The sequence below is a fragment of the Gottfriedia endophytica genome, from assembly GCF_017814275.1.
In the GTDB taxonomy this organism is placed as follows: domain Bacteria; phylum Bacillota; class Bacilli; order Bacillales; family Bacillaceae_G; genus Gottfriedia; species Gottfriedia endophytica.
Genome location: NZ_JAGIYQ010000003.1, coordinates 230,686 through 346,028 on the forward strand (window position 1 = coordinate 230,686; position 115,343 = coordinate 346,028).

114 protein-coding genes, 2 pseudogenes and 1 other annotated feature (1 of these 117 running past the window's edge) are annotated in these 115,343 nt (G+C 33.6%); of the genes and pseudogenes, 94 read left to right on the forward strand and 22 right to left on the reverse strand.

The window, feature by feature from the left end; translation table 11 throughout:
* The first annotated feature begins 150 nt into the window (after nucleotides 1–150).
* The 10 genes from J5Y03_RS05955 to J5Y03_RS06000 all read left to right on the forward strand — a co-directional run bounded on the left by J5Y03_RS05955 (nucleotide 151) and on the right by J5Y03_RS06000 (nucleotide 8,124).
* Entirely contained in the window at nucleotides 151–387 is a 237-nt protein-coding gene (locus tag J5Y03_RS05955; RefSeq protein ID WP_209403547.1) for a YkuJ family protein, read from the forward strand.
* 184 nt (nucleotides 388–571) lie between these two features.
* Nucleotides 572–1,090, forward strand: coding sequence for a ribonuclease H-like YkuK family protein (locus J5Y03_RS05960; protein ID WP_209403549.1), 519 nt, complete (start codon nucleotides 572–574; stop codon nucleotides 1,088–1,090).
* Between the two features lie 51 nt (nucleotides 1,091–1,141).
* Nucleotides 1,142–1,333: an antirepressor AbbA gene (gene abbA, locus J5Y03_RS05965; RefSeq protein WP_209403552.1), complete on the forward strand. Its 192-nt coding sequence runs from the start codon at nucleotides 1,142–1,144 to the stop codon at nucleotides 1,331–1,333.
* Nucleotides 1,334–1,748: 415 nt separating this feature from the next.
* Entirely contained in the window at nucleotides 1,749–2,192 is a 444-nt protein-coding gene (cbpB, locus tag J5Y03_RS05970; RefSeq protein ID WP_209403554.1) for a cyclic-di-AMP-binding protein CbpB, read from the forward strand.
* Nucleotides 2,193–2,544: 352 nt separating this feature from the next.
* On the forward strand, nucleotides 2,545–3,411 hold the full coding sequence (locus J5Y03_RS05975) for a LysR family transcriptional regulator (protein WP_209403556.1): 867 nt from the start codon (nucleotides 2,545–2,547) through the stop codon (nucleotides 3,409–3,411).
* A gap of 84 nt (nucleotides 3,412–3,495) precedes the next feature.
* A complete protein-coding gene (gene dapD / locus J5Y03_RS05980; protein WP_209403558.1) occupies nucleotides 3,496–4,212 on the forward strand; it encodes a 2,3,4,5-tetrahydropyridine-2,6-dicarboxylate N-acetyltransferase in 717 nt (238 codons plus the stop codon).
* Between the two features lie 84 nt (nucleotides 4,213–4,296).
* Nucleotides 4,297–5,412: an N-acetyldiaminopimelate deacetylase gene (locus tag J5Y03_RS05985; RefSeq protein ID WP_209403560.1), complete on the forward strand. Its 1,116-nt coding sequence runs from the start codon at nucleotides 4,297–4,299 to the stop codon at nucleotides 5,410–5,412.
* A 118-nt stretch (nucleotides 5,413–5,530) separates the two neighbouring features.
* Nucleotides 5,531–6,073, forward strand: coding sequence for a peroxiredoxin (locus tag J5Y03_RS05990; RefSeq protein WP_209403562.1), 543 nt, complete (start codon nucleotides 5,531–5,533; stop codon nucleotides 6,071–6,073).
* Nucleotides 6,074–6,181: 108 nt separating this feature from the next.
* The gene (locus J5Y03_RS05995; protein WP_209403564.1) at nucleotides 6,182–6,637 is read left to right on the forward strand and encodes a TlpA family protein disulfide reductase; all 456 of its coding nucleotides are present in this window, start codon (nucleotides 6,182–6,184) and stop codon (nucleotides 6,635–6,637) included.
* A gap of 428 nt (nucleotides 6,638–7,065) precedes the next feature.
* Nucleotides 7,066–8,124, forward strand: a complete 1,059-nt coding sequence (locus J5Y03_RS06000; RefSeq protein ID WP_245208779.1) for a cytochrome d ubiquinol oxidase subunit II — start codon at nucleotides 7,066–7,068, stop codon at nucleotides 8,122–8,124.
* 204 nt (nucleotides 8,125–8,328) lie between these two features.
* Here J5Y03_RS06000 and rnjA read toward each other — a convergent pair whose 3' ends face one another.
* A complete protein-coding gene (gene rnjA, locus J5Y03_RS06005) occupies nucleotides 8,329–9,996 on the reverse strand; it encodes a ribonuclease J1 (RefSeq protein ID WP_209403566.1) in 1,668 nt (555 codons plus the stop codon).
* A gap of 3 nt (nucleotides 9,997–9,999) precedes the next feature.
* Entirely contained in the window at nucleotides 10,000–10,212 is a 213-nt protein-coding gene (locus tag J5Y03_RS06010; RefSeq protein WP_209403568.1) for a DNA-dependent RNA polymerase subunit epsilon, read from the reverse strand.
* Nucleotides 10,213–10,570: 358 nt separating this feature from the next.
* On the opposite strand from J5Y03_RS06010, the gene J5Y03_RS06015 reads away from it, so the two are divergent.
* Both J5Y03_RS06015 and J5Y03_RS06020 read left to right on the forward strand, forming a co-directional pair.
* Nucleotides 10,571–11,476: a DMT family transporter gene (locus J5Y03_RS06015; RefSeq protein WP_209403570.1), complete on the forward strand. Its 906-nt coding sequence runs from the start codon at nucleotides 10,571–10,573 to the stop codon at nucleotides 11,474–11,476.
* A gap of 14 nt (nucleotides 11,477–11,490) precedes the next feature.
* Nucleotides 11,491–12,264, forward strand: coding sequence for a Cof-type HAD-IIB family hydrolase (locus J5Y03_RS06020; protein WP_209403572.1), 774 nt, complete (start codon nucleotides 11,491–11,493; stop codon nucleotides 12,262–12,264).
* Between the two features lie 440 nt (nucleotides 12,265–12,704).
* On the opposite strand, the gene J5Y03_RS06025 is transcribed toward J5Y03_RS06020, so the two are convergent.
* The 5 genes from J5Y03_RS06025 to J5Y03_RS06045 form a co-directional block, all read right to left on the reverse strand.
* Nucleotides 12,705–12,860, reverse strand: a complete 156-nt coding sequence (locus J5Y03_RS06025; RefSeq protein ID WP_209403574.1) for a FeoB-associated Cys-rich membrane protein — start codon at nucleotides 12,858–12,860, stop codon at nucleotides 12,705–12,707.
* Nucleotides 12,861–12,872: 12 nt separating this feature from the next.
* Nucleotides 12,873–14,885, reverse strand: a complete 2,013-nt coding sequence (gene feoB / locus J5Y03_RS06030) for a ferrous iron transport protein B (protein WP_209403576.1) — start codon at nucleotides 14,883–14,885, stop codon at nucleotides 12,873–12,875.
* The gene (locus J5Y03_RS06035; protein WP_209403578.1) at nucleotides 14,882–15,109 is read right to left on the reverse strand and encodes a FeoA family protein; all 228 of its coding nucleotides are present in this window, start codon (nucleotides 15,107–15,109) and stop codon (nucleotides 14,882–14,884) included. Before J5Y03_RS06035 ends, feoB begins: the two co-directional genes overlap by 4 nt.
* Before the next feature lie 497 nt (nucleotides 15,110–15,606).
* The gene (gene def, locus J5Y03_RS06040) at nucleotides 15,607–16,161 is read right to left on the reverse strand and encodes a peptide deformylase (RefSeq protein ID WP_209403580.1); all 555 of its coding nucleotides are present in this window, start codon (nucleotides 16,159–16,161) and stop codon (nucleotides 15,607–15,609) included.
* Nucleotides 16,162–16,319: 158 nt separating this feature from the next.
* Entirely contained in the window at nucleotides 16,320–16,460 is a 141-nt protein-coding gene (locus tag J5Y03_RS06045; RefSeq protein WP_209403582.1) for a YjcZ family sporulation protein, read from the reverse strand.
* Nucleotides 16,461–16,629: 169 nt separating this feature from the next.
* Here J5Y03_RS06045 and J5Y03_RS06050 point away from each other — a divergent pair, with 169 nt between their 5' ends.
* From J5Y03_RS06050 to J5Y03_RS06075, 6 genes are all read left to right on the forward strand, one after another.
* Entirely contained in the window at nucleotides 16,630–17,238 is a 609-nt protein-coding gene (locus J5Y03_RS06050) for a YkyA family protein (RefSeq protein ID WP_209403584.1), read from the forward strand.
* A 733-nt stretch (nucleotides 17,239–17,971) separates the two neighbouring features.
* Complete coding sequence (gene pdhA / locus J5Y03_RS06055) at nucleotides 17,972–19,051, forward strand: pyruvate dehydrogenase (acetyl-transferring) E1 component subunit alpha (RefSeq protein ID WP_245208794.1); 1,080 nt, start codon at nucleotides 17,972–17,974, stop codon at nucleotides 19,049–19,051.
* Nucleotides 19,052–19,054: 3 nt separating this feature from the next.
* Entirely contained in the window at nucleotides 19,055–20,032 is a 978-nt protein-coding gene (locus tag J5Y03_RS06060; RefSeq protein ID WP_209403586.1) for an alpha-ketoacid dehydrogenase subunit beta, read from the forward strand.
* 109 nt (nucleotides 20,033–20,141) lie between these two features.
* Nucleotides 20,142–21,425, forward strand: coding sequence for a dihydrolipoamide acetyltransferase family protein (locus tag J5Y03_RS06065; protein WP_209403588.1), 1,284 nt, complete (start codon nucleotides 20,142–20,144; stop codon nucleotides 21,423–21,425).
* 3 nt (nucleotides 21,426–21,428) lie between these two features.
* Entirely contained in the window at nucleotides 21,429–22,841 is a 1,413-nt protein-coding gene (gene lpdA / locus J5Y03_RS06070) for a dihydrolipoyl dehydrogenase (RefSeq protein ID WP_209403590.1), read from the forward strand.
* Nucleotides 22,842–23,153: 312 nt separating this feature from the next.
* A complete protein-coding gene (locus J5Y03_RS06075) occupies nucleotides 23,154–23,393 on the forward strand; it encodes a hypothetical protein (RefSeq protein WP_209403593.1) in 240 nt (79 codons plus the stop codon).
* 1 nt (nucleotide 23,394) lies between these two features.
* On the opposite strand, the gene J5Y03_RS06080 is transcribed toward J5Y03_RS06075, so the two are convergent.
* The gene (locus tag J5Y03_RS06080) at nucleotides 23,395–23,790 is read right to left on the reverse strand and encodes a DUF1885 family protein (RefSeq protein ID WP_209403595.1); all 396 of its coding nucleotides are present in this window, start codon (nucleotides 23,788–23,790) and stop codon (nucleotides 23,395–23,397) included.
* Between the two features lie 125 nt (nucleotides 23,791–23,915).
* Here J5Y03_RS06080 and J5Y03_RS06085 point away from each other — a divergent pair, with 125 nt between their 5' ends.
* Complete coding sequence (locus J5Y03_RS06085) at nucleotides 23,916–24,215, forward strand: DUF3055 domain-containing protein (RefSeq protein ID WP_209403597.1); 300 nt, start codon at nucleotides 23,916–23,918, stop codon at nucleotides 24,213–24,215.
* A gap of 612 nt (nucleotides 24,216–24,827) precedes the next feature.
* Here the strand turns inward: J5Y03_RS06085 and J5Y03_RS06090 are convergent.
* Both J5Y03_RS06090 and J5Y03_RS06095 read right to left on the reverse strand, forming a co-directional pair.
* Entirely contained in the window at nucleotides 24,828–25,658 is an 831-nt protein-coding gene (locus tag J5Y03_RS06090; RefSeq protein WP_209403599.1) for a protein-glutamine gamma-glutamyltransferase, read from the reverse strand.
* 381 nt (nucleotides 25,659–26,039) lie between these two features.
* On the reverse strand, nucleotides 26,040–27,494 hold the full coding sequence (locus J5Y03_RS06095) for an aminotransferase class I/II-fold pyridoxal phosphate-dependent enzyme (protein ID WP_245208780.1): 1,455 nt from the start codon (nucleotides 27,492–27,494) through the stop codon (nucleotides 26,040–26,042).
* A gap of 309 nt (nucleotides 27,495–27,803) precedes the next feature.
* Here J5Y03_RS06095 and J5Y03_RS06100 point away from each other — a divergent pair, with 309 nt between their 5' ends.
* Nucleotides 27,804–28,073 carry a UPF0223 family protein gene (locus J5Y03_RS06100; RefSeq protein ID WP_209403601.1) on the forward strand — a complete coding sequence of 90 codons (270 nt, stop codon included), beginning with the start codon at nucleotides 27,804–27,806 and terminating at the stop codon, nucleotides 28,071–28,073.
* A 357-nt stretch (nucleotides 28,074–28,430) separates the two neighbouring features.
* Here J5Y03_RS06100 and J5Y03_RS06105 read toward each other — a convergent pair whose 3' ends face one another.
* Nucleotides 28,431–29,081 (reverse strand): DUF1054 domain-containing protein, encoded by a 651-nt coding sequence (locus J5Y03_RS06105; RefSeq protein WP_209403603.1) that lies wholly within the window; start codon nucleotides 29,079–29,081, stop codon nucleotides 28,431–28,433.
* 205 nt (nucleotides 29,082–29,286) lie between these two features.
* On the opposite strand from J5Y03_RS06105, the gene J5Y03_RS06110 reads away from it, so the two are divergent.
* Together J5Y03_RS06110 and J5Y03_RS06115 are read left to right on the forward strand one after the other, a co-directional pair.
* A complete protein-coding gene (locus tag J5Y03_RS06110) occupies nucleotides 29,287–29,475 on the forward strand; it encodes a hypothetical protein (protein ID WP_209403605.1) in 189 nt (62 codons plus the stop codon).
* A gap of 219 nt (nucleotides 29,476–29,694) precedes the next feature.
* Nucleotides 29,695–30,492 carry an inositol monophosphatase family protein gene (locus J5Y03_RS06115; protein ID WP_209403606.1) on the forward strand — a complete coding sequence of 266 codons (798 nt, stop codon included), beginning with the start codon at nucleotides 29,695–29,697 and terminating at the stop codon, nucleotides 30,490–30,492.
* 212 nt (nucleotides 30,493–30,704) lie between these two features.
* Here J5Y03_RS06115 and J5Y03_RS06120 read toward each other — a convergent pair whose 3' ends face one another.
* Nucleotides 30,705–30,890 carry a DUF5325 family protein gene (locus J5Y03_RS06120; RefSeq protein ID WP_209403608.1) on the reverse strand — a complete coding sequence of 62 codons (186 nt, stop codon included), beginning with the start codon at nucleotides 30,888–30,890 and terminating at the stop codon, nucleotides 30,705–30,707.
* A gap of 207 nt (nucleotides 30,891–31,097) precedes the next feature.
* Here J5Y03_RS06120 and typA point away from each other — a divergent pair, with 207 nt between their 5' ends.
* The 3 genes from typA (at nucleotide 31,098) to J5Y03_RS06135 (ending at nucleotide 33,685) form a co-directional block, all read left to right on the forward strand.
* Nucleotides 31,098–32,945: a translational GTPase TypA gene (gene typA / locus J5Y03_RS06125; RefSeq protein ID WP_209403610.1), complete on the forward strand. Its 1,848-nt coding sequence runs from the start codon at nucleotides 31,098–31,100 to the stop codon at nucleotides 32,943–32,945.
* Between the two features lie 126 nt (nucleotides 32,946–33,071).
* Entirely contained in the window at nucleotides 33,072–33,386 is a 315-nt protein-coding gene (locus tag J5Y03_RS06130) for a YlaH-like family protein (RefSeq protein WP_209403612.1), read from the forward strand.
* A 26-nt stretch (nucleotides 33,387–33,412) separates the two neighbouring features.
* Nucleotides 33,413–33,685, forward strand: a complete 273-nt coding sequence (locus J5Y03_RS06135; protein WP_209403614.1) for a hypothetical protein — start codon at nucleotides 33,413–33,415, stop codon at nucleotides 33,683–33,685.
* Between the two features lie 36 nt (nucleotides 33,686–33,721).
* Here the strand turns inward: J5Y03_RS06135 and J5Y03_RS06140 are convergent, their stop codons facing one another.
* On the reverse strand, nucleotides 33,722–33,922 hold the full coding sequence (locus J5Y03_RS06140) for a YlaI family protein (protein ID WP_209403616.1): 201 nt from the start codon (nucleotides 33,920–33,922) through the stop codon (nucleotides 33,722–33,724).
* Nucleotides 33,923–34,065: 143 nt separating this feature from the next.
* On the opposite strand from J5Y03_RS06140, the gene J5Y03_RS06145 reads away from it, so the two are divergent.
* On the forward strand, nucleotides 34,066–34,530 hold the full coding sequence (locus J5Y03_RS06145) for a pyridoxamine 5'-phosphate oxidase family protein (protein WP_209403618.1): 465 nt from the start codon (nucleotides 34,066–34,068) through the stop codon (nucleotides 34,528–34,530).
* Nucleotides 34,531–34,698: 168 nt separating this feature from the next.
* A complete protein-coding gene (locus J5Y03_RS06150; protein WP_209403620.1) occupies nucleotides 34,699–36,027 on the forward strand; it encodes a PhoH family protein in 1,329 nt (442 codons plus the stop codon).
* Between the two features lie 5 nt (nucleotides 36,028–36,032).
* On the opposite strand, the gene J5Y03_RS06155 is transcribed toward J5Y03_RS06150, so the two are convergent.
* On the reverse strand, nucleotides 36,033–36,422 hold the full coding sequence (locus tag J5Y03_RS06155) for a hypothetical protein (protein WP_209403622.1): 390 nt from the start codon (nucleotides 36,420–36,422) through the stop codon (nucleotides 36,033–36,035).
* Nucleotides 36,423–36,430: 8 nt separating this feature from the next.
* Nucleotides 36,431–36,928 carry a peptidyl-prolyl cis-trans isomerase gene (locus J5Y03_RS06160; protein WP_209403624.1) on the reverse strand — a complete coding sequence of 166 codons (498 nt, stop codon included), beginning with the start codon at nucleotides 36,926–36,928 and terminating at the stop codon, nucleotides 36,431–36,433.
* Between the two features lie 204 nt (nucleotides 36,929–37,132).
* Here J5Y03_RS06160 and J5Y03_RS06165 point away from each other — a divergent pair, with 204 nt between their 5' ends.
* From J5Y03_RS06165 to J5Y03_RS06180, 4 genes are all read left to right on the forward strand, one after another.
* Nucleotides 37,133–37,423: a YlaN family protein gene (locus J5Y03_RS06165; protein ID WP_209403626.1), complete on the forward strand. Its 291-nt coding sequence runs from the start codon at nucleotides 37,133–37,135 to the stop codon at nucleotides 37,421–37,423.
* Between the two features lie 353 nt (nucleotides 37,424–37,776).
* Nucleotides 37,777–38,946 (forward strand): FtsW/RodA/SpoVE family cell cycle protein, encoded by a 1,170-nt coding sequence (locus J5Y03_RS06170; RefSeq protein WP_209403628.1) that lies wholly within the window; start codon nucleotides 37,777–37,779, stop codon nucleotides 38,944–38,946.
* A gap of 33 nt (nucleotides 38,947–38,979) precedes the next feature.
* Nucleotides 38,980–42,426 carry a pyruvate carboxylase gene (pyc, locus tag J5Y03_RS06175; RefSeq protein ID WP_209403629.1) on the forward strand — a complete coding sequence of 1,149 codons (3,447 nt, stop codon included), beginning with the start codon at nucleotides 38,980–38,982 and terminating at the stop codon, nucleotides 42,424–42,426.
* A gap of 107 nt (nucleotides 42,427–42,533) precedes the next feature.
* On the forward strand, nucleotides 42,534–43,532 hold the full coding sequence (locus J5Y03_RS06180) for a phosphotransferase enzyme family protein (protein ID WP_209403631.1): 999 nt from the start codon (nucleotides 42,534–42,536) through the stop codon (nucleotides 43,530–43,532).
* A gap of 341 nt (nucleotides 43,533–43,873) precedes the next feature.
* Here the strand turns inward: J5Y03_RS06180 and J5Y03_RS06185 are convergent, their stop codons facing one another.
* Nucleotides 43,874–44,800, reverse strand: a complete 927-nt coding sequence (locus J5Y03_RS06185) for a COX15/CtaA family protein (RefSeq protein ID WP_209403634.1) — start codon at nucleotides 44,798–44,800, stop codon at nucleotides 43,874–43,876.
* A gap of 382 nt (nucleotides 44,801–45,182) precedes the next feature.
* Here J5Y03_RS06185 and cyoE point away from each other — a divergent pair, with 382 nt between their 5' ends.
* The 7 genes from cyoE to J5Y03_RS06220 all read left to right on the forward strand — a co-directional run bounded on the left by cyoE (nucleotide 45,183) and on the right by J5Y03_RS06220 (nucleotide 52,125).
* Nucleotides 45,183–46,106, forward strand: a complete 924-nt coding sequence (gene cyoE / locus J5Y03_RS06190; RefSeq protein ID WP_209403636.1) for a heme o synthase — start codon at nucleotides 45,183–45,185, stop codon at nucleotides 46,104–46,106.
* A gap of 196 nt (nucleotides 46,107–46,302) precedes the next feature.
* Nucleotides 46,303–47,343: a cytochrome c oxidase subunit II gene (gene coxB, locus J5Y03_RS06195; protein WP_209403638.1), complete on the forward strand. Its 1,041-nt coding sequence runs from the start codon at nucleotides 46,303–46,305 to the stop codon at nucleotides 47,341–47,343.
* Between the two features lie 32 nt (nucleotides 47,344–47,375).
* A complete protein-coding gene (gene ctaD, locus J5Y03_RS06200) occupies nucleotides 47,376–49,232 on the forward strand; it encodes a cytochrome c oxidase subunit I (protein ID WP_209403640.1) in 1,857 nt (618 codons plus the stop codon).
* Entirely contained in the window at nucleotides 49,232–49,855 is a 624-nt protein-coding gene (locus J5Y03_RS06205) for a cytochrome c oxidase subunit 3 (RefSeq protein WP_209403642.1), read from the forward strand. The genes ctaD and J5Y03_RS06205 overlap by 1 nt, the downstream gene beginning before the upstream one ends.
* Before the next feature lie 10 nt (nucleotides 49,856–49,865).
* Nucleotides 49,866–50,195 carry a cytochrome c oxidase subunit IVB gene (gene ctaF, locus J5Y03_RS06210; RefSeq protein ID WP_245208797.1) on the forward strand — a complete coding sequence of 110 codons (330 nt, stop codon included), beginning with the start codon at nucleotides 49,866–49,868 and terminating at the stop codon, nucleotides 50,193–50,195.
* A 545-nt stretch (nucleotides 50,196–50,740) separates the two neighbouring features.
* The gene (gene ctaG / locus J5Y03_RS06215) at nucleotides 50,741–51,664 is read left to right on the forward strand and encodes a cytochrome c oxidase assembly factor CtaG (RefSeq protein WP_209403646.1); all 924 of its coding nucleotides are present in this window, start codon (nucleotides 50,741–50,743) and stop codon (nucleotides 51,662–51,664) included.
* Nucleotides 51,661–52,125: a DUF420 domain-containing protein gene (locus J5Y03_RS06220; RefSeq protein ID WP_209403648.1), complete on the forward strand. Its 465-nt coding sequence runs from the start codon at nucleotides 51,661–51,663 to the stop codon at nucleotides 52,123–52,125. The genes ctaG and J5Y03_RS06220 overlap by 4 nt, the downstream gene beginning before the upstream one ends.
* Nucleotides 52,126–52,178: 53 nt before the next feature.
* Here the strand turns inward: J5Y03_RS06220 and J5Y03_RS06225 are convergent, their stop codons facing one another.
* Complete coding sequence (locus tag J5Y03_RS06225) at nucleotides 52,179–52,550, reverse strand: YugN family protein (RefSeq protein WP_209403650.1); 372 nt, start codon at nucleotides 52,548–52,550, stop codon at nucleotides 52,179–52,181.
* 182 nt (nucleotides 52,551–52,732) lie between these two features.
* On the opposite strand from J5Y03_RS06225, the gene J5Y03_RS06230 reads away from it, so the two are divergent.
* From J5Y03_RS06230 to J5Y03_RS06250, 5 genes are all read left to right on the forward strand, one after another.
* Nucleotides 52,733–53,776 (forward strand): CAP domain-containing protein, encoded by a 1,044-nt coding sequence (locus J5Y03_RS06230; RefSeq protein WP_209403652.1) that lies wholly within the window; start codon nucleotides 52,733–52,735, stop codon nucleotides 53,774–53,776.
* 173 nt (nucleotides 53,777–53,949) lie between these two features.
* Nucleotides 53,950–54,357, forward strand: coding sequence for a YlbD family protein (locus J5Y03_RS06235; RefSeq protein WP_209403654.1), 408 nt, complete (start codon nucleotides 53,950–53,952; stop codon nucleotides 54,355–54,357).
* 12 nt (nucleotides 54,358–54,369) lie between these two features.
* A complete protein-coding gene (locus tag J5Y03_RS06240) occupies nucleotides 54,370–54,633 on the forward strand; it encodes a YlbE-like family protein (protein ID WP_209403656.1) in 264 nt (87 codons plus the stop codon).
* A 68-nt stretch (nucleotides 54,634–54,701) separates the two neighbouring features.
* Nucleotides 54,702–55,274: a histidine phosphatase family protein gene (locus J5Y03_RS06245; RefSeq protein WP_209403658.1), complete on the forward strand. Its 573-nt coding sequence runs from the start codon at nucleotides 54,702–54,704 to the stop codon at nucleotides 55,272–55,274.
* Between the two features lie 117 nt (nucleotides 55,275–55,391).
* Nucleotides 55,392–55,838 (forward strand): YlbF family regulator, encoded by a 447-nt coding sequence (locus J5Y03_RS06250; protein ID WP_209403660.1) that lies wholly within the window; start codon nucleotides 55,392–55,394, stop codon nucleotides 55,836–55,838.
* A gap of 272 nt (nucleotides 55,839–56,110) precedes the next feature.
* Here the strand turns inward: J5Y03_RS06250 and J5Y03_RS06255 are convergent, their stop codons facing one another.
* Nucleotides 56,111–56,455: a hypothetical protein gene (locus tag J5Y03_RS06255; protein WP_209403662.1), complete on the reverse strand. Its 345-nt coding sequence runs from the start codon at nucleotides 56,453–56,455 to the stop codon at nucleotides 56,111–56,113.
* 95 nt (nucleotides 56,456–56,550) lie between these two features.
* Between J5Y03_RS06255 and J5Y03_RS06260 the strand changes: the two genes are divergently transcribed.
* Nucleotides 56,551–56,823 (forward strand): YlbG family protein, encoded by a 273-nt coding sequence (locus tag J5Y03_RS06260; protein WP_209403664.1) that lies wholly within the window; start codon nucleotides 56,551–56,553, stop codon nucleotides 56,821–56,823.
* Nucleotides 56,824–57,134: 311 nt separating this feature from the next.
* Here J5Y03_RS06260 and J5Y03_RS06265 read toward each other — a convergent pair whose 3' ends face one another.
* Nucleotides 57,135–57,524 (reverse strand): DUF7147 family protein, encoded by a 390-nt coding sequence (locus J5Y03_RS06265; RefSeq protein WP_209403666.1) that lies wholly within the window; start codon nucleotides 57,522–57,524, stop codon nucleotides 57,135–57,137.
* 751 nt (nucleotides 57,525–58,275) lie between these two features.
* Here J5Y03_RS06265 and rsmD point away from each other — a divergent pair.
* Nucleotides 58,276–58,836 (forward strand): 16S rRNA (guanine(966)-N(2))-methyltransferase RsmD, encoded by a 561-nt coding sequence (rsmD, locus tag J5Y03_RS06270; RefSeq protein WP_209403668.1) that lies wholly within the window; start codon nucleotides 58,276–58,278, stop codon nucleotides 58,834–58,836.
* 9 nt (nucleotides 58,837–58,845) lie between these two features.
* Complete coding sequence (gene coaD / locus J5Y03_RS06275; protein ID WP_209403670.1) at nucleotides 58,846–59,337, forward strand: pantetheine-phosphate adenylyltransferase; 492 nt, start codon at nucleotides 58,846–58,848, stop codon at nucleotides 59,335–59,337.
* Here the strand turns inward: coaD and ylbJ are convergent, their stop codons facing one another.
* Nucleotides 59,338–60,579 (reverse strand): sporulation integral membrane protein YlbJ, encoded by a 1,242-nt coding sequence (ylbJ, locus tag J5Y03_RS06280; protein WP_209403672.1) that lies wholly within the window; start codon nucleotides 60,577–60,579, stop codon nucleotides 59,338–59,340.
* A gap of 286 nt (nucleotides 60,580–60,865) precedes the next feature.
* On the opposite strand from ylbJ, the gene J5Y03_RS06285 reads away from it, so the two are divergent.
* Both J5Y03_RS06285 and J5Y03_RS06290 read left to right on the forward strand, forming a co-directional pair.
* Nucleotides 60,866–61,666, forward strand: a complete 801-nt coding sequence (locus tag J5Y03_RS06285) for a patatin-like phospholipase family protein (protein WP_209403881.1) — start codon at nucleotides 60,866–60,868, stop codon at nucleotides 61,664–61,666.
* The gene (locus J5Y03_RS06290; protein ID WP_209403674.1) at nucleotides 61,650–62,684 is read left to right on the forward strand and encodes a SepM family pheromone-processing serine protease; all 1,035 of its coding nucleotides are present in this window, start codon (nucleotides 61,650–61,652) and stop codon (nucleotides 62,682–62,684) included. The genes J5Y03_RS06285 and J5Y03_RS06290 overlap by 17 nt, the downstream gene beginning before the upstream one ends.
* Nucleotides 62,685–62,948: 264 nt before the next feature.
* Here J5Y03_RS06290 and J5Y03_RS06295 read toward each other — a convergent pair whose 3' ends face one another.
* Complete coding sequence (locus J5Y03_RS06295) at nucleotides 62,949–64,190, reverse strand: nucleotidyltransferase (RefSeq protein WP_209403676.1); 1,242 nt, start codon at nucleotides 64,188–64,190, stop codon at nucleotides 62,949–62,951.
* An 845-nt stretch (nucleotides 64,191–65,035) separates the two neighbouring features.
* On the opposite strand from J5Y03_RS06295, the gene J5Y03_RS06300 reads away from it, so the two are divergent.
* The 4 genes and pseudogenes from J5Y03_RS06300 to J5Y03_RS06315 all read left to right on the forward strand — a co-directional run bounded on the left by J5Y03_RS06300 (nucleotide 65,036) and on the right by J5Y03_RS06315 (nucleotide 67,394).
* Nucleotides 65,036–65,551, forward strand: coding sequence for a YceD family protein (locus J5Y03_RS06300; RefSeq protein ID WP_209403678.1), 516 nt, complete (start codon nucleotides 65,036–65,038; stop codon nucleotides 65,549–65,551).
* A 56-nt stretch (nucleotides 65,552–65,607) separates the two neighbouring features.
* Nucleotides 65,608–65,781, forward strand: coding sequence for a 50S ribosomal protein L32 (gene rpmF / locus J5Y03_RS06305; protein ID WP_131842456.1), 174 nt, complete (start codon nucleotides 65,608–65,610; stop codon nucleotides 65,779–65,781).
* Nucleotides 65,782–65,921: 140 nt separating this feature from the next.
* Entirely contained in the window at nucleotides 65,922–66,680 is a 759-nt protein-coding gene (locus J5Y03_RS06310; RefSeq protein ID WP_209403681.1) for an enoyl-CoA hydratase/isomerase family protein, read from the forward strand.
* Between the two features lie 85 nt (nucleotides 66,681–66,765).
* Nucleotides 66,766–67,394, forward strand: a pseudogene (locus J5Y03_RS06315) (RsfA family transcriptional regulator).
* A gap of 115 nt (nucleotides 67,395–67,509) precedes the next feature.
* Here the strand turns inward: J5Y03_RS06315 and J5Y03_RS06320 are convergent.
* Complete coding sequence (locus J5Y03_RS06320) at nucleotides 67,510–67,926, reverse strand: GNAT family N-acetyltransferase (protein WP_209403685.1); 417 nt, start codon at nucleotides 67,924–67,926, stop codon at nucleotides 67,510–67,512.
* A gap of 155 nt (nucleotides 67,927–68,081) precedes the next feature.
* On the opposite strand from J5Y03_RS06320, the gene J5Y03_RS06325 reads away from it, so the two are divergent.
* The 42 genes and pseudogenes from J5Y03_RS06325 to pyrE all read left to right on the forward strand — a co-directional run.
* Entirely contained in the window at nucleotides 68,082–68,972 is an 891-nt protein-coding gene (locus J5Y03_RS06325; RefSeq protein WP_209403687.1) for a 2-dehydropantoate 2-reductase, read from the forward strand.
* Nucleotides 68,973–69,558: 586 nt separating this feature from the next.
* A complete protein-coding gene (gene bshC, locus J5Y03_RS06330) occupies nucleotides 69,559–71,187 on the forward strand; it encodes a bacillithiol biosynthesis cysteine-adding enzyme BshC (RefSeq protein ID WP_209403689.1) in 1,629 nt (542 codons plus the stop codon).
* Nucleotides 71,188–71,324: 137 nt separating this feature from the next.
* Nucleotides 71,325–71,756: a division/cell wall cluster transcriptional repressor MraZ gene (gene mraZ, locus J5Y03_RS06335; RefSeq protein ID WP_209403691.1), complete on the forward strand. Its 432-nt coding sequence runs from the start codon at nucleotides 71,325–71,327 to the stop codon at nucleotides 71,754–71,756.
* A 45-nt stretch (nucleotides 71,757–71,801) separates the two neighbouring features.
* Entirely contained in the window at nucleotides 71,802–72,734 is a 933-nt protein-coding gene (rsmH, locus tag J5Y03_RS06340; RefSeq protein ID WP_209403693.1) for a 16S rRNA (cytosine(1402)-N(4))-methyltransferase RsmH, read from the forward strand.
* Between the two features lie 34 nt (nucleotides 72,735–72,768).
* Nucleotides 72,769–73,131, forward strand: a complete 363-nt coding sequence (gene ftsL / locus J5Y03_RS06345; RefSeq protein WP_209403695.1) for a cell division protein FtsL — start codon at nucleotides 72,769–72,771, stop codon at nucleotides 73,129–73,131.
* A gap of 15 nt (nucleotides 73,132–73,146) precedes the next feature.
* Nucleotides 73,147–75,339, forward strand: coding sequence for a penicillin-binding protein (locus J5Y03_RS06350; RefSeq protein ID WP_209403696.1), 2,193 nt, complete (start codon nucleotides 73,147–73,149; stop codon nucleotides 75,337–75,339).
* 106 nt (nucleotides 75,340–75,445) lie between these two features.
* Nucleotides 75,446–77,386: a stage V sporulation protein D gene (locus J5Y03_RS06355; RefSeq protein WP_209403698.1), complete on the forward strand. Its 1,941-nt coding sequence runs from the start codon at nucleotides 75,446–75,448 to the stop codon at nucleotides 77,384–77,386.
* A gap of 26 nt (nucleotides 77,387–77,412) precedes the next feature.
* Nucleotides 77,413–78,879, forward strand: a complete 1,467-nt coding sequence (locus J5Y03_RS06360) for a UDP-N-acetylmuramoyl-L-alanyl-D-glutamate--2,6-diaminopimelate ligase (RefSeq protein ID WP_209403700.1) — start codon at nucleotides 77,413–77,415, stop codon at nucleotides 78,877–78,879.
* A 165-nt stretch (nucleotides 78,880–79,044) separates the two neighbouring features.
* On the forward strand, nucleotides 79,045–80,019 hold the full coding sequence (mraY, locus tag J5Y03_RS06365) for a phospho-N-acetylmuramoyl-pentapeptide-transferase (protein WP_209403702.1): 975 nt from the start codon (nucleotides 79,045–79,047) through the stop codon (nucleotides 80,017–80,019).
* Entirely contained in the window at nucleotides 80,020–81,372 is a 1,353-nt protein-coding gene (murD, locus tag J5Y03_RS06370; RefSeq protein ID WP_209403704.1) for a UDP-N-acetylmuramoyl-L-alanine--D-glutamate ligase, read from the forward strand.
* A 298-nt stretch (nucleotides 81,373–81,670) separates the two neighbouring features.
* Nucleotides 81,671–82,771, forward strand: a complete 1,101-nt coding sequence (gene spoVE, locus J5Y03_RS06375) for a stage V sporulation protein E (RefSeq protein WP_209403706.1) — start codon at nucleotides 81,671–81,673, stop codon at nucleotides 82,769–82,771.
* Nucleotides 82,772–83,298: 527 nt separating this feature from the next.
* Complete coding sequence (gene murG / locus J5Y03_RS06380) at nucleotides 83,299–84,390, forward strand: undecaprenyldiphospho-muramoylpentapeptide beta-N-acetylglucosaminyltransferase (protein ID WP_209403708.1); 1,092 nt, start codon at nucleotides 83,299–83,301, stop codon at nucleotides 84,388–84,390.
* A 72-nt stretch (nucleotides 84,391–84,462) separates the two neighbouring features.
* On the forward strand, nucleotides 84,463–85,389 hold the full coding sequence (murB, locus tag J5Y03_RS06385) for a UDP-N-acetylmuramate dehydrogenase (RefSeq protein WP_407648409.1): 927 nt from the start codon (nucleotides 84,463–84,465) through the stop codon (nucleotides 85,387–85,389).
* A 152-nt stretch (nucleotides 85,390–85,541) separates the two neighbouring features.
* Nucleotides 85,542–86,303: a cell division protein FtsQ/DivIB gene (locus tag J5Y03_RS06390; protein ID WP_209403712.1), complete on the forward strand. Its 762-nt coding sequence runs from the start codon at nucleotides 85,542–85,544 to the stop codon at nucleotides 86,301–86,303.
* A gap of 236 nt (nucleotides 86,304–86,539) precedes the next feature.
* A pseudogene (gene ftsA / locus J5Y03_RS06395) lies at nucleotides 86,540–87,683 on the forward strand (cell division protein FtsA); the annotation flags it as partial.
* 179 nt (nucleotides 87,684–87,862) lie between these two features.
* Nucleotides 87,863–88,999, forward strand: coding sequence for a cell division protein FtsZ (gene ftsZ, locus J5Y03_RS06400; protein WP_209403716.1), 1,137 nt, complete (start codon nucleotides 87,863–87,865; stop codon nucleotides 88,997–88,999).
* 868 nt (nucleotides 89,000–89,867) lie between these two features.
* On the forward strand, nucleotides 89,868–90,791 hold the full coding sequence (gene spoIIGA / locus J5Y03_RS06405; RefSeq protein WP_209403718.1) for a sigma-E processing peptidase SpoIIGA: 924 nt from the start codon (nucleotides 89,868–89,870) through the stop codon (nucleotides 90,789–90,791).
* Nucleotides 90,792–90,809: 18 nt separating this feature from the next.
* Nucleotides 90,810–91,529, forward strand: coding sequence for an RNA polymerase sporulation sigma factor SigE (gene sigE / locus J5Y03_RS06410; protein ID WP_209403720.1), 720 nt, complete (start codon nucleotides 90,810–90,812; stop codon nucleotides 91,527–91,529).
* Between the two features lie 173 nt (nucleotides 91,530–91,702).
* On the forward strand, nucleotides 91,703–92,122 hold the full coding sequence (fosM, locus tag J5Y03_RS06415; RefSeq protein WP_209403722.1) for a FosM family fosfomycin resistance protein: 420 nt from the start codon (nucleotides 91,703–91,705) through the stop codon (nucleotides 92,120–92,122).
* 610 nt (nucleotides 92,123–92,732) lie between these two features.
* The gene (gene sigG, locus J5Y03_RS06420) at nucleotides 92,733–93,512 is read left to right on the forward strand and encodes an RNA polymerase sporulation sigma factor SigG (protein ID WP_209403724.1); all 780 of its coding nucleotides are present in this window, start codon (nucleotides 92,733–92,735) and stop codon (nucleotides 93,510–93,512) included.
* A gap of 338 nt (nucleotides 93,513–93,850) precedes the next feature.
* Nucleotides 93,851–94,129 carry a YlmC/YmxH family sporulation protein gene (locus J5Y03_RS06425; protein WP_209403726.1) on the forward strand — a complete coding sequence of 93 codons (279 nt, stop codon included), beginning with the start codon at nucleotides 93,851–93,853 and terminating at the stop codon, nucleotides 94,127–94,129.
* A 172-nt stretch (nucleotides 94,130–94,301) separates the two neighbouring features.
* On the forward strand, nucleotides 94,302–95,126 hold the full coding sequence (gene pgeF, locus J5Y03_RS06430; RefSeq protein ID WP_209403728.1) for a peptidoglycan editing factor PgeF: 825 nt from the start codon (nucleotides 94,302–94,304) through the stop codon (nucleotides 95,124–95,126).
* Nucleotides 95,127–95,130: 4 nt separating this feature from the next.
* Nucleotides 95,131–95,799, forward strand: coding sequence for a YggS family pyridoxal phosphate-dependent enzyme (locus J5Y03_RS06435; protein ID WP_209403730.1), 669 nt, complete (start codon nucleotides 95,131–95,133; stop codon nucleotides 95,797–95,799).
* 7 nt (nucleotides 95,800–95,806) lie between these two features.
* Complete coding sequence (locus tag J5Y03_RS06440; RefSeq protein WP_209403732.1) at nucleotides 95,807–96,295, forward strand: cell division protein SepF; 489 nt, start codon at nucleotides 95,807–95,809, stop codon at nucleotides 96,293–96,295.
* 6 nt (nucleotides 96,296–96,301) lie between these two features.
* Nucleotides 96,302–96,562 carry a YggT family protein gene (locus tag J5Y03_RS06445; protein WP_209403734.1) on the forward strand — a complete coding sequence of 87 codons (261 nt, stop codon included), beginning with the start codon at nucleotides 96,302–96,304 and terminating at the stop codon, nucleotides 96,560–96,562.
* A gap of 80 nt (nucleotides 96,563–96,642) precedes the next feature.
* On the forward strand, nucleotides 96,643–97,416 hold the full coding sequence (locus J5Y03_RS06450; protein WP_209403736.1) for a YlmH family RNA-binding protein: 774 nt from the start codon (nucleotides 96,643–96,645) through the stop codon (nucleotides 97,414–97,416).
* A 91-nt stretch (nucleotides 97,417–97,507) separates the two neighbouring features.
* Nucleotides 97,508–98,005, forward strand: a complete 498-nt coding sequence (locus tag J5Y03_RS06455; RefSeq protein WP_209403738.1) for a DivIVA domain-containing protein — start codon at nucleotides 97,508–97,510, stop codon at nucleotides 98,003–98,005.
* Between the two features lie 72 nt (nucleotides 98,006–98,077).
* Nucleotides 98,078–98,300, forward strand: a binding site (T-box leader).
* Between the two features lie 115 nt (nucleotides 98,301–98,415).
* Nucleotides 98,416–101,175 carry an isoleucine--tRNA ligase gene (gene ileS / locus J5Y03_RS06460; protein WP_209403740.1) on the forward strand — a complete coding sequence of 920 codons (2,760 nt, stop codon included), beginning with the start codon at nucleotides 98,416–98,418 and terminating at the stop codon, nucleotides 101,173–101,175.
* A gap of 101 nt (nucleotides 101,176–101,276) precedes the next feature.
* Complete coding sequence (locus J5Y03_RS06465; RefSeq protein WP_209403742.1) at nucleotides 101,277–101,744, forward strand: DUF2269 family protein; 468 nt, start codon at nucleotides 101,277–101,279, stop codon at nucleotides 101,742–101,744.
* Nucleotides 101,745–102,219: 475 nt separating this feature from the next.
* The gene (locus J5Y03_RS06470) at nucleotides 102,220–102,546 is read left to right on the forward strand and encodes a TraR/DksA C4-type zinc finger protein (protein ID WP_209403744.1); all 327 of its coding nucleotides are present in this window, start codon (nucleotides 102,220–102,222) and stop codon (nucleotides 102,544–102,546) included.
* Between the two features lie 79 nt (nucleotides 102,547–102,625).
* Complete coding sequence (lspA, locus tag J5Y03_RS06475) at nucleotides 102,626–103,084, forward strand: signal peptidase II (protein WP_209403746.1); 459 nt, start codon at nucleotides 102,626–102,628, stop codon at nucleotides 103,082–103,084.
* Nucleotides 103,081–103,992: an RluA family pseudouridine synthase gene (locus J5Y03_RS06480; protein ID WP_209403748.1), complete on the forward strand. Its 912-nt coding sequence runs from the start codon at nucleotides 103,081–103,083 to the stop codon at nucleotides 103,990–103,992. Before lspA ends, J5Y03_RS06480 begins: the two co-directional genes overlap by 4 nt.
* A gap of 179 nt (nucleotides 103,993–104,171) precedes the next feature.
* Nucleotides 104,172–104,714 carry a bifunctional pyr operon transcriptional regulator/uracil phosphoribosyltransferase PyrR gene (gene pyrR / locus J5Y03_RS06485; protein ID WP_209403750.1) on the forward strand — a complete coding sequence of 181 codons (543 nt, stop codon included), beginning with the start codon at nucleotides 104,172–104,174 and terminating at the stop codon, nucleotides 104,712–104,714.
* Between the two features lie 126 nt (nucleotides 104,715–104,840).
* Nucleotides 104,841–106,142, forward strand: a complete 1,302-nt coding sequence (locus J5Y03_RS06490) for a solute carrier family 23 protein (RefSeq protein ID WP_209403752.1) — start codon at nucleotides 104,841–104,843, stop codon at nucleotides 106,140–106,142.
* Between the two features lie 90 nt (nucleotides 106,143–106,232).
* Nucleotides 106,233–107,144, forward strand: coding sequence for an aspartate carbamoyltransferase catalytic subunit (locus J5Y03_RS06495; RefSeq protein ID WP_209403754.1), 912 nt, complete (start codon nucleotides 106,233–106,235; stop codon nucleotides 107,142–107,144).
* Nucleotides 107,128–108,414 (forward strand): dihydroorotase, encoded by a 1,287-nt coding sequence (locus J5Y03_RS06500; protein WP_209403756.1) that lies wholly within the window; start codon nucleotides 107,128–107,130, stop codon nucleotides 108,412–108,414. Before J5Y03_RS06495 ends, J5Y03_RS06500 begins: the two co-directional genes overlap by 17 nt.
* The gene (locus tag J5Y03_RS06505) at nucleotides 108,411–109,511 is read left to right on the forward strand and encodes a carbamoyl phosphate synthase small subunit (RefSeq protein ID WP_209403758.1); all 1,101 of its coding nucleotides are present in this window, start codon (nucleotides 108,411–108,413) and stop codon (nucleotides 109,509–109,511) included. Before J5Y03_RS06500 ends, J5Y03_RS06505 begins: the two co-directional genes overlap by 4 nt.
* Nucleotides 109,496–112,708, forward strand: a complete 3,213-nt coding sequence (gene carB / locus J5Y03_RS06510; protein WP_209403760.1) for a carbamoyl-phosphate synthase large subunit — start codon at nucleotides 109,496–109,498, stop codon at nucleotides 112,706–112,708. The genes J5Y03_RS06505 and carB overlap by 16 nt, the downstream gene beginning before the upstream one ends.
* Nucleotides 112,705–113,475, forward strand: coding sequence for a dihydroorotate dehydrogenase electron transfer subunit (locus J5Y03_RS06515; protein ID WP_209403763.1), 771 nt, complete (start codon nucleotides 112,705–112,707; stop codon nucleotides 113,473–113,475). Before carB ends, J5Y03_RS06515 begins: the two co-directional genes overlap by 4 nt.
* On the forward strand, nucleotides 113,475–114,383 hold the full coding sequence (locus J5Y03_RS06520) for a dihydroorotate dehydrogenase (RefSeq protein ID WP_209403765.1): 909 nt from the start codon (nucleotides 113,475–113,477) through the stop codon (nucleotides 114,381–114,383). The genes J5Y03_RS06515 and J5Y03_RS06520 overlap by 1 nt, the downstream gene beginning before the upstream one ends.
* A gap of 1 nt (nucleotide 114,384) precedes the next feature.
* On the forward strand, nucleotides 114,385–115,098 hold the full coding sequence (gene pyrF / locus J5Y03_RS06525; protein ID WP_209403767.1) for an orotidine-5'-phosphate decarboxylase: 714 nt from the start codon (nucleotides 114,385–114,387) through the stop codon (nucleotides 115,096–115,098).
* Nucleotides 115,095–115,343, forward strand: partial view of an orotate phosphoribosyltransferase gene (gene pyrE / locus J5Y03_RS06530; protein WP_209403769.1) — the 5' portion only. The gene runs 390 nt beyond the window's last position; the window shows 249 of its 639 coding nt (coding positions 1–249); it begins with the start codon at nucleotides 115,095–115,097; the stop codon falls past the right edge of the window. Before pyrF ends, pyrE begins: the two co-directional genes overlap by 4 nt.

Here is a 115,343-nt window from a genome sequence, read left to right on the forward strand (position 1 = left end):
ATCTAACACTTGTAATTAAGTTGAATTACAAGTATTCTTATTAATGGAAACTAATTACAAATTATCTGTCTTAGCTTTTTTATGGATAGAAATTGTAAGAACGTAAAACCTATATTTAGGTAATGACACATGGTAGAAAGGAGTTCTAATATGTCTTTACTACTAGGAATTTTAGAACGCTTAGAAAGCTTAAAACAACAGGCAACAAATGGAGAGGTAGCACAACGATACTTTGAAGTTAATGGTGAGAGAAAATGTAGTGTTAAATATGCTGAAAAAAATGCTACTTTCGAACTTGAAGTTTATCAACCAGGGGAAAAACCTCAAACTTTCCCATTTGATAATATTGATATGGTTGCAATTGAAATTTACGATTTAATTTCATAGTATAAATTAGAAAAAAATAAAGTAACTTGTTTTAAATAGTATAAAAAAGAAAAACCAGCAAAGTAAAATTGCTGGTTTTTCTTTTTTTTTACATAGATCTTAAGTGCTTAAATACAAGTTGGTTGAATAAACTTAAGGTGAATTTACATAGTAGCCATGCTTACTTGAATGGAGAGTGAAAAAGATGAATGAAGAGCAATATCTTTTTTATAACCTTAGCGAAAGAGATATGAACTTTAAGCGTGTCATTTTTCATTTGAGGGAGTTTGTACAAAAAGATCCTTATGCTCACTATCGTCTCTCAATTGGTACGGATTCACAGGTTCATAGTAAAGGGACAAAATTCATTACAGCTTTGCATTTACACAGGGTTGGAAACGGAGCTTGGGGATGCTTGAATTCTTGTTTTCATAATCGCAAAATTAGAAATTTAAAAGAGAAAATTTTTTTAGAAACTTTATATAGTCAAGAAATTGCACTTTTATTAACTCCCTTCCATTTAAATGAAATTTTTCAGCCAATATATGACCAAGTAGGTACAAAAAATTTTAGTTTTGAAATCCATTTAGATATCGGAGAAGTAGGATTAACAAAAGAATTTATTCAAGAAATGACATCTAAAATAAGTGCCATGGGAATTACACCCAAAATAAAGCCTGAATCATATACAGCATTTAGTTATGCGAATAAATTTACAAAATAATTCGTTTAAATTAATAAAACATGGATAAGAATGAAAATAGGAGGGATGAAGATGCAGAGTGAAGAAAAATTTACCGATGATGAAATGTATTTATTAGTAGATACCGTAATGAAGCAAAATTATGCAATTGAATTAGTTTCTTCACAAATTACAGACATTGAAAATGGTTTAATGGATGTCGGAGAAGAACAGTATACTCGTTTATTGCATTTATATCATAAATTAAGGGATTTAGGATTGTAAATTGTATATTGTACAATGTAGAACCGTTTTAGATAATGAACAGTTTCGTTATCTAAAACGGTTTTTCCTTTTAAAGAGGAACGAGGGCAGAGAGCAGGAAATAGGAAAGAAGGAAAAGGGAACAAGGAACAAGGAACAAGGAAACAAGGTACAAGGAACAGGGTACGGGAACTACCCGACACTGAAAGAGAGAACCTGTAGTGGAATTGAACGTATCACCTTCTTAAATAGCAACAAAGTTTACGAAAACAGGCAATATATTATTCCTATTTAATAAAATATTAGGTAGAAATTTAATTTTATATAGGGATACCTTAGACTACATTAAGCTTTTATCATTCAAAATTTCTCTAATTGGAAAGGTTTTTGCAATCTGATACAATATGTGTAGTTAGGTATAATTGGGGGAAAACAAATGATCAGTATGGATGGACAACATTTTTATGAACATAAAGTTGAAGAAGTTATTATATCGAGTGAAAAAGTAGCACATGTTCAAGTAGGAAATAATTTAGAACATGCATTATTGGTATTAACAAAATCAGGGTACTCAGCGATTCCGGTATTAAATCCTAAATTTCAATTAAAAGGGTTAATAAGTACTTCTATGATTTTAGATCGCATTTTAGGACTTGAACGAATTGAGTTTGAAAAGCTTGATTCAATGAAAGTAGAAGACGTTATGAGTACAGATCATCCCACTTTAAAACCAGATGATACGCTAGCAAAGGGTCTTGAATATGTTGTAGACCACCCATTTGTGTGTGTGGTTGATGATAACCTTACGTTTGAAGGAATCTTAACGAGACGAGCTATTTTAAAACAATTAAAGAAAAGTGTAAGACGATATAATAAATAACAAGGCTGTTTTCGTATACATTGTTGCTAATTTAGCATGCGATAGTTGATTACAACTCCAGGATGCTCGCTTTCCGTGTGGCGTGAGCTAGCCTCCTCGGCAAGCCTGCGGGGTCTCAGCCTTCCCGCTATTCCCACAGGAGTCTCGCACCTTCCGCCCGAATCAACTTCTGTCTTTAAAATTAAAAATCTCGGGTAGCAACAATCTTTGAGAAAAGAGCCATTAACAATAAATGCAAAACAATTTTTGAAAGTTAATTTGAAATCAATCTAAATTCAAATTGCAAAAGAAAAAAGAAAAAAGTAAGTCATACTCGCAAAATGACTTACTTTTTTTAAGGAGTAAACTAATTATGCATATGGATGATTTCCGCTTTATCATTACTCTTGCTGAAGAGAAAAATATGAGAAAAGCCGCTGAAAGATTATTTGTTTCTCAGCCAGCATTAAGCCAAAAGCTTCAAAATCTTGAACGAATTCTTGGAACGGAACTTTTTGTTCGTTCTCAAAAGGGACTAACTATTACAGCATCTGGGGAAATTGTTCTTCAATATGCAAAAGAAATGGAAATGACATACCAACAAATGACTGAAAAATTATTAATTTCAAAAAGCGGTGTTTCAGGTACTTTGAAAATAGCCGTGTCATCTGTTGTCGCACAATATTGGTTGCCACCGTTATTGAAAAAGTTTTTAATCGAGCATCCGAATGTTCAAATTTCATTATTTACCGGTTGGAGTAGTGAAATTATGAATCGTTTGCATGAAAATGAAGTACAGCTTGCCATTGTAAGGGGCAATCAAGATTGGTATGGAAAGAAAGAATTAATTTTTTCTGATGAACTATTACTAGTTGATCCGGTTAAGCACGATCTATCAGAATATAAGCATTTAAATAAACCATTTATCCAGTTTAGAAGTAATTCAAATTATTATCAACTTATTCAATCATGGTGGTATGAAACATTCGGTTCTGCTCCGAAACAAGAAATCGTAGTTGACCAAATTGAAACGTGTAAACAGTTAGTTTTAAATGGAATAGGATTTGCCATATTACCCTCAACGGTTTTACATGACGTTTCGAATGAAGTGTTAAACAGGATTCCTCTGTTTATGAATAAAGAAAAGAGACTTTTAAGAGATACTTATCTTCTATATCATGAAGATGTAAGTAAATTAAAGCAGGTTGAAGGATTTTTGAATATTATAAAAGAAAAATAAATCATGATTTAACGATATTTGAACTTGCGGGATTCATACTATTTTTGATAGAGTAAGACTATTGAAATGAAGGGAGTTTTTATAATGAATTTAATGGATGCAAATGAAATCATTTCTTTTATTGGAAATGCTACTAAGAAAACACCTGTAAAGGTATATGTAAAAGGGCAATTAGACAAGTTACAAATTGCTGATTCAATCCAAGCATTTATTTCACAAAATAGTGGAGTATTATTCGGTGAATGGGATGCAATTAAAGTTATTTTAAATGATCAAAAAGAATACATAGAAGATTTTGTAATTGAATCTGATCGTCGAAATTCTGCTATTCCTATGTTAGATTCAAAAGAAATTAAAGCGCGTATTGAGCCAGGTGCTATTATTCGTGAGCACGTTTCAATTGGTGATAATGCTGTTATCATGATGGGAGCAGTTATTAATATCGGAGCTGTAATTGGTGAAGGTACAATGATCGATATGAATGCTGTTCTTGGTGGAAGAGCAACAACTGGTAAAAATTGTCACGTTGGTGCGGGAGCAGTTTTAGCTGGTGTAATTGAACCACCTTCAGCGCAACCAGTTATCATTGAAGATGACGTTGTAATCGGAGCAAACGCTGTAGTATTAGAAGGTGTTAAAGTTGGAAAAGGAGCAGTTGTTGCTGCTGGAGCAATTGTTACTGAAGACGTACCTCCTTATACAGTTGTAGCTGGAGTACCTGCAAGAGTAATTAAAGAAATCGATGAAAAAACAAAATCAAAAACAGAAATTAAACAAGAGTTAAGAAAACTAAATAATTAATAGATAATATCATCGATTAGAGGCTGTTCCAAACATTTCGTGCCAAGCACTAATGGGACAGCCTTTTTTTGAGGAGGGAACAATATGAATAAATTTATTGAGATTAGAAGAGACCTCCACCAAATTCCTGAGATTGGTTTTCATGAGGTAAAGACTCAAGCGTATTTATTAAATTATATTAATTCTCTTGATTCAGACCGTATTGAAATAAAAACATGGAGAACAGGTGTTTTAGTAAAAGTAAATGGAAAAAACCCAACAAAAACAGTCGGATATCGAACTGATATTGATGGCTTACCTGTTAACGAAGAGACTAATTTGCCTTTCCCTTCTAAACATGATGGAATGATGCATGCATGTGGTCATGATGTCCATATGAGTATTACACTCGGTCTATTAACAAATATTGTTAATGAACCAATTGCAGATAACGTTTTATTTATTTTCCAACCAGCAGAGGAAGGGCCAGGGGGAGCTAAACCATTAATGGTAAGTATGGAGTTCCAAGAATGGAAGCCAGATGTTATTTATGCATTACATATTGCTCCAGAATATAAGGTGGGGACTATTGCTACCAAACCTGGCTTACTATTCGCACATACGTCAGAACTTTTTATTGATTTTTATGGTACGAGTGGACATGCAGCGTTTCCTCATTTAACAAATGATATGATTGTAGCATCAAGTCATTTTATTACTCAAATACAATCCATTATTTCAAGAAATGTGAATCCATTAGATAGTGCGGTTATTACAATAGGAAAAATAAATGGTGGAACAGTTCAAAATGTTATCGCAGATCATGTTCGAATTGAAGGAACAATGCGATCACTTAGTGCAGAATCAATGAATAAATTAAAAGAACGCATTTTAAGCATGATTAATGGATTTCAAGAGAGTTTTCAGTGTAAAATTAAAGTGGACTTTGGCTGTAATTATTATGGAGTTATCAATAATGAAACTATTACGAATGACTTCCTAACTTTTGCTAAAAACTATAATGGGATTGAAGCGATTGAATGTGATGTAGCAATGACAGGTGAAGATTTTGGATTTATGACTAAGGATATTCCAGGAATGATGTTTTGGTTAGGAGTAGATTCTCCATTTGGTCTACACCATCAAAAATTAAATCCAAATGAGCAAGCGATCCCACTTACAATTGAATTTTTAACAAATTTCTTTAAAAACATTAAATGAAAATGATTATCAAATAATAATTATTATAAATTAATATTGACTTTAATTAGTTGATTTAATATAATTTATTTGTAAGCAATATTAATTAATTTACATAACCAATTGGAGGTATTTTTAAATGGCAGAACGTTTAGTAGGAAAACAAGCACCACGTTTTGAAATGGAAGCAGTTTTATCAAATAAACAATTTGGTAAAGTAAGCTTAGAAGAAAACATGAAAAATGACAAATGGACAGTACTTTTCTTCTATCCAATGGACTTCACTTTCGTATGTCCAACTGAAATTATCGCTATTTCAGAGCGTTATGAAGAATTCCAAGATTTAGATGCTGAAGTTATTGGTGTATCTACAGATACAATCCACACTCACTTAGCTTGGATCAACACAGATCGTAAAGAAAATGGTATTGGTCAATTAGCTTACACATTAGCTGCTGATACAAATCATGTAGTTTCTCGTGATTATGGTGTGTTAATTGAAGAAGAAGGTATCGCTTTACGCGGACTATTCATCATCAATCCAGAAGGTGAATTAATGTACCAAGTAGTTCACCATAACAATGTAGGCCGTGAAGTTGACGAAGTTTTACGTGTTCTTCAAGCTTTACAAACTGGTGGACTTTGCCCAGCTAACTGGAAACCAGGTCAAGCTACACTTTAATTCTTAACTAACATTTACTTAATTTAAAGAGGTTGTCTCAATATCAAAGTGAAATCATTGATGAGACAACCTTTTTTTAACGATATACATAGGATAGGAGGAGTTAGTATGAGACTACGTACACCAATGCCAGAATTAAATAGTGCAACTGCTGTTCTAAATAATCCAGTTACGAGAGAAGAATTAATCGGTGAACGCCCAACATTAATTCATTTTTGGTCAGTAAGCTGTCATTTATGTAAAGAGGCAATGCCAAATATTAATGCGTTTAGAGATGAGTATAAAGACCGTTTAAATGTCGTTAGTGTTCATATGCCACGTTCTGAAGACGATTTAGATATTGAAAAGGTAAAAGAAGTAGCTGAAGAACATGGGATCACTCAAACTATTTTAGTTGATAATCAGCATGGTATTACGGATGCGTTTGAAAATAAATATGTACCAGCATATTATGTTTTTGATAAAAACGGTTTGCTTCGACATTTCCAAGCAGGTGATAGTGGAATGGCAATGCTTGAAAAACGTGTAAATCGAGTGTTAGATGAAGCTAGTAAAGCAGAATAAATGTATATTAAATAGACTGTCTGATAAGTGATCTTATAAGGCAGTCTATTTTATTTGCTCTTTTCTATAGGTTCTTTTCTAAAAGCTTTGTTGCTTTTGTTAAAGACAGAAGTTGATTATTACGGAAGGTGCGAGACTCCTATTGGAATAGCGGGAAGGCTGAGACCCCACAGGAGCGTATGCGACGAGGAGGCTCAGCTCACGCCCCATGGAAAGGGAGCAACCTGGAGTTGTAATCAACTAATGAATACTAAAATAGCTACAATGTTTGAGTAAATTTTTATTAAGATTAAAATACAAGATAGAATCAGTTCAAGGTTTTTGGGACATAATTAGGATGTAAGAGATTTATGAGTATGATAGAATGGAAGATAAGTATAGGTAAGGTTGGAGCATTTATATAACCTTTATGAATTAGGGGGATTAAGTTGGCATTACAATCTTTTGCATTATTCATCCTATGGATGTTTTTATATGCGTATATGATTGTTGCTTCTGTTGACTTCGGAGCTGGATTTTATGCGTTTTACGCTTCTACTAATATTGGGGAGCGGAAATTAACAGAATTAATCAATCAACATTTATCTTCAATTTGGGAAATTGCGACCGTGTTTTTCATTTTCTTTTTTGTTGGGATCGTAGGAATTTTTCCGAGAGTTGCGTATTATTATGGTGTCCCTTTACTTGTACCAGGAAGTATTGCAATGATCTTGGTCGCTATAAGAGGCTCGTTTTATACGTTTCATCAATATGGAAGCAAGCGAAGTAAACTATTTATGTTTGTTTATGGAGCGACAAGCTTGCTCATTCCCGTTTCACTTTCTACTGTTTTAACAATATCAGAAGGTGGATTTATCCTTGAAAAAGGGACGGATATTCATTTTCAGCCGTTTAAGTTATTAACCAACGTTTATTCGATATCAGTCATGTTCCTTGCAATCTGTTCTGTTTTATTTATTAGTGCGATTTTCCTTTTATATTATGCTAGAGCAATCAATGATTCTAGCTCTGAGATAAAGTTAAGAAAATATTATTTATTTTGGTCAGTTCCAACAATATTTTCAAGCGTGTTTGTATTCGGAGCAATGAAACTGCATAATAAAGCTCATTTTGAACATATGTATAGCTATTGGTTATTATTTTTATTATCATTTGTTTTTTTTATTTTAGCAACTACTCTTGTCTACCGAAAAAAATACTACGGTTTAGCTTTATCAAGTGTACTTCTTCAATATTTATTTGCGTTTTTTGGTTACGGTTTAAGCCATATGCCATATTTTTTATATCCCTATTTAAGAATAGAAAATAGTTATACAAAAAGTGGTCTAGCAACAGTTTTAGTATTTATTTTTTTTATTGCGGTTGTTGCTTTTGTAACTGTTTTTCTAATTTATTTCTTGAAGAAACCTACTTTGTATCTATCACAAGATAGAGAGAATAAAAATTCAGTCGAAGTTAATAGAGATGATAATAGTGAGAACCAATAAGGAGAGACTTAATAAACACTTCCCAAAATCGATCCTGATTCGATTTTGTAGAGGTGTTTTTTTATGAGAATAAAAAAGCCTGTCCCCGGTAATTTACCGTGAACAGGCTTTTTTATCGTTTATTTGAGTGTCCATTTTATAGGACTTGATTTCAAATTTTAGTAATACTTAGCTAACTTTTGAAAGTTAATATGATTTCATAAATTAAACTTCCATAATGATTGGAAGGATCATTGGTCTACGTTTTGTTTTTTCATATAAGAAAGGTGAAAGTGTGTCTGTAATTTCATTCTTAATTTCTGACCATTGAGATGTTTTACGTTCCATGATTTTATTTAAGTGTGATGAAATTAATGCTTGAGCTTCATTAATTAAATCACCGCTTTCTCGCATATACACAAAGCCACGAGAAATAATATCAGGTCCAGCAGAAATTTTAAATTCTTTCATATCAATGCTTACAACAACGATCACTAATCCTTCTTCAGATAAGATACGACGGTCACGTAATACAATGTTTCCAATATCCCCAATTCCACTTCCATCAATATATACATTACCTGATGGAACTTTTCCAGCAACATTCGCTTCGTCAGAGCGCAATGCTAATACTTCACCATTGTCCATGATAAAGCAGTTTTCTTCAGGGATTCCACAATCCATAGCTAATTTAGCATGCGTTCTTTGCATTCTGTATTCACCGTGAATCGGCATAAAGTACTTTGGTTTAATAAGACGAAGCATTAGCTTTTGCTCTTCTTGACCACCATGTCCACTAGTATGAATATCATTTAGGGAGCCATGGATTACTTCAGCTCCAGCACGGAACAACATATTAATTGTACGGTTTACACTCATTGTGTTTCCTGGAATTGGTGAAGATGAGAAAACAACAGTATCTCCAGGTATAATTTGAATTTGACGATGTGTACCGTTTGCAATTCGAGATAATGCAGCCATTGGCTCACCTTGGCTACCAGTACATAAAATTACGACCTGATTAGCTGGTAATCGATTAATTTGTTGGGCATCAATAAATGTATCTTTTGGACATTTAATGTAACCTAAATCATAACCGATATCCATATTAGCTTCCATACTGCGTCCAAATACAGCGATTTTACGGCCAGTTGAAACAGCAGCTTCAACAACTTGTTGTAAACGATGAATATTTGATGCAAACGTAGCAAAAATAATTCGACCGTCTACTTTTCGGAAAATCTCATGGATTGTATCGCCAACTTTACGTTCTGACATTGTAAAATGTGTAACTTCACTGTTTGTACTATCGGATAGTAAGCATAATACGCCTTCTTTTCCAATTTCAGCCATTTTTGTCAGGTTAGCAGTTTCACCTACTGGTGTAAAATCAAATTTAAAGTCACCAGTGTGAACAATTTGTCCTTGAGGTGTTTTTACTACAATACCGAAACAATCTGGAATACTATGAGTTGTACGATAGAAAGTAACAGATGTTTTTCGGAATTTAACAATATCGTCTTCTTTAATCTCTATTAATTTAGCTTTACGAAGAAGACCATGCTCTTCCAATTTATTTTTAATTAGTGCAAGTGCAAGTTTTCCACCATAAATCGGAATATTAAGTTCCCTTAATAAATATGGAATACCACCAATGTGGTCTTCATGTCCGTGAGTGATAAAAAGGCCTTTAATCTTTTCTTCATTACGTACTAAATAAGAATAGTCAGGAATTACATAATCAATCCCTAATAGCTCATCTTCAGGGAATTTTATCCCGGCATCTATTAATATAATTTCATCTTGGTATTGTACTGCATATGTATTTTTTCCAATTTCCCCTAAGCCACCTAGTGCGAATACGGCAACTTGATCGTTTTTCAAAAATTTCATAGATTAAGCAAGCTCCAACAGTTTAAAGCTTTCACTTTGTTGTTCAAATTCAAGATGAGCACCGGTTAAAGGCTGAACAAATTCAATATTATACTGAAGAGGTTGTAATTTCGCACGAACATCTTTTTCACTATCTGCCTCTACATAAACAGTTTTTGTTTTTTCACGTACAGGTACTTCTTGTTGAAGTTCCTGAAAATACACTTTAAAAATCATTTTAATCTCTCCTTGTCAAATCTCTATCTTCTAAATATTATAAGTGATTTTTATTACATTTTCATTCTTTTTATGACATATTATCTAAATTAGGTTAAATTTAGCGTGTAAATTGATAAAATAGATGAAACAAGCTGCTTTTTTTTGAGCATATTTTTAATTGTTTGTTTGAGTTTCTTTTTCACTCTACGTAACATTAGTTTAACCTCCTTGTAGTGAAAATAAACTTTTAAATCATTATTCACGTTCATTATTACTAGAATGAGTATAGTATTTTACATAATATACTTTTCATACATTTTCTTAGAAGTGTTTTAGAATTAAAAATTACAGCTAGATTGAGGGGAGAAGATTTTAGTTGGGAAAGTTATATGGTGCATTAGCACTTCTTGGATTAATATGGAGTACATCCTTTTTATTTATTAAATTGTTAGTTCATGATTTAGGTCCATTCGGAATCGTTTTTTATCGTTGTTTACTTGGGGCAATTACAATTTTTATCATTATGATGTGTTTAAAAGTAAAAGTAAAAATTAGTAGTAAACGAGAATTATTTATTATTATGATTGCATCATTATTTAATCATGCCTTACCGTGGGTATTAATCTCAATAAGCGAAGAACATATTCAAAGTAACGAAGCTGCCATACTAAATGCCTTTACACCTATGGCGACATTGATCATTGGGTATTTCGTTTTTCAACAAACGATTAAAAGACAGCAGTGGATCGGATTACTAATTGGAATGGTTGGGTTAGGTATTATGATGAAGATAAACGTCTCAATGCTTTTATCCGGTAATATATACTATTCATTATTAATGATTGCGGTAACTCTTAGTTATGGCGTAGGATCTTTGTTAACTAAGAAATATTTACAACATTTAGAAGTGATGGTTATTTCATTTTTAACGCTTGGTTTTTCTAGTATATATGGGTTCATAGGTTGTATGATAAGTGGTCAGTTTAATTTATCTCCTTTTACGAACAGTGATGTATTGGTAAATATTATCGCATTAGGTGCTATGGCTTCTGGGTTGGCATATCTCCTATTTTATTATATGGTTAAAGAGGGGAGTGCAGAGTTTGCAACGATGGTAACATATATCGTTCCTATTTTTGCCTCTATATGGGGATTATTATTCTTAAAAGAACCCATTACTACAAGAATGGTTGTTGGTTTGATATTTGTATTATTGGGAGTATTTGTAACTGCCATGAAGCGGAAGTCAATCGAATCAACTAAAAGAACAACAGCATCCTAGAAGGAGAGTTTTAAATGAGTAAACCAATTGTTTTTTTTGATATTGATGGTACAATCCTTAATCATCAAAAAGAAATTCCAGATAGTACAAAAAAAGCAATCCAAGAGCTTCAAAAAAAAGACGTTCATGTAGCGATTGCCACAGGTCGAGCACCATTTATGTTTAAAGATATTCGTGAAGAATTAAATATAAAAAACTTTATCAGTTTAAATGGACAATATGTCGAATATGAAGGACAAGCAATACACAAAAATCCGTTAGATTCAAAACACCTTTCGGATTTTGTAAAAAAAGCTGAAACTTTAAATCTGCCTCTTATTTTCTTAAATGAGCAAACAATGAAAGCATCTAGTGAAAAACACCCTTATATTACAGAGGCAATGAATTCATTAAAAATGGAGCATCCTGAAGTTGATAGTGAGTTTTATAAAGATCGTGATATATATCAAGCGCTATTGTTTTGTGAGGATGGTAAAGAACACGAGATGATTGGTGGTTTTGATCAATTTTATTATATTCGATGGCATGACCTTTCAATGGATGTTTTACCAACTGGAGGATCGAAGGCTACCGGAATCATTGAATTCGCTAAACATTTAGGAACAAATATTGAAGATGTTTATGCTTTTGGTGATGGTCTGAATGATTTAGAGATGATCCAAGCGGTTGGTACAGGAATCGCAATGGGAAATGCAGTAGAACCATTAAAATCTATTGCAAATCATATAACAACAAGTTGTGAAGAAGATGGTATTTTAAACGGATTAAAATGGGCTGGATTGATCTAAAAATAGTAATTGGTTCCTAGGTAGTTTTCTATTTTTATAAGCTCTAACATTTAAATAATCTATAAAAAAAGAGTTTGTTTCGTAGGTTGAAAACAAACTCTTTTTTTAGGTTACATTATATGGGGAATTCCTTATTTTCATAGGCCATGGTGTAAATTTAATTAACATGAATGTCTCTATTCAAAAAGATTGTTGCTTTTGAGATTTTTAATTTTTAAGACAGAAGTTGATTTCAATGGAAGGTGCGAGACTCCTGTGGGAATAGCGGGAAGGCTGAGACCCCGCAGGAGCGATAGCGACGAGGAGGCTCAACTCACGCCCCAAGGAAAGGGAGCATCCTGGAGTTGTAATCAACTAACGCATTCTAAAATAGCATCAAAGTTTACGAAATAGCTATATAAAAAAGAGTTTGTCTCACACCCGAAACAAACTCTTTTTTATTATTTTTGATTTGGTATAACACTACAGTTTGAAGAACAGCTATTTTTAATACTACATGCAGCGCATTTTCCTTTTTTACTTTTACGAATTGCATTAAATAGGGCAAAGCCTGCATAACCAAAGATGGCTACTCCTAATAGAATATTGACCAACATATTTACAACCTCCTAATATCCAAGTAAGGTTCCGATTCCATAAATTAAAGCACTAAGTATATAGGCAATTACAAAAGAGTAGATCATAGAGAATATCGTCCATTTAGTAGAGCCGCTCTCTTTTTTTATTACTGCAACGGTTGCTAAACATGGGATATATAAAAGAATGAAAACTAAGAAACTATAAGCACTTAATGGAGTGAATGCCCCGCCAATTACATGTGTTAATGAAGCCATATTTGGTGCATGGTAAATAATATTCATTGTTGATACAACTACTTCTTTGGCTAAGAAACCTGTTATTAAAGATGCGCCAGCTTGCCATGTCCCAAAACCAATTGGCTCAAATATAGGAGCAATAAATCCACCGATTTTTGCTAAATAACTATGGTCAAGAGGTACATTAAAACCTCCAGGACCCGTATAAGAAAGGAACCAAATTGCAACAGAACCACCAAAAATAAATGTTCCTGCTTTTTTAACAAATCCTTTTCCTTTATCCCAAGTACTTCTGAATAAAGAAATCCATTGTGGCTTACGATATGGAGGAAGTTCCATAATAAAATAAGACTGCTCTTTTTTAAAAATTGTTTTTGAAAAAATAACTGCTAAAAGAAGTGCAGTTATAATGCCTAATAAGTACAGTGAAAAAACAACGATAGCTTGATTTTCTTTAAAAAATGCTGCAACGAACAAACTATATACACTTAGACGTGCTGAACATGACATCAAAGGTGTAAGTATAATTGTTAAAAGACGCTCACGTGGTTGCTCGATCGTTCTTGCTGCCATGATGCCCGGCACATTACAACCTAAACCAATAATCATTGGAATAAATGCTTTACCATTTAATCCGACCTTTTCCATAAGTACATCCATGACCGTCGCGACCCTTGCCATGTATCCTGAATCTTCGAGTAATGAAATGAAGAAGAATAAAATGAAGATCTGTGGGACAAATACAAGTACACCACCAACACCTGCAATAATACCGTTTAAAATAACTGCTTTTATAAAGTCAGAAGCTCCTATATCTTGTAATAATCTAGTAGCAAAATCTGTAACAGGACCAGAAATGAAGCTATCTAACGTATCAGAAAGTGGAGTCCCAATCCAATCAAAAGTAAACTTAAACATAATAAACATTAGGAATAAGAAAATGGGGATTCCTAATACTTTATGAGTTACAATTTTATCTATTTTTGATGAAAGAGAGATGTTACGAGTGTTTTCTTTTATGACACAATCATCAATTAAGTGTAAAATCGCTTTACGTCTTGACTGATGAGCATATTGTTTAAAAGATTTAGCACTTGAATGTTCTTTTACAAATGTAATAGCTTGATTGATGTGTTTTTCAAATGAAGAAATTGGAACAAGTTCATTAAGGTAGTTTAGAACTGGTTCGTTTTCTTCTAGAATTTGAATTGCATACCATCTAGCATTTCCAGGTAGGTTTTTAGGAAGTATTACCATAATATCTGTAATAATCTGTTCGATTTCGTCATCGAATGTAACAAGTTGTGTATTAGGATTTTTTACTTCATTATTCTTAAGGATAGAAAGTAAGTCTGTAATTCCCTTACCTGTTCTTGCAACTAGGGGAATAATTGGAACTCCTAGCTTGCTTGATAACTTCTCAACATCTATTTTCATTCCACTTCGCAAAGCAACATCAATCATATTTAAGCCAATCATAAATGGTTTTCCATATTCAGCAATTTGTAAAGTTAAATGTAGATTTCTTTCAAGTTGAGAGGCATCAATAATATTAATAACTGAATCAAAGTTTTCATTTAAGAAATAATTAGTTGCCACTTGTTCATCTTTGGTAAGTGGATTTAATGAATAGACACCAGGTAAATCAATCAAATCACCATTTATCTCTTTTAAGGTACCAACTTTTTTTTCAACAGTAACTCCACTCCAGTTACCTACATAATTGTATGTACCTGTTAATGAGTTAAATAATGAAGTTTTCCCTGTATTTGGATTTCCAATAAGACCAATTTCTAATTTATTCATAATTGTTTCACACCTATTTGACAAGCTTCTTTTTGCCTTAAACTAATACATTGACCTGCACACTCAATCATACATGGTCCTTGAAAAGGAAGCTTTTGTAACAGGCAAATTTCTGAACCTTCATCTATACCAAAATCCATTAATCTTTTTTGAATCAATGTATTTGTTGAGGATAAGTCTGTTATTAAAACTTTAGAACCTACTGAGACCTTCGATAGTTGCATAATACTTCCCCCAAATTCCAATTGAAAATAATTATCATTATCTCTATTATATTTTCAATTAATAAAATAGTAAATAAATAATTTGACATAGAAAAGCGGAGGCAACCCGATTATCTCCGAAAGACGTTGGAGCAAAAAAACAAAAGGGAGTTGGTTTTTACTTCCGTTGTTTTTTTGTGAAACGGCCGAGGAGATGGTTGCAGGAGCTAGACAGATAGAAAAGTGTAGAAGACTTGTTTAGCTCAGGCAGGCATTGGAGCAATACCCAAGGGAAGTGCGGATTTTCACTTCAATTGGATATTGTGAAATGACCGAGGAGCTAGTCTTCGAAACTAGACATAGAAAAGCGGAGGCAACCCGATTATCTCCGAAAGACGTTGGAGCAAAAAACAAAAGGGAGTTGGTTTTTACTTCCGTTGTTTATTGTGAAAGGCAAAAAAACAGTATCAATTGCAATAATTTGCAGTTGATACTGTTTTTAACGAGCTCATAGGTTTTTAACGTTCTAAAGGTTTTACTCCATCAGGTACTTTAAATGGATCTTTTTTGTCAATATGATCAAAGAACATAATTCCATTTAGATGGTCAATTTCATGTTGGAAAACAATTGCTGGTAAGCCTTTTAATCTAATTGTAACTTCACCTAAATTTACATCGTTTCCTTTTACAGTAATACGGCTATACCTTGGGACATATCCTGAAACTTCACGATCTACAGAAAGACATCCTTCTCCGTAAGATAAATAAGTTTGTTCAACAGAATGACTTATGATTTTTGGGTTGAGCATGGCATAACTATATAAATTATCTTGGCTATCAGTAACATGTACAGCTATAGCACGTTTTAGCACACCAATTTGTGGAGCAGCTAATCCGATACCTGAGCGTAAGCCAAACTGTTCTGAAATAACAGGATCTTGACTATTCATAACATACTCAAGTAATGATTTTGCTAATTCTATATCCTCTTCGTTTGGTGTTAATGAAATTTCTTTACTTACTTCTTTTAAGCGAGGATCTCCTTCACGGATAATATCCTTCATTGTAATCATATGCATTCACTCCTTTATATCTATGTATGTAGTTTATCAAATGAAAAATCAGATGTCAGTATTATAGGTAATCGTAAGTAAAAATAGACGAGAAAAGGAGTAGGAATACCCACTCCAATAGTTCTTTAGATTACTGTCAGTATTAAATCTGTCAGGTGTTAAATACAAAAAGCAGTTCCAACAATGATTAATAAAATGAATAATACTACAATTAAAGCGAAAGATCCTCCGCCGAAACCGCCGCCGCCATAACCGTAGCCACCATAACCGCAGCCACCAAAACCACCGTATCCGAACATGAAGTGTAACCTCCTAAATTGATTTTCCGCTTAAGCGGTTAATACAATGTATGTTTTAATCATGAGAAGGTGTGGGTTTTTGCTCAACTGATTTTATATTCCAAGTTAAATGTATAAAAAATATTAATTGATGCATGATTAAATTAACAAGGAAAATATAGTTGAGACAATGAATAAACCGAAGGCAGTTTATTTTTTTCTTCTCATTTTTGGAATAAATTTAGTTGGTTGCCAGACAGGGTATAGTCAGCGGAATTTGATAAATTCTAAATTGAAAGAGCTAGCAAAAATAGAAAAATTGTTTGAAAGTGAAAATGAAGCAATTCAAGAATTAGAAATGAAAGAATTGGAAGAATATGAAAGGATAATTTCATTTAAGGAGAAACAAGCTTTTAAAAGAATAAAAACTGCAAAACGTGCAATCGAATTATTAAATGCTAGAAAAGAAAAACTAAAAATTGAAAGCAACCACCTTCACCGTTCTGACTTAGTTATATATGAACTGGTCAATCTAAATATTCGTACAAGAGATAAAGGATTAAAAAAGAAAGTTGATTCATTGATTTTATCGAGGAAAAAGAGAATTAAAATCTATGATGAGTTAAATACCTTATTTCTGCAAGCTATAAAAAACGAAAGGCAACTCTATAAAGAGCTTTCAAAAGAAAAAATAGGAAGTAATAAGGTAAAGAAATATACAAGTAAAACAAACACAATATATAAAAAGGTAATCCATTTAAATAATGAATATAACAAATATACAGATTCAATAAAGTGAAACTTCCATCAGTGGGGGGCTGCATCACCCACTGATGGTTAGCCCGACCAATCGGGCTTTTACGGGCTGTTATCCCTCATCTATCTTATTTGTCTCACTCTCAATCTTAAGGTTGGGGTCTTAGGCCTGTTTATGCGGGATAAATCGAAAGCTGAAAAATATTTATAGTATAACAACTTAGCAGTAGGAAATAAATGTAGATGTAGTATTCACTTTTGTTCATTTACCTAAAAGATAAAATTTAAAAATATTTTTCAATTATATTTTTTTTAAGGAAAAGCGTTGTAGTACAGAGGAAATCACCATTCACCGATTGTTTATTTATTATTTCAATATATTTTTTGTGAGGTAGGTTCTATTGTATAACAGTTTATATTCAGATGAATGGTACAGATTGAAAAAAATCTTATCTGTAAACTACATTTTTATTGTGAAAAAATTAATATCAAAACATTTGACGACTTTCTAAAGGTGAGTTAAACTGTATTTGTATTCAGTGTTGTATCAATGAATTACATATAGTTAACAAGTACAGTTTCTATAGCAGTTGTAAATTTTTCGAAAATATTCACAAATTATTATGTAAAAATAGGCTGTTCTAGAAATAGAATTCTCATTTGATAGTTAAATTCCCATGATGTAGAAGGGTGTGGATTAAGTGGTTGCTACTACAAAGAAAGCAAAAGGAAAGGAAATAACAGAGATGACGAACAAGCAAACTGTTTCTGAATTAATGGATCACATGTTACAAGTTGGTAATAGTGTGGAAACTCTTCAAATCTTAAATGAAGAAGGCGAAATCGTTAACGAAGCTGCAATGCCTGAATTAACTGATGAGCAATTAAAAGAATTAATGACTCGTATGGTTTGGACACGTGTTCTTGATCAACGTTCAATTTCTTTAAACAGACAAGGTCGTTTAGGTTTCTATGCGCCTACAGCTGGTCAAGAAGCTTCTCAATTAGCAAGTCATTTTGCATTAGAGAACGAAGACTTTATCTTACCTGGATACCGTGATGTTCCACAATTAATTTGGCACGGTCTTCCATTATATAAAGCGTTTTTATGGTCTAGAGGACATTTTGTAGGAAGCCAATATCCAGAAGGTTTAAATGCAATGATGCCTCAAATTATCATTGGTGCACAAATTGTTCAAACTGCTGGTGTAGCATTAGGCTTAAAATTAAGAGGCAAAAACGCTGTTGCTCTTACATATACAGGTGACGGTGGAGCTTCACAAGGTGACTTCTACGAAGGAATGAACTTTGCTGGTGCTTACAATGCTCCTGCAATCTTTATTGTACAAAACAACCGTTACGCAATTTCAACTCCAGTATCTAAGCAATCAAAAGCTCGTACAATTGCTCAAAAAGCAGTTGCAGTTGGTATTGCAGGTATTCAAGTTGATGGTATGGATCCACTTGCAGTTTATGCAGCAACTTCTGAAGCTCGTAAACGTGCATTAAACGGAGATGGCCCAACATTAATTGAAACTCTTACTTTCCGTTATGGACCACATACAATGGCTGGTGATGACCCAACTCGTTACCGTACAAAAGAAACTGAAAATGAATGGGAAGCAAAAGATCCTATCGTTCGTTTCCGTAAATTCTTAGAGAAAAAAGGTCTATGGACTGAAGAAGAAGAAACAAAAGTAATTGAAGAAGCAAAAGAAGCAATTAAAGAAGCAATTAAACTTGCTGACCAAACACCAAAACAAAAGGTTACTGACTTAATTGAAAATACTTTTGAAACAAAAACTTTCAATTTAGAAGAGCAAGCTGCAATCTACAATGAAAAGGAGTCGAAGTAAGTCATGGCGCAAATGACAATGATTCAAGCCATCACAGATGCATTACGCGTTGAAATGAAAAACGATCCAAACGTATTAGTATTTGGGGAAGACGTTGGAGTTAACGGTGGTGTATTCCGTGCAACTGAAGGTTTACAAGCAGAATTTGGCGAACAACGTGTATTTGATACACCATTAGCTGAATCTGGAATCGGTGGATTAGCGATTGGACTTGGTTTACAAGGATTCCGTCCAGTACCAGAAATTCAATTCTTCGGATTCTTATTCGAAATTATGGACTCAGTTGCTGGTCAAGCTACTCGTTTACGTCATCGTTCTGGTGGTACTATGAACGCACCAATTACATTCCGTTCACCATTTGGTGGAGGCGTTCATACTCCAGAAATGCACGCAGATAGCTTAGAAGGATTAATGGCTCAAACTCCTGGTTTAAAAGTTGTTATCCCTTCAACACCAAAAGATGCAAAAGGTCTATTAATTGCATCAATCAGAGATAACGATCCAGTTGTTTACTTAGAACATATGAAATTATACCGTTCATTCCGTGAAGAAGTACCTGAAGGAGATTACACAATCGAATTAGGTAAAGCGGATGTAAAACGTGAAGGTAAAGATGTTTCAGTATTTGCTTATGGTGCTATGGTTCATGCATCTTTAAAAGCTGCTGAAGAATTAGAAAAAGAAGGCGTATCAGTAGAAGTAGTAGACTTACGTACTATACATCCTCTTGATATTGACGCAATCGTAAAATCTGTTGAAAAAACAGGTCGTGCAGTTGTTGTTCAAGAAGCACAAAAACAAGCTGGTATTGCTGCTAATATAGTAGCTGAAATTAATGATCGTTGTATCCTTTCTTTAGAAGCACCTGTAGTACGTGTTGCTGCAGCTGATACAGTGTTTCCATTCTCAGAAGCTGAAACTGTTTGGTTACCAAACCATAAAGATGTTGTTGAAGGTATTCAAAAAGTTTTAAACTTCTAATTTTTGGATGAAAAGGTAAATTTGAAAGGTATTTGATGATGTCATCGATACCTTTCTTCCTTTATTAATAGTGATAGAATACACAATATATTGTTCGGAGGTCGAAATAATGGCTAGTCTTTTTGAATTTAGATTACCTGACATCGGTGAAGGTATTCACGAAGGTGAAATTGTAAAATGGTTTATTGAACCAGGTAAAGAAGTAAATGAAGATGATATCATTTGTGAAGTACAAAATGATAAATCTGTTGTAGAAATTCCTTCTCCTGTAAAAGGTAAAGTATTAGAAGTATTAGTAAGTGAAGGAACTGTAGCAGTAGTTGGAGACGTACTTGTACGTTTTGATGCACCTGGTTATGAAAACTTAAGCTTCAAAGGACAACACGCTGAAGAAGCTCCAGCAGCAGAAGAAAAAGTTGAAGTAGTAGCTGAAGCAGCAGCACCTGCGGCAGAATCAGCTTCAAATAAAAATATCATTGCAATGCCATCAGTTCGTAAATATGCACGCGTAAAAGGTGTAGATCTACAAGCTGTAGCTGGCTCAGGTAAAAATGGCCGTATCACAAAAGCTGATGTTGACGCATTCGTATCAGGTGGTGCGGTAGCAGCTCCAGTAGCTACTGAAGCTGTAGCACAAGAAGCTGCTCCAGTTAAAGAAGAAGCTAAAGCAGTAGCAATTCCTGAAGGTCAATACCCAGAAACTCGTGAAAAAATGAGTGGTATTCGTAAAGCAATTGCAAAAGCAATGGTTAACTCTAAACATACAGCTCCTCACGTTACATTAATGGACGAAGTAGATGTAACTAAACTTGTTGCTAGTCGTAAGAAATTCAAAGAAGTTGCAGCTAGCCAAGGTATTAAATTAACTTTCTTACCTTACGTAGTTAAAGCTTTAACTTCAGCTTTAGCTAAATTCCCAGCATTAAATACTTCAATTGATGATGCAACATCAGAAATTATTCATAAACATTACTACAATATTGGTATCGCTGCTGATACTGAAAAAGGTTTATTAGTACCAGTAGTGAAAGATGCTGATCGTAAATCAATCTTCTCAATTTCTGCTGAAATTAATGAATTAGGTGGAAAAGCACGTGAAGGTAAATTATCTGCTGCTGAAATGAAAGGTGCTTCATGTACAATTAGTAACATCGGTTCAGCTGGTGGACAATGGTTTACTCCAGTAATCAACCATCCTGAAGTAGCTATTTTAGGTATTGGCCGTATTGCAGAAAAAGCAATCGTTGTAAATGGTGAAATCGTAGTAGCTCCAGTATTAGCTTTATCATTAAGCTTTGATCACCGTATGATCGATGGTGCAACTGCTCAAAATGCATTAAACCATATTAAACGTTTATTAAATGACCCAGAATTAATGTTAATGGAGGCGTAAGAAATGGTAGTAGGAGATTTTCCAATTGAACTAGATACAGTCGTTATTGGTGCTGGCCCAGGTGGATATGTTGCAGCAATTCGTGCAGCACAACTTGGACAAAAAGTAGCAGTAATTGAAAAAGGCAATTTAGGTGGAGTATGTTTAAATGTTGGATGTATCCCTTCAAAAGCATTAATCTCTGCTGGACATCGTTACGAAACTGCTCTTCATTCTGAAGATATGGGTATTACTGCTGAGAATGTAAAAGTTGACTTTACAAAAGTTCAAGAGTGGAAGAACGGCGTTGTTAAAAAATTAACTGGCGGTGTTGCTGGTTTATTAAAAGGTAATAAAGTAGAAGTTATTAAAGGTGAAGCATACTTTAATGATAAAAATTCTTTACGTGTAATCGGTGAAGATTCTGCTCAAACTTATACTTTTAATAATGCAATCATTGCTACAGGTTCAACTCCAATTGAAATTCCTGGATTTAAATGGAGCAAACGTGTAATCAACTCAACTGGTGCATTAAGCTTACCTGAAGTACCAAAGAAAATTGTTGTTATCGGTGGCGGTTATATCGGTATGGAACTTGGTACTGCATATGCTAACTTCGGAACAGAAGTTACAATTCTTGAAGCAGGCGATGAAATCTTAAATGGCTTTGAGAAAGCAATGAGCACAGTTGTAAAACGTGGCTTACAGAAAAAAGGTAATGTTGAAATCTTTACTAACGCATTCGGTAAAGGTGTTGAAGAAACTGCTGATGGCGTAACAGTTAAATTTGAAGTAAAAGGTGAAATGAAAGAAGTAGCTGCAGATTACGTATTAGTAACTGTTGGTCGTTTCCCAAATTCACGTGACCTTGGTTTAGAAAATATCGGCGTTGAAATTAACGAACGTGGTATTATCACTACTGACAAACAAAGCCGTACTACAGTTTCAAACATTTATGCAATTGGTGATGTTGTTGCGGGTCCTCCATTAGCTCACAAAGCTTCTTATGAAGGAAAAGTAGCTGCTGAAGCAATCAGCGGAGAACCATCACAAATTGAATATTTAGCAATTCCTGCAGTATGTTTCACAGATCCAGAATTAGCAACTGTTGGATACACAAAACAACAAGCTGATGCTGAAGGAATTAAAGTTGATGTAGCGAAATTCCCATACGCTGGTAATGGTCGTGCATTATCTCTAAATAGTACAGAAGGATTTGTTCAATTAATCTCTCGTAAAGAAGACGGAGTATTAATTGGTGCACAGATCGTAGGTGCAAATGCTTCTGATATCATTTCTGAGTTAGGACTTGCAATTGAAGCATGTATGTCAGTTGAAGACATCGCATCAACAATCCATGCTCATCCTACTTTAGGTGAAATTTCAATGGAAGCTGCTGAGCTTTCAATGGGTCACCCAATCCATATGGTGAAATAATAAAAACGTAAGCGACTTGATTACCTCCGAAAGGCGTTGGAGCAAATACCAAATGAAGTGTGGTTTTCACTTCAATTGGTATTTGTGAAACGACCGAGGAGGTAGTCGCTGAAGTTAGATAATAATAAAAACGTAAGCGACTTTAGGCGTACGTTTGGATAAACAAAAACCTCCAAAATTTATTTTGGAGGTTTTTTGCATGCAAATTTTCAAAATAGCATAACGTTTAAAAAGTAATGATTTTATTGATTGTCCTACTACAAATAAATGAATAGATAAGCCAAACTTATTTTATGTAAATGAGGTGGGAAAATGAGGAAACAACTCATTTTATTACTGATTCATCAATTGTTTTGGTTAGGTTTTACAATCATAATGTACTTATCTCAACGTGATCAATTACATTCAAAAATAATCTTGTTCGTTGTTTTCTTTTATCAACTGTACTTGATTGCCAAATACATTGGTAATTCAAAGAAAGTAAGTATATTTATTACAACGGGATATGCAATCTGTTTTTTTACATTTCGATTTTTATTTGATCTCTTTTAGATTAGCGCTTATAAAAATACATAATTCTACTATTAAATAACTCTAGCTTTCCTTCTACTTTTTGAGCAATGTATTTACAAAGTTCATTTGCTTTTCCTTTATCTCCAAATGTTGAATTAGGTAACAACATGATTTGAATTGTCTGTTCGCTTGGGCAAGATAATACAAAATGTTTATAACGAGAATCTTGGCAACTTAAATAAATACAATCTTGCTCATCTAACTTTTTAATCGAAATTTGATAAGGAAAAGATGCCGCTTCATATTTCCAATCTACTTGAATACCAATTTTATTTGAGGCATTAATATATTCTTTTAATAGCTCTTGAACTAATTCTAAATTCACTTCAGTGTGTTTTGAATTTTCGACTAATGAAATACTTGCTTGTTGAATCATGGAATATCCCCCTAAAAATCTGTTATCTTATTCATTTTATCATTATTTTAAATTTTTAAACAAGGCTACAGTTCTATCTTTATCAAAATGAACATAATTATAAGTTTACGATAGGAGGGATTGTTATGTCATTTTTTGAAAAGTTGTATGATGAACATGAAAATGCGAAAGTAAGGTTTATAGGATTTATTGCAAACGATGTAAGATACGATATAGGGATTGTCTATTCTAATATGTTTTTTGGTAAACCTTTAGTTATTTGTATGCAATCTAATCAATGTATCTTATTAGACAGACAGGATGTACTATACCCGAATCAGTTAAAATATTTATGTAAATTAAAAAGTGATGAAGAAGCTATGAAACTAGCTGATTATTTATCCGACTTATTGCCACACCCAAGTATTGAAGAGAGCTATGATTAAAAAGCTTTGAATGTTTTGTAGTTTGAAATGTAATTTATATTAAAAATCCAAAGATGAATGGAACTTATATTTTTGTGGTTTTTAGAAATTTTGTTGTTATAAATCTTTTTTTAAACACAAAGGCTGTTTTCGTATACATTGTTACTATTTTAGAATGCGTTAGTTGATTACAACTCCAGGATGCTCCCTTTCCTTGGGGCGTGAGCTGAGCCTCCTCGGCAAGCCTGCGGGGTCTCAGCCTTCCCGCTAATCCCACAGGAGTCTCGCACCTTCCGTTGTAATCAACTTCTGTCATTAAAATTAAAAATTCCAAAAGCAACAATGTTTTAGAGAAGAGCCAAAATAAAAAACACTTATCATATAAATAATAATGCTGTTTTCGTATACATTTTTGCTATTTTAGAATGCGTTAGTTGATTACAAGACTACAGGATACTCCCTTTCCATGGGGCGTGAGCTGAGCCTCCTCAGCAAGCCTGTGGGGTCTCAGCCTTCCCGCTAATCCCACAGGAGTCTCACGTTCCAATCAACTTTTTTTAAAAAAAAGTACTATGGAAAAACCACCTATTTATTAAATATATAAACAAAAAAACTCGGCGAATTTGCCGAGTTTTAAGCTATTTGAGATTGATCTCCTATGCGGGCAGTGATAATGTTTGATCCGATTTCTTTAACTTGGATAGGGATAAGTTTTGAGTCATTGGTTAAGTATTTTGACATTTCATTTGGATCGACGTGGGTATTGTAATCTGTCAAATAAGCAGAAATCATTGCAAAAGGATATCGATGCATATTTAAATAGTAAACAATTTCAAGAGGGGTACGAACACCAATTCCATGACCATAGAATAAATTGTTTCCCATAGAAACTGTGTTTTCACCTTGCCATTCAGGAGTGAATGGACTGACATCTGGATTCTTGAAATAAACAACATCACCTGGAACTGGATTTTTAATGGAAGCTGTTCGTATAACTAAATCTGTATCATAGTTCCATGTATATAGTAATAGCCCATTAAACAATTCATCAAATGTTTTTGGACCATATAGATCTAATAGAGCTTTATAAAAAATGATGATGATTGCAGTAGCACATTCAGTAGCATAAAACTGACCATTTCGAAAAATATCTAATAAACCAAGAGAGGGAGGGATTCCAGGACGGATTTTAAATCCTCCTAAAGGTGTTCGAATCCAAAACATGGGATTACAATATGATTTTCTAAATACTTGAAATTGCATATTGCTTTTCAATAAGTCTTCTGATGCTTTTATGATCAGTAAACGTAAGGTTAAGTCGAATGATAAATCTTTTTTTGTGTCATAAATATATGAATAATTACTTGATTGTAATTTATTTAGTATTTCTCTTAGGATAGCATTACTATTATGTTCAGGTTTGCTTAATGTAGCCTTTACCATATTATTTCCAATAACTATCACAATTTCACACCCTATCTAATGAGCTTTTAATGAATATGCTCAATTAAATATATGCCAACTTTTATTATTGTATGTAAGCAGTTTAAAATGGTGATTAGATTTACCTTTATGCAATTAGTATTGATATTTCTTTTAGATAGTTAAATGAGAATCTAGGGCACTCCTGCGGATATGTGGGCTGCCAACATCCATTGGAGAGGAAGGGGTGAAGAAGAGACTTGGTATTTCGTCCACAGTGAGTGAGAGTACCAACAATGTTGTTTAAAAGAGCGATAGGATAAAAGGCTATTGAGTTATTTCACTCAATAGCCTGATTAGTAAAAATTTAGTTTTGTTTCTTAATTTGAAGAACATTCAAAAGACAAAACTTTATATGAAATTTTATTCCTTGATCACTTTAAATGATAGGATATCTTCATCCTCAGGACCTTGTACTGGTAGACCAGCTTCAAGATTCTTTTTAATGTATACAAGGTTTTCTAATGTAATGCGCTCTCCAGGCATAAAGATTGGAATACCAGGAGGATAAACCATAACGAATTCTGCGATAACACGTCCTACAGATTCATCAAATGGTACAACTTCTGTTTGTGAATAAAATGCGTCTCTTGGTGAAATAGCAAGCTCTGGGATTGTCGGCATTGATACGATATCAATCGTATTTTGTTCATTTGGTGGAAATTTCTTACTTAATTCAGTAAGAGCCTCAATTAGAATGTTTACTTCGTTATCAGTATCCCCAATTGTTAAGATGCAAAGGATGTTATATAAATCTGACATTTCAACTTCGATATTATAGTTTTTTCTTAACCATACTTCTACATCATGACCTGTAATACCTAATTTTTTTACGTTTACAAGTATTTTGGTAGGATCAAAGTTAAATGTTGCATCAGTACCAATCTTTTCACTACCAGGACAATATAATCCATTAATTTCATTAATGTGTCTCCGAGCATAATTTGCTAACTTAATTGTTTCAGATAGTAATTGTTTTCCTTCTGTCGCCAAACGTTTTCTTGCAACGTCAAGTGAAGCAAGTAATATGTAAGATGTTGAAGTTGTAGTCAGCATACTAAGAATAGCTTGAACGTGCTGGATATTTACGATCCCTTCTCTTACATTTAAAATTGAGCTTTGAGTTAGTGAGCCTCCAAGCTTATGAACACTAGTTGCAGCCATATCAGCACCGACCTGCATCGCAGAAAGTGGTAACTCATCATGGAAATGGATATGAACTCCATGTGCTTCATCTACTAATACTGCCATGTTATTTTCGTGTGCGATTTCAACAATTTTCTTTAAGTCTGCTACAAATCCAAAATAAGTTGGATTGATGACTAAGATTGCTTTTGCATCAGGATGTTCGCTAATTGCCTTTTTAACAGCGCTTGTCGTGATTCCATGTGCGATACCAAGTTCAACATCCATTTCAGGGTGTACAAAAATTGGAGTCGCACCTGATAGGATAATTGCTGATAACACTGATTTATGAACATTTCGAGGGATTATAATTTTATCTCCAGGTCCACAAACACTCATGACCATCGTCATAATTGCACCACTAGTACCTTGAACCGAAAAAAATGTATGATCAGCGCCAAACGCTTTAGCAGCAAGGTCTTGTGCTTTTTTAATAGCTGCCTTTGGTTGGTGAAGATCATCTAACGGTGCAATATTTATTAAATCAATTGATAATGCGTTTTCTCCAATGAAGTCTCTGAATTCAGGATCCATACCTTGTCCTTTTTTATGGCCAGGAATGTGAAACTGAATTGGATTTTTTTTGCTATGTTCTAATAATGAAGAAAATAATGGTGTTTCATTTTGTTTCAACACATACACCCCATCTACTAAAAATTGATGTTTTTCGTGAAGTGATATGTTTGTAAGCAATATTAGGCATGCTTACGCTCATTCTTTACCAGTAAACTGTTTTATCTTCCTATGAAAAACAAAAAAATTATACCACTCTATTAAATCGATGTATAGAAAAATATAGTATTTTTATACAATGGTAATAAAAGTAATTAAATAACCTTTTACTGTTAAGATTAAATAGTATGAGGTAGAATATGGTTTTAAGTGAAATAAATCGTTTGAAGCCAACTAAGGAAAAACGAAAAATAAATTTGGAGGTTAAAAATGGACTACCAATATCCTATTTTATTTGATTGGACAACATTAGAAACGATTGATGTGATTGAGTTTTACACAAGTATTGAAAAAGCTTATGAAAAAGGAATTAAGAAAGAAGAGTTAATGATAGCTTATAAAAAATTCAAATCAATCGTACCAAGTAAAGCAGATGAAAATAAACTTTGTCGTGAATTTGAGGAGCTATCAGGTTACTCTGCGTACCGTACAATTCAAAAAGGAAAAGAACTTTTAGAGACAGATATTGTAAAAATGTAGCATAGTACAATTAATATTTATGCATTATTTTTAGTACATACATACTTTTATGTAAAGTATTACTGAAGAAGTGTTTCCATTTTTTGAGTAAAAAAATAGAAACATTTCTTTTTGTTCTATGGGGATATGTTGTTTTTTGATAGATACAGGATCCGAGATACTCATGTAAAAAAACGAGATGCCAACAACCTGCAAGGATGCGTTGCATCTCGTCCGTGAAAAGGGAACGGATTTTTGTAAATTGCAACAAAGTTGTTTTACAGAGCTAGTCCATTAAAACGAATTAAATTAAAATATAGACATGTCGAAAAATGAGTAAAGAATGGGAATAGACTTTCTTTTTCATCATATGTATAATTAAACAACACTTATAAATTCATCATCACAGCTAGTTTGATAAAATGGAAAAACTGCATTATATGTTTCTTTAATGATTTGTAATAGTTCTTCCTTTGAATAACAAATTGCCTTTTCTTTTTCGATTGTAATACCGCATAAAAACTCGGCTTTCTTAATATCATGAAGACGGTCAATTCCAAGTGAAAATTGTTCGAAAGATACTTGTTCCTTTGGAATGAAAGTTGGCTTCATATGATCGTAGGAAATGTCGAAATGAGCTGGAAGTGAATCGTATAATTCAGTTTTATTCTTCCGAAAGTGTTCAGCTATTTTTTTCTTCATTGGACTTTCATAAATAATTGCAAACCAAATAAAAAGATGTGTATCCCATAATCCTACTTGAAAATGAGGAAGCATTTTATAGCCTCTTTTATTAGTGGCAAATGCAACCCATGTATCCTTTGGAGGATTTACTGTCCGTCTAGCATGCTTCGCGATATGTGTATAAAAAACATCGTTCGAAAGCTCATTTAAAAACGGTATAATACTATCAGATAATTCTTTGAATTTCGGTTGTATTTCTTCTTGAATGAACTTCATTCGATCTTCTAATGTCGATGGTTTACTGAATACTTCAAAATGCTTGTCATTAAAAAACGAGTTGTTCAATTAATAACCCCCTAATACAAAATCTCGCTTCTATTATACCATTAAAAAAGCAAACAAATGGGTATAAGGATTCTTAATATTTTAGTTACCTTGTAAGCAAGAATATCATATATTAGTATCAAACAAAAAATCAGAAAATTTAGTTAATTAACTCGTACAATTGTTATTTTCGTAATAGGGTGAATTAAAAATTGGAGGGATTGCGATGAGACAAGTGATTAATGCATTAAAGAGAACTGATGCTGAGAAAAGAATTCCAGTGCTAAAACTTGAATTAGATTACGAACTAGCTACACTTTATGATGCAATGATAGTTGAAGATTTTGAGGCAATGAATGAATCGAAGAAAAAACTTGAGCAGCTTCGTCTTGAACTTATTCGATTAGAAGCTTGAACAATATACAATTAATCGAACCTGAAAAAGGTTCGTTTTTCTGTGTGTGTTATTTTGATTAAGACTCACATTTTTTATAATATGCTCACTCCAACCAAAAAGTTCATAAATTTCAAATTAATTCTTTGAATAAAAGAAGGATTTTTTTAATTGAACTTGGTAAACTGAAATAAGATAATATTAATATTGATGTTCAACTAGAAATTGGAGTGTTGAAAAATGACAGTAAATTGGGAAGAGATAGAAAAAACTGCAACGGGGTGGATTATCAATGCAGGTGAAAATATTCGTAATTCACTTACTGATCAATTAACAATTTTAACAAAATCAAATCCAAACGATTTAGTTACTAACAAGGATAAAGAAATTGAAAAGTTTTTTAAGAAAAAGATAAAAGAATATTTTCCAACTCATTTTCTTTTAGGTGAAGAAGGATTTGGAGATTCAATTGAAAAAGTCGATGGAGTTGTTTGGGTGCTTGATCCGATTGATGGCACAATGAACTTTGTCCATCAAAAAAGAAATTTTGCGATCTCATTAGGGGTGTACGAAAACGGAATTGGTATGTTCGGGATTATATATGATGTGTTACATAATGAGCTTTATACTGCCAAAAAGGGACAAGGTGCATTTTTCAATAATCAACCAATCCCAAAATTAAAACCGATAAAAATAGAAGAAGCTATTATAGCCCTCAATTCAATTTGGTTAACTCCAAATAAACGTTTAAATCACCATAAATTAAGTGATTTAGTTCAAAAAGTAAGAGGTTCAAGATCATATGGCTCCGCTGCCTTAGAATTTGCTTATGTTGCTACACAAAGACTAGATGCATATATCACACCTAGGTTGTCACCATGGGATTACGCAGCAGGTAAAATTCTCATTGAAGAGGTCGGTGGTGTATGTACAACTCTAAGTGGAAACCCATTGACAATTTTAGAAAATAGTTCAGTACTAGTTTGTAATGAATCGATCTTTAACGAGGTGCTTACAGAATACATAGAAGAGAAGTAAAGGTAAATTTGCATTTCGTAAATAATAAAGCGCTATCATAAGGGACAAGGGACAAGGGACAAGGGACAAGGGACAAGGGACAAGGGAACAGGTGAGGCCCCGCAAGCTTGGCGAAGAGGCTCAGGGAGCATCTCTAAGTTCCAATCAACTAAGCGCATACTTAAATAGCAACAAAGTTTACAAAAACAGGCATAAAAAAAGAAGGTAGGTTATTAAAACTTACCTTCTTTTCGTAATTTAGCGCGGTAAGCGAAACCATATCCCACCACACCTATAAATATAATTAAAGATACGATTGCACCTAAGATACTTTCCTCAGCAATCATAATCCCAACAAGAATTAAAAAAATAACTGCAGAAATAGAAATAAATAGAAAACGAAATTGTATGTTTGACAATGAAATCCCTCTTTCAAAATGATGTCCAGCAACATTATTTTACTGTAACAAGTATGAGATGTAAATTTTTATGCACGAATCTATACAAAAAATTAATGTTAAAAAAACGATACTAAATTATTTTATTGAACATTTATCTGTTGCATGTGCTATAATATTTTAGTTAATAATGAAAATGATATGTAAATATTTTAGGAGTGAATATACTTGAAAAAGAGAGAAGATCTTCGCAATATAGCAATTATTGCCCACGTTGACCATGGTAAAACAACACTGGTTGACGAATTATTAAAACAATCTGGTACATTCCGTTCAAATGAACAAGTAAATGAACGTGCAATGGATTCAAATGATATAGAGCGTGAACGCGGAATTACGATTCTTGCGAAAAACACTGCTATTCAATATGAAGGCAAACGTATCAATATTATGGATACACCAGGCCATGCTGACTTCGGTGGAGAAGTTGAGCGTATTATGAAAATGGTAGACGGAGTTTTACTTGTAGTTGATGCATATGAAGGATGTATGCCTCAAACTCGTTTCGTTTTGAAAAAAGCGTTAGAACAAAACTTAACTCCAATTGTTGTCGTAAATAAAATTGACCGTGATTTTGCACGACCTAATGAAGTAGTAGATGAAGTAATTGATTTATTCATCGAACTTGGTGCAAATGAAGACCAATTAGAATTCCCTGTAGTATTTGCTTCTGCAATCAATGGAACAGCTAGCCTAGATTCAGACCCATCTAAGCAAGAAGAAAACATGAAATCCTTGTATGAAACAATTATTGAGCATATCCCTGCACCAATTGATAACAGTGAAGAACCTTTACAATTCCAAGTTACATTACTTGATTATAATGACTATGTTGGACGTATCGGTATTGGTCGTATCTTCCGTGGAACAATGAAAGTTGGCCAACAAGTAGCTCTTATGAAACTTGATGGAAGTGTTAAACAATTCCGTATTACAAAAATGTTTGGTTTCATCGGGTTAAAACGTATCGAAATCGAAGAAGCAAAAGCTGGTGACTTAGTAGCTGTTTCAGGTATGGAAGACATTAACGTTGGTGAAACAGTATGTCCTTCAGAACACCAAGAAGCACTACCAATCTTACGTATTGATGAGCCTACACTACAAATGACATTTGTTGTTAACAATAGTCCATTTGCTGGTCGTGAAGGAAAATACATCACTTCTCGTAAAATTGAAGAGCGTTTATTACAAGAGCTTCAAACAGATGTAAGTTTACGTGTAGAAAACACAGATTCACCAGATGTGTGGATTGTAAGTGGACGTGGAGAACTTCATTTATCTATTTTAATTGAAAATATGCGTCGTGAAGGTTACGAGCTTCAAGTATCAAAACCTGAAGTTATTATTCGTGAAGTAGACGGTGTTAAATGTGAGCCAGTAGAGCATGTTCAAATTGACGTTCCAGAAGAATATACAGGTTCAATCATGGAATCAATGGGTGCGCGTAAAGGTGAAATGAAAGACATGGTAAACAACGGAAACGGTCAAGTTCGTTTAACATTCATGGTACCTGCTCGTGGATTAATTGGTTATACTACTGAGTTTTTAACATTAACTCGTGGTTACGGTATTATTAATCATACTTTTGACAGCTATCAACCTGTTCACCAAGGTCAAGTTGGTGGAAGACGTCAAGGTGTGCTAGTTTCAATGGAAACAGGAAAAGCAACAACTTACGGTATTATGGGACTTGAAGATCGTGGTGTTATTTTTGTTGAACCTGGTACAGAAGTATATGATGGTATGATTGTTGGAGAACATAATCGTGAAAATGATTTATCAGTAAACGTTGTAAGAATGAAACAACAAACAAATATTCGTTCGGCAACAAAAGACCAAACATCAACAATTAAAAAGCCACGTATTATGACGCTGGAAGAATCTTTAGAGTATCTAAACGATGATGAGTATTGTGAAGTTACTCCAAAATCAATTCGTTTACGTAAAAAAATTCTTGATAAAAATGAACGTGAAAGAATGGCGAAGAAGAAAAAATTCGCTGAACAGGAAAATTAATTAACGAACAGCCTTAGCATGATGCTAAGGCTGTTTCTTTTTAATTTCTTTACTTACTTTTCTTTATTTTTAAAGTATAATGAATTTTGTGGATTACATATGAGTTTATCTTGGGGGACTAATAGAATGGATGTAAATAGTAAATTATCTTTTTTTGCAAAATTATATCATGTCGATACAAATCCAAATCAAGGAATGTGGTTACTTTATATAACAATCATTATTCTCAGTATAATCGTGTACAAGTTAGGATTTGCAAAAAAACTACCTGTTATGAAATCAGCAGTTGTCTATATCCTTTTAGCACTAGGTTGCTCGATCTTTACATTTTTAGGAGTGTTTTTACCAGTTGCTGAAGTACTATTAATTAGTGTAGCAGTTTTAGGAATCTATAAAATCCGTTTGTATCAATCAAAGAAAAATAAACAAGAAGTGGCATAATAGGTTTTCAAAAGGAAGGGAATTTAATGCAATCAGTTCAAGATGCTTTATATAATTGGCTTACGATCAAAGTGATTTATGAGACAAGACCATCAGATGAAAGTGCAAAAGAAACATATGAGCTTTTTGATGGAATATTAAAAAATGATCACGGAGTAAGAAATGTGGAAATTGAAGTAATGGAAGACTTCTATTTAGTTAAGTTTATTCAAAATGAAAAAGAGCGGTCGACTCGATTTCCAGTAGAAATGATTGATTGTTTTATAGATCAAATTAAAATGAATCCAGAACGATATTAAAAAGAGGCTGTCATTTAAGACAGCCTCTTGTCAATTTTACCATTCATCTTTATCTTGTATCGGTTTTAGTAAACGGAAATTTCCGGTTGCTAAACGCGCTTCCGTTTTTACCGTTATACGATTGTAGCAATCTGGGCATGTATATGTATGGATTGGTCGATTTCGTAATTTTTTTGCAACAGGTGATTCGTCGTTTAACATGTCAATTCTGTCACAAATCATGCATTTCACTCTCATATACAACCTCCTTTTAACAATTCTATTTGTACATAATTATAGCATGTTTAAGAATATATTTTAAAAAAAGATAAAAATAAGCAGGAACATACAGCATCTGTTTTGAAATGTATTATTATACCAATATGTTAGAGGGTGAGATAATGGCAAATAGTATTGAAAGATCAATATCACCAACGTTACTAAGCTACCTGAATCAGGAAAGAATTATTTTAGTCAGTACTGTAAATGCTGAAAACCAATCTCCTAATATGAATGCAATCTCATGGTTTACTGCTTTGGACGAAGAGACTGTTCGTTTTGCAGTTGACAGGCGCTCTTGGATCGTTAGTAATATTGAAAAAAATTCATTTGTATCATGTAGTCTATTTGCAAATGAAACAATTTATTGTATTACAGGGAAAGCTACCATTCTATCATCACAATTGCCAGGATTACCATTAAAATTAACCTGTATTCAAGTAAAAGTTAATGAAGTGAAAAATATAATGTTTTATGGTTCAAAAATAAGTGTAGAACCGGGGTACGTAAAAACATATGATGAAAAAGCTGCCAAAAAACTGGATGATTCAGTATTGAAAGCACTTAGAACATATACGATTGACTAGATGAAAGATAAACGTATTCTAAAGTGAAGAGAATTTCATATAATATATAAATGGTTCGTCCATACATTGACTTAAATTTCCATTTGAAATCGTTAGTAATAATGAATTTGACTTTGTCATAAAAGCTAAATATTTCATACTTTGCTTGTTAAGTCAGGAGGTAAAGGGTTGAATAAAATATATGTTCTCGACACAAATGTTCTATTGCAGGATCCGTTAGCAATCTTTTCTTTTGAAGATAATGAAGTTGTTGTTCCAGCTGTGGTTCTTGAGGAAGTTGATTCAAAGAAAAGATATATGGACGAAGTAGGACGAAATGCAAGATACGTTTCTAAATTAATCGATAGTTTTCGAGAACTAGGTAAGCTGCATGAAGGAATACCATTAGAAAATGGTGGTTCATTCAGAATTGAACTAAATCATCGTTCATTTCAACAGCTGCAGGATATTTTTGTAGAGAAAACAAATGATAATCGCATACTTGCAGTAGCAAAGAATTTATCTCTTGAAGAAGAAGCGAAAGAAAATGGTAAAACTGTTATTCTTGTTAGTAAGGATACATTAGTTCGTGTAAAAGCGGATTCTCTCAATTTAGTTGCTGAGGATTATTTAAGTGATAGAGTTGTAGAAGTAGACCATATTTATACAGGATATTTAGAGTACTACATAAACACAGATATATTAAATCGTTTCTATGAGAAGGCTGAAATAAAATCTTCTGAAATCACTAGTGCTCCATTGTATCCAAATCAATTTATCGTCTTAAAAGATGCGCTAGGTGGTTCAAGTTCAGCTTTAGGAATCGTTGATCGAACTGGGACTAAGATTAAAAAATTTATCTTTTCAAATGAACATATTTGGGGGATTAGGCCGCGAAATGCACAACAGAATATGGCACTAGAACTTTTATTACGGGATGATATACCACTTGTAACCCTTATTGGTAAAGCAGGTACTGGGAAAACGTTATTAGCATTAGCAGCAGGTTTAATGCAAACTGAGGATCTTCAAACTTATAAAAAATTATTAGTTGCTAGACCAATTGTACCAGTAGGAAAAGACTTAGGGTATTTACCAGGTGAAAAAGATGAAAAATTACGACCATGGATGCAACCAATCCATGATAACCTTGAATATTTATTTAATACGAAAAAACCAGGAGAATTAGATGCCATTTTAGCAGGAATGGGATCAATTGAAGTAGAAGCCCTAACATATATTAGAGGTAGAAGCATTCCAGAACAATTTATCATCATTGACGAGGCACAAAATTTAACAAAGCATGAAGTGAAAACGATCCTAACTCGTGTAGGAGATAGAAGTAAAATTGTTTTAATGGGTGATCCAGAACAAATTGATCATCCGTATCTAGATGAATACAATAATGGATTAACACATGTTGTTGAAAAGTTTAAAGATCAAAAAATTAGTGGGCATGTAAAGCTTATTAAGGGTGAACGTTCAGCAATTGCTCAATTAGCGGCAGATTTACTTTAAGTGGTTTATAAAAAAGGGAATGCACTAGGCAATCCCTTTTTTTGTATCCACTTTTCGATGTGTCCAGTTCCGCAGACTAGCTCCTCGGCCATTTCACAAACAACAATTGAAGTGAAACCCGCACTTCTATTGTTGTTTGCTCCAATGAATGTCGGAGCTAACCAAGTCCGCTCCACATTTCTAGCCTGTCTAGCTCCGGCAACCATCTCTTCCGTCGTTTCACAACAAGCAAATGAAGTGAAAAATCGCACTTCCTTTGGTTGTTGCTCCAACTCCTGTCTAGTTCCGCAGACTAACTCCTCGGCCATTTCACAAATACCACAAGGAAGTGAAACTGCACACTTCCTTGTGGTATTTGCTCCAATGTCTGTCGGAGCTAAACGAGTCCGCTCCACATTTCTAGTTACCTTACAATTATTTTTCTAATATCAGTAATCGGTTCATTTTTATTTCGTATGTCTGCATAATAAAAATGAACAGGGCCGTTTTCTCTTAGTGGTTTGCCTTTAATTGAAAAGGCTAATAATCCATTCATTGCTTCATCAACTGTTAATTTTATCTCTGATGAAGTTGTTTCAATTATAATATTTGTAGCGTCTTCATTTATTTTCGCATTTTTTAGGAAATATTTTAGTGGCATTCCGTAAGACTGAGAAAGCCATTTCTTTTTTTCAGAAGCCATCAGTTTTTCGTTTGGAGGTGTAAGTTTAGCTCCTTCGGTAATTTCACGATCCCAATGTTTTGATACACGTTGTAAATACAATTCTTCTTCATTGATATTTTGGTAGGTTAGATCGAAAAATTCGTCTAACTCAATTTTTCTTTCATCAAAAATCCAGACACTTGGATCGATCGTCAGTTCAAACTGAACATTTCCACTAATTGAAAAAATATCACTCATAAAAAATTTCCTCCCTATAATTGTTCCCTTTCTTATTGTAATCCTTGATTGCAACAATTAACATTATTTTAAACTAATATTTATTATATTTGGTAAATATATCTTCATATGGATTAGTGAGAATTATTATTAATCAGTTGATTTTTGTATAAAACAAGGATAATATTAAATGAAGAAGCATAGTACGGAAGTGGAGGGAGAATATTGACGTCTGATGCTGCAACAAATAGTAATGAAAAAGCATATGATTTATTAAAAACAGATGCTGATAAAATTTTAAAACTAATCAATGTTCAACTTGAAAATTTAACAATGCCACAATGTCCTCTTTATGAAGAGGTTTTAGATACTCAGATGTTTGGACTTTCACGTGAAATTGATTTTGCTTCTCGTTTAGGATTAATACGTGAAGAACAAGGTAAAGAATTATTATCTGAGCTTGAACAAAGATTATCTGCATTACATGAAGCTTTTACAAATCGTAAAAATAAATAAGAAATCACGAATGCTCAAACTAAGTATGGTTTGAGCTTTTTTGTAAAAATTTTTATCCTACATTAACGGGCAGTAAGACTCCCACCTCAAGTTTGAGAGAAAGGCGAGGAAGGTAAGTAGGGGATAACTGCCCGTAAAAGCCCGATTGGGCGGGCTAACCATCAGTGGGAGATGCAAAAAAACCACTGATGAAAGTTACACCTTATATAGAAAATTAGAATTTTCATAGACTATTAGTTTGATACAAAGGTGATAGATAGTATGTTACAATTATAGAGAGAATAAAAGGAAATATCGTAAAAAACTGGAAATGATGACTTCGAAAAATGATATTTACATAAGGAAGATGATTAATGTTAAAAAAATATATAAAGAATATGGATTACATGTTATTTGTTCCATTACTAATCTTATGCACATTTGGCTTAGTAATGGTCTATAGTGCAAGTTCTGCACTGCCAAGTATCCGCTATCAAAACATGCATTGGAGTAGCGATCATTTTTTTGTAAGTCAGTTACATGCTTTAGAACTTGGGATTATCGCATTTATTATCTTATTATTTGTACCTACATGGGTATACAAAAAAAATATTATCTTAATAAGTAACGTAGCGATTAGTATAGGTCTCTTAGTAGCAGTACTATTATTTGGTAAAGTAGTTAATAATGCAAAGAGCTGGATTTTTGGTATTCAGCCTGCTGAAATCATTAAATTAAGTACAATTCTTTTCCTTGCAGGTTGGTACGCAAAAAATCAAAAAAGTGTAACAACAAATTTAAAAACAGTTTTAAAACCTTTGATTGTTATTGGAATTTATTGTTTTCTCTTAAAAAAGCAACCAGATACTGGAACAATGATGCTACTTCTTGGGACAACCTTTACTATTGTATTTTGTTGTGGTTATAAGGTAAGACGTTTTATTGTCATGCTCCTTGGTGGAGGCATCATATTGTCGCCAGTAATCTTATTGTTTGTATTTAATCCAACGCTTATTATTACTAAAGTTCAGCTTAATAGATTTTTAGCTTATAAAAATCCGTTCGATTACGCTCAAGGGATAGGATTTCAATTAGTTAATTCACTTGTAGGGTTTGCTCACGGTGGACTTACTGGAGTTGGATTAGGGAAAGGTATCCAGAAATTAGGCTATTTACCGGAACCGCATACTGACTTTATCCTTGCAGTAATTGGAGAAGAGACAGGTCTAATAGGAGTTCTCATTGTTATTACATGTATTTTCTTAATTGTGTGGAGAGGAATTTTAATTGCTCATAAATCAAAAGATGCATTAGATAGTTTGATTGCAATTGGTGTTACAGCAAGTATTGCAATTCAATCTTTTGTAAATATAGGTGGTGTTACATCCCTAATTCCATTAACTGGAGTACCTTTACCATTTGTAAGTTATGGAGGAACATCATTAATTGTGATGATTTCTATGATGGGGATTTTAATGCAAATTGCTATTCGAGTCAAACTAGAGGAACCTTCAAAAGAAAGTAAGTTGAATGTTGTTTCATAATTTAGCGCTTTATTAATGATAGGGGAGAATGGTATGAGTGACAAAAGAATAAAAAAAGTGTTAGTTGCTAATCGTGGTGAAATTGCAATACGAGTTTTTCGTGCATGTACTGAATTAGGAATAAGAACAGTTGGAATTTATTCGAAGGAAGATGAAGGCTCATATCATCGCTATAAAGCAGATGAAGCATACATTGTAGGTAAAGGAAAAAAGCCGATTGAGGCTTATTTGGACATTGAAGGAATTATCGAAATTGCAATAAAAAATGAGGTTGACGCGATTCATCCTGGATATGGATTCTTATCTGAAAATATCAGATTTGCTGAAAGATGTGAAGAAGCAGGAATTTTATTTATTGGTCCTACTTCAAAACATTTGGATATTTTCGGAGATAAAATAAAAGCAAAAAAGCAAGCTCTTTCTGCTAATTTGCCAATAATCCCAGGTAGTGATGGTCCTGTTAATACTTTAGAAGAAGTAATAGAATTTGGGAATGCAGTTGGATTTCCAATCATTATTAAAGCTTCACTCGGTGGTGGCGGACGTGGCATGAGGATTGTTAGAACACCATCCGGGCTAAAGGAAGCTTATGAACGAGCAAAATCAGAAGCAAAGGCTGCTTTTGGAAATGATGAAGTTTATGTAGAAAAATTTATTGAAAATCCAAAGCATATAGAAGTTCAAATAATTGGTGATAATGAAGGCAATATTGTTCATTTATTTGAAAGAGATTGCTCAGTTCAAAGACGTCATCAAAAATTAGTTGAAGTTGCACCTTGCACTTCTATTTCAAATGATTTGCGTGAAAAAATATGCAATGCAGCAGTTCAACTGATGAAGGAAGTAGATTATGTAAATGCAGGAACCGTTGAATTTTTAGTATCGGGTAATGAGTATTTTTTTATTGAGGTCAATCCTCGAGTTCAAGTTGAACATACCATCACTGAAATGATTACAGGTATTGATATTGTTCAAACTCAAATTTTGGTTACTCAAGGACATACATTACATAGCGAGAAAATAGGTATTCCTCAACAAGATCAGATTCCTAAAATGGGGTTTGCTATCCAAGCACGTGTCACAACAGAGGATCCATTAAATAATTTTATGCCCGATACAGGTAAAATTATGGCATATCGTTCCGGTGGTGGATTTGGTGTTCGATTAGATACTGGGAATAGTTTTCAAGGTGCAGTGATAACTCCCTATTATGATTCATTGCTCGTGAAAGTAACAACACATGCACTTACTTTTGATGGCGCGGTAGCAAAGTTAAATCGAAACTTAAAGGAGTTTCGTATACGGGGTATAAAAACAAATATTCCATTTCTTGAAAATGTGATGCAACATCCTGACTTTCTTTCAGGTAAATATAATACCTCTTTTGTAGATTCATCTCCAGAATTATTTGTATTTGCAAAAAGACTTGACCGTGGAACTAAATTATTAAATTATATTGGAAATGTGACTGTAAATGGATTTCCAGGTATTTCATCAAAAGAAAAACCATATTTTGATGATGTAATCATACCAAAAGTAAATGATTTAGAAAGTAAGCCTAAAGGAACAAAACAACTTTTAGAAGAACTTGGACCAGTTAATTTCTCAAAATGGGTTAAAAATGAAAAGCAAGTTTTCTATACGGATACTACTTTCCGTGATGCTCATCAGTCGTTATTGGCAACTCGAATTCGAACGAAAGATTTAATTTCAGTTGCAGAGCAAACTTCAGTGATCCTTCCTAATTTATTTTCAATGGAGATGTGGGGAGGAGCAACATTTGATGTAGCCTATCGATTCTTAAATGAAGATCCATGGGAACGCTTATTATTACTTAGAAACCAAATTCCAAATGTGTTATTTCAAATGTTATTAAGAGGATCAAATGCAGTCGGATACAAAAATTATCCAGATAACTTAGTAAAGAAATTCATCGAAGCATCTTCACAAGCCGGAATAGATGTATTTAGGATTTTTGATAGTTTAAATTGGATAAAAGGAATGGAAGTTGCAATTGAGGCAGTAAGAGATAATGGAAAACTTGCTGAAGCTGCCATTTGTTATACAGGGGATGTACTGGATCCAACTAGAACGAAATATGATATGAATTATTACAAAACCCTTGCTAAGGATTTAGAAAGTGCAGGTGCCCACATCCTTGCTATTAAAGATATGGCTGGGTTATTAAAACCTCAAGCAGCATATCAGTTAATTAGTGAATTAAAGGAATCAGTCAATTTGCCAATCCATTTACATACTCATGATACGAGTGGTAATGGTATCTACACGTATGTGAAGGCTATTGAAGCTGGAGTAGACATCGTTGACGTAGCTGTAGGAAGTATGTCTGGATTCACCTCACAACCAAGTGCAAATAGTCTATACTATGCTCTCGAGGGTTCCAAATATAAAAGTGATTTGAACATAAATGGTTTAGAACAGCTTTCAACTTATTGGGAAGGTGTAAGGAAATATTATTCAAGTTTTGAATCTGGAATGATGTCATCTCATACTGAAATCTATCAGCATGAAATGCCTGGTGGACAATATTCGAATTTACAACAGCAAGCAAAAGCTGTCGGTTTAGGGGATAGATTTGATGAAGTAAAGCAAATGTACGGTAGGGTAAACATGTTATTTGGTGACATTGTAAAAGTGACCCCTTCATCAAAAGTAGTTGGAGATATGGCTTTATTTATGGTTCAAAATAATTTAGATGAAGATACAATTTATGAAAAAGGTGATCATATTGATTTTCCAGATTCAGTTATTGAGTTCTTCGAAGGACAATTAGGTCAACCGCATGGTGGTTTTCCTAAAAGCTTACAGCGAGTAATTCTTAAAGGAAAACAACCATTAATTGATCGACCGGGTGAATCATTAAATCCAATTGATTTTAAGCAAGTTGAAGAATATTTATTTCAAACGCTGAAGCGCCAAGTTACATTATTTGATGTTTTATCTTACGCTTTATATCCAAAAGTTTTTATGGACTATCAAAAGAATGTTGAAAAATATGGTGATGTTTCTGTATTAGATACACCAACTTTCTTCTATGGTACAAGAATAGGTGAAGAAGTAGAAATTGAAATAGAGCGTGGAAAAACATTGATCGTAAAGCTTGTTTCAATTGGGCAACCACAAAATGACGGAAATAGAGTGATATACTTTGAATTAAATGGTCAACCAAGGGAAGTGGTCGTTAAAGATTTTTCAGTAAAATCGACAGTTGTACAAAAGCTTAAGGGAGATACTAATAATCCGAACCACTTAAACGCAACAATGCCTGGAACAGTGCTTAGTGTTCTAGTTAAGAAGGGTGAAATGGTAGAAAAAGGCCAATCATTAGCTATAACAGAAGCAATGAAAATGGAGACAACTGTCCAGTCACCATTTACTGGTAGTGTAAAAGAGGTATTTATTACTGCAGGAGAGAGTATTTCAACAGGAGATTTATTAATCGAACTTGAACAGAAATAAATCTATTTTTTCAACATTAGAAAAGACATCTAAGTATGAAATTTATACTAGATGTCTTTTTTTTGCTTTTGAAAGTGTAAAAAGGTTAAAGGAGAGGAAATGGAAAAATGAATCAAAGTGAAAATAGTATGGCTAAGATTCTAGAAGTTGCATCTAGGCTTTATAAAACTACTCAAGAAGAAATTAAAAAACTATCCGGTGGTTACCAAAATGAAGTTTATGAGTATAAAGTAGGGGAAGACGGTCTAATTCTTAGAATAACTAAGAATATTCATAGGGAAATTGATGCATTAAAAAGTGAATTGGATTTTATTGAGGGTTTTCATCAGGCGGGAATATTAGTCTCTACTCCTATTCATTCTATCAATAAGAAAAAGATAGAAGAAATTACAATTGGAGATGAAAAATTTTATATTACATCGTTTACAAAAGCTGAAGGACATCTAATAAATGTCTCTGATCCAAATGAATGGAATAACAAGTTTTTTCAAAAATGGGGTCAAACGATGGGGAAAATGCATTCTCTAGTTAAAAATAATAATCAAACCTATAAAAGAAATCACTTTGGGACAAACATTAGTCAAATTAATGAAACAACTAGATTTTTATCATCAATAAGTGATCGAATGGCAAAAGGATATGAAAGTTTAATAACAAAATTAAATTTACTAAAAAAAGATCATGATACATACGGTCTCATTCATAATGATTTTCATCAAGGGAATTTCTTTGTTAAAGAAGGACAAATGACAATTTTTGATTTTGATGATTGTTCTTTTAATTGGTTTGCTCAAGATATTGCAGTTTCGTTTTATCATGCAGTATGGCAAGGGATGTCGTTTAATCCAGATAACCAATCCTTTCCTCATCAATTTCTAGAAAGCTTTTTTAAAGGGTACCGAGAAGAATGCGAACTTAAAAAAGATACAATAGTACAAATCCCACTTTTTTTAAAACTTCGTGAAGTGTTTTTGTTTACTCTTTTTAATGAGAAATGGGAACTGGAACAACTTGAAGAGTGGCAAAAGTATACTTTAAATGATTTAAGGTTTCGTATTGAAAATGAAATTCCATATACAGATATTGATTTTGTATCTTTTAGATAAGCTACCCTGAAAATAATCTTAAAAACAGTAATCATAGGATAAATTCCTTATTTTTCATGGGCCATGTTACGAATGTTATTAGCATGGATGTCTCTTTTCTTTAAGATTGTTGATTTTAGGTTTTTTAATATAAAAGACAGAAGTAGATTGGAACGGAAGGGTACCAGGCTCCTGTGGGAGATGTGGGAAGGCTGAGACCCCCCCGCAGGCTTGCCGAGGAGGCTAGCTCACGCCACGCGGAAAGTGAGCAACCTGGAGTTGTAATCAACTAACGCATTCTAAGATAAAGAAAACACCGAATTCCTTAAAGGTGAAGGAAACTCGGTGTTTTCTTTTTTATATCATAATTTTAATGAAGTCTGTTGGAAAGATAAACTACTTCGACTACATAATAAACATTGGAAACATAAGATTGCAAATAAACAAGAAATAAGAATGACATGCATTAAAGCGACATACAGATTTAAATTTGTTAAAACAATTAAAGCTCCGCAAATAATTTGTAAAATAACTAATATAAGGGAAGAAAGCCAACCGATATAGATACCACGTTCAAGCTGATAATGTTTAAATGCATGAATAAAAGCGATTACAATCCAAACAAATAAAAGAAATGCCGCCATTCGATGGCCCATTTGTACCCATTCGTGAAATTGAGTTGGGAACCCATGATTTGCTTTACTACATAGTGGAAAGCTTGGACAAGCTAAACCTGCACTTTCGTGTCTTACTAAGGCACCGGTATAAACAACTAAATATGTATAAATTGTTAGACCAAAAGTGTGGAATTTCATTTTTGAATCAACATAGAATGAATTTTTTTTAAAATTTTCTTCTTTTTCAAAAATTAAAAGCGTTAACATAATAACTGAAGCAAAAGATACGAGAGAGATACCAAAGTGAATTGCACGTACTGCTGGAATTTGTCCCCATACAACCGCTGCTGCTCCAATTAATGCTTGAGCAATTAAAAAAATAACAGAAATAATGGCAAGAAACTTTGTTTCATGTTTATGACTGATAAGTTTCCAAGAAAGTATAGCTAATAAAAATACTAGAATTCCTGAAATACCTGAAGCAGCTCGGTGTGATAATTCTATAACCGTATGGAATGTAATATGATCTGGAATTATTTGTCCTTTACAAAGTGGCCAAGACCTTCCGCATCCTAAAGAAGAATTTGTTTTTGTAACTAACGCTCCACCTATCAAAACAATTAAAAGTGCAAAAGAGGTTAGAATAGAAATCAATTTTAAAAACCGTAACAATATGTACACCTACTTTAACAAAAATGAATTTGACTATTTTCGAAGAAATAAAAAGTTAGTTAAAATGATACTACTATATCATATAAGATATCATCGAAAAATTCAAAGAATTGTTACTCATCAGTCTTTATTTTCTACCATTCTATTTAAAATAAAAATAAGTAGGAAGTAACAATTTTATTATTAAATAGTATTTGGTATTGAAAAGGATACATATTTAAGTTAAAATTTTTACGATGCGACACAAAAGTTTCACATTTAATTCACATAATCTTCAATATTTTTAGTTTAATAGAAATAGAGATAAATCATTAGAAATGTCTCATGAAACGTGTTATGTTGATATAGAAGTGATTTAATTTTGTCGACAAGGAGGATTTAAATGGAACAAATTTTAGATAATGCCAAAAAAGATATAAATTTAAGCGAACTTCCTCCAAACTCATTGAAAAAAGATCTATTTTCTCTAATGAAAATTGGGATTGTGAATTCAAATATTTTAACTACTTTCACGGGTATTTGGTTAGCTATTCGCTTAAATAATTTAGATATTTTACAAAGTTTACCAAAGGCATTGTTAGCACTTATAGGATCATCATTAATTATCGCAGGATCATGCGTAATTAATAATTTTTATGATAGAGATATTGATCCTTATATGGAAAGAACTAAAAATAGACCTACAGTAACAGGTAGTATTAAGCCATTAAATACAATATTACTTGGAATAGCATTGCTTATTGCAGGGTTTATTACTTTAAGTTTTACGACAATGATGGCAGTTGTTTATGCATTTATCGGTGCATTTTCATATATAGTTTTATATACAATGTGGACAAAACGCCACTATACGTTAAATACAGTAATCGGCAGTATTTCAGGTGCAGTGCCACCATTAATTGGTTGGGCAGCAATTGATCCTAACTTGCACTTTGTTGCATGGATGCTGTTTTTAGTTATGTTTATCTGGCAGCCACCACATTTTCTTGCATTAGCAATGAGAAGAACTGAAGAGTACCGTGCAGCTGGTATTCCGATGCTTCCAGTTGTATATGGTTTTGAAATAACAAAACGCCAAGTCATGATTTGGATTCTTTGTTTACTTCCACTACCATTTTATCTTCACCAATTAGGTTTACCATTTATCATATTAGCTTCTTTATTAAATATAGGTTGGATTGTATTAGGAATATATTGCTATCGTACTAAGGATGATGAAAAATTCTCTAAATTGATGTTTATTTATTCGTTAAATTATTTAACGATTCTCTTTATATCAATGATTGTTTTCACATTACCATTTTAATAGCAATTTTAAAAAAACTTTGGGGAAAGTTTTATGGGGATTTTTTACGTTGTGAAATAGACTTATTCAAAATAGGTACTTAGCTAATTCGGTTATTAACGAAATTGATAATAAATGGCGTGAATGATTAGATTAGCTAGGTACGATTGAATGAGTCATATTTATATTTCATTTTGAAAGAGGGGGAAGTTAATTTATGAAACATTGGCGATTAGTCTCGCTAGTTTCCTTAATTGCAGTTTTTTTAAGCGCTTGTGGAAACGCTAACCAATCAGCACTGCTACCTCAAGGTGATGTAGCAAAAATGCAATATGATTTAATGAAACTAAGCACAGGTATCATGGTATTTGTAGTAGCTGTCGTTACTGTCATTTTCCTATATGTTGTGATTAAGTTCAGACAGCGCAAAGGTCAGGAAGAAATTATTCCAAAACAAGTAGAGGGCAATCATACATTAGAATTAATTTGGACTATTATTCCTATCATCTTATTACTTGTTTTAGCAGTTCCAACAATTAAATACTGTTTCGAGCTTTCAGATCAAAAGCAAATCGCAAAAGAAGAACAGAAAAAAAATTCGATTGTAGTAAATGTAAACGCTCACTTATTTTGGTGGGAGTTTGAGTATCCAAAACAGAAAATTGTGACTTCGCAAGATTTAATTATTCCAGTTGGGAAGAAAATATTAATTAATCTAAAAGGTCAAGATATTAAGCACTCTTTCTGGGTACCATCTTTAGCTGGTAAATTGGATACTAACGTTGAAAATACAAACAAAATGTGGTTAAAAGCAGATAAAGTAGGTACATATAACGGCTTTTGTGCTGAATTTTGTGGTCCTTCACATGCATTAATGCAATTCAAGGTAAAAGTTGTTAGTCCAGAAGACTATGATCAATGGCTAGTAGCAATGAAGGATGCAAAAGGTCAAGCTACAACAGCTGATGCAAAAGAGGGACAAAAAGTATTCCAACAAAGCTGTATTGCTTGTCATGCTGCAGATGCCAATGACTCTCGTCCAGCAACGGCTCGTATTGCGCCAAATTTAGCTAACTTTGGTGATCGAGAAATGATTGCTGGTATTGCAAAACATAATGAAGAGAATTTGAAAAAATGGTTAAAAGATCCTGAAAAAATGAAGCCTGGCAACTTAATGGCAGGTAAATATGGAAATTTAACTGATCAACAAATTGATTCATTAACTGCATATTTAATGAGTTTAAAAGTATCTAAGTAAAATAGCTTAATAGGAGCAGAGGGGGTAGTTCTGTGAGTTCTGTGGGGAAAAAGAAAGGTGTAATCTGGGACTTTCTAACAACTGTAGACCATAAGAAGATAGCAATTCTTTATCTGATTGCAGGTGGAATTTTCTTCATACTTGGTGGTCTTGAAGCGTTATTTATCAGATTACAATTAGCAATTCCAAATAATCATTTTTTAATAGGAGATGCGTATAACCAAGTATTAACAATGCATGGTACTACAATGATCTTTTTGGCAGCAATGCCTTTAGTTTTTGCATTTTTTAATGCAGCAGTTCCGTTACAAATTGGTGCTCGTGATGTTGCATTTCCGTTTTTAAATTCATTAGGATTTTGGTTATTTTTCTTTGGTGGTATTTTCTTAAATTTAAGTTGGTTCTTAGGTGGAGCACCTGATGCAGGATGGACTTCATATGCGACACTTGCTATTGCAAGTAAAACACATGGACCAGATTTTTATTTATTAGGGTTACAAATTTCAGGTATTGGTACACTTATTGGTGGTATCAACTTCCTAGCAACTATCATTACAATGCGTGCTCCAGGAATGACATATATGCGTATGCCATTATTTACTTGGACAGTATTTGTTACTTCAGCTTTAATTTTATTCGCATTCCCAGCTTTAACAATCGGTTTAGCTTTATTAATGTTTGATCGTCTATTTGGAACAGCATTCTTTAATGCTGCTTTAGGTGGAAACTCAATGATTTATGAACATTTATTTTGGATCTTCGGTCATCCGGAAGTATACATTCTGATCTTACCAGCATTCGGGATTTTCTCTGAGATAATTTCAGTATTTTCTAAAAAGAGATTATTCGGATATTCTTCAATGGTGTTCGCAACAGTATTAATCGGTTTCCTTGGATTCATGGTATGGGCTCACCATATGTTTACAGATGGACTAGGTGCAGTTCCAAATGCAATCTTTGCTGTTGCTACAATGGCAATTGCAGTACCGACTGGTGTGAAAATTTTCAACTGGTTATTAACGATGTGGGGAGGCCAATTGCGTTTCACAACACCAATGTTGTGGTCAGTCGCATTTATTCCATCATTTGTAATGGGTGGTGTTACTGGAATTATGCTTGCTGCGGCACCTGCTGACTATCAATTCCATGACAGCTATTTCGTTGTAGCACATTTCCACTACGTTATCGTTGGTGGTGTAGTATTCGGGTTATTTGCTGGTGCCACTTATTGGTGGCCAAAAATGTTCGGTACAATGTTAAATGAGAAATTGGGCAAACTTACATTTGTATTATTCTTTATTGGTTTCCATTTAACTTTCTTTGTTCAGCATTTCTTAGGATTAATGGGTATGCCAAGACGTTATTTCACATATCTTCCTCACCAAGGATTAGATACTGGAAACTTAATCAGTTCAATTGGTGCAGCTTTTATGGGAATTGCAACAATAGTTCTTTTAGTTAATGTTATCTACACTACGGTTAAAAATGAAAAAGTTGGAAATGATCCTTGGGAAACTGGCCGTACATTAGAATGGTCAATTTCATCTCCACCACCTGAGTACAACTTTGCACAATTACCATATGTACGTGGACTAGATCCACTTTGGATTGAAAAAATGGAGGGTAACGGTGAAATGACACCAGCTGAACCTTTAGGAGATATTCATATGCCTAATTCTTCATTCCTACCATTTGTCATGTCATTCGGTTTATTTATTGCTGCATTCGGTGCATTATATAATGATAAGTTTACAAATAAAACATCAATCATTGTAATGTTTGGTGGTATATTAATTACTTTTGGGGCTATGTTCCTTCGTTCTTGGAGAGATGATTTAGGGTATCATATTCATAAAGAAGAACTTACTGACAAGGGGGTTAAGGGATAATGGAATTAAATCAAAAATTTACAGCTGAAACATTTCCGCATGACCCTGAAAAAGCAACCCTTGAAGGTCGTAATAAGTTTATAGCATTTTGGCTTTTCCTTGGTGGAGAAACTGTTTTGTTCTCTTCACTATTTGCAACATTTTTAGCTTTAAGAAATTCAACTGCAGGTGGTGCTGCTGCACATGAAATGTTTGAGCCATCGACAGTATTCCTTGCAACAATGTTGTTATTAACATCATCATTAACAAGTGTTTATGCAATGTACCACATGAAAAACTTTAATCATAAGCAAATGAATGTATGGTTGGGTATTACTTTATTATTAGGACTTGGTTTCCTAATTCTTGAAATTAATGAGTTTAGTCATTATGTTGAGCATTATCATTTTACAATTAAAAGTAGTGCATTTGGTTCATCGTTCTATCTTTTAGTTGGTACGCACGGGGCACACGTATTAGTAGGTCTTTTATGGATCACAACATTATTGCTGCGTAATGCAAAACGTGGATTAAATTTATACAATGCTCCAAAATTTTATGTTGCTAGCTTATACTGGCATTTTATTGATGTAGTTTGGATTTTCATCTTTACTGTTGTTTATTTAATAGGAATGGTGGGATAAGAACATGGAAATGAATGCAAATTCTCATCAAAATAAAGTTGATTTGAAGTATAGACGTAAAAAAAGTGCTGAGGAAATGAAGCATCAGTTAATATCTTTTGTCATGATGATTTTATTAACGGTTCTTTCATTTGTATCAGTTATCTATCGTGATCATTTGGATCCTTACTTTACAATTCCATTTATCATACTATTGGCAGTAATCCAATTAGTGTTTCAACTTTATTATTTCATGCATATGAAAAATAAAGAACACGGAATTCCTGCAATGTTTCTTTACTCAGGATTAGTAGTTGGATTAGTTACTGTACTGGCATTCGTTACAATTGTTTGGTTATAAACAAATAAAAATTAAAACGGCTACTACCTAGTAAGGTGTAGCCGTTTTTTGCATGGATTACATAAGCGCCTACTTTTTCTTTTTTGGTAGGCTACTCTAATATAACAACTAAAAAGAAAATTCTTATATGATGTTTTCCTTATTATTTTTTCCATGGTGCGATTTTTATTAGCATGTATGTCCCTTTTTTAAAGGATGTATTTTTTGAAGGGCTCTTTTTTAAAATTGTTGCTTAGAGATTTTAATTTAAATGAGAGAAGTTGATTGGAACGGAAGGGTGAAGGGCTTCTGTGGGAGATGCGGGAAGGCTGAGACCCCACAGGAGCGATAGCGACGAGGAGGCTCAGCTCACGCCCCAAGGAAAGCGAGCATCCTGGAGTGGAAATCAACTTACACATACTGAAATAGAAACAATGTTTAGGAAAACAATCTTTAGGAAAAACCTACCAATTATATATAAATTGTCACAATTAAGTTTGTAGTCTAGTTGATTTTTGTTATATAATTTATTAAAATAATAGTTTACAATTAAAGGATGTGCACCTATGTTTGATTTAAGAATGTTTGGATTTAGTGCATTGTGGAGTCCGAAATTATTTGCTATATTATTGATGATATTATGCTTGTATTTTATTTTTACTGGGCCACTTCGAAAACGCTTTAGCCAAGATGGAGAGACATCTTTAAAACAAAAGGTTTATTTTACGATCGGCATTCTATTAATTTATATTGCTCAAGGTAGTCCAATTGATTTAATTGGTCATATCATATTTACTGCACATATGTTTGAAATGGCATTACTTAATTTAGTTGCACCGATTTATATTATTTTAGGAATACCAAATTGGTTATGGCGTTCAATACTAGGTAATAAATACATAAATACTGTTTTTACATTTTTTACAAAGCCGTTGCTCGCTATGCTGTTATTCAATGGATTTTTCTCTATATATCATTATCCTTTAGTATTTGATCATGTTAAAACTAATCCAATAGAGCATATTGCTTTTATGAATTTCTTATTCTTACTAGCAATTTTCATGTGGTTTCCTGTAATAAACGCTTTACCGGAAAGACAGATATTAAGTGATATTCAAAAAATAGGTTACATTTTTGGAAATGGTATTTTATTGACACCTGCATGTGGACTAATCATTTTTGGGGGACATGCATTTTATGCTACCTATACTGATCCAGCGATATGGACGAAATCTATGGAGCTATGTGTATCTCCAGGACTATTAAAGTCACTACATTTGTCAGGACCTGAAGCCTTAAATATTATGACTGCTGCTGAAGACCAACAAGTTGGTGGTATAGTGATGAAAATCATACAAGAAATAGTATATGGTTTTGTAATGGGATATAATTTCTTTAAATGGGCAAAAAGGGAGAAAAATGGAAGTAAAATCGATCCGATTTCTCAAAACCCTTATGCTGCGAAAATGAATGGAGTGTTAAATGAATGAATTCTTTACCGATTTTACCAACTATTAGTATAAGTTTCATCGTCATCAGTGCAATATTTGTTGCCATTGGATGGATACTAATTGCTAAGAAGAAAGTCGAAGCTCACAAAAAAACTATGTTTGTTGGTGGTGTATTTGCACTTTCATTCTTTATTCTTTATCTAACTAGAACGGTATTTATAGGAAATACCTCATTTGGAGGACCAAATTCACTAAAAATCTACTATCATATCTTTTTGTTCTTCCATATCTTTTTAGCTACGACTGGTGGGGTTTTTGGAATTGTTTCACTGGCAAGTGGTTATAAAAATAAACTTAAACTTCATCGTAAAATTGGGCCAATTACAAGTGTTATTTGGTTCTTTACAGCAATAACTGGAGTAGTTGTATACTTGCTATTATATGTTTTTTATAAGGGTGGAGAAACTACTTCAATGATTAAAGCAATATTTGGTTTTTAATCAAACAAAAAAGCTATCAATTGATAGCTTTTTTTGTTTGACTATAATATGAATTATAGAATTATGAATTTACTTACAAGTTCAATTTGCTCTTGAGCTTTCTTTAATAATTCGTTACTGCGCTCAACAACTGAAGTAGGAATAACTTCATCTTCACCATATTCTACTCCATGAGGATAGTAATGTTTTCCTAGAATAGGTGTTAGTAATTGTACTTTACTACTTGATGAATCAGTTGATCCCTCAACAGAATAAGCTTGAACACGTAAATAGAAAACTTCATCACGTACTTCAAATTTATAATCATACGTAACTCGTTCGTAATCCCACTGACCAGCTAGGACAAAACCTAATTCTTCCATAATTTCTGTCAATAGTGAAGTATTTATTACATGTTGTTCTAAATTGGTATTTTCAAATTTCATTTTTATATCCCCCTTATGGAATTAGAAAATTTCCCTATTAATATAATATTATCAATATTAAGAATGTGCAATGAAAAGCTTTCTAACTTATCAAACTAATTTGATATATTTTTTTAGAAATTTTGGCTACAATGGAGATATAGAATCAAATAGCACTCTTAATTTCCGAAGGGATGGGCTGGATGGATAAATTTTTTAAGCTAATTATTGTAACGATATTCGCAACAGTATTGTTCGCAATATCACCAGTTTTGAAGGATTTATATAATGAAAAAATTATGGGGACAAAAAAAGACCAAAATCATCAGGTAGAAAATACTTTTATACAATACACTTCTGCAAAAAATATGAAAGGTTCAGTAGCTGAATATCTTGGGAAAAATGTAGCTGATGTCATTAAACAATTTGGAACTCCTTCAAGAAAACAACCATCTGAATATGATTACACTTGGTATATTTATGATAAAGATTCAAGTCATTATACGCAGTTTGGGATTGAAAAAGGTAAGGTAGTTACAGTGTTTGTAGCAGGAGATAAAATAAATGTTTCTCCATTTTTGATCGGAGAACACTACGAAGATGTTAGTGATAATGGTAGTGTTAATGACAAACTTTCTTTTTCGATTCATGATAATCAGTATACCTTTAAACTAAAGCCTAATGAACTTAATGAACGTCCACTTATCCCATGTAAAAACGGATTTGCTCAACTCTATTTTGATCGTTTCACCGGTGTTTTATTAGGAATTCGTTATTTAGATCCTAAAACATTAGTAAAGCAAAGACCGTATGAATTAATTTATACTGGAAAATTAATAAACGCTAAAAAGCTTTCTTCCTCAGAACAGGCTATAGTTGATCGTGAAGAAGAACGTCAAATATTATCTCTAACGAATATTTATCGTGCTCGAATGCATGAAAGTAATTTGAAATGGAATAATCAAGCAGCAAAAGTTGCTCTTGGTCATAGTATTGACATGGTTAACAATCATTACTTTGATCACAACTCTCCTAAATACGGAACTTTTGCAGACCGTTTAAATAAAGATCACGTTGTTTATCAATTAGCAGGTGAAAATATTGCAGCCAATTATGTTGATGGGATATCGTCAGTTTATGGATGGATAAATAGCAAAGGGCACCGTGAAAATTTCTACAATAAGAATTTTACTTCTCTAGGTGTTGGCTCTTACAAAAAATATCAAACTCAAAATTTTATAAAATAGAGATAGGGAATTTTGAGGTGAGGGGCATGCGGCCCGTAAATACAAATAGGCTAGCTTTAAAGATTGGTTTATCTTTAAAGCTAGCCTATTTTTTATGAAGAGACAGACACCAATTACATTTAAAATCATAGTGATGGAGTAACGTGATTTCTTTATTGATTGGAGTGACAATAATGAGCAATGATGTAAAAAGACGTTCTGTAGAACATTTTAAAGAGTTTGTAAAACGACATCCAAAGCTCAGAGATGAAGTCCGAAATGGGAATAAGACATGGCAACAATATTATGAAGAATGGTACTTATATGGTGAAGACTCTGATATATGGAAGCCATATTCAGATAACCGTAATAATCCTCAAAAAGACTTGATAAGTGCAAATGATGGAAATGGATATCTTGGTAAAGTGATGTCGCTTGTAAGAAACTTAAATCCGGATCAAATTCAAGGACATTTATCGAATGTTAATTCTACTTTAACAAATATACAGCAGCTAATCTCTCAATTTAAATCACCCTCTTCAACATCACAACGGAACCAAAATGCAACTCAGAATCAACCATTTAACTTTAGAAAAGATTAAAGGAGATGGAGTATGAGAAAAGATGTACTTGATTTCTTACAAGGCAACGAAGACTATATTAGATTTATTCGCATTCAACCAAAATGGTACCGTACATTAACTAGAAATCCAGAATTACTTGAGGATTTTCGTTTAGCCTCAATGCAATTTTTTGGTAAAACGATTCCTCAAAGAGTAGATAAATTACAAAATCAAGTTCAAATGGCTTCATTTATGGTAGAAATGTTTCAAGCGTTAAAAGAACAGCAAGGTACAGAAACTACTGAAAATGAATAAGAGAAAACATACATTCTGTTAATGCTTTTTGCTACAATAGAAATGTGAGTTAGAAAGGAGCAAAAAGCATGACAGAAATATGTTTAGTAAGGCATGGACAAACAGATTGGAATTTTTCTGGTATCATTCAAGGTAGAGAAGATATTCCATTAAATATAGTAGGGAAAGAACAAGCTAGACAAAGTGCTGAGTTTTTAAGTAAAGAAAAATGGGACATGATAATTTCTAGTCCGTTAAGTAGAGCGGTAGAAACTGCGAAAGCAATTGCAGAATTTACTAAGCTTGATAAAATCTTAGAAGATAAGCGTTTTATAGAAAGAGATTTTGGACAAGTAAGTGGTAAAAACGTGTCTGAGTATCGAAATAAATATAATGCAGACGAAATTGAAAACATAGAAACAATGAAGGATTTAATGACAAGAACATTTACAGCATTAGAGGATGTTGCGAAAAACAATGAAGGCAAAAAAATCATAATTGTTGCACATTCACACACTATAAAAAGCATTTTACATGCTATTGATCCTAAAAAAGTAAATTTTGAAACGAAATTAAATAATGCTTGCGCAAGCTACGTGGAGTATAAAGATAATAGTTGGAGTATAAAAGCCTTTAATGTATCTGACCATATTACGATTTAATAAAATAAATGATTTATCCCGCAAATAGTAACAAAGTGTTAAACAATAAATGGTAAGTTCAACTATTCGTCTTTTCATCTGTTTTATGATATTATTACATCTTGGAGGTGTAAGGAAATGTATGCGACACTTGAAACCTTGCAACTTATGACAGATGCTGAAGATATTGCCAAGATGATAATTACATCTGAATTGGCAGCTGAATATAGAAGAACACATAAAGAATTACAACAAGATCTTGTAGCCCAAGAAGTAATTTCTCGTTTTGTTAAAATGAAAGATAAATATGAAGAGGTTCAAAGGTTCGGAAAATACCATCCGGATTATAAAGAAACTCGTAAACAAATGAGTGAAGTAAAGAGAGAGCTTCAACTGAATGACAAAATATCAGCCTTTAGAAAGGCAGAAGACGATATTCAGTTATTACTTGATGAAATAAGTTGGACAATAGCTCAGTCTGTTTCTCCATCAATAAAGGTTCCATCAAGTAATCCCTTCTTTGCTACAAGTGGCGGTTGTGGTGGTTGCAGTACTGGAGGTACATGCGGCTGTCGAACAAAGTAATTTTTTGTTAAGACTCTTTTTTAAAAGATTGTTGCATTTGAGATGTGTAACTTTAAAGACAAAAGTTGATTAGGACGGAAGGTTCGAGACTCCTGTAGGAATAGCTGGAAGGCTGAGACCCCGCAGGCTTTCCGAGGAGGGCTTAGTTCACGCCCCACGGAAAAGGGAGCATCCTGGTGTTGTAATCAACTAAGCAATCTAAAATAGCAACAATGTATACGAAAACAGCCTTTATTAAATAAGCTGAACGGTGAGAGAGAGTAAGTCATCGTTTAGCTTTTTTTATCTACTTTGTAATCTTTGTTAAATCGAATACAATCTACGCATTGATTTCCGCAGCAAAACATTTTTGTTTGTGGAACGAGAAATCGGTGTCTAAAAATAATCGTATTATTTTCTTTTCGAACGAAATTAATATGATAAGTTACTTTATAGATTGAAATTAGTTGATTTGCACAATCCTTTAATAAGGATTCATATTGATTTATTGGTATTGGCTCGTTCTCTTCTTTAATATAAATAAAGTAACTTCCGCTTACTTTTTTCTGTTCTACCGAATGAATCAGTTTGTTAAATCTTAAACATTGAAAAAACGACTCCCAGATAGCCTCTAACAATATTTCCACATCCTTTTAGATTTGTACAATCTATCGTTGCAATTAAAAAAAAGGATATGATATTCTAAAATTAAGGAAGAAAAAAGGAGAACGTTATGTTTGTTCAAAGACAAGGAATTATTATCTATCTTCAATCGTTAAAACAGTCAAAAATACTTAGAAAGTTTGGCAATATTCATTATGTCTCTAAACGTCTAAAGTATGTTGTACTCTACTGTAATATGGATGATGTTGATCGTACGATCGAAAGACTAAAAAAGTTCCATTTTGTAAAAAAAATAGATTTATCTTTAAAGCCTTTTATTAAAACAGAATATGAAGGTAAAAATTCTGAACGCAATAAAGAATACGATTATCAAATAGATTAAAAAACGATTGAATGGTTAGGTAATTTAGCTTGAAAAAAGCTTTTTTACATTTAGTACCGTTCAATCGTTTTTTTTTAGGCTTTTTCTAAAAGATTGTTGCATTTGAGATTTGTAACTTTAAAGAAGAAGTTGATTTCAACGGAAGGTGCGAGACTCCTGTGGGAATAGTGGGAAGGCTGAGACCCCGCAGGCTTGCCGAGGAGGCTCAGCTCACACCCCACGGAAAGGGAGCATCCTGGAGTTGTAATCAACTAACGCAATCTAAAATAGCAACAATGTTTCTAATATCAGCTTTTTTATATTTCGTAAAATTACTTTAAAGGAGAAATAAGGTGATTTAACCTTAATATCCCAATTACATATTGATGAAATAATTCTTTCTCAAAAAATGAAGTAGAATGTCTAAGGTTCAAGGTGATAATTTCTTTTTCTAAACTACTTGCTAGATCATTGATCAATTGTTCTCTTTTGGAAATGGAATCACCTGTTAATTTAATACCTTCTCTACAATAATATATCGGTTGAAAATCACCAATAGAAGTTGGTTTGAAAATAACTGCAAATGAACAGTATGTATCTTTATCCTTTGAAGTTGTGAATTTAAGCAAATGTGCGACTCTGCTTTTTTGAGCTGTAGCTAATTCGATTAACTCATATAAATCAGAATATCCTTCACCAAGTTCAATCATTCTTTGAATCATATTTTTCCCCTCCAATTAATTCATCAACTATTTTACATGATTCGGAATGTAATGAAAACATTCTTTAAATGACTACTTTAATTAAAAGGATCTTTTCTAAAGGCTGTTTTCGTAAGCATTGTTGCTATTTCAGTATGTGTAAGTTGATTTCCCCTCCAGGATGCTCGCTTTCCTAGGGGCGTGAGCTGAGCCTCCTCGTCGCATACGCTCCTGTGGGGTCTCAGCCTTCCCGCATCTCCCACAGGAGCCCGGCACCCTTCCGTTCCAATCAACTTCTGTCTTTTTAATAAAAAACCTAAAAGCAACATTCTTAAAAAAAAACAGCCTTTCTAAAAGATTATTGTTTTAAAAAGAGTTTGTTAGAGGAATCTGTTGATTAAAAAGTTGATTGGAAAGTATGAGGAGTTATTCTAAATAAAAAAAACCCTGCTTTCGCAGGGCCCTTCTTATAAAAGTGTACTAACACTTAAAAGAAGGCAAAGGGAGAGGAGAAACCGGAGGAAGAACTTATGGGGAAACGTAAGTCTTCTCCGCGGTTGGCAACAACATCAACTAAGATGTTGTTGTTTCTAGTTATTTCCATTCAAATTAGTTTTATACATTTGAAGAGGAATGTTTTCTTTGTATAGATATGTATTCACATTTTCAAATAAGTTATAATAAAAGAACGATTAAACAACAGAGTCTATATCGATAGAACTTTTTGTGGTAGGATAATGTAGAATTAAAAGGAATTAAGGTGTGAAAATATATGAGAGTAGTTTCAGGAAATTGTAAAGGATTAAGTTTAAAAGCAGTACCTGGCATGAGTACAAGACCAACTACTGACAAAGTTAAAGAAGCAATGTTTAACATTATCGGTCCTTATTTTGAAGGTGGATTAGTGCTTGACTTGTTTGGTGGTAGTGGAGGTTTAGGAATAGAAGCTTTGAGTAGAGGGATTGATCGTGCAATATTTGTTGATCGAGAAGCAAAAGCTATCAAAACAATTAAAGAAAATTTGGTAACTTGCAAATTGGCAGATCATGCTGAAGTTTATCGTAATGATGCAGAGCGTGCAATAAAGGCAATCGTTAAACGGGAGCTCCAATTTGATTTAATTTTATTAGATCCACCTTACAAGGATCAAAAAATTATTTCATTATTAAGAATTATCGATGAACACAATTTATTACATAAAAATGGTACAATTCTAATTGAGCATGCTACCGATGTAGAGCTTCCAGCTGAAATTGGAAATTTTACTCGAAGAAAAGCTGAAACTTATGGAATTTGTGCTGTAACAGTATATCGATTTAATGAAGAGGTCTAGGGGGACAAAATGAAGAAAATAGCTGTATGTCCAGGCAGTTTTGATCCAATAACATTGGGTCATTTGGATATCATAAAACGTGGAGCCAGAGTTTTTGATGAAATACTTGTTGTAGTATTAAACAATTCATCTAAAAAACCACTTTTTACTGTTGAAGAACGTTGTGAATTGATTAGAGAAGCGACAAAAGATATTCCTAATATTCGTGTAGACTTCTTTAGCGGTTTGTTGATGGATTATGCAAAGAAGCAGGAAGCAAGTGCTATTTTACGTGGCTTAAGAGCGGTTTCTGATTTTGAATATGAAATGCAAATTACCGCAATGAACAAAAAATTAGTAGATGAAATTGATACGTTTTTTGTAATGACCAATAATCAATTTTCTTTTTTAAGTTCTTCGATTGTAAAAGAAGTAGCAAGATATGGCGGAAATGTAAAAGATTTAGTGCCTGAATGTGTAAACAGTGCTTTAAAAAATAAATTTAAGGAACCTCAAGCTTGATTAAGCTTGGGGTTCCTTTTTTTTCTTCAAAATTTTTATTAAAAGGATAATGATATACACATAAAGCGAAATGAGGGTGAAAATGGGGCCGTAATTTGATAAAGAATTGGAAAGCATGTGTGGAATAGTATCTTCGAAAAAATTAAAAGTTGGAATAGTTGAATGAATATGCTCACTACTTAATTCGTTAAAATTAAGCAATCTCCAGAATATAACAATTAGAATAGGTGACAAAATAGCTTGAATAATTCTTCCAAAAAAATATGGTTTAAAACGAAGTCCTGCTTCTGATATGATACTTGCAACTTGGGCATGTATTGAAAGGCCTCCAAATCCAAGTAACACACTTGTTATCATTACTTGTTGAAGAAGACTGCTTTGAGTTACTTCACTTATTAACTGACTTCCTAATGTAATCTCAAATAATCCTGAAACAAATGGTGGAGCTAAGTCTTTGTGAAAAGAAAAAAACGAAAAGATCCCTTCTATAAAATGACTGAAAAAAGTAATGAATCCAATTTCAAAAAGTAATTTATTCAAAACAGAAAATGTAATGATGAATCCACCTATCATCAATAAAGTTTGAATGGAGGTGACTATCGCATCTCCTAGTATTTTGCCGACCGGTCTTTTTTCATTTGTTCTTTTCATATGTAATACGCGAAATGCTCTTATTAATCTATTTTCTTTATGTTGACCTCTAGTATGCCTGTATTTCATAGTTTCATTTGAATGATAAAAACGCATAATCAGCCCAACAATTGCGTTCGAAATATAGTGGCTTAATGCAAATAATATTCCTAGATGACGGTTATTAAAAAAACCGACTGAAACTGCTGCAAATATAAAAAGAGGATTTGAGGAATTTGTGAAAGAAATAAGGCGTTCAGCTTCTACTTTTGTTAATTCACCATCTTTATACAAATTAGTTGAAATTTTGGCCCCAGCTGGGAAACCGGATGCCATACCCATAGCCCATACGAAACCACCAACACCGGGTACTTTAAATAAGGGCTTCATTAATGGTTCTAATAAAACGCCAATAAAATTGACTATGCCGAAACAAATTAATAAATCACTTAAAATAAAAAAAGGCAATAATGACGGGAAAACAATTTCCCACCAAATGTTTAGTCCACGCTTAGAACCTTGAAGTGCAACGTGTGGATAACAAATTAATGTAAATGTTATAAAAATAAGTGTTAGGCTTATGAAAATAGTTGTTAAGTAATTTTTTTTCAAGAAATAAACCCCCAATAAGTAATAAGATTAATAAACTACAATGGAATGTCGTAATACTGTTATTTTAGAAATATATATTAAATAGAGGAATTTTTGAGTGTAATCAAAACACGATGATAAAATGATGCTTCACAAAATTTGAATGAAATTAATTCTATATAGGATCGAGTGATAGAATTGGACGTAAGACCAAACTTCAAATTTTAATTTGATAAAAACTTGTACTACGTTATATATACGTATTGAATATTCGATTTTAGACCAACGAGTTCAGATGGAGGGGAACATCTTGGAACCAAAAATTGGTTTAGCCTTAGGATCTGGAGGAGCTAGAGGGTTTGCACATATAGGGGTTATTTCGGTGTTACGAAAAAATAACATTCCAATAGATTTCATTGCTGGTAGTAGTATAGGAGCAATGATTGCAGTTTTGTATGGAGCGGGTTCGAATATTGAGCGTTTATATCAAATTGGTAAAGTGTTTAAATCAAAATACTACTTAGATTATGTCGTTCCAAAAATGGGGTTTATTTCTGGAAAACGAATTAAGGAGCTAATAAAAATTTTAACATTTGGAAGAAAAATTGAGGAACTTGATTTACCTGTTGCCATTATCGCAACCGACTTGCTTACTGGGCAAAAAATCGTTTTTCGTGAAGGGGATATTGCAACAGCGGTAAGAGGAAGTATTTCGGTACCCGGTATTTTTTTACCAGAAAAATGGAATAATAAACTGCTTGTTGATGGTGGAGTAGTAGACCGTATCCCTGTTTCGGTTGCAAAGGAGATGGGAGCAGACTTAGTTTTTGGAGTCGATGTTTCACCGATAACTGTTAGTAATGAAGTTTCAACAATATTTGATGTAATCATGCAAAGTATTGAAATAATGCAGCATGAACTTGTACGTAATCGAGAAATTGCTTCAGATATTATGCTAAGACCGAATATAAATCATTATAGTTCGAGGAACTTTAATGATTTAGAAAAGGTGATTAAAGCTGGTGAAGAAGAAGCTGAAAAAAACATAGATCAGATCTTTAAGACAATCCATTTATGGAAGGAGAAACAGAATGAAGCAAAGGATTAGAACAGTTAATCTTCTTTTAGTCATCGGAATTGTACTATTAGGATTGTTTGTCATACCATTACCATATTTTGTAACGAAGCCAGGTATGGCTGAACCGTTAGAGTCTCATGTTAAAGTAGAAGGTGCTAAAGACCACACCGGAGAATTTATGATGACGACAGTCTCAATGGGGCGCGCCAGTATTTATACTTATTTAGAAAGTTTTATAAATCCTTTATATCAAATTTATAAAAAAGATGAGGTAATGGGAAATGGAGAAACAGACGAAGAATACAATTTTAGACAGCATCTCTATATGGAAGACAGCAAAAAATCAGCAATTATTACTGCCTATCGTTATGCTGGTAAACCATATGTAATTTCAAATAATGGTGTTCTTGTTGTAGCTATAGTAAAAGATATGCCAGCAAATGGCGTATTAAAAGTTGGAGATCTCATTCAGAAAATCAACGGACAACCCATACATAATGCTTTCGATATAAAGAAAATACTTCAAGATTCAAAGCCAAATTCAACGTTTATGCTAGATATAGTGAGGAATAATAAACCAATTAGACTTAATTTGAAAACAGCGCCATTTAAAAAAGATCCGAATCACTCAGGATTCGGCGTATCATTATTGACGAATGAAATATTAAAATCGACCCCTTCAGTAGAAATTGAAACAGAAAAAATTGGTGGGCCATCTGCTGGGTTAATGTTTACCCTTGAGATTTACGATCAATTAGTTGATGGTAATTTGACAAAGGGATACGAGGTTGCAGGAACAGGAACTATTGATGAAAAAGGAAATGTAGGGGCAATAGGTGGAATTTCACAAAAAATAGCAGCAGCTTCTAAAGCAGGTGCAGATATCTTTTTTGCACCCTCAGAAAATGGAGCAAAAAATTCAAATTACAATGAAGCAAAAAAAACAGTAGAAAAATATCACTTTAAAATCAAGCTAGTACCTGTCAATTCATTTAAAGATGCCGTTCAATATCTAGAAAAATTACCACCTGAAAGAAAATCGGGATAAACTTGATTAGCTCCTATAGATATTGGAGTAGAGAGATATGAGTGAGAAGTCAGTGGTTCGTCCGCCGATAGGGGTGGATTTTATCTAATATCAACATTTTTATAAAATAAAAGGCTATCCTGAAAATAAAGAGAAATTGGATAATTTGATGCCCCACGGAAAGCGAGCATCCTGGAGTTGTAATCAACTAACGTATTCTAAAATATATGAAACAGCTAAAAGAAAGGCTACAATATGACTCATTAAGAATCATATCGTAGCCATTTATACTTTCAAAAATGATTTTGAAGTTGATTGATAAAGAATAGGATACTGTGAAAATTCTGTTTTCATTAAATCATTTTGTAATCCTGAAGAAAGAACACTCGCATATGTATTTGTCGCTTTTACATCTAGTAAAAGATCGTGCTGGTTTTGCTGATTTACATTGTGATAAATAGGAATTGATAAATTCTTTTTCTTTAGTCTTATATATTCTTTTCCTTTTTCTGTCATTCCTAATAATCGAATATATAGTACATGGCCATCATTTAAATATTCACTCATTTGATCTTTACTTGTATTTGTGAGGATATGAGTTAACAACCTTTGAATCCTTGTCCATGTATATCGTTTCGTTTTGACTTCGTTCATTAGTTGTTCGAATGAAGATGCTTGTTTGATTTTCTGTAAAACTCTCAATTCCAATCCCTCTACGGCTTCGTAAATATTGTTTAACTCATAAGCTGAAGCTGTAAGACATTTATATTTTAATAAATGGAAATAAGCTTCCCAAGAATGAAAGAGTTTTGTAGTCTGTAAATAATTATTCAGTTCTAAAGAAGTAGAAGATGGAACATATTGATTGTATAATTCTTGATTAGTAGTTGATAGCACCTTTCGAATCGCAGTTGCACTAGCAATTGATGTATGATCGATCGTTTCGTCATGATAATCAGCTGCAATCCGTTTGATTGTCAAAGGTTTTATTGAACTTTTAAAGTAATCAATTGCTTCGATATATTGTATGCCAAGAATATTATTTGGGCGCGTGATATCGAACTCATCTTGTAATCCTATGACTTGTGAAAGAGCCTTACTATAGGCTGTAGGATAACTCATCCCTTGTGCGATCATTTGCTTTACTTCTTGATCAATTAGAGATTGCTGACGTTTTTTATGATCAAGGAATTTTGTAAACCGATTAATATCTCCGTCCTCACTTCCAAAACACAATGCAGAGCATTCTAGTGAATGTAGGATGGAAACAGCACCTTTAGCAAAATAGGTTGCATGTTGAGCGGAAAAGGCATATGGCAATTCAATCACTAAATCTGCTCCTGCTTGTAACGCCATTTTTGTTCGAATATTTTTAGGAACAATTGCTGGTTCTCCTCTTTGAAGAAATTGTCCGCTCATTACTGCAATCACACAATCTGCATTTGCAGCTTTTTTTGATTCATTCAAATGATAAAGATGTCCATTATGTAACGGGTTATATTCAACAACAATTCCAACAGATTTCATTTGTACCTCCTTATTTATATTTAGGCTCTTTTCTAAAGGATTGTTGATTTTAAAAAAATTTTTAAAACAAACAGTTGATAAAGAAGTTAATTGAAGCGGAATTCAAATTAACTAATCTATATATAGCAACAAAGTATACGAAAACAGCCTATATTTAAAATAAGCATACCAATTATATTTAGTGTTAATCAATAGCTCATCAAATCTAGAAAATAAAACAAATTGTGATGACAAGAACTATGTTTTCGTTAAATGCTGATAAATATTACACCAAGGCGGCGTATGAAATTAGGCTTTTTTTAAAGGCTACCCTGAAAATAACTTAAAAGACAATTATTATAGGATAAATTCCTTATTTTCATGGGCCATGGTACAAATTTTATTCTTATCTAAAAGATTGTTGCTTTTGAGTTTTTTTATTTTAAAGACAGAAGTTGATTACAACGGAAGGTGCGAGACTCCTGTGGGAATAGCGGGAAGGGTGAGACCCCGCAGGAGCGTATGCGACGAGGAGGCTCAGCTCACGCCCCACGGAAAGCGAGCAACCTGGAGTTGTAATCAACTAACACATTCTATTTATAGCAACAAGTTTTACTATTACTCTTTATATAAACATTACCCGATGTTATTTTCAGGGTAGCCAAAAATAAACGAATAGTTTTCTAGACAAACTTGCTTATTTCTCTATTGGATATTATAGTGAAGTATAGATGTTCTACCATTTTAAAAATATCAATTCACTACATAAATACTTTGAGTTACAACGATTTTACTGTAAAGAAAAAATATTGACAAATACTTAGAACAACTATATAATTTTCATTGTTGCCTTGAGGTGGTTTTTTATGAAATGGTCGATACACCAATTACAAAAATTAAGAAATAAAGGTATTTTGTTGGATGAAATTGTTGATTTGAATCATTTAAATGAACGAAATCCTGAAATTCGTGAAGTTTCACCTTTACATGTTACTGGACGAGTCGATTTTGGAACAAATCGTTATACGTTTCACTTAACAATTACTGGATATTTAATTTTACCTTGTCATAGAACATTAGTTGATGTAAAATATCCATTGTCAATTACCACAACAGAAACATTTTTTACAACAACAGAATGGGATAGTGAAGATGAAAATGTTCACATCCTAGAGGACGATGTGTTAGACTTAACACCAGTCCTAGAAGAATTAGTTCTTCTAGAAATTCCGTTGCAGCTATTTGCAGAAGATGTTGAAGATCAAGAAACTGCTCCAACATCAGGGAAAGACTGGGAAGTTAAGGAGTTTGTTGAAAAAGAACAAAAAATTGACCCTCGTCTTGCTGGATTAGCAAAGTTTTTTGATCGAACGGATAATTGAGAAGTACCGGTTTACCGGCTTCATAACTAAAAACTTTCTTTAAGGAGGTGGGATCAATGGCAGTACCTGCAAGAAGAACTTCGAAAACTGTAAAAAGAAAACGTCGTACTCATTTCAAATTAGCGGTACCTGGTATGGTTGAATGCCCAAACTGTGGTGAATTAACTTTAGCACACCGCGTATGTAAATCATGCGGACACTACAAAGGAAAACAAGTACTTAGCAAATAAGTTACTTTGAAAGGCACATAGATATTCTATGTGCCTTTTCCTTTACCTTTCTTTCACTCTCCAATAATTCCCTCTGTATACTACTACACCGTTATTTCGTATAATAATGAAAGACTATATAGTGAAACGGGTGACTCAAATTGTCAAAAATTTTATATACCAATCATGGAGAATATGAAAAGCTTCTAATTAATAAACCAGACAAAGGAAATAGTATTGATTTTGAAGTAATCAAAGAGCTGAATCATTATCTTACAGCTATTAAGCAGTCAAGCAAAAGTAAGTACCTTATTTTAAGTGGTGCTGGTGAAAACTTTTTTTGTACTGGTGGAGATTTACATAAAATTCTCTCGTATAAAGACGATCGGGATAAACTTGAAGAATATAATTTTTTGATGTGTGAAGTTCTATATAAACTATTAACATTACCAAAGCAAACTATTGCATATCTAAATGGATATACTCTTGGTGGTGGCTGTGAATTAGCATCTGCTTGTGATATAAGAATTGCTAAGTCTACTGCTAAAATTGGATTTATTCAAGGGAAATTGGGGGTTCCTACATCGTGGGGTGGGGGAACAATTTTAAAAGAAAAATTACAATACGATAAATGGTTTACATTGCTGACTGAAGCAAATATCTATAGTGCATTCCAAGCACAAAAAATAGGATTTGTTCATGAGCTTATAAAAGGGAAAAAAGTAGATGAAATAGAACAATATTTATCTAGAAGCAAAGAAGTATCATTTGAAGTAACTTCAACTTATAAACAAATTGCAATAGAGAAATGGGAGCAAAGTGCTTTATTTGATCGAATGAAAAAAGAAGTTTCAAATGCTTTGCCACATTGGTTTTCTGAGGCTCATTTAAAAAATATTGAAAATTTTATAAAAAAGTAGGAAAGTAATCTTCTATGATGCAATTCTTGTGCATATGCATTAGTAAAATCTACTTAATGTATATGAGAATTGGAGGGGATTGCAAATGGTTGCAAATCGCCAAGATGCGTGGACAAAAGAAGAAGATACCTACTTAGCTGAAGTAGTTTTAAAAACGATAAATGAAGGTGAAACACAACTTGCTGCATTTAAAATTGTTGCAAAAGAACTTTCAAGAACTCCAGCTGCCTGCGGTTATCGTTGGAATTCATTTGTACGTAAATTCTATAAAGAAGACATTGAAAACGCAAAGAATAGTAGTAAAAAGTTAGAAAAAGGAAAGAAAGTGGAAACTATCCATACGATTCAAAAAAATGAACAGGTAAATACTGCATATGAAGAAGAAATTACTTTTAATGCAGTTTATGACTTTCTTAAAAATTTAGAGAAGAAAGTTGACATACAGCAATCGATTAAGGAAATTCATACGCTTGAAAAACAATTACTAAAAATAAAGCAGGAAAACGAATATTTGAAAAAAGAAAAACAACAATTACAGGAAAAAGTTATTGAACTTGAACAAGAGTATGAGCACTTTTTTGATTATCTGGATAAAAAACGTAAGAGTGTAGGCGTAGTAAACGGAAAAAATGAACAAAAATCATAAATAAACAAAAATTAAAAAAACTCAACATTTTCACCATTATGGGAATGTTGAGTTTTTATTTTATATAGTTGATTGAAAAATGCTTTTAAAAAGTGAACGGTAAAATTCTAGGTTGTAACGATCTGAGCATTATAATTATTTACAACCATTTTTTTTATTAAGATGACACTGAAACGAATTAGATTATTGACGCCAAACTACATACTCACCATCAGTTTCCCCAAATCCTTGTTTTTTCCAAAATTCATTAGAATTCGCTCTAGGAATGGTTTTGATTGGTAGATTTAATGATTTTGCAAACTTTACAAGTTCAGTTCCATAATTATTTTTTTGATAAAATGGCAGTACTTCCATCTTGTTAATTTCATAACAAGTATCTTTCATTAATTCATCGTTTTTGTGCAAATATAAACTCATTCTGGCAACTAAAGCATTTCCGATGTAGATTCCATAAAAAGGCGATTGAAACTCATTATCTATAAGATTAGATTCAAGATCTTCTAACATCGAAAGCTCTTGTAATCCGTATCCTGCGAATTTTTGAAACTGTTCTAATGTTTTGAAATTAATTTGTAAGCGTTCTACTTTGATGGTACTCAACAAAAGCTCCCCCTTCACCCTAGTTGTGAAATTTCTAATATTTCAAATATAATTATATCGTAGTTTTCTCTTTAAAAAAAGAATGAAAAAGTTAATATTAAATAGTAGTAATGTGTTCGAAAAACTATAGATAAAGATTAGACGGGAGTATGTAAATGAAAATAGGAATAGTTGGGGCTGGTTCAATTGGATTACTGATTGCCGGATACTTCCACGAAAACGGTCATACTGTAACAATTTATACAAGATCTATAAAACAAGCGGAGAGTATTAACAGGCAAGGGTTAGTATTAGAAAAGAAAGATCAGAAAACAATACTGAATGTAAAAGCGAAAGTGTTTGAACAACAAGTTTTATTTGAAGATATTGATTTTCTATTTATAACAGTTAAGCAATATAACATAGATGATGTTTTAGATCAGTTGAAAGGGAAATTTAATTATTCTATAGTGTTCCTCCAAAATGGTATGTCACATATAAATAAAGTGAAACAACTTCAATTTAAAAGTGTCATGTTAGGGATTGTGGAACACGGAGCAATGAAAGTTAGTCAGAATCATGTGAAACATACTGGAAATGGTGTAATTAAAATTGGACTGCTTCAAGGGGATACTGAAGAAATTAATCAGATCGTAAACATCGGCTATCCTTCTTTTCCAATCGAATATGTAGAAGATTGCATCCATATCCTTAAAGGTAAGCTAATTGTTAACAGTGTAATTAATCCGTTAACAGCTATATTTCAAGTAGAAAATGGAGACTTATTGACAAATTCATTTTTTAATAAAACTGCTAATGATCTATTTAAAGAAGTTGCTGAAGTATTAGAGCTGGACAAAGAATATTATTGGGAAGAAGTAAAAAAGATTTGTGAGCGAACAAAACATAATTATTCATCTATGAATAGAGATCTTTTTTACAAGAGAAGAACGGAGATTGATAGCATTCTTGGTTACATTATTGAATGTGCCAATCAACAATGTAAACTTGTTCCTGTTGTACAGACTACATATAATATGGTAAAAGGCCTTGAGAAAAAGAAATGAAATAGTTTCTACAATTGTTTGGATATAAGTTTTTATTCTGTTTTTATTTTATTGCCTCTTTTTTTAAGGTTGTTGCATTTAGGTTTTAAAGACAGAAGATGATTGGAACGGAAGGTGCCCAGGCTCCTGAGGGAGATGCGGGAAGGCTGAGACCCCGCAGGAGCGTATGCGACGAGGAGGCTCAGCTCACGCCCCTAGGAAAGTGAGCATTCCTACGTTCCACTCATCTTACACATACTGAAATAGTAACAATGTATACGAAAACAGCTAATTTATTTTCACTTTGTAAGCTAGATATTTTGCATTTTTCGTTCGATTTATCTACAATTTTATATGTATTATAGTATTTTCCAATTACCATAGGATGGAACATTAAAATTCCTTATCATTTCGATGAACTATTTTTTGGGCTCTTTAATGATGTTTATCAGATCTTTTTATAAAATAGCAAACAGAAATATACATTTGGTACGTTAATAGAAAGTTTTTTACAATTTACTTTATACCTTTACTTTATTCTTCAAGGTATTGTAAAACATTCAGAATTGGAGAATTCTAGCTTAATTAATTAGAGAGGAAGTCAGTAATGAAAATTAGCCAAATAAAGACCACACATTCAAATAAGCTAGTTAATGATTTTATTAATGGGGAAACAAACATAAAAAAATTTTTTAATCGGTCTCCGCTTGTAAAAGAAGACATTGAAAAAAGAGTTCAGTTTCTAAAAACACAACAATATAATCGATCAGAACTTGTTGATGCTCTTTTATCTTTTCATAAAAAGTATGATGCTGGGGAAAAGGCAGTTCAAAATGTACAGAAACTGTTAAATGAAGACACACTTGTCGTAATTGGTGGGCAACAAGCTGGACTTTTAACTGGTCCACTATATTCTATCCATAAAATCATATCAATCATTAATTTGGCTAAAAAATACGAAGAAGATTATGGACTTTCAGTAGTTCCAGTTTTTTGGATAGCTGGAGAAGATCATGATTTGGATGAAATCAACCATGTATTTATTCAATTGAAAAATCAAATAAAGAAACAAACTTATTTTCAGCGAAATTCTTCTGCACATTCTGCTTCTAAAACAATACTTGATCAAAATGAGCTAAGAAAGTGGTTAACAAAAATATTTGAGTCTTACGAAGAAACGAATTATTCGAATGAACTTCTTAAATTAATTGAAGAGATTGCGATTGGATCAGAAACTTTTGTAGACTTTTTTGCGAAACTTTCTTTTCGTTTATTTGAAAAAGAGGGACTTGTGTTAATTGATGCAGATGATGAAGTAGTAAGGCAAATCGAATCAAAAATGTTTGGAGAAATGATTTGTAAACAAGATGATGTTCGTCATGCTTTGAAAACGACACAAACTAAATTGATTGAAGAAGGATATCAACAGTCCTTACATATTGCAGAGAACAGTGTTCACTTGTTTTATCATGCAAATGAGGGCAGACTGCTATTAGAGGTAGATGAAGAAAATGAACTGTTTATGACGAAAAATAAACAATATCGTTTTACAAAAGATGAATTACTCCAAATAGCGACTGAAAAACCACATTTTTTAAGTAATAATGTTGTAACTCGTCCGGTTATGCAAGAATTTTTATTTCCAACTATATCTTTTGTAGGTGGGCCTGGAGAAATTGCCTATTGGGCAGAGCTAAAAGAAGTTTTTAATGTATTTGAAATGGAAATGCCTCCTGTCTTTCTTAGACATAGTTTTACGATCATTGAGAGAAATATTTTATCTGCAATGAGTGATTTTCATGTTGAAATAGAAGATATTTTTAGTCCTGAATTTACTCAGCTTAAAGAAAAATGGCTACAAAATGAGTTGAAAATAAACTATAAAGAAAAAATACAAGCAGTTCGAGATCAAATAAAAGAAATACATGTTCCCTTGCAAGAAATGGTGGCAGAAACAACACCTAACTTAAGAGATTTTGCGAAAGAAAATTATCGAAAAATTGACGAGCAATTATCTTTTGTAGAGAAAAAAATGGAACAAACGATAGAAAAACAACATAGTGAACAAATTCAAAAATGGGACCGAATATTGAATCAACTTTGTCCAAATAATAAGCCGCAAGAACGTGTGTGGAATGTATTTTATTATCTAAATAAATATGGAATAAATTTCGTTCATGATCTTTGTAGGCTTGAATTGACATGGGATAGTGAGCAACAAATTGTTCTATTGTAAAATCGTATAATTTGAAATTTTTTAAATCCTGCTAGGTAGATAGCAGGATTTTTTATTTTTACAACGAAATAAACTAGAAATGGTGGTAAGAAGTGGGGGAATGTGGTAAGTTTGTGTTAGAAAGTGGGGGGAGTGGAATGTTTATTGGCGAATATCAACATAATATTGATGCAAAAGGCCGATTAATTGTTCCTTCTAAGTTTCGAGACAGGCTTGGTGACACCTTTGTCGTCACACGTGGTTTAGACCAATGTTTATTTGTTTATTCTCATGAAGAATGGCAAGTAATTGAAGAAAAACTACGAACATTACCCTTAACGAAAAAAGATGCAAGGGCATTTACCCGTTTTTTCTTCTCAGGTGCAATGGAATGCGAGATTGATAAATTGGGGAGAATTAACATAACACCTTCTTTAAGGCAATATGCAAAACTTGAAAAAGAGTGTGTTATTGTTGGGGTAACAAACCGTATTGAAATTTGGGATCAAGAAATTTGGAATCGCTATATGGATGAGTCAGAAGAATCATTCTCTGAAATAGCGGAGAAATTAATTGATTTTGATTTATAAAAATAAGTTTATTTAAGTAGAGTTAATGTAGGAGATGAAACAACGTTGTTTGAACATATAACAGTATTATTAAAAGAAACTGTCGATGCTCTTAATATTAAACCAGATGGTGTGTATGTAGATTGTACTTTAGGTGGTGGGGGACATAGTGAATATTTATTATCTCAACTCTCTCCTGAAGGACGATTATTTGCATTTGATCAAGATGAGACTGCAATCGAGCATGCTAAAGAGCGTTTAAAGAAGTATGAGAATCAGTTAACTATTATTAAAAGTAATTTTAGCTATTTAAAAGAAGAACTTCATAATTTAGGTATTTATGAAGTCGATGGTATTTTATTTGATTTAGGTGTTTCATCGCCTCAGTTAGATGTAGCTGAAAGGGGATTTAGTTTTCATCAAGATGCTCCATTAGACATGAGAATGAACAGGGAACAATCTTTAAGTGCATTTGAGGTTGTAAATGAATGGTCATATGAACAACTAGTAAAAATCTTTTTCCGATATGGTGAAGAAAAATTTTCTAAGCAAGTGGCTCGTAAAATTGAAGAGGTAAGAAAGAACCACTCAATTAAATCAACGCTTGAGCTTGTTGAGATTATTAAAGATGCAATTCCTGCACCTGCAAGAAGAACTGGTGGACATCCTGCAAAGAGGATTTTTCAAGCAATCCGAATAGCTGTAAATGATGAATTAGGTGTATTTGAAGAGGCATTAAAAGATGCGATTACATTAGTGAAAACTGGCGGAAGAATTAGTGTCATAACGTTCCATTCATTAGAAGATCGTATTTGTAAAACGATCTTTAAAGAAGCGAGTTCGTTACCTCCATTACCACCAGGGTTACCTATTATTCCGGATGAGTTTAAGCCAAAATTAAAACTCATTACAAGAAAACCGTTATTACCAACAGAAGACGAGTTGAATGAAAACAAACGATCACGCTCTGCAAAACTGAGAGTAGCAGAAAAACAATAAAAAATATAAAAATAGGATAGAGGAGGAAAGCTTTATGAGTAATCTTGCCCGTAAATTACAACAACAAAAAATTACCCATACACAACAAAGACAAACTCCGCAACCAAGAATAAAAAAATTATCAAAAGTAACACCACTAGAAAAATTTTTATATTTTATGTTCATCATTACTTGTTGTTTTATTGGTACAAAAATCGTTAAAACTCAAGCTACAATTTATGATACAAATGCTCATATTCAACAAATGAATAACGATATTTCTTTACAAAAGCAGCAAAATCAACAATTAAAAATGAAAATTGATGAGTTAAGTACATACAGTCGTATATGGGAAAAAGCAAAAGAATTAGGATTGAAATTAGATAATAAAAATGTGAAATTAACAGAAGGAAACTAAATAGGGGAAATATTGATGAGAAAGAAAAAGAGCAAATACATGAACTTAGGAATCCGATGGTTCTTTCTTATTACAGTGATCTTATTTGTCTTACTTGTAGGTAGAGTTTCATATGTTCAACTAGCTGACAAAGTTGAAGGGACAGAGATTAAAAATTATGTGAATGAAAAATATAATTCTACCCAAGTAATCCCTGCACTAAGGGGAGGAATTTATGATGCAAATGGACAGCCACTAGCAGAAGAAGTAAATTCATATACGGTTTCTGCCGTTTTAGACCCGAAAGCATCAAAAAATTCAAAAATCCCTCTTAATGTTGTTGATAAAGAAAAAACAGCAAGAGAGTTGGCACCAATTTTAAACGTATCTGAACAATCAATTTTAGATCAATTAAGTAAGAAGAAATATCAAGTTGAACTTGGACCAGGTGGAAGAAGAAATATTTCTCAAGATAAGAAAGATAAAATTGAGAAATTAGCGCTACCTGGTATTATTTTTACACCAACTCACACACGTTATTATCCAAATGGCGTTTTTGCGTCACATATTCTAGGTTATACAACCTTAGATGATGCCGGGAATTTAGTAGGAGAAATGGGACTTGAAAAATCACTTAATAAAGAAATGACCGAAAAGGATGGGAAGGTAACCTATTTACGTGATCGAAAAGGGAACATTCTTCCATATGCAAAAGAAAAAATTACACCACCCAAAAATGGTGATAATGTCAATTTGACACTAGAAACAAAGATTCAAAGTTTACTAGAGGATTCGATGACCGAAGTTGAAAAGGAATATAAACCTGAAAAAATGGTTGCCATTGTCGAAGATCCAAAAACTGGAAAGATACTGGCGATGAGTAATCGTCCAAGTTTTGATCCGAACAAACATGATATTACAAACTATACGAATGATGCAGTTTCATCTGCTTTCGAGTCTGGATCAACAATGAAAATATTTACAGTTGCCGCAGCAATGAACGAAGGTGTGTATAACGGGAATGAATACTATCATTCGGGATCATACAAAATTGGAAAAACGACAATCCATGACGTAAACAGAAGCGGATGGGGTTCAATTACATTCGATGAAGGTGTACAACGTTCTTCTAACGTAGCAATGGCGATTCTATTAAACCAAAAGTTAGGTGCGGATCGTTATCTACAGTATTATAAAAAGTTTGGACTCACTCAAAAGACAGGAATAAATATTCCAGGTGAAGTAGCTGGAAGATTACTATATAATATGCCATTAGAGCAAACTACAACTGCTTTTGGTCAAGGATCAACTGTTACTCCAATTGAGATTGTACAGGGAGCTGGTGCAATTGCGAATGATGGAAAGATGATGAAACCTTATCTTGTCAATTCTATCGTGGATCCTGATACTCAAAAAACTGTAACACAATATCATCCAGAGGTTGTAGATACACCGATAACTGCCGAAACAGCAAAAAGAGAACGTGCATTACTAAGTACTGTTATCACATCTCCACATGGAACTGGACACGCCTATGCTCTTGATGGCTATACATTAGCAGGAAAAACAGGAACTGCTCAGATTTCAGACGGAAAAGGACAATATTCGAAGGGCTTAGGTCAAAATTACTTTTCATTTATAGGGATGGCTCCAGCAGATAAACCAGAATTAGTAATGTATGTTTCTGTATTGAAACCAAAATTACAACCTACTCAATTAGGTTCTGCACCAGTTTCACAAATTTTTAAAACAGTTATGCAAGGTGCTCTTGAATACATGAAGGTTGAAAAGACTGGGACCGAAAATGTTAAACAAATAGTTGATCATGATAGTACAAGTGTACCAAATTTACAAGGATTATCTGTTGATGATGCAAAAAGTTTAACAATTGGTAATGGATTAAAATTTGTGCAATTAGGTGATGGCTCAACAGTTTTGGGACAATCTATTAAAAATGGTTCTAAAGTTGTACGTGGCACAACGATCTATGTTAAAACAGACGGTAAAAATAAAATGCCTTTAATGGATGGATGGTCATTATTGGATGTAAGAAGAATTTCAGATCTATTTAATCTAAAACTTACTACAAAAGGTTCAGGGTTTGTTATTTCACAAAGTAAAAATTCAGGCTCTGAAATTAGAGATGGAGATTTCTTATCGATTGAATTACAGCCACCATCTCAAGCAGAAAATAGTCAAAATAAAATAGAAGTAAAAACAAAAGGATAATTAATCTACTAGATTCGTATTGTTGGCCTTGGATTTGGTCTACTTCTTTTGGTACAAGCATATATTGAAACGAACATTATAGTAATGTAGAGGAGTGTTCGTTTCAATGCGAGTATCAAATGTGACCGTTCGTAAAAGGCTTTTTTTTGTGTTATGTGGAGGATTGATTATCTTTTTAATTATTGCAGCTAGATTAGGGTATGTTCAATTTATTATTGGTGATGTATTATCAAAACGTGCAGAAAATTCATGGAGTCGTGATATCCCTTTTGAACCAAAAAGAGGCGAAATTCTTGACCGAAACGGCGTTGCTCTTGCTACAAATAAAAGTGCACCTTCAATAGTCGTCGTTCCTAGACAAATAAAAGATCCAGTAGAAACTACAAAAAAACTAGCCCCAATTTTAAACATTTCTGAAGATAAACTTCTAAAAATTTTAAAGAAAAGCTCGTCAAAGGAGCACATTCGAACAGAAGGCATTAAAATTACAAATGAAAAAGCAAAACAAATTCGTGATTTGCAGTTAGATGGTGTGTATATTGCCGAGGATTCCAAAAGATTTTATCCATTTGGTAATTATTTATCACATGTATTAGGATTCGCTGGAATCGATAATCAAGGATTAAACGGACTAGAGCTTTACTACGATGACCAATTAAAAGGGAAAAAGGGGAGTGTACAATACTATTCAGATGCAAAAGGGAAAAGGATGCCCAATATTGCGGATGACTATACGCCACCTATTAATGGTCTGAATTTGAAATTAACAATCGACTCACGAATTAATACAATTTTAGAACGGGAATTGAACAATGCACAAGCACAGTACAATCCTGATTCGATGATTGCAATTGCAGAGAATCCAAATACAGGTGAAATATTAGGAATGAGTAGTCGTCCAAGCTTTGATCCAGCTGAATATAGAACAGTTTCACCAGAAATATATAATCGGAATTTACCGGTTTGGTCAAATTATGAACCAGGTTCAACATTTAAAATTATTACACTTGCTGCTGCATTAAATGAAGGTTTAGTTGATTTAAATAAAGAGTCATTTAATGATGATGGAGCTGCAGAAGTAGCTGGTGCAAGATTACGTTGTTGGAAGCGTGGAGGGCATGGGCATCAATCATTTTTAGAGGTTGTGCAAAATTCTTGTAATCCAGGTTTTGTTGAATTAGGAAATCGTTTAGGTAAGGATCGGTTATTTAAGTATATACGTGATTTTGGGTTCGGTTCTAAAACGGGTATAGATCTTAAAGGAGAAGGAACAGGTATCTTATTTAATATGGACAGAGTAGGACCTGTTGAACAAGCAACAACTGCTTTTGGTCAAGGTGTTTCTGTTACACCAATTCAACAAGTAGCAGCTGTTTCCGCAGCAATCAATGGCGGTATTTTATACCAGCCTTATATCGCAAAAGAATTTGTTGATCCAGTTACAAATGAAGTAGTTAGTAGAAAAACGCCAATAGCGAAAAGAAGAGTCATTTCTTCTGAAACATCAAAGAAAGTTCGAGATGCACTTGAAAGTGTAGTTGCGCAAGGGACTGGACGAAATGCATTTGTTGAAGGATATCGTGTAGGTGGAAAAACTGGGACTGCCCAAAAGGTAAAAGATGGTAGATACCAAGAAAATAACTTTATTGTTTCTTTTATTGGTTTTGCCCCAGCAGATGATCCTCAAATTGTTGTTTATGTTGCTGTCGATAATCCGAAAGGAACAGTACAATTTGGTGGAACTGTTGCTGCACCTATTGTAGGTAATATTATTCGCGATAGTATGCATGTTTTAGGCATCCCTCCACGAAAAAATCAAATCGAAAAAGAATTAAGATGGCCTGAATCTCCTGACGTAAAAGTACCAAATTTAGTTGGTTTAGAAAAAAAAGATTTGCAACAAATGCTAGATACTTTTACTATTGAATATAGTGGTGAAGGAAATACGATTTTAGATCAGTCACCAAAAGCTGGTGTGAAATTAAAAGAAGGATCTAAAATTAGAATTTATTTAGGAAATAAAGCGGAAAATAAATTGAAAAAATGATTCGCTCAAAATAGGAAGGATTTACTATGAAATTTCATACGTTACTAACAACATTGAACCCACTTGTAACAGTTCCAACAGAAAACCCTGAAATTACATCTGTAGAGATGGACTCAAGGAAAGTAAAACCAGGTACTTTATTTATTTGTATTGACGGTTTTACGGTTGATGGTCATAACTTTGTAAAACAGGCAGTTGAAAATGGAGCAGTTGCTATTCTTGCACAAAAAGAAATTCAAACTACAGTACCTGTTGCATATGTGAAGGATACTCAAAGAGCAATGGCTGCTATTGGAAGCTGTTTTTATCAATATCCTACACATTCTCTTAATCTTGTAGGGATTACAGGGACTAATGGTAAAACCACAACATCTTATATTATTGATGAAATCCTTAAGATAAATGGTGAAAAAACAGGCGTTATTGGCACAATAGGAATGAAAATTGGAGAAGAGATATTTGAAGGAAAAAACACCACACCAGATAGCTTAACTCTTCAATCCATGTTTTCAAAAATGATCGAAGAAAATGTAACTACTGCTGTTATGGAGGTTTCTTCTCATGCACTTCATTTAGGAAGAGTGCACGGCTGTGAATATGATGTAGCCGTTTTTACAAACTTAACACAAGATCATTTGGATTATCATAAAACGATGGAAGAATATAAAAAGGCAAAAGGTCTATTATTTGCCCAACTTGGAAATTCATTTTCAAATAAAAATAAAAAGTTTGCAGTATTAAATGGTGATGATGAAGCTTCAAAAGAGTTCACTTCTAATACGCAAGCTCATGTCATAACTTACGGTTTAAATTCTAAATTTGATCTATATGCAGAAGATATTCATTTAACAAATGTAGGAACAAAATTTACGCTTCATTGTTTAAATGAATCAGTTGCTGTTGAAATGAAATTGATTGGTACGTTTAATGTGTATAATGTATTAGCTGCAATTGGAGCGGGAATAGCGCTTCAAATTCCGTTAAATACTATTATCGAAGCCATTGAATCGATGGAAGGCGTACCAGGACGTTTCCAAGCAGTAAATGCTGATCAAGATTTTACTGTGATTGTAGACTATGCACATACACCTGATAGCCTTGAAAATGTTCTACATACAGTGAAACAGCTTGCAAAAGGGAAAATCATAACAATTGTAGGCTGCGGTGGGGACCGTGATAAAACGAAAAGACCGTTGATGGGTGGCATTGCGGCGGATCTTTCAACATACGCTATTTTTACATCTGATAACCCAAGAACAGAAGATCCAATTGCTATTTTAGAAGACATGCAGGTTGGATTAACGAATGATAATATTACAGTTATTCTTGATCGGAGAGAAGCGATTAAAAATGCTGTAAATATAGCAAATAAAGATGATATTATTGTAATTGCTGGTAAAGGACATGAAAATTATCAAATAATTGGTACTGAAATTCACCATTTTGATGATGTGGAAGAAGCTAAGGAAGCAATTTTACAAAAAAGAGGATAATGTCCTCTTTTTTGTAGTGTATAAAAATAAAATGAAGATTTTTTGAATAGATTTAAAAAAAATACTTAATTTGAACTTAATTTAGTGAGAAAATATCTTATAGTCATGTTGGTTGAAATACCATACATATAGACAAAATATAACAACATGAAAGGAGGGCGTAAGATGTTTGAACAGTCAATTTTAATTGCCATGATTACCGCTTTTATTATTGCAGTCATTGTATCGCCTTTTTTTATCCCGTACTTAAGAAAACTTAAATTTGGACAGAGCATTCGAGATGAAGGTCCAAAATCCCACTTAAAGAAATCAGGAACCCCAACGATGGGTGGAATGATTATTTTGCTTGCATTAATTGTAGCAACAATTGGTATATCGTTTATATATAATGAATTCTCAAGTCGTGTGATCTTATTGCTCTTCATAACAATTTGTTTTGGAGTAATTGGATTTCTTGATGACTATATAAAGGTAGTAAAGAAAAGAAATTTAGGTTTAACATCTAAACAAAAATTTATTTGCCAAGTTATCGTATCAATTATTGTTTTTATTGGAATGAAATTTATTGGTATTTCTACAACAATAACAATTCCTTTAACTCATATTAAGTTTGATTTAGGATTCTTTTATGCCTTACTAATCGTTTTCATGCTGGTTGGTACGTCAAATGCTACAAACTTAACAGATGGTGTAGATGGTTTATTGTCTGGTACATCTGCAATTGCTTTTGGAGCATTTGCCGTTCTAGCATTTAATCAAGGGCAACTTGATATAGCAATCTTCTCAATATCAGTTGTGGGTGCTGTATTAGGTTTCTTAGTATTTAATGCCCATCCTGCTAAAGTATTTATGGGAGATACAGGATCATTAGCTTTAGGTGGTGCTCTTGCAGGCATTGCCATTCTAACAAAACTAGAAATATTACTAATAATAATTGGTGGTGTTTATGTATTGGAAACACTTTCTGTTATGATTCAAGTATTTTCTTTTAAGACAACAGGGAAACGTGTATTTAAAATGACCCCTATTCATCATCACTATGAACTATCAGGATGGTCTGAATGGCGCGTTGTTGTATCGTTTTGGTCTGTCGGTCTATTGCTAGCTTTGTTAGGAATTTATATTGAGGTGTGGATGTAAGTGAAAAACGTAGAAAATTTTCAGAACAAAAAAGTATTAGTATTAGGAACAGCAAAAAGTGGCTACGCAGCAAGTCATTTATTACATCAGCTTGGAGCAGAAGTTACTGTAAATGATAGATCACCAATTGAACAAAGTGAAATGGCGCAAAAACTTCAAAATGAAGGATTTAAAGTTGTATGTGGTGACCATCCACTTTCTCTAGTAGAAGAGGATTTATATTGTATTGTTAAAAATCCAGGAATTCCTTACACCAATCCGATTCTAATTGAAGCAATTAAACGTAACATTTCAATTTATACTGAGATTGAATTGGCTTACTTAATCAGTGAGGCACCTTTTGTAGGGATTACTGGTTCAAATGGTAAAACAACAACAACAACTCTAGCGTTTTTAATGCTTGAGGAAGGGAAGAAAAATCCTTTAATTGCTGGAAATATAGGAACTGTTGCATGTGAGGTAGCTCAAAAGGCTAATCGTGAGAATGTAATTGTAACTGAATTATCTTCTTTTCAATTAATGGGAATTGAGACTTTCTGTCCAAAGATTTCTCTTGTTACAAATATTTTTGATGCTCATTTAGATTATCACGGGTCTAGAGAAGAATATATAAAAGCAAAATCTGCTATTTTTAAGAATCAAACTGTTACTGATTTTGCAATCGTTAATTATAATGATGAAACAGTAATGGGAATGATTGCTGATTCTAAAGCTACTATCGTACCATTTTCGTCAACAGAAATAGTAGAAAATGGGGCATACGTTAAAAATAACTCAATCTTCTTTAAGGAAGAAGAAGTTATTAAACTTGAAAAAGTTGTATTACCTGGGAAACATAACTTAGAAAATATTTTAGGTGCTGTATGTATCGCAAAATTATTAAATGTAAGTAACGACGCGATCGAGCAAGTGTTAACTACATTTACAGGAGTAGAGCACCGTTTACAATATGTATGTGAGGTAAATGATCGTAAATTTTATAATGATTCAAAAGCAACAAATATATTGGCTACACAAAAAGCGATTTCTTCGTTTACGAAACCAATTATATTAATTGCTGGTGGATTAGACCGAGGAAACGATTTCGATGATTTAATTCCATATTTTAATAATGTAAAAACATTAATCACTTATGGTCAAACTTCACAAAAAATTGTTGATTCTGCTCTTAAAACAGGAATGAAAGATTATAAAACAGTCGATAATGTAGAGGAAGCTGTAAACGAAGCTTACGCTCTTTCAGAAAGTGGAGATGTAATTCTACTTTCTCCTGCATGTGCAAGTTGGGATCAATTTAAGACTTTTGAAGAACGTGGTAATAAGTTTATACAAGCTGTGCATAAATTAGTATAGGGATTTAAAAATCAGATAGAACGATAGTCTATCTGATTTTTATTTAGAGAAATGTTTTTATTTTTTAGAACAATATGCTTACATACTCAGATTTACTTATTTCTCGAATTTTTTAGATTTTCTGAGCTAATCAAGTTCATTCCGCATTTTTTATTGTCTAGCTGCAGCGTCCATCTCCTCGGTCATTTCACCTTTACAAGTTGAAGCAAAAAAGCATGCTTCACTTGTAAAGGCTCCAATGCCTGTCGGAGATAAGCAGGACGCTTCCGCATTTCTTGAGAGAGTAGAGGTGTTATTTGTGCCAACTAAAAAGAATAGTCCTGATTTGATTCTTGTACTTGTTACGCTTGGATTGTTGACGATTGGGATGATTATGGTTTATAGTGCTAGCGCAGTTTGGGCATCGTATAAGTTTCATGATTCATTCTTTTTTGCGAAAAGGCAATTATTGTTTGCTGGAGTTGGATTGGTTGGGATGGCAATTGTTTCAAACATTGATTATTGGTTTTTTCGGACACATGCCAAAAAAATCTTACTACTTTGTTTTGTATTGCTTTTATTAGTATTAGTACCAGGAGTTGGTTTAGTACGTGGAGGGGCTAGATCATGGATTGGAATTGGGGCATTTTCTATTCAACCTTCAGAATTTATGAAACTTGGAATGATGGTGTTTTTATCAAAATATTTATCTGAAAATCAAAAAAATATCATTTCTTTTAAAAAGGGACTTGTACCAACATTAGGCCTTGTTTTCTTAGCATTTGGATTAATTATGCTTCAGCCTGATTTAGGAACAGGGACAGTAATGGTAGGGACTTGTGTAATCATCATATTTGTAGCAGGTGCAAGAATTTCGCATTTCATCGGCCTAGGTTTATTTGGGGTTGCTGGATTTGTTGCCCTTATTGCTTCAGCACCTTATCGGATTAAAAGGATTACCTCGTTTTTAGATCCTTGGTCAGATCCATTAGGTACAGGTTTCCAAATCATTCAATCTCTTTATGCAATCGGACCTGGTGGCTTATTTGGCTTAGGTTTAGGACAAAGTAGACAAAAATTTATGTATTTACCAGAACCTCAAACAGATTTCATTTTTGCTATTCTTTCAGAAGAATTAGGTTTTATTGGCGGTTCATTAGTATTATTACTTTTTTCATTACTACTATGGAGAGGAATTCGGATTGCACTAGGGGCTCCAGATCTATTCGGATCTTTTCTAGCTGTAGGAATCGTTTCGATGATTGCAATTCAAGTCATGATTAACATCGGTGTAGTAATTGGTTTAATGCCTGTTACAGGGATAACACTTCCATTATTAAGTTATGGAGGATCTTCTTTAACATTGATGTTATTGGCAATAGGGGTTTTACTAAATATCAGTAAACATGCTCGTAACTAAACCTTGTTTTTGACAAGGTTTTATTTTTTTTCCTAAAATTCACATGTCTGAACTTACGTTGGATTATCTAGTTTTGTTGACTAGCTTATAGGTTATTTCGCAAATAATAAAAAGGGGTTCTACACACTTGCTTTATTTTATTGCTCCATTGTCTGTGAAAATTAAACGAGTATTCTTCCCATATCTTTTTTATACTGGGGATTTTTCTTAAGGAGTGTTGTATTTTAAAAGGTTTTATTAAAACAACTATGGATTAAAAAGTTGAATGGAACGGAAGGTGCGAGACTCCTGTGGGAGCAGCGGGACAGGTGAGACCCCGCAGGAGCGATAGCGACGAGGAGGCTCACCGCCCGCCCCACGGAAAGCGAGCAACCTGGAGTGGAAATCAACTAATCACATTGCTAAATGGTAACAACTTTTAAAAAACAGCCTTTATTATTAAAGAAACCATAAGTGAATCAATTTACATGTTATAATAATGTGTAAAATTTTTTTAAATGATTTGTGGATTTTTTAGGAGGAACAAAATGAAAATTTTAGTTAGCGGAGGCGGTACTGGAGGTCATATCTATCCAGCGCTCGCATTAATAAATGAATTAAAAAAACAAGATCCTACAGTTGAATGTTTATATGTTGGTACTGAGAGTGGCTTAGAGAAGGGGATTGTTTCTAAAAATGGCATTCCGTTTAAATCAATTGTCATTACAGGATTTAAACGTAGTATATCGATTGATAATTTTAAAACGATTTATCGCTTTTTAAAGGGTGTAACCGATAGTAAAAAAATCATTAAAGAATTTAAACCAGATGTAGTTGTAGGTACTGGAGGATACGTATGTGGTCCTGTTGTTTATGCTGCTGCAAAATTAGGTATTCCAACAGTTATTCATGAACAAAATAGTATACCTGGTTTAACAAATAAATTTTTAAATCGATATGTGACAAAAGTTGCAATCTGCTTTGAAGATGTTGCAAATTACTTTAATCAAGAGAAGATAGTTTTTACTGGAAACCCTAGAGCATCTGAAGTGATAGGTACGAATAATTCTGATGTATTAGAAAGTATTGGTCTAAAAAAAGGAAAGAAAACTGTATTAATTGTTGGGGGTTCTAGAGGAGCTCGTCCAATTCATGAAGCATTTCTTGAAAATATTGATAAAATAGGAGAAAAAACATATCAATTTATTTATGTAACTGGTGAAGTTCATTATGAATCAGTTATCGAAAAAATAAATTTAGCTGGAAATCCTGAGAATGTTGTAATTAAACCATTTTTACATAATATGCCTGAAATATTAAGAGAAGTTGATTTAGTTGTTTCTAGAGCAGGTGCTACAACCCTAGCTGAATTAACTGCTCTTGGTAAACCAAGTATATTAATTCCAAGTCCGTATGTAACAAATAATCATCAAGAGGTAAATGCACGATCATTAGAAAAAAATGGTGCAGCAATTGTTATTTTAGAAAAGGAATTTAATGGTAAAAAATTTATAAAACAATTAGAAGATGTTTTACTGTATCCGTTAAAAATAGAAGATATGCAGAAAGCGGCATTAAAAATGGGTGTACCAGATGCAGCGAAACGATTAGCTGATGTTCTTGAACAAATAAGAAAATAAACCTTGCACGAACAAGGTTATAAATAGATAAATTACTTATAAAGAAGTTTCATAAGAGAGGAGGAGATGGACCTGAGTTCATTAATTGTAAAGTTAAAAGAACTTTTACCAAATTCTTCAATATATGCAAACGAGCCACTAGCTAACCATACAACAATGAGAATAGGTGGACCTGCAGAAGTGCTTGTTATTCCAAATTCAACCCAAGACATCCAAAACACAATAGATTTTGCAATAAATGAAGGAATAAATTGGACAGTAATCGGAAGAGGATCTAATTTACTAGTTTCAGATGAGGGAATCGAAGGGATTGTCATTAAACTGAGTGATTGTTTAGACCATCTACAAGTGGAAGGATCAAAAGTGATAGTAGGTGCAGGCTATTCACTGATAAAACTTGCAACATTATTGAGTCGAAAAGGCCTTTCTGGATTAGAATTTGCAAGCGGTATTCCTGGAAGTGTTGGCGGTGCTGTGTTTATGAATGCTGGTGCACATCGTTCAGATATTTCCGAAGTCCTTAATAGAGCACATATTTTATTTGAGGACGGAAAAATTGAGTGGTTAACAAACGAAGAAATGAACTTCACATACCGGACATCAATCCTTCAAAAAAAGAGACCTGGCATTGTTCTTGAGGCAGAATTTCAATTAGTGCCTGGTAGGCGTGAAGAAGTAGTTTCAATTATGCAGAAAAATAAAGATTATCGAAAAGAAACTCAGCCCTGGAATTTTCCGTGTGCCGGTAGTGTTTTTCGTAATCCTTTACCTAATTTCGCAGGGAATTTAATTGAAAGAGCGAATTTAAAAGGCTATCAGATTGGGGGAGCAAAAGTTTCCGAAATGCACGGGAATTTTATTGTGAATGCTGGAAATGCTTCATCAAAGGATGTTTTACAGTTAATAAAATACATCCAAGATATTATTTTAGAAAAATTTAATGTTAAATTACAAACAGAGATTGAAATTATAGGTAAATTTCTCAAGAACTCTCAATAATTTACAATATATATGCTATAATTTGGATAGCGGAACGAAGTCTTTTTAGAACGGCTGAATCATGCTGTTCTATTTTTTTAACTTCATTTTGATAATTTTTCACATGTAAGGTACTTAACTGCTAGTTTGTTAAATTCTTTGGAGGAATAGAAATGCAAAAAAATAAGATTATTAACTTAGAAGACAGAGTACCTGTATTACGAGAGAAAAGAAGAAAGAGAGCAAATTTTAGACTTCTAATCTATGTAGCCATCTTTTTTGCTTTACTATTACTGGTAATTTATTTTCAAACTTCAATTAGTCATGTAGGTAAGTATGAAATTTATGGAAATGAGTTACTTTCAGATAAAGAAATCCTAAAATTAGCCGATTTAAACAAAAAGGAAAGTTTTTTTACGTTATCTTCAAAAAATGTGGAACAGAAATTAGAAAACAAGAAAATTGTTGAAAAAGCAGTTGTGAATAAGATATTTCCTAATACAATAAAGATTACAGTTAAGGAATTTCCTGTAATAGGACAAACTAAGATTGATAATGATACATATGCACTATTAGCTAACGGATATCTGACTAAAGATATTCAAAATGATAATAAATTAGATGTTCCTATTTTTACTAACTGGGAACAAGGTGATGAGTTACAAGAAATGGCTTCAGAGTTAACTAAACTACCTAATAGTATATTTCACTCTATTTCTGAAATTGTGTATTCACCAACCCAAGCAGATTCAATGCATATTACACTTTATACGAATGAAGGATATGAGGTGCTAACTTCAATAAGACAATTTGCAGATCATATGTCTAATTATCCTTCAATTATTAAGGATATTCCTCAAGGTAAAAAAGGGATTATTCATCTTGAAGTAGGTGCGTATTTTGCACCATTTGGAGATAATCAAACGAAACAATAAGATAGTAAATTTTTCCTAATCAAACAGTAATTTCGAGACTTTCCTATATTTTCATCATAGTGTAGACTTATATATGTGAAAATAATGTCCAATCTAAATTTTTTTTAAATATTTAATAAAAATTAGCTTAAAAAAAAGGGAAATAAGTAAATGTGTTGAATAATGTTCTTATAATATGAAGTATAAGAGACATTTGTTGTTCAATGAAAGACTATAACAGAAAAGGAGGTGCCATCATGAACAGCAATGAAATATATGTGAGTCTTGATGTAGGGACTTCATCGATTAAAGTAATTATTGGTGAACTAGTTAATGACACACTAAATATTATCGGTGTAGGTAATGTTAAATCTTCAGGATTAAAACGTGGATCAATTGTTGACATAGATGAAACGGTCAAATCGATAAAAAAAGCCATCGATCAAGCTGAGAGAATGGTAGGTATTCATATTGATAAAGTAATAGTCGGTGTGAGTGCAAATCAAATACAGCTAATTGGTACGAATGGTGTCGTTGCAGTTTCAAAAGAAAACAAAGAAATAAATAATGAAGACGTGCTTCGTGTAATGGAACAAGCTCAAGTGATTTCGATTCCGCCAGAAAGAGAAATTATTGATGTAGTTCCTCATGAGTACATTGTTGATGGCCTCTCTGAAGTAAAAGATCCAAGAGGTATGATAGGTGTTCGATTGGAGATGGAGGGAACTCTGATCACTGGTTCTAGAACACTTGTACATAATATTTTACGATGTGTTGAACGAGCTGGACTGGAAGTAACAGATATCTGTTTACAACCTATGGCTGCTAGTTCAATCGCTCTATCTCAAGATGAAAAAAACTTGGGAGTTGTTCTTGTTGATATTGGTGGCGGGTCAACAACAATAGCAGTTTTTAGAGAAGGTGTTTTAACTGCTACTTCAGTTCTACCTGTAGGTGGAGAACACGTAACAAAAGATTTATCAATCGGTTTAAAGACTTCAACAGAAGATGCAGAAAAAATTAAAGTTAAATTTGGTCATGCGTTTTACGATAGTGCATTGACAGATGAGGTTCTGAGTGTTCCAATTATGGGAAGCGATCAGCACCAACAATATAGTCAAAAAGAAGTTGCAGATATTATCGAAGCCAGACTAGAAGAAATTTTTGATATGATACAAAATGAATTAGTACGAATGAGGGGCACAAATTTACCAGGCGGATTTGTTTTAACTGGTGGAACTGTTTCAATGACAGGTGTGCTAGAATTAGCTCAAAGGGTGTTTAAAAATAATGTTCGAATCGCAACTCCTGATTACATTGGGGTACGTGAACCTCAATATACTTCAGGTGTGGGATTAATCAAATATGCTTTTTATAAATCAAAAATGCGTGGGAAAAAACTTGGCTCGAATTTAACGGTTGAAGCGACAGAACGCAAACCCGTAGTAGTTCCTAATTCAAATTCTAAACCAAAACCAAAGCAGCAAGAAGAAGAACGTGTAATGAGTAAAGTGAAAAGCATTTTTAAATATTTATGGGATTAAATTTGAGACGAATTTGAAATAGTAGGAGGTTCAATAATGTTAGATTTTGATACAAACTTAGATGCATTAGCAAAAATAAAAGTTATTGGCGTAGGTGGCGGCGGTAATAACGCAGTAAACCGTATGATCGAGCACGGTGTTCAAGGGGTAGATTTTATTGCAGTAAATACTGATGCACAGGCTCTAAATCTATCTAAAGCAGAAATTAAAATGCAAATTGGTGGTAAGCTTACTCGTGGATTAGGTGCAGGTGCAAATCCAGAGGTAGGTAAAAAAGCTGCTGAAGAAAGCAAAGAACAATTACAAGAAGCTCTAAAGGGCGCTGATATGGTATTCGTTACTGCAGGTATGGGTGGCGGAACTGGTACAGGTGCGGCTCCGGTAATTGCTCAAGTTGCGAAAGAACTTGGTGCTTTAACAGTAGGTGTTGTAACAAGACCGTTTACATTTGAAGGTAGAAAACGTTCTACACAAGCTGCAACTGGTATTGCAGCAATGAAAGAAAGTGTTGATACATTAATCGTTATTCCAAATGATCGCTTATTAGAAATTGTTGATCGTAATACACCAATGCTTGAAGCATTCCGTGAAGCTGATAACGTGCTTCGACAAGGGGTTCAAGGTATCTCAGACTTAATCGCTGTACCTGGTTTGATTAACCTTGACTTTGCTGACGTAAAAACAATTATGTCTAACAAAGGTTCTGCGTTAATGGGAATTGGCGTAGCCTCTGGTGAAAGCCGTGCTGCTGAAGCAGCCAAGAAAGCTATTTCAAGTCCATTACTTGAAACATCTATTAATGGTGCACAAGGTGTACTTATGAATATCACTGGTGGAACGAATTTAAGTCTTTATGAGGTACAAGAAGCGGCTGATATCGTTTCAACTGCTTGTGATGCTGAAGTAAACATGATTTTTGGTTCAGTGATTAATGAAAGCTTAAAAGATGAAATTATTGTCACTGTAATCGCAACAGGTTTTGAAGGGGTTCCTGCTATTTCTCCAAAACCATTAGTTAGACCGTCTGTGTCATCTTCTTCATCTTCGGCTCCAATTAAACGTGAACAAGTAGTAACACGTGAAGAAGTACCGGTTGTTGAACCAACTAAAAACGTTACGAACTTAGATGATTTAGATATTCCAGCTTTTTTAAGAAATCGTAAAAAAAGATAATTAATTAAAAGTAAGAAACCAAGAAGGTGGATCTTTTGAAACCTTTTTGGTTTTTTTGCTGTATTCATAAACTATGTCTTATTAAATGTGATGTTAGTCGATTTCCGCTCCAGGAGGCTCACTTTCCTTGGGGCGTGCGGTGAGCCTCCTCGTCGCTATCGCTCCTGCGGGGTCTCACCTGTCCCGCTGCTCCCACAGGAGTCTCGCACCTTCCGCTCCAATCAACTTTATTGTTCTATTAAAAACAACAATCTTTTAAAAAATATCCTTTTTATTTAATGTAATGATAGTTTACTCCTAGTTATTTAAACTACGCTTATTAAAGCTGAATAAGTTACTTACTCATTTCAAGGTGTCTAGCTCCAACTCCTAGCCACTTTGTCACTTCACCACTGACTGTTAAAGCAAAAAGCGTGTTTCTAGTCAGTGACTCCAGTGCTTGTCAGGGCTAAGTGGGGAGTTTCCGCTTTTCGTTTTGTCTAGCTACAGCGCCTACCTCCTCGGCCATTTCACAAAAAACAAGTGAAGGGGAAAAGCTCCCTTCTCTTGTTTTTTGCTCCAATGTCCGTCGGAGGTGATCAAGGCGCTTCCACATTTCGTTATGTCTAGCTTCATGAACTAGCTCTTCGGTCGTTTCGCAAATACAAAGTGAAGGGAAAAAGCGCCCTTCTCTTTGTATTTACTCCAACGCATGTCAGAGCTAAGCGAGTTCATTCCGCATTTCAGTATTTGTCGAAAAAGAATTTAGTACCTCCTACTATATTTGACACATTTCTTATAGTTATTCATTTATACTTTAGTAAATTGAAACTTTAATCAGTAAGGTCAATCTTACTTGTTTAGTAGTTTAAAAGGGAAGGCGAGAGTATTGGTCATTTATGGGGACCTAATTTTTCTATTAAGCTTACTAATGGATTTTCTTATTCTCCAATTAACTAGTTTGATATTAAAAAAGAGAAGCTCTATAACTCGTTCTTTTCTTGGTGCACTTGTTGGATCAATTGTAGTACTATTAGCGTTTACTCCATATTCATATGTCTTTGCTTCACCTTTTATGAAGATTCTATTATCCTTTGTCATTGTATTTGTTGCGTTTGGAAGACAACGGATGGCAGTATTTTTGCAGTTATTGAGTGCTTTTTATTTTTCAACCTTCATACTTGGTGGCGCTATTTTTGCCCTACATTATTTATTCTCTACACAGGATTTATTTTCTACAAAAGAGTTTTTTAAAACCAAAAACTTTTTTGGTGATCCAATAAGTTGGATATTCGAATTATTTTTGATTCCACCAGTAGTTTATTATTCACGTAAATCTACACAAAGTATCGCATTTACAAATTGGAAACTAAATGAGCTATATGATATAGAAATTAAGTGGAGAAAGGTAGTCATTTGTGTAAAAGGGTTAATGGATAGTGGAAATTCCTTAGTTGAACCTCTGACTAGGAAACCAGTAATCATATTAGATGTATCTGAACAAGACTATAATTTACCATCAGAGTTAGTAAACTTAGTACGGCAAAATCAATTTAATATGCAAGATGAGGATGTAATAAATAAATTAAGTTTCTTTCAGGCAACATTTGTTCCTTATAAGAGTATTGGTCAATCGAACCAATTTATAGTAGCCGTTAAGCCCGCATCAGTACGTATTAAAATAAAAGGCAAATGGTATCAATCAAGTTCAGTTTTAATCGGTTTAAGTCATGTAACCCTTTCATCTGATGGAATATTTAACTGCATCTTGCATCCCAAAATGATGGAAGGGAAAATAGTCGATACTGCTTAATTGGAGGAGAGAAGAGAAATGAAATTATTTTTATTTAAATTAAAAATTCGTTTTCTAAAGCTTTTAGTTAAGCTAGGTCTAAAACAAGATGAAGTATATTACATTGGAGGAAGCGAAGCGTTACCTCCTCCATTAACCCGAGAAGAAGAAGAAAAACTGTTAACAAAGTTACCAAATGGTGACCCTGCTGCACGTTCAATGTTAATTGAAAGAAATTTAAGGCTTGTTGTGTACATAGCACGGAAATTTGAGAATACAGGGATAAATATAGAGGATTTAATTAGTATAGGTACGATTGGATTAATAAAAGCTGTAAATACATTTAATCCTGAAAAGAAAATAAAACTAGCAACCTATGCCTCACGTTGTATCGAGAATGAAATTTTAATGCATTTAAGACGAAATAATAAGAATCGTTCAGAAGTATCTTTTGATGAACCACTAAATATTGATTGGGATGGAAATGAATTATTATTATCTGACGTATTAGGTACAGAAGATGATATTATTACAAAAGACTTAGAAGCAAACGTTAACAAAACATTATTAACAAAAGCGTTAGATCAATTAAATGATCGAGAAAAGCAAATTATGGAATTACGATTTGGACTAGATGGTACTGAAGAAAAGACGCAAAAAGATGTAGCAGACCTATTAGGCATTTCCCAATCATATATTTCTAGATTAGAAAAAAGAATTATTAAACGTTTACGAAAAGAATTTAATAAAATGGTATAGGCAGTGGCTCTTTCAAAGTTTTGAAAGAGCTTTTTTATTAGCTTTAATAATTTGTAGTTCGATCAAGTGGATGAAAATGTTAAATTTCAAAAGGGCAATTTGATAAAATAATTATTCAAACTTTTCCAAAACAAATTATTTATTAAAGTATTTGTATCGAATGGAGTGGGAAAATGAATATTAGAGGTATTAATCATTTATTATTTTCAGTATCTGACTTAGAAAAGTCGATTCAATTTTATGAAAAGGTTTTTGGGGCGAAACTTTTAGTAAAAGGTAGAAGTACAGCATATTTCGATCTAAATGGACTGTGGCTCGCGCTCAATCTAGAAGAAGATATTCCTAGAAACGAAATTCACCAATCATATACTCACATAGCTTTTACGATAGATGAACATGACTTTGATGATACATATGAGAGATTAGAAAAAATGAATGTAATGATTCTATCTGGACGGCCAAGACATGAGAAGGATAAAAAGTCGATTTATTTTACAGATCCTGACGGACATATATTTGAATTTCATACAGGTAGTCTAGAAGATCGATTAAATTATTATAGACAAGAAAAAGATCATATGGAATTTTTTTGATAAATTTTTGGGTAAATATCTGTCAAAGCTGAGCACTAGAGTTATTTCTAGATTAAGCTACTACTGACTCGAGGGTTTTGCGAGAGGAAAAGGCGAATCCGCTTTTCAGCCTGTCTAGTTCCAGCGCCTAGCTCTTCGGTCGTTTCGCAAATACAAAGTGAAGGGGGAAAGCACCCTTCTCTTTGTATTTACTCCAACGCCTTTCAGAGCTAACCAAGTCGCTTCCACTTTTCTATATTGTCCAGCTCCGTGAGCTAGCTCTTCGGTCGTTTCACAATAACTAAGTGAAGGGAAAACCACCCTTCCCATAGTTACTGCTCCAACGCCTGTCAGAGCTAAGCGAGCTCACTCCACATTTCTATAATGTCTAGCTCCTTCGCCTACCTCCTCGGTCATTTCGCAATAACCAATTGAAGTGAAAACCACACTTCATTTGGTTATTACTCCAATGCCTGTCGGAGGTGATCAAGGCGAATCCACTTTTCTTTTCAGAATGTTTAATTTGATTAAACAACATATAAAATTTCATCATTTTGTGTTAGTGCATAATTTTTCCTCTGACGGAGATACTTATCTTTAGTATAGCAACTCCAAATTAGGAGGGAACAACATGACACGAAACAAAGTAGAGATATGTGGAGTAGATACATCAAAACTACCGGTATTAAAAAATGATGAAATGAGAAAATTGTTCCATGCAATGCAAAATGGTGATCCAGACGCACGTGAGACGATTGTTAATGGAAATTTACGTCTTGTGCTAAGTGTTATTCAACGTTTCAACAATCGTGGTGAATTTGTAGATGATTTATTTCAAGTAGGCTGTATTGGACTTATGAAATCGATTGATAATTTTGATCTTGGTCAAAATGTGAAATTTTCGACTTATGCTGTACCAATGATTATTGGAGAAATTAGAAGGTATTTGCGTGACAATAACCCTATTCGCGTGTCTCGCTCTTTAAGAGATATTGCATATAAAGCTTTACAAGTCAGAGAACGTCTATTAGCTGAAAATTCAAAGGAACCAACTCCAGTTCAAATAGCTGAAGTACTTGGAGTCACACATGAAGAAATTGTGTTTGCTCTTGATGCAATTCAAGACCCGGTATCATTATTTGAACCAATTTATAATGATGGTGGAGATCCAATATTTGTCATGGATCAAATTAGTGACGATCGAAATAAGGACGAGCAATGGGTAGAAGAATTTGCTCTAAGAGAAGGTATGAAGCGGTTAAATGATCGTGAAAAAATGATTATTAGTAAACGTTTTTTCCAAGGGAAAACACAAATGGAAGTTGCAGATGAAATTGGAATTTCTCAAGCTCAAGTTTCTCGTTTAGAAAAATCAGCTATACGTCAAATGAATAAAAATATTCAAGGCTAATTTATTATTTACACAACCCTACTTAAAACAAGTGGGGTTTTATTTTTGGTGCTTTTTTAAAGAATTGTTGCTTTTAGGTTTTGTAACTTAAAGACAGAAGTTGATTGGAACGGAAGGGTGAAGGGCTTCTGTGGGAGATGCGGGAAGGCTGAGACCCCACAGGAGCGTATGCGACGAGGAGGCTCAGCTCACGCCCCTAGGAAAGCGAGCATCCTGGAGTGGAAATCAACTTACACATACTGTATTAGCAAAAAATTTACGGAAACTCCAAATAAAAAATACAAGTCATGCCATTAAAGGGATACAACATATAGTTGTATAGAGGAAGGTGAACAATGATGGCACGAATATCTGACTTTCAAGTTAAGGATGTTGTGAATGTAGCTGATGGGAAAAAGTTAGGGAATATTATTGATTTAGAAATTGATCAAACAAATGGAAATATAATATCTGTCATTTTAACAAAACCAACTAAAGGCCTAAACTTTTTTAGTAAGGAGGAGGAAATAGCTATTCCTTGGAGCGAGATTGTAAAAATAGGTGAAGATGTTATCTTAGTTAGATATAAAATGAATGTAGAAATTGACGAAAAATCAACAACTTCATTGAAATTTTGATAACTATGTAAAAAGCTCCTGTCAAAATTAATTAAAAACATGTAAACTATGGTAATATAGAGAGAGGTATATTTATTTTTTGGCTCTGTTTGAAATGAATTATCATTTATAAAAGTTTAACAGAGCCATTCTATAAAATAGAAATTGATTCTTGCAGGAGAGGAAAGAGAAAATGACAGATTGTTTTGTTCAAACAAGCGACCTTACGTTTGTTATTCAACCTTGGATCAACTCGTTTGAGAATTTGGTTGCTGGATTTACTACGAATAATAATGGAGTCAGTCAAGGTTATTTTTCTTCTTTAAATGTAGGATTACATGTAAATGATTCCCAAGCTGATGTGGTTAAAAATCGTGAACTTGTTGCAGAGACTGTAGGTTTTCCATTACAGAATTGGGTATGTAGTGAGCAAATTCATAGCAATAAAGTTGAAAAGGTAGAAGTCAATGACTTAGGTAAAGGAACAATTGATTATGAATCGTGTATAAAAGGTACTGATGGAATATATACAACTGAGAAGGGTGTACTATTAACATCGTTTTATGCCGACTGTGTTCCGTTATTTTTCATCTGTCCAGAACCAGGTCTAGTGGGGTTAGCTCATGCTGGTTGGAAGGGAACAACTCTTAATATTGGCTCAGAATTAATCACCGAGTGGGTTGAAAATGAAAAAGCTAAACTCGATTCAATTCAAGTTGTAATTGGCCCTTCTATTGGTAACTGTTGCTATGAAGTAGACGAACATGTTTATAAAAAAATCAATGAGGCTTTCAATTCTAGTATTCCTAAAAATGTTGTAACGAAAAAAGAAAATGGTCGTTTCCAGTTAGATTTAAAGGAAGCAAATCGCCAACTTCTTATAAATAGAGGAATCAAAGAATCGAATATAAAGGTAACAACCTATTGTACAAGCTGTCATCCAAATCTCTTTTTTTCACACAGAAGAGACAATGGACAAACGGGGCGTATGATGAGTTTCATTGGCTGGAGGAAGTAACTTCATGAGTATTAAAGAAAATCATAAAAGAATAAAAGATAATATTGAAAATGCAATTAGACGTTCAAACAGAGAAAATGATGTAACACTTATTGCAGTAACAAAACAAGTTGACGTTGATACTGCTCAGGAAATAAAGAATGAAGGTATTATTCATCTTGGTGAAAATCGTTTTGAAAGTTTATTTAATAAACAAGATGAAATTCAAGGAGTAAATTGGCATTTTATTGGGTCACTTCAAACACGTAAGGTGAAAGAGGTAATTAATCGAATTGATTATTTGCATTCACTTGATCGTTTGTCTCTAGCTGAAGAAATTCAAAAACGAGCTGAAAATCCAATTAAATGCTTTGTGCAAGTAAATGTATCGGGTGAGGAATCCAAGCATGGATTAAACCCTGATGCAGTTATTGGTTTTATTAGAAGTATATCTGAATTGGATAAAATTCAGGTTATTGGTCTAATGACAATGGCTCCATTTACTGAGGATGAACAAATCATTCGTGCTAGCTTTAATGGTTTAAAAAAGCTTCAACAAGAAATTAAAAATTTACATATTTTAAATGCGCCTTGTACTGAGTTATCAATGGGTATGTCCAATGATTACGAGATTGCAATTGAAGAAGGTGCTACTTTTATTCGAATAGGAACATCTTTAGTTCAGAAAGGATAGTGTTATAATGAGTTTAATTGGGAAGGTAAAAAATTTCTTTGCATTTGATGATGAGTATGAAGAGGAAGATTATGAAACTCATCCTAAACAACAGAAAGAAGAGAATCATGAACACCAATCTTATCAAGAACGAGAATCTTATCAAGAGCAAGAATCTTATCAAGAGCGCCCAGCATCAAAACAGAAATTAGTTAGTATTTCAGGAGGAGCTTCGTTGAGTTCAAAAGTTGTATTAGTTCAACCACGTGATTTTGCTGAAGCGCAAGTTGTAGCAGATCACTTAAGATCAAAAAGAGCTGTTGTAATTAATTTACAGCAAATGCAAATAGATCAAGCAAAACGATTTGTTGATTTTTTAAGTGGAACAGTTTATGCCATTACTGGGGATATTAAAAAGGTAGGAACAAATACGTTTATTTGTACTCCTGATAATGTAGATATTTCAGGAACAATCTCTGAATTATTTGAGGAAGAACAATCTGCTAAAAGGTGGTAAGCTCAAATGATATTGTTTCAAATATTGTCAGATGCATTAGTAGCATATCAAACGATTATTATTATTAATATAATATTGTCATGGTTTCCTTCTGTACGTGATACAGGGTTTGGAAGATTTATTAATGCAATTTCAGAACCTTACTTAGAGCCATTTCGTCGAATCATACCAACAATTGGAATGTTTGATTTCTCACCAATTGTAGCAATTTTTGCTTTGCAATTTGCTCAATATGGATTGTTCAGTTTAGCAAGATATTTAATGTGAATGGACTGTCCCTTAGTGTGTTGCACTAAAAATCGGGACAGTCTTCTTTTATTAACAATATTATTTAGGAGTAAAACAAAATGAGTATTTACGATCATTTTAGAAAAGAAGAGAGAGTATTTGTTGATCAAATTCTAAAATGGAAAGAAGAAGCTTCAGAGCGTTATTCCGTAAAATTAACAGATTTCCTTGATGAAAGAGAACAATTTATTCTTCAAAATATTATTGGTCATCAAGATGAAGTAAAGGTAAAGTTTTTTGGAGGTACAGAAAGCGCTGAAAGAAAACGTGCAATTATTTACCGAGAGTTTATGGAACCAAATGAAGAAGACTTCGAATTAAGTTATTATGAAATACATTATGAATCAAAGTTTCATTCACTCTCTCATCGTGATGTACTTGGCTCAATGATGTCTTTAGGGATGAAGAGAACAAAGTTTGGTGACATTTTAAATAATGAAGACCGTATTCAAATTATTTTAATGAAAGAAATTGAATCTTTTGTAGAAATAAACTTTAATTCTATTCGGAATGCACCGATTAAATTAGAGAAGATTAATTCATTCCAATTAATGGAGATAAAAGATAACTGGACACAATTAAGTGGTACTGTTTCTTCATTACGAATTGATTCATTAATTAGTGAATTTTATAATCTTTCAAGACAAAAAGCACAAATGCTTGTGAAAGCTGGATTAGTTAAAGTAAATCAAAAAATAATTGATTCTACATCCTTTCAGTGTGCAGAAGGAGATGTTTTTTCGGTAAGAGGTTTTGGACGATCAAAATTACTGTCCATTGATGGAAAGTCTAAGAAAGAAAAATGGCGCATTATCTATGGTACACAAAAATAATCGATTTATTTGAAGGAAAATAGAAAAACCTGTCGAAATAGAAAGTAAACAATTAAAAATAAAATATACACAAAACGCGGAGGTGGCTTCAGTGCCTTTAACACCACTTGATATTCATAATAAAGTATTTAGTAAAGGATTTCGTGGCTATGACGAAGATGAAGTTAATGAATTTCTAGACCAAGTTATTAAAGATTATGAATTAGTTATTCGAGAAAAGAAGCAATTAGAAGAACAAGTAGTTGAAATGAAAGAACGATTAAAACATTTTTCTAATATTGAGGAAACACTAAATAAATCTATTTTAATCGCTCAAGAAGCAGCAGAAGAAGTTAGAGGAAACTCTCATAAAGAAGCTAAATTAATAATAAAAGAAGCTGAAAAAAATGCAGATCGAATTATTAATGAAGCTTTAATTAAGTCTCGTAAAGTAACAATGGAGTTTGAAGAGTTAAAAAAACAATCTAAAGTATTCCGTTCTCGCTTACGTATGGCAATTGAAACTCAGCTTGAGTTATTAACTCATCATGATTGGGATGCTTTTGCTGAAGTAGAAATTGAAAATGAAGCAGAGGAAGTTGCGAAATAATTGCATCGAAAATACTTGAAGTAGCCTTGACGTTTTGAAAAGTTTTACATATAATTTATTAAATAAAAATAGTCAAAATCGGTGATAGGGAAGAGTAATTCTATAGCTTCTAAACCAGCGAGTCAAGGATCGTGTAAGCTTGGCGTAGAAAATAGAATGAAAATCACCCTAGAGTGCTTTTCTGAAGAACAAAGTAAGAAAAGCCGACTCATTCTCGTTAAGAATGCATAGTGGACTACATACATAGTTTGTAGTCAATTAGGGTGGTACCACGGGAACCTTTCTCGTCCCTTTTTAGGGATGTAGAAGGGTTTTTTTGCGTTTTAAGAATGAGTACACCGATCTTTTGGACATAATGCGTTAATAGTTAATTGACGTGAAAATGAATGATTGAATGGAGGAACAGTGGTATGGAATATAAAGATACGTTATTAATGCCAAAAACAGAATTTCCGATGCGTGGGAATTTACCACAAAGAGAACCACAAATGCAAGAAAAGTGGAATGAAGAGAACATCTATGAAAAAGTAATGAAACATAATGAGGGAAAACCAACATTTGTTCTTCATGACGGACCTCCATATGCAAATGGTGATATCCATATGGGTCACGCTTTAAATAAAGTATTAAAAGATTTTATCGTCAGATATTATAATATGAATGGTTACCGTGCTCCTTATGTTCCTGGATGGGATACACATGGTTTACCGATTGAACAAGCATTAGCAAATAAAAAAGTAAATCGTAAAGAAATGTCTGTTGCAGATTTCCGTAAACTTTGTGAGGAATATGCTTACGAGCAAGTTGAACGTCAAAAAGAACAATTTAAACGTTTAGGAATCCTAGGAGATTGGGATAACCCATATATTACTTTACAAAAAGATTATGAAGCTGAACAAATTAAAGTATTTGGGAAAATGGCGACAAAAGGTTTAATTTATAAAGGGTTAAAACCTGTTTACTGGTCACCATCAAGTGAATCTGCTTTAGCTGAAGCAGAGATTGAATACAAAGATAAAAAATCTGCTTCAATTTATGTAGCGTTTACTGTTGAAAATGGTAAAGGACTTTTAGATGGTGGAGAGAAGTTCATCATTTGGACGACAACTCCTTGGACAATTCCTGCAAATTTAGCAATTAGTTTAAATCCTGATCTAGAATATAGTGTAGTTCATGTTAATAATGATAAGTTTGTTGTTGCTAGTGGGCTTTTAAATACTGTTAAAACAGAATTAGAATGGGAAGATGCTGTTGTTGAAAAAACATTTAAAGGTCAAGAACTAGAAGGTGTTGAAACTAAGCATCCTTTATATGATCGTAAATCACCTATCATCTTAGGTGACCATGTTACAACAGAAGCTGGTACTGGTTGTGTTCATACAGCACCTGGACACGGGGAAGATGACTTCATTGTCGGCCAAAAATATGGTTTAGGCGTTTTATGTCCTGTAAACGAAAAAGGTGTATTAACAGAAGAAGCTCCTGGTTTTGAAGGATTATTTTATGATGATGCAAATAAAGAGATCACAAAAGCTCTTGAAGAAAAAAATGCTCTATTAAAGCTTAAATTTATCACTCACTCTTATGCACATGATTGGAGAACGAAAAAACCAATTATTTACCGTGCTACTGCGCAGTGGTTCGCATCAATTGCTGCAATCCGTAATGAATTAATGGATGCAGTTAAAAATACAAAATGGTTCCCAGCATGGGGTGAAACACGCTTATTTAACATGGTTCGTGACCGTGGTGATTGGTGTATTTCTCGTCAGCGTGTATGGGGAGTTCCAATTCCAGTATTCTACGCTGAAAACGGTCAAGAGATTATTACTGAAGAAACAATCGCTCATGTATCTGGATTGTTCAGAAAACATGGATCAAATTGCTGGTTCGAAATGGATGTAAATGATCTATTACCTGAAGGTTTCACTCATCCTGGATCACCAAATGGTACATTTACGAAAGAAACCGATATTATGGATGTATGGTTTGATAGTGGATCTTCTCATCAAGCTGTTCTTGCAGCTCGTGAAGGCTTATCATTCCCAGCTGATGTTTATTTAGAAGGTTCTGACCAATACCGTGGTTGGTTTAACTCATCACTAAGTACAAGTGTTGCTGTAACAGGTCAAGCTCCTTACAAAGCAGTTGTTAGTCATGGCTTTGTACTTGATGGTGAAGGTCGTAAAATGAGTAAGTCAATTGGAAACATTGTTGTTCCTTCAAAAATTATGAATCAATATGGTTCTGATATTTTACGTCTTTGGGTTTCTTCAGTTGATTATCAAGCTGATGTGCGTATGTCAGATGCAATTTTAAAACAAGTAGCTGAAGTATACCGTAAAATCCGTAATACATTCCGTTTCTTACTTGGAAACTTAGATGGCTTCAATGCTGAAACAGATGCATTAGCATTTGAAGAACTTCGTGAGTTAGATCAATATATGTTAGTGAAATTAAATGACGTTGTTAAAAACGTTCGTCAATCATATGAAAATTATGAGTTTGCAGCTGTATATCATGCGATTCAAAACTTCTGTACAATTGATTTAAGTTCATTCTATTTTGATTTATCAAAAGATGTACTTTACATCGAACCAAAAGAAAATAAAGATCGCTTAGCAATTCAAACAGTATTACATGAAGCTCTGCAAGCATTAACACGTTTAGTAGCTCCTATTTTACCTCATACTGCTGATGAAGTTTGGTCTCATATGAGTGGAAATACAGTTGACAGTGCCATGTTAACTGAAATGCCTGAAGTAAAAATGTATGGAGATACTACTGCATTAGTAGAAAAATGGGTATCATTTATGGCTGTTCGTGACGATGTATTGAAAGCATTAGAGGTTGCTCGTAATGAAAAAGTAATCGGTAAATCACTAACTGCAGCGGTTAAAATTTATCCTTCTAATGAAGCGTATGAATTATTAACATCAATTAATGAAGATTTAAATCAATTGTTAATTGTTTCAAAAGTTGAGGTTGTATCGCCTGATACAAATGCTCCAGAAACAGCTCAATCATTTGAAAAATTATCAATTGAAGTTACACCAGCAACAGGTGAAACATGTGAACGTTGTTGGGTTGTAACTGAGGAAGTTGGTTTGGATCAAGATCATCCAACTTTATGTAAACGTTGTGCAAGTGTTGTTAAAAACATGGCGTAAAAGCAAAATGTTAAAAGAGTCTAAAGAATTTATCTTTAGGCTCTTTTTTTTATTGTCAAGACATATATATTAACAGTCTAATACCAAAGGAGGTGAAGGAGATGTTGAAATCTTTAATCTTACTACATGTTTTATCTTCAATTATTGGTGTTGGTCCAACTTTTTTTGCACATGTCCTTTTAAGAAATAAGCAATCAATACAAGAGTTAAGGTTTAGTTACAAAGTTGGTAAATATCTAGAATTTTTTCCGAAAATTGGTGGTAGTATTGCTGTTTTAAGTGGTTTAGCTCTTTTATATGTAGGTGATTATGGTTCATTCTTTAATCAGCTTTGGTTAGTAGGATCGTTAGTACTATATATTATTATTCAAATAATCGTGATAGGCTTTATAACACCTAAACAAAAACAAGTAGCTAATTGGTTATTTGACCCATTAAATGAAAATGAAAAAGAAGTAGGTTCAAAAATTAAAGCATTACATGAAAATGTAAATAAATTGTTCTATGTAGCATCTTTTTTTGGAATATTATTATTTATCTTTATGATTGTTAAGCCGGTTGTTTTCTAATAAAGTGAAAAAAGAACACTAAAGAAAAACTTGGTGTTCTTTTTTTTTTGAAAAACAGATGGTATGTTTTGGTTGAATTAAACTTGATGTTGGTTGAATTCTCAACAAAAACGGTTAAATAATTAGCTCTTTTTTTCAGATTATTGATTTAGGTTTTGTAATTTAAACGCAGAAGTTGATTGGAACGGAAGGGTGAAGGGCTTCTGTGGGAGATGCGTGAAGGCTGAGACCCCACAGGAGCGTATGCGACGAGGAGGCTCAGCTCACGCCCCTAGGAAAGCGAGCATCCTGGAGTGGAAAACAACTTACACATACTGAAATAGCTACAATGTATAAGAAAAGTCGAGTACGTAATCTATTCAATATGGAAAGATTTTTCTTAGTTTCCTTCTAAGGAAAAAGTTGTCCCTGTTATGAAATACGATAGAGGGAAAAGTATGTTTACATACTTTTATTTCAAACGGGGGTGCAACAAATGAACTTTCAATTTGCTGAAATAAAACATGAATTAGAAGTAATTAAAAATGAATTGCTTCATCGTTTGCAAATTGATCTGTTAACAAATCAATATGAGACTTTTTCTAATGAGTTATCGGATTATGATTCCCCAAATAAACAAAAAATTGTTATTGATGCAATCCATAATGACTTATTTGATGTGGAAGTTGCATTAAAAAAAATAAATGACGGAAATTATGGGTATTGTGAAGTGACAGGGCAACCAATACCTTTAAATAAATTAAGAATACTTCCAACAGGAAGAACAATTTATGATTTTAGTTTTGTGAGAGAACATTATTAATCAGTCTTTCATACATTGTACAACCCTTCTTCCTATGTTAAACTTTAAAAGTTACTTTAATTAGCTAGGGGAGAATAAAATGCCATATATTATTGCGTTGATCGCTATATTAATTGACCAAATTACTAAATACATTGTAATGAAAACGATGAATTTAGGAGATAGTATTGAAATTATCCCAAATCTTTTTTACATAACATCTCATCGTAACAAAGGTGCAGCATGGGGAATATTACAAGATAAAATGTACTTTTTCTATTTGATCACAATTGTTTTTGTGATTGCAGTTGTTTATTTTATCCAAAAACAAGCAAAAGGTGATAAATTGCTTGGTATTTCATTAGGATTAGTACTGGGCGGGGCAATTGGTAACTTTATTGATCGTCTATTTAGACACGAGGTAGTTGATTTTATCCATGTTTATACTTTTGGATACGACTTTCCTGTTTTTAATATAGCTGATTCATCATTATGTATCGGAGTTATACTAATGATTATTATTACATTAATGGAAGATAAAAGAGGAGTTAAGAAATGACAGTAGTAACATTTCAAGTTCAAGAAGAACAACATCTTGAGAGAATTGATAAATTTATAACATCACAAAATGAGGAATGGTCACGTTCTCAAGTTCAAGGTTGGCTAAAGGAAAATTTAGTAACTGTAAATAATGAACAAGTAAAAAGTAATTATAAAGTAAAAACTGGTGATGAAATTTCAATTACCATACCTGAAGCTAAGGAATATGAAGTTTTACCGGAAAATATTCCTTTAGAAGTTTATTATGAAGATAGCGATGTAATTGTTGTCAATAAACCAAGGGGAATGGTAGTACATCCAGCTGTTGGCCATGAAACAGGTACTTTAGTAAATGCGTTAATGTATCATTGTAAAGATTTGTCTGGGATTAACGGTGTGTTAAGACCTGGTATTGTTCATCGTATTGATAAGGATACATCTGGATTACTAATGGTTGCCAAAAATGATTTAGCACATGAAAAATTAGCTGAACAACTAAAAGCAAAAACAACTGTACGTAAATATATTGCAATTGTTCACGGTGTAATTCAACATGAAGAAGGCACAATTGACGCTCCAATTGGAAGAGATAAATCAGATCGTCAAAGCATGACAGTAACTGATGAAAATAGTAGAGAAGCAGTTACACACTTTAAAGTAATTGAGCGATTTGAAAACTTTACACTTGTTGAGTGTCAGCTAGAGACTGGACGAACTCATCAAATTCGTGTTCATATGAAATACATTGGTCATCAATTAGCTGGTGATCCGAAATACGGACCTCGTAAAACGTTAGATTTAGATGGTCAAGCACTTCATGCAGCTATTCTTGGATTCCAACATCCACGTACAAACGAATATATGGAATTTGAAGCGCCAATACCTGCAATTATGGAAGAAACATTAGAAAATTTACGCAGAATATAATTGACAAATATCACGTTTTTTGACATAATAAGGTCAGTTAAAAGAACCTTTAACACAACCCCGTGAGGTTGAGAAGGAAGCGGAAAATAAAAGGGATAACTGTATCCTTTTGTGCTACCCTCTTGTCCTATGGGCAAGAGGGTTTTTGCTTCTACAAAAAATGAGTAGGAGGTAATATTATGGTAGAGAAAGCATTAATACTCGATGATATGGCGATCAGAAGAGCACTAACTCGTATTGCACACGAAATGATTGAACGAAATCGTGGAATTGAAGACATTGTGCTTGTAGGTATCAAAACACGAGGAATTTTTCTAGCTAATCGAATTGCCGAACGAATTAAACAAATTGAAGGTAATGAAGTGGCGGTTGGTGAGTTAGATATAACGCTATATCGAGATGATTTATCAATTAAGACATCAAATTCAGAACCACTTGTGCGAGGAACTGATGTACCTTTCGAACTAGCTAATAAAAAAGTAATTTTAGTTGATGACGTATTATACACTGGTAGAACGGTTCGGGCAGCGATGGATGCTGTAATGGATTTAGGTCGTCCAGCTCAAATTCAATTAGCAGTGTTAGTAGATCGAGGTCATCGAGAATTACCAATTCGCGCTGATTATGTTGGTAAGAATATTCCAACGTCAAGTGAAGAAAAAGTAGTCGTTAAGTTAACTGAAACTGACGATCATGACCAAGTAAGTATATTTGAAAAATAAGTCCCTTTTAATGTGGTCCAGAGAGGCTACCAAAGGGTCTAGCTTGTCACAGCCTTTTTGTGGCAAATAGGACTCTTTGTGTACCCACACAAAGAGTTTTTTTTATATAATTGGAGGCTGAAAGTTATGAATAGTCAAAAACCGGTGTTAGATATACATGAAAAACCAAATTTAGGTCAATGGATTTTATTGAGTTTACAACATTTGTTTGCAATGTTTGGTTCAACAGTTTTTGTACCGTTAGTTGTAGGAATATCTCCAGCAATTGCTCTTATTTCAAGCGGAATTGGAACACTTATTTTTATCCTTATTACAAGAGGAAAAGTACCGTCTTATCTTGGATCATCTTTTGCATTTATTGCACCAATGATTTATGCAAAAATACATTATGGTCCAGGCGCAGCATTTACAGGTGTTTTTATTACAGGGGTATTATATGCATTCATTGCATTAATAATTAATCGAGTAGGAGTAGGCTGGTTATTAAAGCTTCTTCCACCAATTGTAGTAGGCCCAATCATCATGGTAATTGGACTAAGTTTATCTTCAGCAGCTGTAGGGATGGCAATGAACGGAGCAAATGGAAAATATAATACGACTTCAATTACAGTAGCATTAATCACGTTAGCAATTACAATTATCACTGCAATTTTTACAAGAGGATTTCTATCGGTTATTCCAATACTTGTAGGGATTATCGGTGGGTATATAACATCAATATTCTTCGGATTAGTAAATTTTACGCCAATAATTGAAGCGAAGTGGCTTGCAGTTCCACATTTTACATTACCATATGTTGATTATACACCTGCTTTACCTTATAAAATTGTCATGTTGTTTTTACCAGTAGCAATCGTAACAATCTCAGAGCATATTGGTCATCAAGTTGTTTTAGGAAATGTCATAAATAAAGATCTAATGAAAGATCCTGGATTAGATCGCTCATTATTTGGAGATGCGGTATCAACTATGATCGCAGGATTAATTGGTGGTCCAACGACTACAACATATGGAGAAAATATCGGGGTATTAGCTATTACAAGAGCGTACAGTGTGTATCTATTCATAGGAGCAGCAGTTTTTGCTATAACATTTGGTTTCATTGGAAAGATATCAGCATTCCTAAGCTCGATTCCTACACCAGTAATGGGAGGTATTTCAATCCTACTATTCGGTATCATAGCTTCAAGCGGATTAAGAGTACTAGTTGAAAATAAAATTGACTTTAGTCAGCAACGTAATTTAATTATTGCTTCAGTCATTCTAGTGATTGGAATCGGAGGAGCAGTAATTCACATTACAAAAGATTTTTCACTAGAAGGAATGGCACTCTCAGCAATTCTAGGAGTTCTGCTTAACATTCTCCTTCCAAATAAGAAGGTAGAAAAAGAAGTTATCGAAAATGCAAAGAATGAAGCAATTTCTTAAATAAAAATGTAGGTATGAAATGGAAGTACTTACTTATTTGGAAGTACTTCCATTCTAAAAATAAAAGACATTTCATATGGGGGAATCAGTATGAATCATCTACTAACGATGTCAGAGTTAACTGCTTCGGAAATTCAAATGCTTTTAAATGAAGCAGAGCAATTTGCAAATGGATATACATCTAAACTCAAAAAACAGACATTTGTAGCAAATTTATTTTTTGAGAATAGTACAAGAACTCGCTTTAGCTTTGAAGTAGCTCAAAAGAAACTTGGACTAGATGTGATTAACTTGTCAGTAGAAAGTTCAAGTATCCAAAAAGGTGAAACGCTTTATGACACAGTTAAAACCTTACAATCAATTGGGGTAGATGCAGTTGTGATTCGTCATACTGAAGATGAATATTTCAATGAAATCAAAGATGCAGGAACACCAATTTTAAATGCAGGTGATGGTTGTGGAAATCACCCAACCCAGTGTTTACTTGACCTTTTAACGATTAAACAAGAGTTTGGTAAATTTGAAGGATTAAAAGTAGCGATTGTTGGAGATTTACGCCATTCGAGGGTTGCTCGTTCAAATGCAGAAGCACTGACACGACTAGGCGCCGAAGTTTATTTCGCAAGTCCTGTAGAGTGGAAAGATGAAAAAAATAACTTTGGAACTTATAAAAACTTTGATGAATTGATTCCTGAAATGGATGTAGTTATGTTACTTCGCGTACAACATGAAAGACATACATCAGATTCAAATAACATTATGGAAAATTACTTAGAAAAACATGGTTTAACAGTTGAAAGAGAAAGACAAATGAAACCTGGAAGTATTATTATGCATCCAGCACCTGTTAACCGAGATGTTGAAATTGCAAGTGAGCTTGTTGAATGTGAACGTTCAAGAATTTTTAAACAAATGCAAAATGGTGTCTATGTACGAATGGCTGTAATGAAGAGAGCACTACCAAATGTATGGGGAGAGATGAAACATGAAGTACTTGTTTAAAAATGCGAACATATTAGATCAAAATGGCAGTTTGGTTAAAAAAGATGTCTTAGTAAATGACGGAAGAATAGCAGTCATCGCAACAGATGTTGTAGATGACGCAGCTACTAAAATTGAATTAAATGGTAAGTTACTAACTCCAGGTTTTATTGATGTGCACGTACATTTACGTGAACCTGGTGGTGAACATAAAGAAACAATTGAAACAGGTACGAAAGCTGCAGCACGTGGAGGATTTACATCAGTTGCTGCAATGCCGAATACTCGACCTGTACCAGAGTCAGTAGAAAATTTACAAGCATTGAACAAACGAATTGAAGAAACAGCGGTTGTAAATGTATTACCATATGCTTCAATTACAATTCGCCAAGCTGGTAAAGAACATACAGATTTTAAAGCATTAAAAGAAAACGGAGCATTTGCTTTTACGGATGATGGCGTAGGAGTACAATCTGCAGAAATGATGTATAAAGCAATGCAAATGGCGGCTGAAATCAATATGTCAATCGTTGCACATTGCGAAGAAAATACATTAATTCAAAAAGGTTGTGTACATGAAGGTAAATTCTCAAGAGAAAACAATCTAAATGGTATCCCATCAATTTGTGAAAGTGTACAAATTGCAAGAGATGTTTTATTAGCAGAAGCAACTGGTTGTCACTATCATGTGTGTCACATCAGTACGAAGGAGTCAGTTCGTGTAGTAAGAGATGCAAAACGCGCTGGCATTAATGTAACTGCCGAAGTTTCACCGCATCACTTAATTCTATGTGATGAAGATATCCCAGGATTAGATACAAACTTTAAAATGAATCCGCCACTACGTGGAAAAGAGGATAGAGAAGCATTAATCGAAGGTTTACTAGATGGAACAATCGACATGATTGCAACAGATCATGCACCACACACTGCTGAAGAAAAAGCTCAAGGTATGCAGCTTGCACCATTCGGAATTGTTGGACTAGAAACAGCATTTCCGTTACTATATACACATTTTGTTAAAACAGGAATAATGACACTAGCTCAGCTTGTTGATTTCTTAACTGTAAAACCAGCAAAAGTCTTCAATTTACAAAAAGGTGTAATCGAAGTAGGAGCAGTAGCAGATTTAACAGTAGTCGATTTAGAACATCAAGAAGAAATTAACTCAGAAAAATTCCTATCAAAAGGAAAAAATACACCTTTTAATGGTTGGAATTGTCAAGGGTGGCCAGAACTTACTATGGTAAATGGCAAAGTGGTATTTGAGAAAGGGGAAGTGACAGTATGAAGCGTCAGTTAATATTAGAAGATGGAACAGCTTTTATTGGAGAAGCATTTGGTAGCGATGTAGATACAACAGGAGAAATCGTTTTTACAACAGGAATGACAGGTTATCAAGAGGTGTTGACTGACCCATCATACTGTGGGCAAATCGTAACATTCACATATCCTTTAGTTGGAAATTACGGAATCAATTTAGAAGATTTCGAGAGTATTGTGCCAGCTGTACACGGCTTAATTGTAAAGGAATATGCTGAGTTTCCTTCAAACTTCAGAAACAGACTTTCATTAGATGAATATTGCAAAGATAAAAACATCCCAGGATTAGCTGGAATTGATACACGTATGTTAACAAAAAAACTACGTGAAGTAGGAACGATGAAAGGAAAGTTCTGTAGTGTTGATGTAAACGTGGATGAAGTTGTAGCAGAATTAAAAGCAACGCCAATGTTTACAAATCATGTTGAAAGAGTTTCAACTCAAAAACCTTACAGAAGTCCAGGTCGTGGCAACCGAGTAGTATTAGTAGACTTTGGAATGAAGCACGGTATTCTTCGAGAGTTAACAAAACGTAACTGCGACGTAACAGTAGTACCTTACAACATTACAGCAAAAGAAATTTTCCAGCTTGCTCCAGAGGGAATTATGTTAAGTAATGGACCTGGGGATCCAAAAGATGTAACAGTAGCAATTGACATGATCAAAGAAGTGGTTGGAAAAGTGCCACTGTTCGGAATTTGTTTAGGTCATCAACTATTTGCTTTAGCGAACGGTGCAAACACATCTAAATTAAAATTTGGACACCGCGGAGCAAACCATCCAGTTAAATCTTTAGAAACTGGAAAAGTAGCAATCACTTCTCAAAACCATGGATATGCGGTAGAAGAAGAATCAGTTTTTGGAACTGACCTTGAAATCACTCACGTTGCATTAAATGATGGAACAGTAGAAGGATTAAAACATAAAAAATACCCAGCATTTACAGTTCAATATCATCCAGAAGCTTCACCAGGACCTGAAGATGCAAATTACTTATTTGACCAATTTATCAACATGATGGAAGAGCACAAAAGAGAGGGGAAATTACAATGCCAAAACGCGTAGACATCGAAACAATATTAGTGATCGGATCTGGTCCGATTGTAATTGGGCAAGCAGCAGAATTTGATTACGCTGGTACACAAGCTTGTCAAGCACTGAAAGAAGAGGGATATAAAGTAATTCTAGTAAACTCAAACCCTGCTACAATCATGACTGATGTACAAACGGCAGATAAAGTATACATTGAACCTCTTACATTAGATTTTGTAAGCCGTATTATTCGTAAAGAACGTCCAGATGCTCTTCTACCAACTTTAGGAGGTCAAACAGGACTTAACCTTGCAGTAGAACTGGCAAACTCAGGAATTCTAGATGAGTGTGACGTGAAAATTTTAGGAACTAGCTTAGACGCAATAAACAGAGCAGAAGATCGTGATTTATTCCGTACTTTAATGAACGAGTTAAACGAACCAGTTCCTGAAAGTGAAATTATTCATTCGTTAGAAGAAGCATACACTTTCGTAAATCAAATTGGTTATCCAGTCATTGTCCGTCCTGCTTTTACACTAGGTGGAACAGGTGGGGGAATCTGTCACAATGAAGAAGAGCTAATTGAAATCGTAACAAGCGGATTAAAAAATAGCCCAGTTACACAATGCTTACTAGAAAAAAGTATTGCTGGTTTTAAAGAAATCGAATACGAAGTAATGCGTGATGCTGCAAATAATGCAATCGTAGTATGTAACATGGAAAATATCGATCCAGTTGGTGTTCATACAGGGGATTCAATCGTAGTTGCTCCTTCACAAACATTAAGTGATCGTGAATATCAAATGCTTCGTAATGTATCGTTAAATATCATTAGAGCATTAGGAATCGAAGGCGGATGTAACGTTCAGCTTGCCCTTGATCCACACAGCTTCCAATACTATGTAATTGAAGTAAATCCACGTGTGTCTCGTTCAAGTGCTCTAGCATCAAAAGCAACAGGATACCCAATTGCTAAATTAGCAGCTAAAATTGCTGTTGGATTGACACTAGATGAAATGATTAATCCTGTTACAAAGAAAACTTATGCATGTTTTGAACCGGCACTAGACTACATCGTATCGAAAATACCACGTTGGCCATTTGATAAATTTGAAAGTGCAAACCGTAAGCTTGGTACACAAATGAAGGCAACTGGTGAGGTAATGGCGATTGGCCGTACACTAGAAGAATCATTGTTAAAAGCAGTTCGCTCATTAGAGCTTGGAATTCACCATATGGAAATTAAATCATTAAGAGATTTATCAAAAGATGAAATGATTAAACGTATGGGCAAACCAGATGATGAAAGATTATATATTGTAGCTGAAGCGATTCGTCAAGGGATGACGTTGGAAGAAATACATGATATCACTCAAATTGATTACTTCTTCCTTCATAAAATTGAAAATATTATTAAGATGGAACGTACGATTAAAGATGCTAACTTTGATGTTGAAGTTTTAAAAGATGCTAAGAAAATGGGCTTTAGTGATGAATACATCGCAGAATGCTGGAATAGCACAAATCGTGAAGTGTACGATTTCCGTCAAGATCATAAAGTTGTACCTGTCTATAAAATGGTTGATACATGTGCAGGAGAATTTGAATCAACTACTCCATACTTCTATGGAACATATGAAACAGAAAACGAATCAATCGTTACAAATAAACAAAGTGTAGTAGTACTAGGTTCTGGACCAATTCGTATCGGTCAAGGGATTGAGTTTGACTATGCAACTGTACATTGTGTAAGAGCAATTAAAGAAGCTGGTTACGAAGCAATCATTATTAACAACAACCCTGAAACAGTTTCAACTGACTTCAGTATTTCAGATAAGCTTTACTTTGAACCATTAACTATTGAAGATGTTATGCACATCATTGATTTAGAACAACCAATCGGTGTAGTTGTTCAGTTCGGTGGACAAACAGCGATTAACTTAGCAAGTAAATTAGTACAACATGGTGTGAAAATACTTGGAACATCTTTAGAAGATCTAGATCGTGCAGAAGACAGAGATAAATTTGAAGAAGCCTTGCAACAATTAGGTGTTCCACAACCACTTGGTAAAACGGCTATGACAGTTGAAGAAGCTGTTGCAATTGCAAAAGAGATTGGTTACCCAGTATTAGTTCGACCTTCATATGTACTAGGTGGACGTGCAATGGAAATCGTTGAACGCGAAGAAGAATTACTACACTATATGAAAAATGCAGTTCGCGTAAATCCAGAGCATCCAGTATTAGTTGACCGCTATTTAACAGGAAAAGAAATAGAAGTTGATGCAATTTCTGACGGAACTGATGTGTACATTCCAGGAATTATGGAACATATCGAACGTGCGGGTGTTCACTCAGGGGACTCAATTGCAGTTTATCCAACCCAAAGTGTAACAGCAGAAGCAAAACAAAAAATTATTGATTATACAATAAAACTAGCAAAAGGATTGAATATTAAAGGGTTACTAAACATTCAGTTCGTAGTTACAGAAGCTGATGAAGTATTTGTACTTGAAGTTAACCCACGTTCAAGTAGAACAGTGCCATTCTTAAGTAAAATTACACATGTTCCAATGGCAAACATTGCAACGAAAGTAATTTTAGGTGAAACACTTCGTTCATTTGGTTACGAGACTGGTTACCACCCAGAAGCTAAAGAAGTATATGTAAAAGCTCCTGTGTTCTCATTTGCAAAATTACGCTCAGTTGATACAACATTAGGACCTGAAATGAAATCAACTGGTGAAGTAATGGGTAAAGATATTAGTCTTGATAAAGCTCTTTACAAAGCTCTTGAAGCATCTGGTATTAAAATTAGAACAAATGGATCAGTTATTATAACTGTTGCAGATAAGGACAAAGATGAGGTAACTGAAATCGCAAGAAGATTCCATGAAGTTGGATTTAACATTCTTGCGACAGAAGGAACTAAAGCGTATTTAGAAAGTATGAACATTCCAGTTTCAACTGTAAATAAAATTGACGAGCATGAAGATAATTTATTAGAGAAAATCAGAAATGGTCATGCACAATTTGTTATCAATACATTAACAAAAGGAAAACAACCTGCAAGAGATGGTTTCCGAATTCGTCGTGAGTCAGTAGAAAATGGTGTTGTATGTTTAACATCACTTGATACTGCAAGTGCAATTCTTTCAGTAATTGAAAGTCTAACATTCTCAACACATGCACTTCCAAATTATGAAACGAAGGCTGGCGTTTTAGTATGATAAAAAAGGAACATATGACAATTGTCTCAAACAAAATAATTGCAGAAAATATAGTGGAAATGACACTTAAGGGTGAGCTTGTTCAGGAGATGGATTCTCCTGGACAATTTGTCCACCTAAAAGCAAATAGTTCAATAACACCATTGTTGCGCAGACCAATTAGCATTTGTTCCATTGATAAAGAAAAAAATGAATTCACAATGATCTTCCGTGCTGAGGGTGAAGGAACAAGAGAATTAATGAAAGCAGTAGTTGGACAAACGGTAGATGTACTTGGTCCTCTTGGTCAAGGGTATGATGTGGATTGTATTCAAGAAGGAGAAACAGCACTTCTAGTTGGTGGAGGAATCGGTGTACCTCCTATGTATGAACTTTCGAAACAATTGATTTCAAAAGGCGTTAAGGTTATTCATGTTTTAGGATTTGCTTCAAAAACTGTAGCGTTTTATGAAGAAGAGTTTATGAAGCTTGGTGAAACATATATAGCAACAGTTGATGGATCACTTGGAACAAAAGGTTTTGTTACGGATGTAATTCGTGAAAAAGGACTACAATTTGACCAGTACTTTGCATGTGGACCAACTGTTATGTTAAAGGCACTTCAAACGCAATATAAAGGTCTAAAAAATGGCTTTATTTCTCTAGAAGAACGTATGGGTTGTGGAATCGGAGCATGTTTCGCTTGCGTATGCCATACAGAGGATGGATCATATCGTAAAATTTGTAGCGATGGACCAGTATTTCAAGCTGAGGAGGTACAACTATAATGAACTTACGAACACAATTACCTGGCTTAGACTTGAAAAATCCTATTATCCCTGCATCAGGTTGTTTCGGTTTTGGCCGAGAATTTGCAAACTTGTATGATCTAAGCGTACTAGGCGCTATTATGATAAAAGCAACAACAGTGGAAACGCGTTATGGAAATGAAACACCACGTGTAGCAGAAACTTCTTCAGGTATGTTAAATGCAATCGGACTGCAAAATCCAGGACTTGAAAAAGTGATGAACAATGAATTACCTTGGTTAGCACAATATGACGTTCCGATCATTGCAAATATTGCAGGTTCAACAATTGAAGATTATGTAAACGTAGCAAAAGAGATTTCTAAAGCTAGTAATGTAAAAGCACTAGAATTAAATATTTCATGTCCAAACGTAAAATGTGGTGGAATAGCATTTGGTACAGATGCAGCAACTGCAGCGGAAGTAACACGAAAAGTTAAAGAAGTTAGTGAAGTGCCACTTTACGTAAAACTATCTCCGAATGTGACAAACATTGTTGAAATTGCAAAAGCAATCGAAAATGCAGGTGCAGATGGATTAACAATGATAAATACACTATTAGGTATGCGATTAGATTTACGTACAGGTAAACCGATCATAGCAAATAAAACAGGTGGTTTATCAGGTCCAGCAATTAAACCAGTTGCGATCCGCATGATTCATGATGTAAGCCAAGTTGTCAATATTCCAATTATCGGAATGGGCGGAATCATGAATGCAGAAGATGTACTTGAATTTTTCTTAGCAGGAGCAAGTGCGGTTGGAGTAGGTACAGCGAACTTTGTTGATCCATTTGTTTGCCCAACCATTATAGAAGAACTGCCTGCAGTACTTGAAAAATATGGTTATCAATCAATTGAGGAATGTATCGGAAGGAGCTGGAAGTAATATGACATCACCAATTATTATCGCGCTTGATTATTCATCACGCGAAGAGGTTATGGCATTTCTAAATCAATTCAACCAACCACTTTTTGTAAAAGTGGGGATGGAGTTGTTTTACAAAGAAGGTCCAGCTTTTATTAAAGAAATAAAAGAATTAGGGCATAAAATTTTCCTGGATTTAAAACTTCATGATATCCCAAATACGGTGAAGCAAGCAATGAAAAATCTTGCAAAGCTTGATGTTGATCTGGTAAACGTCCACGCTGCTGGTGGAAGTAAAATGATGAAAGCAGCTCTTGAAGGACTAGTGGAAGGAACGCCTGAAGGAAAGCAACGCCCTCTTTTAATTGCTGTAACTCAATTAACGAGCACATCAAATGAACAAGTGGTTGAGGAACAAGGAATTTCATCTTTAACAACTTCAATTAGCTTATATGCGAAATTAACAGAAGAGAGCGGACTAGATGGAGTAGTTTGTTCACCACTTGATGTAGAAATTGTAAGAGAAGCAGCTAAAGGTGAAGGATTTGTTACAGTAACTCCAGGTATTCGCTTAGCTGAAAACAGTGCTGATGACCAAGTGCGAATCACTACACCAGCTAAAGCAAGAGAACTTGGAAGCAATTATATAGTTGTTGGACGTAGCATTACAAAAAGTGAGAACCCAGTTCAAACTTATGAAAAAATCGTTTCACAATGGGAGGGCGTAACAGTATGAAAAAAATGATCGCAGAAAACTTATTAAGTATTGGTGCAGTAAGTTTACAACCAGAAAATCCATTTACATGGGCTTCAGGTATTAAATCTCCAATCTATTGTGACAATCGTTTGACACTTGGTTATCCAGAAATTCGTAAAAATATTGCAAATGGATTAGCTAAATTAATTCAAGAGAAATACGGAAATGTAGACGTAATTGCTGGAACAGCAACAGCGGGTATTGCACACGCAGCATGGGTAAGT

Excerpts from the sequence above, each read along its gene's own strand:
- J5Y03_RS06075 (WP_209403593.1), top strand. The coding sequence starts at position 23,154 with ATGAGGAAACAACTCATTTTATTACTGATTCATCAATTGTTTTGGTTA.
- J5Y03_RS06235 (WP_209403654.1), top strand. The coding sequence starts at position 53,950 with ATGAGCAATGATGTAAAAAGACGTTCTGTAGAACATTTTAAAGAGTTT.
- coaD (WP_209403670.1), top strand. The coding sequence starts at position 58,846 with ATGAAGAAAATAGCTGTATGTCCAGGCAGTTTTGATCCAATAACATTG.
- ftsL (WP_209403695.1), top strand. The coding sequence starts at position 72,769 with ATGAGTAATCTTGCCCGTAAATTACAACAACAAAAAATTACCCATACA.
- J5Y03_RS06355 (WP_209403698.1), top strand. The coding sequence starts at position 75,446 with ATGCGAGTATCAAATGTGACCGTTCGTAAAAGGCTTTTTTTTGTGTTA.
- J5Y03_RS06465 (WP_209403742.1), top strand. The coding sequence starts at position 101,277 with ATGTTGAAATCTTTAATCTTACTACATGTTTTATCTTCAATTATTGGT.
- J5Y03_RS06290 (WP_209403674.1), top strand. The coding sequence starts at position 61,650 with ATGAAGCAAAGGATTAGAACAGTTAATCTTCTTTTAGTCATCGGAATT.
- pyrF (WP_209403767.1), top strand. The coding sequence starts at position 114,385 with ATGACATCACCAATTATTATCGCGCTTGATTATTCATCACGCGAAGAG.
- J5Y03_RS06145 (WP_209403618.1), top strand. The coding sequence starts at position 34,066 with ATGGCAAATAGTATTGAAAGATCAATATCACCAACGTTACTAAGCTAC.
- J5Y03_RS05975 (WP_209403556.1), top strand. The coding sequence starts at position 2,545 with ATGCATATGGATGATTTCCGCTTTATCATTACTCTTGCTGAAGAGAAA.
- J5Y03_RS06010 (WP_209403568.1), bottom strand. The coding sequence starts at position 10,212 with ATGATTTTTAAAGTGTATTTTCAGGAACTTCAACAAGAAGTACCTGTA.
- abbA (WP_209403552.1), top strand. The coding sequence starts at position 1,142 with ATGCAGAGTGAAGAAAAATTTACCGATGATGAAATGTATTTATTAGTA.
- def (WP_209403580.1), bottom strand. The coding sequence starts at position 16,161 with ATGATTACAATGAAGGATATTATCCGTGAAGGAGATCCTCGCTTAAAA.
- ileS (WP_209403740.1), top strand. The coding sequence starts at position 98,416 with ATGGAATATAAAGATACGTTATTAATGCCAAAAACAGAATTTCCGATG.
- sigE (WP_209403720.1), top strand. The coding sequence starts at position 90,810 with ATGAAATTATTTTTATTTAAATTAAAAATTCGTTTTCTAAAGCTTTTA.
- rnjA (WP_209403566.1), bottom strand. The coding sequence starts at position 9,996 with ATGAAATTTTTGAAAAACGATCAAGTTGCCGTATTCGCACTAGGTGGC.
- J5Y03_RS05960 (WP_209403549.1), top strand. The coding sequence starts at position 572 with ATGAATGAAGAGCAATATCTTTTTTATAACCTTAGCGAAAGAGATATG.
- J5Y03_RS06240 (WP_209403656.1), top strand. The coding sequence starts at position 54,370 with ATGAGAAAAGATGTACTTGATTTCTTACAAGGCAACGAAGACTATATT.
- dapD (WP_209403558.1), top strand. The coding sequence starts at position 3,496 with ATGAATTTAATGGATGCAAATGAAATCATTTCTTTTATTGGAAATGCT.
- J5Y03_RS06490 (WP_209403752.1), top strand. The coding sequence starts at position 104,841 with ATGAATAGTCAAAAACCGGTGTTAGATATACATGAAAAACCAAATTTA.
- J5Y03_RS06260 (WP_209403664.1), top strand. The coding sequence starts at position 56,551 with ATGTTTGTTCAAAGACAAGGAATTATTATCTATCTTCAATCGTTAAAA.
- J5Y03_RS06225 (WP_209403650.1), bottom strand. The coding sequence starts at position 52,550 with ATGAAATTTGAAAATACCAATTTAGAACAACATGTAATAAATACTTCA.
- J5Y03_RS06170 (WP_209403628.1), top strand. The coding sequence starts at position 37,777 with ATGTTAAAAAAATATATAAAGAATATGGATTACATGTTATTTGTTCCA.
- J5Y03_RS06515 (WP_209403763.1), top strand. The coding sequence starts at position 112,705 with ATGATAAAAAAGGAACATATGACAATTGTCTCAAACAAAATAATTGCA.
- J5Y03_RS06390 (WP_209403712.1), top strand. The coding sequence starts at position 85,542 with ATGCAAAAAAATAAGATTATTAACTTAGAAGACAGAGTACCTGTATTA.
- cbpB (WP_209403554.1), top strand. The coding sequence starts at position 1,749 with ATGATCAGTATGGATGGACAACATTTTTATGAACATAAAGTTGAAGAA.
- bshC (WP_209403689.1), top strand. The coding sequence starts at position 69,559 with ATGAAAATTAGCCAAATAAAGACCACACATTCAAATAAGCTAGTTAAT.
- J5Y03_RS06205 (WP_209403642.1), top strand. The coding sequence starts at position 49,232 with ATGGAATTAAATCAAAAATTTACAGCTGAAACATTTCCGCATGACCCT.
- J5Y03_RS06035 (WP_209403578.1), bottom strand. The coding sequence starts at position 15,109 with ATGCAACTATCGAAGGTCTCAGTAGGTTCTAAAGTTTTAATAACAGAC.
- J5Y03_RS06025 (WP_209403574.1), bottom strand. The coding sequence starts at position 12,860 with ATGTTGGTCAATATTCTATTAGGAGTAGCCATCTTTGGTTATGCAGGC.
- J5Y03_RS06325 (WP_209403687.1), top strand. The coding sequence starts at position 68,082 with ATGAAAATAGGAATAGTTGGGGCTGGTTCAATTGGATTACTGATTGCC.
- J5Y03_RS06130 (WP_209403612.1), top strand. The coding sequence starts at position 33,072 with ATGGATGTAAATAGTAAATTATCTTTTTTTGCAAAATTATATCATGTC.
- J5Y03_RS06425 (WP_209403726.1), top strand. The coding sequence starts at position 93,851 with ATGGCACGAATATCTGACTTTCAAGTTAAGGATGTTGTGAATGTAGCT.
- J5Y03_RS06020 (WP_209403572.1), top strand. The coding sequence starts at position 11,491 with ATGAGTAAACCAATTGTTTTTTTTGATATTGATGGTACAATCCTTAAT.
- feoB (WP_209403576.1), bottom strand. The coding sequence starts at position 14,885 with ATGAATAAATTAGAAATTGGTCTTATTGGAAATCCAAATACAGGGAAA.
- J5Y03_RS06440 (WP_209403732.1), top strand. The coding sequence starts at position 95,807 with ATGAGTTTAATTGGGAAGGTAAAAAATTTCTTTGCATTTGATGATGAG.
- J5Y03_RS06245 (WP_209403658.1), top strand. The coding sequence starts at position 54,702 with ATGACAGAAATATGTTTAGTAAGGCATGGACAAACAGATTGGAATTTT.
- J5Y03_RS06360 (WP_209403700.1), top strand. The coding sequence starts at position 77,413 with ATGAAATTTCATACGTTACTAACAACATTGAACCCACTTGTAACAGTT.
- J5Y03_RS06435 (WP_209403730.1), top strand. The coding sequence starts at position 95,131 with ATGAGTATTAAAGAAAATCATAAAAGAATAAAAGATAATATTGAAAAT.
- J5Y03_RS06250 (WP_209403660.1), top strand. The coding sequence starts at position 55,392 with ATGTATGCGACACTTGAAACCTTGCAACTTATGACAGATGCTGAAGAT.
- J5Y03_RS06080 (WP_209403595.1), bottom strand. The coding sequence starts at position 23,790 with ATGATTCAACAAGCAAGTATTTCATTAGTCGAAAATTCAAAACACACT.
- J5Y03_RS06135 (WP_209403614.1), top strand. The coding sequence starts at position 33,413 with ATGCAATCAGTTCAAGATGCTTTATATAATTGGCTTACGATCAAAGTG.
- J5Y03_RS06050 (WP_209403584.1), top strand. The coding sequence starts at position 16,630 with ATGAATAAACCGAAGGCAGTTTATTTTTTTCTTCTCATTTTTGGAATA.
- J5Y03_RS05990 (WP_209403562.1), top strand. The coding sequence starts at position 5,531 with ATGGCAGAACGTTTAGTAGGAAAACAAGCACCACGTTTTGAAATGGAA.
- carB (WP_209403760.1), top strand. The coding sequence starts at position 109,496 with ATGCCAAAACGCGTAGACATCGAAACAATATTAGTGATCGGATCTGGT.
- J5Y03_RS06110 (WP_209403605.1), top strand. The coding sequence starts at position 29,287 with ATGAGACAAGTGATTAATGCATTAAAGAGAACTGATGCTGAGAAAAGA.
- sigG (WP_209403724.1), top strand. The coding sequence starts at position 92,733 with ATGACACGAAACAAAGTAGAGATATGTGGAGTAGATACATCAAAACTA.
- J5Y03_RS06505 (WP_209403758.1), top strand. The coding sequence starts at position 108,411 with ATGAAGCGTCAGTTAATATTAGAAGATGGAACAGCTTTTATTGGAGAA.
- J5Y03_RS06445 (WP_209403734.1), top strand. The coding sequence starts at position 96,302 with ATGATATTGTTTCAAATATTGTCAGATGCATTAGTAGCATATCAAACG.
- J5Y03_RS06045 (WP_209403582.1), bottom strand. The coding sequence starts at position 16,460 with ATGTTCGGATACGGTGGTTTTGGTGGCTGCGGTTATGGTGGCTACGGT.
- fosM (WP_209403722.1), top strand. The coding sequence starts at position 91,703 with ATGAATATTAGAGGTATTAATCATTTATTATTTTCAGTATCTGACTTA.
- pdhA (WP_245208794.1), top strand. The coding sequence starts at position 17,972 with ATGGATCACATGTTACAAGTTGGTAATAGTGTGGAAACTCTTCAAATC.
- J5Y03_RS06265 (WP_209403666.1), bottom strand. The coding sequence starts at position 57,524 with ATGATTCAAAGAATGATTGAACTTGGTGAAGGATATTCTGATTTATAT.
- J5Y03_RS05985 (WP_209403560.1), top strand. The coding sequence starts at position 4,297 with ATGAATAAATTTATTGAGATTAGAAGAGACCTCCACCAAATTCCTGAG.
- ctaG (WP_209403646.1), top strand. The coding sequence starts at position 50,741 with ATGTTTGATTTAAGAATGTTTGGATTTAGTGCATTGTGGAGTCCGAAA.
- J5Y03_RS05995 (WP_209403564.1), top strand. The coding sequence starts at position 6,182 with ATGAGACTACGTACACCAATGCCAGAATTAAATAGTGCAACTGCTGTT.
- J5Y03_RS06300 (WP_209403678.1), top strand. The coding sequence starts at position 65,036 with ATGAAATGGTCGATACACCAATTACAAAAATTAAGAAATAAAGGTATT.
- ftsZ (WP_209403716.1), top strand. The coding sequence starts at position 87,863 with ATGTTAGATTTTGATACAAACTTAGATGCATTAGCAAAAATAAAAGTT.
- J5Y03_RS06060 (WP_209403586.1), top strand. The coding sequence starts at position 19,055 with ATGGCGCAAATGACAATGATTCAAGCCATCACAGATGCATTACGCGTT.
- lpdA (WP_209403590.1), top strand. The coding sequence starts at position 21,429 with ATGGTAGTAGGAGATTTTCCAATTGAACTAGATACAGTCGTTATTGGT.
- J5Y03_RS06520 (WP_209403765.1), top strand. The coding sequence starts at position 113,475 with ATGAACTTACGAACACAATTACCTGGCTTAGACTTGAAAAATCCTATT.
- mraZ (WP_209403691.1), top strand. The coding sequence starts at position 71,325 with ATGTTTATTGGCGAATATCAACATAATATTGATGCAAAAGGCCGATTA.
- J5Y03_RS06470 (WP_209403744.1), top strand. The coding sequence starts at position 102,220 with ATGAACTTTCAATTTGCTGAAATAAAACATGAATTAGAAGTAATTAAA.
- J5Y03_RS06350 (WP_209403696.1), top strand. The coding sequence starts at position 73,147 with ATGAGAAAGAAAAAGAGCAAATACATGAACTTAGGAATCCGATGGTTC.
- J5Y03_RS06230 (WP_209403652.1), top strand. The coding sequence starts at position 52,733 with ATGGATAAATTTTTTAAGCTAATTATTGTAACGATATTCGCAACAGTA.
- pgeF (WP_209403728.1), top strand. The coding sequence starts at position 94,302 with ATGACAGATTGTTTTGTTCAAACAAGCGACCTTACGTTTGTTATTCAA.
- coxB (WP_209403638.1), top strand. The coding sequence starts at position 46,303 with ATGAAACATTGGCGATTAGTCTCGCTAGTTTCCTTAATTGCAGTTTTT.
- J5Y03_RS06115 (WP_209403606.1), top strand. The coding sequence starts at position 29,695 with ATGACAGTAAATTGGGAAGAGATAGAAAAAACTGCAACGGGGTGGATT.
- J5Y03_RS06500 (WP_209403756.1), top strand. The coding sequence starts at position 107,128 with ATGAAGTACTTGTTTAAAAATGCGAACATATTAGATCAAAATGGCAGT.
- rsmD (WP_209403668.1), top strand. The coding sequence starts at position 58,276 with ATGAGAGTAGTTTCAGGAAATTGTAAAGGATTAAGTTTAAAAGCAGTA.
- J5Y03_RS06065 (WP_209403588.1), top strand. The coding sequence starts at position 20,142 with ATGGCTAGTCTTTTTGAATTTAGATTACCTGACATCGGTGAAGGTATT.
- J5Y03_RS06450 (WP_209403736.1), top strand. The coding sequence starts at position 96,643 with ATGAGTATTTACGATCATTTTAGAAAAGAAGAGAGAGTATTTGTTGAT.
- pyc (WP_209403629.1), top strand. The coding sequence starts at position 38,980 with ATGAGTGACAAAAGAATAAAAAAAGTGTTAGTTGCTAATCGTGGTGAA.
- murG (WP_209403708.1), top strand. The coding sequence starts at position 83,299 with ATGAAAATTTTAGTTAGCGGAGGCGGTACTGGAGGTCATATCTATCCA.
- J5Y03_RS06295 (WP_209403676.1), bottom strand. The coding sequence starts at position 64,190 with ATGAAATCTGTTGGAATTGTTGTTGAATATAACCCGTTACATAATGGA.
- cyoE (WP_209403636.1), top strand. The coding sequence starts at position 45,183 with ATGGAACAAATTTTAGATAATGCCAAAAAAGATATAAATTTAAGCGAA.
- J5Y03_RS06220 (WP_209403648.1), top strand. The coding sequence starts at position 51,661 with ATGAATTCTTTACCGATTTTACCAACTATTAGTATAAGTTTCATCGTC.
- lspA (WP_209403746.1), top strand. The coding sequence starts at position 102,626 with ATGCCATATATTATTGCGTTGATCGCTATATTAATTGACCAAATTACT.
- J5Y03_RS06100 (WP_209403601.1), top strand. The coding sequence starts at position 27,804 with ATGGACTACCAATATCCTATTTTATTTGATTGGACAACATTAGAAACG.
- mraY (WP_209403702.1), top strand. The coding sequence starts at position 79,045 with ATGTTTGAACAGTCAATTTTAATTGCCATGATTACCGCTTTTATTATT.
- J5Y03_RS06140 (WP_209403616.1), bottom strand. The coding sequence starts at position 33,922 with ATGAGAGTGAAATGCATGATTTGTGACAGAATTGACATGTTAAACGAC.
- rpmF (WP_131842456.1), top strand. The coding sequence starts at position 65,608 with ATGGCAGTACCTGCAAGAAGAACTTCGAAAACTGTAAAAAGAAAACGT.
- J5Y03_RS06495 (WP_209403754.1), top strand. The coding sequence starts at position 106,233 with ATGAATCATCTACTAACGATGTCAGAGTTAACTGCTTCGGAAATTCAA.
- J5Y03_RS06180 (WP_209403631.1), top strand. The coding sequence starts at position 42,534 with ATGAATCAAAGTGAAAATAGTATGGCTAAGATTCTAGAAGTTGCATCT.
- pyrR (WP_209403750.1), top strand. The coding sequence starts at position 104,172 with ATGGTAGAGAAAGCATTAATACTCGATGATATGGCGATCAGAAGAGCA.
- ctaF (WP_245208797.1), top strand. The coding sequence starts at position 49,866 with ATGAATGCAAATTCTCATCAAAATAAAGTTGATTTGAAGTATAGACGT.
- J5Y03_RS05955 (WP_209403547.1), top strand. The coding sequence starts at position 151 with ATGTCTTTACTACTAGGAATTTTAGAACGCTTAGAAAGCTTAAAACAA.
- J5Y03_RS06480 (WP_209403748.1), top strand. The coding sequence starts at position 103,081 with ATGACAGTAGTAACATTTCAAGTTCAAGAAGAACAACATCTTGAGAGA.
- J5Y03_RS06160 (WP_209403624.1), bottom strand. The coding sequence starts at position 36,928 with ATGAGTGATATTTTTTCAATTAGTGGAAATGTTCAGTTTGAACTGACG.
- J5Y03_RS06085 (WP_209403597.1), top strand. The coding sequence starts at position 23,916 with ATGTCATTTTTTGAAAAGTTGTATGATGAACATGAAAATGCGAAAGTA.